The following is a 115,343-nucleotide window of genomic DNA, read 5'->3' on the forward strand; positions in this document are numbered from 1 at the left end:
ATTGTGGATGAACGATTACAACGAGCAATGCCCACATGATTCACTCAACGGGATGACCCCTGTTGAATACCGATTGTTTCACCAACCTCAAAACTCTAGTAATACTTGGCACTGATTGAGGGAGGTTTACATAGATATTTAATCTTCGCATCTTGATTTCCTTTTTTGTTTCGTTATCGTTTTAATTCCTCACTAATACCCTATACATCACGAACTGATTTGTGTTTTAGAAGCGTGAGCTTTCTTGTGGTTGTTTTTGAATTATTTAATAGTTTGGTTTCGCTTGATGCCTAATTAGTTCGATTTGCTTTAGATTTGAACCTAGTTTCATAAATGAAGTCCGAGCTTATGTTTGTATAATGCTGCTAACGCAGTATTTTCACGCTTTATTTATATTGATAAAAGAGAGGGCGGTTTATGAGTAATTTTGTTGCTCGACTATTTTGGGGATTCATGGTGCTAGCTTCAACCGAGGTTCTCGCTTCAGATGCAGCTAAAAAGAAATGGGATGTCAATAGCGTACCAGGCCAAGGAAAAACGATAAACTTGGATACGAAGACAGGTACGTGGATGACAGTGGATGTTAGTCCCGACGGTCAAACTATTGTATTTGATTTGTTGGGCGATTTGTATGTAATGCCTGTGACAGGTGGTGTCGCGAAAGCTTTAACACATACTATGGCTTGGGAGATGCAAGCAAGATTTTCGCCAGATGGTAAGCAAATCGCCTATATGTCAGATGCCGGAGGCGGCGACAATATTTGGGTAATGAACGTGGATGGTAGTAATGCTAGGGCAGTAACGAAAGAGGATTTTCGTCTGTTAAATAATCCGGTGTGGCATCCAAATGGGCAGTATATTGCAGCTCGTAAACACTATTCTGGAACGCGTTCTTTAGGATCTGGTGAAATCTGGATGTATCACGTCAGTGGTGGTTCAGGTGTACAAATCAACGAAAAACCAAATTGGCAGAAAGATCTCGGCGAACCTGCATTTTCGCCTGACGGTCGCTATATCTATTATTCACAAGATACGACAGGCGGCTCTACATTTGAATATAACAAAAATTCGAATGCGCAAATTTATCAAATATTTAGAAAAGATTTGAAAGATGGTAAGACGATTTCGTTTGTGAACGGGCCTGGAGGCGCCGTGCGTCCGACTCCATCACCAGACGGAAAATACTTGGCTTTTGTTCGTCGCGTTAGAAATCAAAGCACTTTATTTCTTAAAGATTTGAAGAGCGGAGAAGAGTTTCCTGTGTGGGATAAACTTGAGCGTGATATGCAAGAAGCTTGGGCGATACATGGAGTTTATCCAGCATTTTCTTGGATGCCTGATGCAAAGAAACTTGTACTTTGGGCGCAAGGGAAAATTTGGCAAATTGATCCATTTAATAAGACGGAGCGAGAAATCGCTTTTCATGTCAAAGATAGCCGTGAAATTCGTGATGCTGTGAGATTTGAGACACCAGTTGCAAAAGATGAATTTGACGTGAAGCAGTTACGTTGGGTGAATGTATCGCCAAAGGGGGATCGTGTAATCTACTCCGCACTTGGCCATCTTTATATCCGAGAGTTACCAAACGGAGTAGCGCGTCGTTTGACCAAGCAGAATGAGCACTTTGAATATTTCCCGCAATTCTCGCGTGACGGGCAAAGTATCGTTTTTGCGACTTGGGACGATGTGAAACTAGGTTCTGTGCGCACGATGGATTTGCGCACGGGGCAAGAGACTATTCTCACAAAAGAACCTGGTAAATATTCTGATGTGACTATGTCACCGGATGGCAAGCAAGTTGTGTTTGTGAAATCTCGCGGCGGTTACTTAACCTCGCCTTGGCATAGCATGGAAACTGGCGTTTTTGTGGTTTCAACTGATGCAAAAGCAACCCCAAGAAAAATCGCTGAAGATGGCAATGCACCACAATTCGCCAATGAAAATGATGTTGTTTATCTGACCCGAACACGATATACGGGAGAAGTTGATTGGTCCACTTCTTTGTTTAGACTTAAGTTAGATAAGAGTGAAGATGTGGCTGTTGCAAAAGGCGACTTTGTATCAGCGTTTTCAGTATCACCTGATGGTAAGTGGCTTGCTTTCAATGAGCGGTTTCATGCTTACGTGATGCCTATGCCTTTAGTTGGCAAGGCATTGAACGTGGGAGCGAAAGGCGATGCACTACCAGTGAAACAGTTAGATGTGAATGCAGGTGATTATTTGCATTGGTCAGGTGATAGTCAGAAGATTCATTTTGCACTTGGCGATGAATTATTCACGACTGCGTTGAGTGATACTTTTGCTTTTGTAGCAGGGGCGCCGAAAGAGTTGCCGAAAGCGGCCGCAAATGGTGTGAAAATTGGATTCCGTGAAGCTGCCGATAAGCCCAATGGAATTACTGTGCTGTCGGGTGCTCGCGTCGTGACAATGAAGGGCGATGAGGTCATTGAAAATGCGCGAATTATTATTAAGGATAATCGCATTACCGAAATTGGATCAGCAAGCAGTGTTGTGGTGCCTGCCGGAGCGAAAGTAATTAATGTCAGTGGTAAGACGATTATCCCAGGATTAGTGGATGTGCATTGGCATGGTGGTATGGGGGAAAGTGAAATTATTCCGCAGCAAAGTTGGGTAAATTACGCCTCGCTCGCTTTTGGTGTGACGACGATCCATGATCCATCGAATGATACAAGTGAAATATTTACCCACAGTGAAATGCAAAAGGCTGGTAAGGTTGTTGCGCCGCGAATTTTTTCAACCGGAACAATTTTGTATGGCGCAAAAGCGAACTTTAGTGCCGTGGTAAACAGCTTAGATGATGCATTAACGCACATGAGACGACTGAAGGCGGCTGGTGCGATTTCTGTGAAAAGCTATAACCAACCGCGTCGTGAGCAACGTCAGCAAATCTTAGAAGCAGCAAGACAAACTGGCATGATGGTAGTGCCAGAAGGTGGCTCACTTTTCCAGCACAATATGACTATGGTGATAGATGGTCATACAGGTGTTGAGCATTCAATTCCAGTTGCGAACGCTTACGATGACGTGAAACAACTTTGGTCGCAGACTCAAGTTGGGTACACGCCAACTTTGATCGTCGGTTATGGTGGATTGGATGGTGAACATTACTGGTATGCGCGCACTGATGTATGGAAGCATCCAATTTTGTCTAAGTACGTACCGCGCTCTGTGTTAGAGCCACGTAGCGTCAGAAGATTAACTGCACCCGAAGAGGACTTTAATGTCTTCAAGGTCGCACGAACAGCTACTGAGTTGCAACGCGCTGGCGTTCCAGTTAACTTAGGTGCACATGGACAGCGCGAAGGATTGGGCGCACATTGGGAAATGTGGACGCTTGGTCGGGGCGGTATGACACCATTAGAGGTCATTCGAGCCTCAACTTTGAATGGTGCTAAATATCTTGGTATGGATAAAGATATTGGTTCTTTAGAGGTGGGTAAATTGGCTGACTTAGTGATTCTGAATGGCGATGTTTTGAAAGATATTCGTCAGTCCGACCAAATCGCTCAAGTGATGATTAACGGTCGCCTCTATGATGCTGACACCATGAATGAAGTCGGTTTGCGAAACAAACCAAGGAAAGCTTTTTTCTTCGAGGGTAAAAACAGCGCTACTGTTCCTGTTAACGTAGAAACTTATGGTGATGGTCACGGCCATTAAGCGAGTTTTCTATTGTTGTTAGAACTTACTTGATAAAAAAATGCCGCTTTTTAAGCGGCATTTTTGTTGGTTTTACGATGTTTTACATCTAATGTTCGAGTTTTTCTAACTTACGCAAGTTGCCGTGCATAATTTGGTGTTACTTGTTTAAGTATTGTTTCTAAATCCCTGATAAAGATAGTGCCTCTTATCTGTTTTTAGGTGCAAATACTTTAGAATAGAGGGTTAGCGTAAAACGATGTGAACAGTCGCATCAATGTCGTCATTTAAGCGAGAAAAACAGATGAAATTATCAAACACTCAAGAAATTGTCGAAGAGTTACGTGCGGGGCGCATGGTAATCTTAGTTGATGAAGAAGATCGTGAAAATGAAGGCGATTTGGTTTTGGCTGCAGAATTCGTCACACCGGAAGCGATTAATTTCATGGCAAAATTTGGCCGCGGATTAATATGTTTAACATTAACCGAAGAACGTTGCGAAGAACTTAATTTGCCGATGATGGCAACCCGGAATGGCACTGCTTATGGAACAAACTTTACAGTTTCCATTGAAGCGGCAGAGGGAGTGACAACTGGAATCTCTGCTGCGGACCGGGCACGTACTATACAAGTAGCTGTTGATCCTAAAATGACAGCAGAAGATATCGTGCAACCAGGGCATATTTTCCCTTTGAAAGCGCAAAAAGGTGGTGTGTTAATGCGCGCTGGCCATACTGAAGCAGGTTGTGATTTAGCTGAACTAGCAGGTCTTAACCCTTCGGCTGTGATATGTGAAATCATGAAAGATGATGGAACGATGGCTCGTCTGCCAGATTTGATGGTTTTTGCCGAGACCCATGGCTTGAAGATTGGTACGATTGCTGATCTGATTCGATATCGTAGTCAAAATGAAAGCATGGTACAGCGGATTGCAGAGCGCGAAATGCATACAGCGCACGGTAGCTTTCAAGCAATTGTGTACAGAGATATTCCTAGTAAATCAGCTCATCTAGCTTTAGTGCATGGACAAATTCAGAGTGCGAAAGAGTCTTTGGTGCGCGTGCATCAGCCAGTCTCGATTTTGGACTTACTTGAATCCGAGGTGTCAACGCACTCTTGGAGTATTGCGAATGCCTTAGCTGCAATCAAGCAAGCAGACAATGGGGTGATGGTACTGCTAAATTGTGAGGAAACAGCTGAGCAGCTATTTGCGCAATTTAATGCCTTGAAATCACCCGAGGTGAAGCCGCAAGGTCGAGCCGCAAGAATGGATTTAAGAACGTATGGAATCGGAGCGCAGATCCTGAAGGATGTTGGCGTTGGGCAAATGAAATTGCTGGCAAATCCTCGCAAGATGCCATCGATGACAGGATTTAATTTAGAAGTCACTGGTTATATGGATAGCCCAGTAACTAAGCCATAAATTGTGCTATCTGCATGTTGATTGCTTTGTAAATATCGAATAGCTGAAAGTTACAGCGCTTAATTATAGAATTTGTTATAGCCAAAATGGTTTAAGAGGGAAAAAATATGACAGTCGGACACTATGAATCAAATCTGGATGGCGCAGGAGTGCGAGTCGGTATTGTACAGGCGCGATTTAACGAAAATGTCGGTGCTGGTTTGCTCGATGCTTGTTTGACAGAGTTAAGCAGATTGGGCGTATTAGATGAAGATATCCTCCACGTGACGGTTCCAGGTGCCTTAGAAGTACCATTGGCTTTGCAAAAATTGGCTGCGACACATCAATTTGATGCTTTAATTGCGTTGGGGGCGGTGATACGAGGCGAGACTTACCATTTCGAACTTGTTTCGAATGAATCTGGTGCTGGAATTACTCGTGTTGGACTGGATACAGGTATTCCAATTGCCAATGCGATTTTGACGACGGAAAATGATGAACAAGCAGAAGTTCGTATGCGTGAAAAGGGTGCAGACGCAGCGCGAGTTGCCGTAGAAATGGCTAATTTGACTTTGGCATTAGAAGAACTCGCTGAGGCGACTGAAGGTATCGAGTTTGATCAAGAATAAATTTGTTTGCTACTTGAATTGAATCACAAGAAGTAAGCAACGGTGAATAAAGGCGGATAATGGTCAGCAACAGCAAGTGACCGTACGTCAAAAAAAGAAAATATAGGAAAAACAATGACAGTTAATACTCAACATGCGAATCCAAATAAAACTCGCTCACCGCGTCATCGCGCGCGCGAGTTTGCGCTACAAGGAATCTATCAATGGCTTCTCAATAATGAAGATTCTGGTGTAATCGACGCACATATTCGCGAGGCTCATGGCTTTGATAAAGCAGACCGTGAACATTTCGACGCTTTGTTGCATGGTGCGATAAATCAATCCATTCAACTGCGTGAAGAATTTGTTCCGTTTATTGATCGCGGAATCGCTGAGTTGTCACCAATTGAGCATGCGGCTTTGCTCATTGGCGCGTATGAAATGAAAAATCATATCGAAATTCCCTATCGCGTTATCATTAATGAAGCAGTTGAACTGACCAAATCGTTTGGTGGTCAAGATGGGCACAAATATGTCAACGGTGTGCTGGATAAATTAGCAGCACGTCTGCGAACGGTAGAAGTGGAAAATAAGAAGTGATTTTGGTGTGTTGCTCACAGTCTAAAGTTAGTGGGCGTAAGCAAGCTGCAATAAAAAAACCGCTCATTTGAGAGCGGTTTTTTTATTGGTGATTTGATGAATGAGCATAATCAATCGAAGCTATATTCCAGAAGTACCTGAGAGTTATCTGAGCCAGTTGTACTCCAAGTCGTTCTGCCGTGTCCTTTCATGCCTGCGAAATCGCCCGTGCCAGAGCCAGAAATGACATTCAGTGTACTGATAGATAACCCCGATTTCATTGATCCTATGTGTTGCAGAATAAAGCCGCCAACACGATTACCAATTCTTCCGTTTAGATACTCCAGTCCGACAAAGTTTGATGTTCCAGAATCGCTGGCGAATGCTAGGCATTCAAATCGGGATTCTGCTTCAATATCTCCTAAATATTTATGTGTTAATTTTGATCTTCGAAGCCCTGTTGTTATGTCGAGTTTTTCGTCGATCCCAAAAAGCTTTACTGTGCCACAAGCTAACATTTTGCTTTCCTCCCCCGAATGCATAAAGTTTTGGTTTTATTTGTGACATGATTAGAATTATCTAAATCATGTTTGAATGCTTGTTTTGCGATTTTTTATGTTTTGAATCCGTTTTTTATCGATACTATTCGGACTTGAGTCTCTTGTTTGTATCGCAAAAACTTATTTCGCAAATTCAGCACCACGACTACCTAAATATCCATTTGACGAATGTTTTGTAATGGATCTTTTTATTGTTTAAAAAATATTCTAACGTAAAGAATCGACAACAAAAATGAGATTTTAATAATTCTCAGTTTTTTCTTTGATTCTAACGATCATTAGTCGTGTGATTGTCACACTAAAGATGGATTCTAAATAAGCTGCAAATCGAAATCTCGATTTAGATTTAGTAGATTTACTCGAATTGAAACTTTAGGGTGGAAGAGGAGGGGACGGTCTAGCAGTTTATCGTTTGACATTTGCCGAACGGCTTTTAGTAAGCCATTTCGGTAAATGTCATCTTCATTTTTGAAGAGATATTAAATGCCGGCAACTTGATCTGAGTTAATCGCTGCTTGCTGGGTCATTTCATTTGGACGTTTTTCATTCGACTCAAGTGGACGCGAAATAGGAGTCGGTTTTGCTGTTGTCGCATAAATTGATACGGATTTTCCAGCGGCGACGTCTTTGAGGCGCTTGTATTCTGCCATCACTAGACTGCCATAGCCGCCATCAGTTTCCATATCTGCAGCGCCAACATAGCGTTTCAATCCAGCTTCGATTGAACCCGCGCTACTCACGTATTCTTTGAGAATCGATGCACCGACTTTAATATTGGCGACAGGGTTTAAAGCTGCTTTAACACCACCTAATTCCGAAAAACGTTCGTGATGTACCTTGGACATGACTTGCATCAAGCCTTGCGCGCCAACTGGGCTTTCTGAAAAAGGATTGAAGCGTGATTCGATTGCAATCACCGATAAAATCAAAAGCGGATCTAGCTTGATTTCTTTTGCTGTTAAGTAGGTTGCTGAGACCAGCATATCGATTGCTTCATCCGCGACGCGATAACGCTTCGACAGCCAATTCGTGACTAACTGCTGTTGGCGTTGAGTGCCGATCAATGCTTTGTAGTTTGAGTCAGAACCAAATTCTGTCGCTGATTCATCATTGTTGACCTGAGAAACAAGCTGTGGAGTCGCCATCAACATGGCTAAATCTGGTGCCGCTACTTTTTCTTGCGCGACACTAGTAATGTCTTCACCAAATGGAGAAAGGGCACGAAACTTTTCCGCTAACTCAGGATTAAAGAACATACTACTCAGAACAATTAATGCTAACAGTCCTAAGCCGGATGTGATGTGTAAAACGGTAGTCAGTGCGCTGACTTTAGATTTGCTTGCTAGTAGCCGTGCCATCTCTTTTTCTGCAGATATGCACTTGCTCGGTGAGCGAGCTGTTAAAATCAAATTATGAAGCATACAACCTCCTGAATTGTCGAGAAGTGTCACGCATAAATACCTGTATTGAATATTCATGCACATCTACGAATCAGAAACATCGTCTTAGAATCAGAATGTCTGATATCCATCTAAGACGCCGGAGTTCCCCATTCTTTTCGGTCTTGCTATGGCATGGCAGAAAAGAATGAATAACGAAATTCGGGTTGAGGCTTTCGCCTTGATTGATGTAAGGAGATTTGTAGTCCTTACTCATAGGTGGGAACCCGATTCCCACTATCATGTTCTATCGCTTAGTTTGAACGACGAATATGACCTTAGGCTTTAAAATATTACTGTAAATCAATTCAGTAGTTTTTAAAGTTGGCGAATTGTATGGGGGCATTTATATCGAGTCAATACTATAAAAACGGTTTTTTATAACTTTTGGATCTTATTTAATTGCTGCAATGCGGCAAAGCTCAATAAAATCAATTACTTGCCTAGCTATTCTAAGTAAGCGCTTTGATCAATCGAATTCGTAAAAAAAGATGAAATATTCAGATTTAAGGGATTTTATTTCCCAATTGCAGCAACAAAGTGAATTAAAACAAATAGTTACGCCAGTCTCTCCAATTTTGGAGATGACCGAAATCTGCGATAGGACTTTGCGTGCCGAGGGGCCTGCTTTGCTATTTACGAATCCGAAAGGACATTCCATCCCTGTGTTAGGAAACTTGTTCGGAACGCCACAGCGCGTCGCTTTAGGCATGGGGGCAAGCGGTATTAGTGAGCTGCGAAAAATCGGACATGTGCTTTCATCTTTGAAGGAGCCAGAACCACCAAAGGGTTTTAAAGATATTTTAGGTCTGGGCTCGCTGGTGAAAGCAGTATGGGATATGGCTCCGAAAGAGTTACGTGGCGCCCCGTGCCAGGAAATTGTGTGGGAAGGAAACGATGTTGATTTAGCTCGTTTACCTATCCAACATTGTTGGCCTGGTGATGTAGCGCCGCTGATTACTTGGGGCTTGGTGATCACAAAAGGACCGCATAAGAAGCGTCAAAATTTAGGAATTTACCGTCAGCAGGTGTTGAGTCGAAATAAAGTCATTATGCGCTGGCTGGCACACCGTGGTGGTGCATTGGATTTTCGTGAACATGCGTTGGCAACCAAAGGAAAGCCTTACCCGATTGCGGTTGCTTTGGGTGCGGATCCCGCCACTATTTTGGGTGCAGTGACCCCTGTTCCTGATAGCCTTTCTGAATATCAATTTGCAGGACTATTACGTGGCAGTCGCACCGAGCTAGTAAAAGCGATTGGGAGTGAGTTGAGAGTGCCCGCATCTGCAGAGATTGTTCTAGAGGGACATATTTATCCAGATGAGACGCATCCAAGTGGATATGAGCATGCCTTGGAGGGGCCGTATGGTGACCACACAGGCTACTATAACGAGCAAGATTATTTCCCTGTATTTACAATAGATAGAATCACGATGCGACGAGATCCTATCTACCATTCTACCTATACTGGGAAACCACCTGATGAACCTGCTATCTTAGGTGTGGCATTGAATGAGGTCTTTATTCCTTTATTACAGAAACAATTTCCTGAGATAACAGATTTTTATTTGCCGCCTGAAGGATGTAGTTACCGAATGGCTGTAGTGCAAATGAAGAAATCATATGCGGGACATGCGAAACGCGTGATGTTTGGCGTATGGAGTTTTTTACGCCAGTTTATGTATACCAAGTTCATTATCGTGGTTGACGAAGATGTCAATATTCGTGACTGGAAAGAAGTCATCTGGGCAATTACGACCAGAGTTGACCCAATCCGAGATACGACGATGGTAGACAATACACCGATTGATTACCTTGATTTTGCGTCTCCGATTAGTGGTTTGGGTAGCAAGATGGGATTGGATGCTACAAACAAGTGGCCCGGTGAAACTTCACGTGAGTGGGGAAGTACAATTCAAATGTCACCAGAAATCAAAAAACGCATTGATGATATATGGCAGGAACTAGGTTTGTAGAAGCATAGGCGAGTTGATCTGTAATCAAGATCGAATTTGGATTTGGTTTTTTCATTCACGGATATCAAGCAATGCGCTATAATTGCAGCTGGCGGGCCCCTGCGCATTGCGGCGTGACCAATCTGGTCAGGTCGGGAACGAAGCAGCCACAGTCATTTACCGTAAGTGCCGCAGATCAGGCTCGCCTCCTTTTCAAATATGGACTCGCTCCAATAATTGTTCTCTTTTTCCTCTTGATTTTGTTCACACATTTATTCTTTTGCATTGAATGTGAAATTAGAGGCTGCCAACTTTCCTAAAGTTCTTTAGAATGCAGCAGCAATATCAAATGCGTCCGCTTTGCTTGCATTAGATGAGGCAATTGGCGAAGTTTGGTGCAATTGCTTGTGTGATTAGTCGCGAATTTTTGCGCGCAAGAATAAGGTAAAATTGAAAAATGTCCTATCAAGTCCTAGCTCGAAAATATCGCCCTAAAAGTTTTGATACCTTAGTCGGGCAGGAGCATGTGGTACGCGCGCTAACGCATGCTTTGGATCAACAACGTCTGCATCACGCTTATTTATTTACTGGCACACGTGGCGTCGGTAAAACAACTTTGTCACGCATTTTGGCAAAATCTTTCAATTGTGAAAAAGGGATTACTGCGCAGCCATGCGGCCAGTGCGATGCCTGTACTTCAATTGATGCTGGACGATTCGTTGATTACATTGAGATGGATGCGGCATCAAATCGTGGTGTCGATGAAATGGCATCTCTGCTAGAGCAAGCAATTTATGCTCCTTCTAATGCACGCTTTAAAGTCTATATGATAGACGAGGTGCATATGCTGACTAACCATGCCTTCAATTCCATGTTGAAGACTTTAGAAGAGCCGCCTGAGCATGTAAAATTTATTTTAGCGACGACAGATCCTCAAAAAATTCCGGTGACAGTGCTATCGCGCTGTCTGCAATTTAATTTAAAACAAATGCCGCCAGGACATATTGTTGGACATCTCGAAAATATACTAGGTCAAGAGCAAATTGATTTTGAAGTGGCTGCATTGCGTTTGTTAGCGCAAGGCGCGCATGGATCGATGCGTGATGCTTTGTCTTTGACAGATCAAGCAATTGCCTATGCGGCTGGGAAAGTCAGTTTGGATGCCGTGCAAAGTATGCTAGGTGCGCTTGACCAATCGTATTTAATTCGTTTGTTAGATGCCTTAGTTGCTGAAGATGGCGCAGGCCTATTGGCTGTAGCAGATGAGATGTCTGCTCGTAGTTTGTCTTATAAAGCCGCTTTGCAAGATTTGGGAAGTATGTTGCACCAAATCGCGATTGCGCAAATGGTTCCTGCGGCGTTGGCTGATGATTTGCCAGAACGTACAGAATTATTGCGTCTAGCGCAGAGCTTTAATAAAGAAGAAGTGCAGCTGTATTACCAAATTGCTGTTCATGGACGAAATGAAATTGGATTGGCTCCGGACGAATATGCCGGTTTCAGTATGACGCTGTTGCGCATGTTGGCGTTTAGGCCAAGTTCAATTGCTTCTATGTCGAATCAGGGCGGAAGTGCTACCTCGACTAGTCGTCCATCTGTAACTCGGCCCGCAGCAACTACGCCTATGAGTAGTGCTGTGAACGGTGCGCGTCCAATAATGTCGTCTCAGACTTCGGCGGTGGTTGTGGATACGGCAGCCAATTCTTCTATGAGTGTTTCTGTTAAGGCGACCACAAACGTTTCGGCAAGCGTTTCAGAAAACCTTCCTACAAACGCTCCCATACATGCGCCAGCGATTGCTACAATATCGCCAGCCTCGGCAGCTCCGGCGGTTGCAGCTTCGACAGTCAATGCACCAGCTGTGAAGCCTATGAGTCCAGCTATGGCGGCGTTGGCTGCAGCTCGCGCTGCTAGCGGTAAAAAAACGGCGGGGTCGGCAATTTCGAGTCCCTCTGCAGCGGCGATGCCTAAAGAAACGCCAGAGTTACATCGAGTTGAATCACCTGTGGTAGTTCAGGAAACTTCGGAAAGCACGGCAACAAAAGTGCCGGAGTTAAATCAGCCTGAAAGCCTTGATCCAACACTTGCAAGCAACGATGGCACACCTGCATATGTGAACGACAATTCAATGCCGCCACCGTGGGATGAAATTGATTCACAGACGTTTGATGCTTACACATCGCAAGCGAGTTCGGGTGGGCGTCGGAAAGAGATACAAGAATCCGATTACTGGAAAGAAGATAGTTCTGGCGAATTGAATTTAGCGCAGTTGTCGCATCCAGAGGGCGATAGTCTAACAAGTAGCGCGCCAAGTTTGAATGCAACTGGAATCAATCCACCCGTATTGTCGAACAATCCTTTGGATGCTGAAAATGTGGGACTAAATATTGCATCGCAAGAGTTTGAAGTCAAAGAGCCAGAAACGCAGCGCATCCAAGAGAAGCGAAGCACAGAACAAGTTATTGAGAATAATTCTGTGACGCCAAGTTCGCCGATGAAACCTTTGCAATTGATGCCAATGGCAGAAATTAATTGGGATGGTCATTGGCCAAATCTCGCTGCTTCACTCCCTGTGCGTGGTGTGGCGCAGCAACTAGCGCAACAGAGTGAGTTGAGACAATGCCTAGTCAACGGGAACGCTATTTTGTTTAAACTGTGTGTGCCTTTACAAACATTATTATCAGCAGGCAGTGGTGAGAAACTCAGTGCTGCATTAAATGAGCGATTTGCTGAGTTCGGTCGTGAGATTCGTCTCGATTTTGAAATTGGTGCTGTTGCGCAGACTGCCAATGCACAGGCTGTGGCTGAGCGGGCTGAGCGCCAAGTGCAAGCTGAGCAAGCGATACAGTCTGACAGCTTTGTGCAAGCTTTAATGCGTGAATTTGGTGCGACGATTTTAACCGGTAGTGTGCGTCCAATTTAGTGAAAATGATAACTCACCGGTTGAGTCACGAGATCGATACGAAGAATTTCTTTATTCGTTTTATTTAGGAGAATTTTTATGATGAAAAATCAATTAGCTGGCTTGATGAAGCAAGCGCAAGCAATGCAAGACAATATGAAAAAAGCGCAAGACCAATTGGCTTTGATCGAGGTTGAAGGGCAGTCTGGTGCTGGTTTGGTGCGTGTAATAATGACATGCAAAAATGATGTAAAACGTGTGGTGATCGATCCTTCACTTTTGGCAGATGATAAAGATATGCTGGAAGATTTGGTTGCGGCGGCGTTTAATGATGCAGTTCGTAAAGCAGAAGCGACAAGCCAAGAGAAAATGGCAGGATTAACAGCAGGTATGCCGCTGCCACCTGGTTTTAAACTGCCTTTCTAATTGATATCAGTGATCCGCCGTAGTAGATGCGGTGAATTTTATTTATCTTGAAGCGCATCAAAATTTGATGCGCTTCTTTCATTGAGAATCTCGCGTGAAATCATTAAGCAGTCTAGAACAACTTGCTGAAGCGTTGCGACGTTTGCCGGGTGTTGGGCCGAAATCCGCATTACGCATGACTTATCATCTGCTGCAACACGATAGAGAAGGGGCAGAGCAGATTGGCAAGGCCATGCTGAATGCCTTAAACATGGTGCATAACTGTCAGTCTTGTAATACCTTTACCGAAAATGAGATTTGCGATACTTGTGCGGACACGGGCAGAGATTTATCTCTGTTGTGTGTGGTCGAGTCACCTAGTGATCAGCTGATGATTGAGCAAACGATGACCTTCAAAGGCTTGTACTTTGTATTGATGGGCCGTTTGTCACCATTAGACGGTATTGGTCCACAGGATATACATCTTGAAAAGTTAATTCAGCGTGCTACTGATGGTGCGGTAAAAGAAGTGGTGTTGGCAACTAACTTCAACAACGAAGGTGAGGCAACCGCTCATTACATTAGTGAGACCTTGAAGGCGCGCGGCTTAAACGTAAGCCGATTAGCACGAGGTGTGCCGGTGGGTGGCGAGTTGGAATACGTTGATCCTGGCACGATTGCGAGGGCGATGCTGGATAGGCGAGTTACTTGATGACCTGTGATAACAATAAACCGATGGGCCCCTTAGCTGGCGTAAAAGTGCTTGAAATGGGAACCTTAATCGCAGGGCCATTTTGCTCGCGCATGTTGGCCGAGTTTGGGGCAGAAGTCATAAAAATCGAGGCGCCTGATGGTGGCGATCCTTTGCGTCATTGGCGTGTCTTGAAGGATGGTACTTCGCTTTGGTGGAGTGTACAGGCACGAAATAAAAAAAGCATTACCTTGAACTTGAAGACCGAGGAGGCGCAGGAAATTGCCCGTCGGTTGGCATTGGATGCAGACATCATTATTGAGAATTACCGCCCTGGTGTTTTGGAGAAGTGGCGGCTTGGTTATGAAGATTTGCGAGCGATAAATCCCGCCACAATTATGGTTCGTTTATCGGGTTATGGACAAACTGGTCCTATGCGCGATTTACCGGGCTTCGGTGCGATCGGAGAGTCGATGGGAGGCTTGCGTTATGTGTCAGGGCATCCTGATCGTCCTCCTGTGCGTGTCGGTATTTCGATAGGCGACTCAGTTGCCGCTTTGCACGGTGTGATTGGTGCGATGATGGCGTTGCGTCATCGCGATGTGAGTGGTGGACGCTGGAATGGAAAGTCAGGCGATGACTTAGTTGCTGGGCAAGGGCAGATGGTGGATGTCGCGCTCTATGAATCTGTCTTTAATTTGATGGAGTCTTTGGTACCTGAGTTTGATTTTGCTGGTGTGGTGCGGGAGCGCACTGGAGGTGCTTTGCCGGGCATTGTGCCATCGAATACTTACACAACTTCAGAAGGTGAAAGTATTGTGATTGCTGGCAATGGTGATGCTATTTTTCATCGATTAATGTTAGCAATTGATAGAGCAGATCTAGCGCATGATCATTCTCTACAGAGAAATGATGGGCGGGTGCCACGTACCGCGGAAATTGATGCTGCTATTCAAGCTTGGTGCGATACGCAGACGATCGATCAAGCTTTGGTTAGTTTACGAGCGGCCGATGTCCCAGTAGGAAAAATTTACTCGGTACGAGATATGATGAGCGATGCGCAATTTCAAGCGCGCGATATGTTTGAACAGCATGAATTTGCAGACGGTGCGAAACTAAAAATCCCTGCGATCAGTCCTAAGCTATCTGAGACCCCGGGCAAAACGCGATGGTTGGGGCCGGCGCTAGGGGCGCATACCGAACAAGTATTGGCGGAATTAGGTTATACAGACGCGCAAATTCAAGCGTTTAAAGAGCAACAAATCATCTGATCGGTTGCTCTTGCTTTCTTTGACTTATAAGGTTTTTAGATATTCGCGAATACCTGCTAATAACATTTCTACCGCCATCGCTGTCAGGATCAACCCCATTAGACGTTCGACCGCAGTCATGGTGCGCTCTCCGAGAGCTCTCTGCATTCGTTCTGCACCGAGCAGTACAACCAGCCAAACCAAGGCGACAGCAACAAGTGCTCCAACATGCACAATGAGGTCTGAGCTACTGTTTGATGAAAACAGTAGAACGGTCGCAAGCGAGGATGGGCCAGCAAGTGCTGGAATCGCCAAGGGAACGATGAATGGTTCACTATTGCCTTCAGTTGCACCAAATACGCCACCTTCTTGTGGGAAGACCATGCGAAGTGCAATCAAAAAGAGAATCACGCCACCGCCAATACGTAAGGCGACCTCAGACAATTGAAGCGCTTTTAAAAAATGTTTGCCGAAGAACATAAATAACAGCAAAAGAATAAACGCGATTGCGCATTCTCGAACTACGACACGCCAACGACGCTCAGGTGAGACAGTAGAAAGTGCACTGACAAAGATTGGAATGTTGCCAAATGGGTCGGTAACGAGAATGAGAAGTATAAAGGCCTGGAAAAAGTCTTGTGTCATATTATTCTGCTCAGTTTGAGTGGAGGTGATTGAGGTAATTGTCGCTGGATTAAAAACTTCAATCATGGACAGCGTTGATTTTGCTGCTGATTTGCCAATAGGTCAATCAAGTTGTGTCGCTATAATCTGCGATTAAAATAAATCGCTGTATGATGTTGTAATAAGTGAAGATTTGAACGGCGATAAATTATTCAAATTCTTGAGGTCTTGAGAAATAAAGCAATAAATTTCAAGCGAAAAATATAGAGCGATAATTATGGAAAAAAATAATCGACCTGATACACCATGTGTGGCTGTGTGTTCTACTACTTTTGATGATGTTTGTCGTGGTTGTGGTAGAACTGTGGCGGAAGTCGCAGATTGGGTGTTTATGTCGCAGGAGCAAAAAGATCTTGTCTGGGATCGTATTTTGTCCGAGGGCTATCCGCGCCGTAACTAATCATCAAATGCAGCTAAATTTTCGCAGGCAAGAATAAAATGGCGATGATTTTTTTCGTGCTTGTCAAATTCAGATCCTTGTTCGTGTGCATGAATTGGAATAATTTTTCTTGTTGTGCGTGAACTAAGTTTTTTTAGTTTATTTCATGATACGATTTACACGGTAAGCTTTTATTATCACTTTCATTTTGAATTTGCCTAGTCAAGTCTCAACGGGAATGATAAATTTTTGAATTCGTCTTTTGCTGTGTATCAAATAGTAATTGATGTAATGAATTGTGTAGATTTTTAAGCTGGTGGGAATGTGATGAAGAGTCTAAGTAATAAATCGAATCCTCGTAAGTTTCAAGTGAAGTCAATTGGGGTGGCGCTCGGCTTCACCCTAATTGAAATTATGATTGTGCTGGTCATTATGGGAATTCTTGCCGGATTGGTTGTGCCAAAGCTAATGGGGCGAACCGACGATGCGAGGGTATTACAAGCGAAGCAGGATATTTCTACTATGCTTGGCGCATTGAAAATGTACAAGCTCGATAATCAGCGCTATCCAACTACAGAGCAAGGTTTGCAAGCACTGATAACAAAACCTACCTCTGGTCCTGCTGCAAACGGTTACAAGACGGATGGTTATATTTCAAAATTGCCAAAGGATCCTTGGGGCAATCCATATCAATACATGTCGCCAGGTTTAAAATCTGACATCGAAATCTTCTCTTATGGCCAAGATGGAAAGCCCAACGGCGCTGGCTACGACGCTGACATTGGTTCCTGGGATCTGTAAGTCATAACGTGACTTATCAAACACGAACACTGGCTAGATCACCGATCAGATTCCGCAACTCTGGATTTACATTGCTCGAGTTGCTGGTAGTCTTGGTTATCATGGGGATCATGCTGGGAGCGGTATCTTTGAATGCAGTTCAAAGCGTTCATCAAAAATTGCAGACCGACGCACAACGAATTTCTTTGCTCTTGCAGTTAGCGAGAGAGGAGGCGATTGTGCGTAACCGTCAAACCGCATTTGAAGTATTTGATCAGGGATACCAGTTTCTTGTTTTAAATGAGAATAAATGGGAAAAAATAACTGATCTAGATACCTTGCGTGGACGCCAGTTTACATTTCCAGAGACCCAAGTGAGTATTCTGTCGCAAGACGCGGTTAGTGCTGACAAGCTTAGAATTGTATTTGGTCGCGAGCCTGTTAGCCGTCCATTTAAATTGATTTTGCGAGTTGGTGATGATCAAGTTGCTGTGAATGCGGATGGCGTTGGCCATTTCGTGGTGGAGTAATGAGGTGATTTGTAAAACTCAAGCTCCACAGCATAAACGCATTTCTCGTGGATTTACTTTGTTAGAAGTGCTAGTTGCACTAGTCATCGTTGGTACTGTTTTGGGAGCCAGTCTGCGAGCGGTTGCTAGCTTGGCACAAAACAGTAGCGGACTTCGCGCCACAATGATGGCGAATTGGTCGGCAGAAAATCGTCTCGCGCAAATTCGTCTTGGTAAAGAGTGGCCGCAACTTGGTGAGCGCAGTTTTCCTTGTCCGCAAGGAGAATTAAATCTGCTTTGTGAAGAACATGTATTAGCGACGCCTAATCCTTCATTTAGACGAGTTGAGGTGCTGGTATTTGAAGCCAGTAATTTGCAACGTCGCTTGGCAAAATTGACTCAGGTGGTGCCGAATGCACCATAAGTCACAATACCGAAGTGCTGGCTTCACGCTGATTGAACTGCTAGTGGCAATTGCGATTCTTGCGATTATCGCGGTGATGGGATGGAGCGGATTAGACAGTATCATTCGCGCTCGCCAAACATTAAATCAAGAGCTTGAACAAAGTCGCGGTGCGCAAATTAGTTTTGTTCAATTGGAAAATGATTGTGCGCATGTTGTGAGCGATGTGCAGTTACCAAGACGCGAGAGCATACGTGCATTTGATACCCAATTAATTTTGATCCGCAATGTGTATGAAGACGGGCGTGCGCCTCAATTACAAGTCGTTGCCTATAAAATGCAGGAGGGTATTTTTTCTCGGCGTGAATCGATTGCAACACGTGATTTAAAACTCATCGACGCGATGTGGCAGAGTGCGATCAACGGCAATGACAATATGCCAGTAGTGAAATTGCAGAGTGATGTAACCGTGTTTCAAATGCGAACTTGGAATAATGACGAAAATAATTGGCGCGTAGCCGGAACTGATATTACTAGCGACCCTACAATCGCTGCAACGCCTAAGCCAGGTAAAGCTGTGCCTCGGAAAACTGGTTTAGAAGTCACGATGCAATTGCGTGGTCAACAGAATCCGCTATTGAAGATTTTCTTGCTGGGTGCCGCATGACCCTTAAAAAACAAGACGGCGTTGCTGTTGTTACCGCATTACTACTCACCACTTTGGCGATTACGATTGTGGCTAGTCTGTTCTGGCAACAACAAGTTCAAGTTCGATCAATCGAAAATCAACGTTTTCAGTTGCAGAAAAAATGGGTTTTGCGAGGTGCATTGGATTGGGCTGGACTAATCTTGCGTGAAGATAGGCGTATCAGTAAAGTCGATCATTTAGGTGAGCCTTGGGCAGTCAATTTAGGTGATACGCGCTTAGATCAATATGTGGAAAATGGGAGGGCCGATACTGAGGATAGTGATGCGACTTTATCTGGGCAAATTAGCGATGCGCAAGCAAAGTTTAATTTGACAAATTTGGCTGCGAATGGGCAAGTAGATCCTCGTGAGTTAGCCAGTTTCGCAAAACTTCTCAGTAATTTGAGTCTCGATCCCTCATTGGCGCAACGTGTCGCCAGCCAAATTGCCTTAACGCAGGATAAAGTAATTGCAGGACCGCAACAGCCAGGTCAGCCGGGTGGTGCGCAAAACCCACCAAATCCTTCCGAGAAGTCTGATAGTTTATCGACAATCGCTAATTCCGAAGTACAATTCTTGAAATTTAGCCAAATTGATGATTTGTTGGCAATTCCGGGCTTTTCGGTAGCTAATATTGTGCGATTGAGAAACTTTGTTACCGTTTTACCTGTGCCAACAAAGATCAATGTCAACACGACAACGGCCGAAGTCTTGTCTGCGCGTTTAGAAAACGTCAGTTTAACAGACGCTGCGTTAATGATTGCGACCAGGGATCGTGCTTATTTTCTTGATTTTGAGCGATTTAAGTTGAATTTTCCCGATAAGGTGACTGAAGCTGACGTTAAGTTTTTAGATTTTCAAACGAATTTTTTTGTTGTTAATGGAAGAGTTCGCTTGAATAAATCTTTATTGGAAGTGGATGCCTTGATCGAACGCGATGACAAGGGAACACAGATTTTATGGGTTAGAGAGAATTGAGTTTAAGTGATCGCCATAGAAGCAAATAAAAATACGGCACATAGAAAAACGATTCAAAAAGATAGTGAACTCAATTTTGTAGAGGGTAACAGGGGACATGGCAAGTACGCTTTATTTACAATTACCTCCTAAGTCGGTAGTGGAGCAATTGGGGCGCTGGGAAGATCAGACGTTTTTATATTGTCTGTTAGCGACCGATAAAAATATTCTGCAGCAAGGTCGGCACTCTTTCAACTCTTTGCGAGAGTTAGTTCATTCATCTGAACGCTTGGTTTTATTGGTGTCGTCGAGTGATGTGAACTTCTGTCAGGTTGCGGTTCCACCGATGTCGTTTGCAAAATTGAAAACCGCATTGCCGAACTTGTTAGAAGAGCAGTTACTCTCTGATACCAATGATTTGCTATTTGTCCCCGAACATCCGGTGAATGGTCAATGCAAGGTTGCTGTTATCGCCAAATCTTGGGTTGAACAATTGATGTCGCTTGGCGTAGCGCTTGGCGCACAAAAAATCTCCGCGCACACAATTTCCAGTGGCTTACCATTGCAAGCAGAGAGTGCCACTGTGCTAGTTGAATCGACTAACTTAGATCAAATTGGTGAGCAAATCCTGGAAATTTCTGTAAAAGCAGCTGGACAATTAGGAGCTGGTTTAACCATCGCATTACACGATAAAAAAATTGATGATGTTGATGTCGCGACTCAGATACAACAAACAATCAAGATTTTGCTTCCACAGGGGGCGATCAATTATTTCGTGGCGCCAGAATTAGAAGCTGTTTTATCTAAAGTTTCTGCGACTGAGGGTGATGTATCGCCGCAGGTGCAATTTTCTAAACCTGATTGGAAGACAAAAATTTCTGGTTTGTCGACGCAAACGCTGGATTTGTTTTCCACATTTAATCTCGAGGGAAAGCAGAGTTTCGACTGGGCGAAATGGCGTTGGACATTGATTTTGTCGAGTAGCATCGTGCTTATTAGCTTGTTCGCTCTAAATTGGAAATGGATGAGTTTACGAACGGAAGCGAATACGATACAAGATTCGATTCAGGCTATCTATCAGTCCGCATTTCCTAGAGAGCCTGTTTCTCGTGATCCGCTATTTCAAATGCAACAGAAAATTAATGCGGCAAAAAAAATGGCTGGAGAGTCGAGTAATGATGACTTTTTAGTGCTAAGTGCACAATTTGCAGCAGCATGGGGACACTTGGTGCCAGGGCAGCCAAGCGCGACGGTTGCTAGCATTGAGTATCGTGAGCGTAGTTTATTTATTCAACCCAAAAATTTAGCAGAAGTTCCAGTTGATCAATTAACTTCTTTATTGAAAGAGCGTGGATTAAGACTGGAAGTCAAAGACAATGCATTGAAGCTGACTGTTGATTTGAGTGGCACAAGATGAAAGAAATCGAATTTATAACAAGCTTGCGCAATGATTGGCGTAGGCGTGATTTACGTGAGCGTAGAATTTTGCTCGGCGTCGGGGTGTTAATCCTTGCAAGCCTGATTTATTTAATCGGCGTTCAACCTGCGCTCAGCAATATTCGCAATTTGGAGAGTGCGACGCCAGCATTAAAACTACAAGCCGCCACTATGATGAATATGGCGTCTCAGTATGAAGCACTATCTAAGACAATGTCCGAGAATATTCCGCCGATTACTCGCGAAGTCATTGAGTCGACATTAAATCGCCGTAATATTAAAACCCAATCCTTAACAGTCTCGAATGAGATCGTACGTTTTCAAGCAAATACAGTCGCGTATGCACAATTGATGGAATGGATTTTGGAAATGCAGAAAGCAGCTCGCTTAACTGTTGATGAGGCAAAAGTAAGTTCGCTAAGCGATGCGGGACAGGTGAGTGTGGTAATTACCTTGCGGCAGCAAAGACCTGGCAATTAGTATGCAAAAGAAAGTTGTTTTAGCTTGGTGTTTGGTCGGCATCTTGAGCACCTTTGTGTCCGTACTAATTTTTTTGCCTGCGAGCTGGGTAGGTGTGCTTTTAGAGAAGCAAACGATGGGGCGCCTGAGTTTGGGGGATATACAAGGAAGCTTCTGGCGTGGCTCGGCGTTTATTGGTGGCGCGGTTGACCAGAAATCAGCTGTTACGCCTTTGTTTCCGGGACGATTTTCTTGGAAAATTTCTCCAGCCATCTTATTAGGTCAAGTGGCTGTTGAATTAGAAAATACGCAGGTGATGTCAGCACCTTTACAAGTAAAAGGTAGCTTTCAACAGTGGTATATCAGTCCAGCTAGTATCACCTTGCCACCTGAACGATTAGAAGGATTGGGGGCTCCCTTAAATACCATCGGTCCAACTGGAAAAATTGCTTTGCATTGGGGACAGTTGGATTTAAGCGTCATTGAAGGTAAGGCACTATTGAATGGCACGATGAAATTGGAAATGAATGAGATGGCATCGCGTGCGTCTTCGGTCAAGCCACTGGGGAGTTATCTCTTAGCATTTAATTGGAAAGGCGACGTTGCAAACTTAGTGTTGAGCACGCACAAAGGTCCAATGATGTTAGAAGGAAATGGCGTATTGCAACAAGGTCGTTTTCGTTTTTCAGGAAAAGCATTTGCCGAGCAAGGGCAAGAAGAAAGAATGGCAAATTTATTGAATTTGCTGGGAAGACGTCGTCAAGAAGGCGACAAACAAGTCATCGCATTAGAGTATAACTAAGTATAACTGAGACAATTGGCATGAAGAATACAATTAAATCGTCGTTGAATACGCACCGAATAATGGGATCAAAAAAATTGTTGCATATCTGTATGCAAGCCACTTTTTGTAGCGGTATAGGCTTTGCGAGCTTGTGTTTGCCCTTGACCTCTGTTGCACAAGAATCAGGTCAAAATGTCGCAGGTTTAAACTTTGTAAATGCCGATATTGAATCAGTAATTAAGGCAGTTGGCCATTACACCGGAACGACTTTTGTGATTGATCCGCGTGTAAAGGGCCAATTGACTTTGGTTGCGGAAAAACCATTAACGAAAGAGCAGGCATTTAAATTATTGACGTCTAATTTACGTATGCAAGGCTTTGCGGTGGTGACCTCGGACGGATTCTCAAAGGTAGTACCAGAAGCTGATGCGAAATTGCAGGGCGGACCAACACAAGCAAAAAGTGTAAAAGGCGATCAAATTATTACGCAAGTTTTTCGTATTAATTACGAGGCTGCAAATAATATTGTGACTGCCTTACGGCCTTTGATTTCACCAAATAATGTGATTAACGTTAATCCAGGTAATAACTCGATTGTGATCACAGATTATGCCGATAATATGCGCCGTATGTCGGAAGTGATTGCCTTACTTGATGTGCCTTCTAATCCAGAAATAGAAATTATTCCGATTAAGCATTCTATCGCATCAGATGTAGCTACTATGGTGACACGTCTGAGCGAGAACAATAGTCAAGCAGGTGCAGATGCGGGTAAAACCATCGTATTGGCGGATTCCAGAACAAATTCTGTATTAATTAAATCACCTTCAGTCGCACGTAGTAATTTAGTGAAGTCACTCGTCGCTCAGTTGGATCAACCAACTACACGACCAGGTAATGTGCATGTGGTTTACTTGAAAAATGCAGAAGCAGTCAAACTCGCGGCAACACTTAGATCAATATTAGGCGGCGACAGTTCTTTATCATCAACTTCAGCGAATACTTCCAACAATGTTGGCTTTCCAACCAATTCACAAAATAACATAGGTGGCTCGACAGCGCAGGGAAATAATATTGCATTAAGTTCTTCTGGTTCTAATTTAAGCCTTCCAATCAGTTCCAATAATAATAGTCTAGGGCCTACAAGTGGAAGCGGTGGTTTTATTCAAGCCGATCCTGCGACAAATACCCTGATCATCACTGCAAGTGACGCAGTCTATAGAAATTTACGTGGCGTGATTGATCAACTTGATGCACGTCGCGCCCAAGTTTATATTGAAACTTTAATTGTTGAAGTTTCTGCAGATCGCTTAAATGAACTCGGAGTTGAATGGGCAGGGGCGACTGGTGACAGCACAAGCAATTATCGCTTAGGCGCCGTGACCTCCTATCCAAATCAAAATGCATTGATTAATTTGGCGTCTGGAAATGCAACAACACAAGCTGCGGCATTGGTAGGTAAAGGTTTGAATGTCGGTTTATTTCGACAAATCGGTGGGCAATTGGGAATTGGTGCACTAGCCCATGCTTTGGCAACAGACGGTAGCTCAAACGTGTTATCTGTGCCAAATTTGGTGACTTTAGATAATGAAGAGGCAGCGATTACCGACGGTCAGAATGTCGGCATTATCACAGGTCAATATACGACGGCAACCACAGGTACTGCGGGATCGAATCCATTTCAAACAATTGAACGTAAAGACATTGGTATTAAATTAAAGGTAAAGCCGCAGATTTCAGAAGGTGGTACTGTGAAGTTGGCGATTGCGCAAGAAGTGTCTAATGTCGGAGCACCTGTAGCAGGTGGTGTTGGCATCACTACCACAGTGCGGTCGATTGCAACGAATGTACTAGCAGAGGATGGGCAGATCATTGCGCTCGGTGGTTTGATCCGAGATGACACCCGTGGCGGTGTCGAAAAAGTTCCATTTCTCGGTGATCTTCCTTTAGTGGGTAATTTATTTAAGTACAGTAGTCAGAAGCGTTCAAAAGTTAACCTAATGGTGTTCTTGCGTCCAACTGTGATACGTACCGCAGAAGATAGCAATAGTGTGTCATTGGATCGTTACGATTACTTGCGTACACAATATTTGCGAAGTATGCAGAATGAAACCGACGTTCCTTTTTTAAAGATGGAAAAGGGAAGGCTAATGACCCCAGCGGAACCTAGTTCTGCCGATAAAGCAAAATCAGTCAATAAAGAAGGCAAGTAAATCGTATGTCTGAAAATCGATTATTGCCATTTGCCTTCGCCAGAGATTTTTCTATTCTTGCTAGTCGTCGAGATGACTTAGAAGGTGCGCCTGTTGAGCTAAAGGTATCGATTGAAACCAAACAAGCTGCGATTTTGGAAGCAGGGCGACGTTTTGGGCGCGTGCACTTGAATCTGATGCCTCATGCAGAATTGTTGCAAGAGATTGCACGTGCTTATGCTGGATCGGGCGGTGATGCCGCTGATGTGGTTGGTGAAGTTGAGTCCGATATGGATTTGGCCAAGCTAATGCAAGATATGCCAGCGATCGAGGATTTATTGGAATCCGCTGATGATGCGCCAGTCATCCGCATGATCAATGCCTTGTTGACGCAAGCTTTGCGTGAAGGTGCTTCAGATATTCATATTGAACCATTTGAACAAATTTCAGTAGTGCGCTTTCGCGTCGATGGTGCATTACGTGATGTGATTCGTCCTAAGAAAGGGATACATGCGTCTTTGGTTTCCCGTATAAAAATTATGGCGCAATTAGATATCGCCGAAAAGCGTTTGCCGCAAGATGGACGTATCACGCTACGTATTGGTGGAAAGCCGGTTGATGTGCGCGTTTCAACACTACCAACTGGTCACGGCGAACGAGCGGTATTGCGTTTGTTGGATAAAGAAGCAGGCAAGTTAGATTTGACGCACCTTGGTATGAGTCCGCAAGTGCTCGCGCAGTTTGATCAATTGATCGCTCAGCCACACGGTATTGTGCTTGTTACTGGACCAACCGGATCGGGAAAGACGACAACTTTGTACGCTGCGCTATCTCGCGTGAATGCAGGCACTACCAACATCCTTACAGTTGAAGATCCGATTGAATATGAATTAGCTGGGGTTGGGCAAACGCAGGTAAATGCAAAGATCGACATGAGTTTTGCAAAAGCCTTGCGTGCGATTTTGCGGCAAGATCCTGACGTCATTATGATCGGTGAAATTCGTGATTTAGAAACTGCGCAAATTGCTGTACAAGCTTCTTTAACCGGTCACTTAGTTTTGGCAACCTTGCATACGAATGATGCGGCTGCAGCCGTTACGCGTTTGCTCGATATGGGAATTGAGCCATTTCTATTGTCGTCATCGTTGTTGGGTGTAGTGGCACAGCGCTTGGTTCGTAAGTTGTGCACGCACTGTAAAGTGCATGAAAGTGGTGTCTGGAAATCGGTTGGATGTACGCATTGCGGTCATACAGGTTATCAAGGTCGGGTTGGTGTTTATGAATTGCTGTTAACCACGGAAGCGATCTCAGCGCAAATTCATCATCAGGCATCGGAGGCTGAGATTCGTTTAGCAGCTCAGGGTGATGGTATGAAAACCATGCGCGAAGATGGGCAACGCTGGCTAGACGCCGGTGTAACCACCAAAGAAGAACTATTGCGCGTGACCAAAGAATAATTCAATAGAGAGCCTGATTGTGCCTGCATTCCGATATGAAGCCGTAGATTCCTTCGGGAATAGTAAGAAAGGGGTTGTCACCGCCGACAGTGCTCGTGCTGCTCGTTCCGATTTACGCGCACAAAATTTGGTGCCTGTAACGGTGGAATTAATTGCGAACCAAACTGGCGATGCAAAACGAGGTCGATCACTTTTTAGCGAACATCTATCTAATGTTGAATTGGCTTTATTTACGCGTCAGCTATCGAGTTTGTTGGATGCCGGCTTGCCGCTTGAACAGGCTTTCTCTGCTTTATTAGAGCAAGCTGAGCGCGTTTATATACGTGATTTAGTTGCCTCAATTCGATCTGAGATTTTGGCTGGTTCTGCATTGTCTGATGCCTTGAAGCAGCATCAAAATGATTTCACTGATATTTATTGTGCTTTGGTAGCTTCTGGTGAACAAATTGGTCAACTGTCTCGGGTCTTATCGCGCCTGGCGGATTACATCGAACGTCGTAATGCCTTAACACAAAAGGTCAAGCTCGCTTTCACTTATCCCGCTATCGTTACCGTCGTCGCATTTGCCATTGTCATTTTTTTGTTGACTTATGTCGTGCCGCAAATCGTATCGGTGTTCGCTAACACAAAACAAAAATTACCATTGCTGACGGTGGTGATGCTGGCGATCTCGGATTTTGTTCGTGCCTATGGCTGGTTACTGGCGATAGCGATCACCGCAATGACGTTTGTATGTCGACATGCGCTTAAAAATCCCGAAATAAAAATGCGTTGGCATACGTGGTTGCTCGACGCGCCTATGTATGGGAAGTTTGAACGGAGTTTGAATACGGCGCGATTTTCGAGCACCTTATCGATTACAACGGGATCAGGTGTGCCGATTTTGAAAGCTCTACAAACCAGTCGTGAGACCTTATCCAACGTCGCGATGCGAGCACAAGTTGAAGATGCTACCAATAGTGTGCGCGAGGGCGTTAGCTTAGCTCGTGCTTTGTCCGCACATAAACACTTTCCGCCGATGTTGATTCATATGATTCGTGCTGGTGAAGTGACAGGTGAATTGCCCGCAATGCTGGAGCGTGCATCGTCGGCGCAGGAACAAGACTTGGAACGTCGTGCGTTGACAATTGCGGGTTTGCTTGAGCCGTTATTGATTTTGGCGATGGGTGTCGTCGTGTTGCTGATTGTGTTGGCGGTGTTGATGCCAATTATTGAGATTAATCAGTTGGTGCGTTAACCGCGAATTGCGAACAGTATCTTTAGTTTGTTGTGTGTTTTCGGACAAGCGAATCTAGTTTAAATTATTGAGAAAAATATGAAGCGCCTTCCTTTGATTATTAATATCATTTTGTTTTCCATGCTTTGTGTGGTGGTGACTTATTGGGGCATGCAAATATTTAAACCAGCATCTCGCCCAATTCAAGCGCCAGTGAGTGTTGATGGTTATCAGCCATCCGTTGGGCAGTGGGGCGATCTATTTGGACTTTCTGCCACCACACAAGCAGCACCAAGTAGTTATCAATTAAAAGGTGTGATTGTCGCAGCCAACCCTAAAGATAGTGTGGCGATTATTGTCGTCGAGGGACAGCCTAACTTCACCGTCGGAATCGGAAAAGAGTTGATGCCGAATGTACGATTGCAGGAAGTGCATGCAGATCATGTGATTGTGAGTGAATCAGGAATTCCGCGAAGAGTCGATTTGCCAGCGCCAACTCCTCACGCTGGCATTGTTCAGGTCGCGCCTTCTGCGCCCATTTCACCTGCGCCAGGATTGGTTCCGCCGCAGATTCCTAGTCCTACTAAATAATTGCTTTGTATGAATTTTTCTGATTATTTTTCGCAGGATATTCAGCTAGCACATCCTTCATGGCATGTGACTTTACAACAGGGGTTGCAAGCGATTGAACGTGAGTTTCCTGACTACCTCAATCAATTAGCGAATTCGCGGTTTTTGCCAGATAGTCATCGATTGTTTGCTGCTTTTTCCGTACCTCTGTCTTCAGTACGTTACGTCTTGATCGGCGAAGGTCCTTATCCTCGTAGTGAGAGTGCGACTGGTTATTGTTTTATGGATGGTGCGGTCGATAATATCTGGTCACACGAGTCAGCGGGTGGGTTAAGTAAACCAGTCAATCGTGCTACTTCATTACGCAATTTTATAAAAATGCTGTTGGTCGCTGATCAGCGCTTAACTGCAGGTGATACCAGCGTTGCCGCATTATCGCCGGTGGCGCAACAGATGCGTGCTGACCCAGCGACCTATGTGCAAACGATGGCAGAGTTGCAGGATAACTTTCTTCAACATGGGTTTCTGATGTTGAACGCTTCTCTAGTTTTTCGTGAGGATGTTGCACCTGCAATCGATGCCAAGGTATGGCGAACATTTTTACCATTTGTGTTTGAGGCTTTAGCCAGGCAAGCGACAAAGCCTAGTCTTATTTTATGGGGAAAAATAGCGGATCGCTTGGATCAGGAAGTGACTCTCTTTGCGTTTGAAAAGTTTAAATCGGAGCATCCTTATAATTTAAGCTTTATTAACAATGTATCGATGCAAAATTTATTTAGGCCATTGAAATTACTATATAAGTAAATTTCCTTGTTGCTTAATGTAAGCTTTTCACTATCGCAAAATGCATAGAGCTAGATAATTTGCATATTTGCCTCACATCTTTAGAAATCCTTTTGCTTAGTCGAACCAAGATAATCGCTCTGCGGTAGAATAAGCTTAGTTTCTTCCTGTAAACATCTTTTGGTTGGCATTAAATACGTTTACAGTGTTGAGGAGAATTCGCTGTGTGCTTGCAAATAGAGATGCGAGGAAGTTAGTTAGATATGTTAAAGAAGATTAAGAGCTCGCAAATTAGACAGGGAATGTATGTACAAGAACTTTGTACTTCTTGGATGAGTTCACCATTTTGGCAAAAATCATTTTCAATTGATAATCAAACGACGATAGAAAAAATAATTGATGCTGGCATCCGCGAATTGTGGATTGACACCGACAAAGGCTGTGACGTGTTGGAGGAAAAACCGGAAGTCGAAAAAGTCCCTGAGATTGTCGTCTCCACGCCAGAACCTGAGGTTCCAGCTCCGATAAAAGAGCATCGTACGCCGTTCTCAGAGATACAGACTGTATCGATGGATGCCGAAATGGGCAGAGCGGCAAAAATAGTTGGCAAATCCAAGGGCGCGGTGTTTTCTATGTTTAGTGAAGCGCGCATGGGTAAAGCAATTGAGGCCGAACAGGCGATGCCTTTGGTAGAGGAGATTGCAACTTCTGTCATGCGTAATCCGGGAGCTCTTATTGGATTAGCGCGTCTGAAGACTGCGGACGATTACACCTACATGCACTCGGTGGCGGTTTGTGCATTGATGATTGCTTTGTCTCGTCAGCTTGGTTTGAGCGATGATGAAACCCGCGAGGCGGGATTGGCAGGTTTATTGCATGACATCGGCAAAATGGCGGTTCCCCCTGCAATTTTAAATAAGCCGGGTCGTTTGACAGATGATGAGTTCGTTTCAGTGAAAGAGCATCCAAGTGCTGGGCATGCGATGTTGCTTGAGGCAAAAGGAGTAAGTGAGATCGCACTCGATGTTTGTTTGCATCATCACGAAAAGATGGATGGAACTGGCTATCCCAAAGGACTAAAAGGTGATCAGATCAGTCTCTATGCCAAAATGGGGGCGGTGTGTGATGTGTATGATGCGATCACTTCAAATCGTCCATACAAAGAAGGTTGGTGTCCTGCTGAATCGCTCAAGAAAATGTCTGAATGGAGTCGCGGTCACTTTGATGAAGTGGTCTTTCAAGCCTTCGTTCGTAGCATTGGAATCTATCCCGTTGGTACTTTAGTTAAATTGCAATCGGGTCGTCTTGGTGTTGTGATTGAACAGCAGGTTGGTAAATCCTTGTTGCTGCCAAAGGTTCGCGCGTTTTTCTCTTCAAAGTCGATGACTTATATTTCGCCAGTATTACTTGATTTAGCTGCTGCGGGTATACAAGATAAAATTGTTTCTCGTGAAGATGCTAGCACTTGGGGTTTAAAAGATATCAGTCATTATTGGCTAGGCGATGGTGTAGGGAAAATGTAGTCGCTAGGGTTATTTTGCAAGTGCTTTTTCTATCAAATTCGGTTCGACTGTCGTAAAACCAACGACCGTAAATAAATCAAAAAGCTGATGAATTTCCTTGAGTGCATCAGGTAAAATGCACTTATGAAAATTTTGATTAGTAATGATGATGGCTATTTAGCCCCCGGAATTGTCGCGCTGGCCGATGCACTTCGCCCGCATGCCGACATAACCGTTGTCGCTCCAGATAGCAATCGCTCTGGGGCATCAAATGCATTAACTTTAGATCGGCCATTATCCGTATCTCGTGCAGATAATGGCTTTTATTTTGTCAACGGTACGCCATCTGATTGTGTCCATATCGCCCTAACGGCTTTGATGAAAGAGGCTCCTGACCTGGTTGTTTCAGGTATTAATCAAGGTCAAAATATGGGTGACGATACCTTATATTCTGGGACAGTGGCTGCTGCTACAGAAGCGTATTTATTTGGTATTCCTGCGATTGCGTTTTCTCAAGTGGATAAAGGCTGGGATAAATTAGCTGACGCCGCAAAAGTCGCAGCTCAAATGGTGTTGCGAGGTTTTCCAAATCTGGCAAAGCCATATTTGCTCAATGTAAATATCCCCAACTTGGATCACGCTGCAATTCAAGGCGTGCGCGCGGCACGCTTGGGTAAACGGCATGCTTCAGAGCCGGTCATACAATCTCACGATCCAAGTGGTCGCGTCATTTATTGGATAGGTCCAGTTGGTGCAGTCAAAGATACCAGCGAAGGTACTGATTTTGCTACAACTGCCAAAGGGTTTGTATCGGTAACTCCATTGCAAATTGATTTGACTAATCCAAAACAAATGCAAGCCTTGGCGGAAGATTTGCTATGACAGCCAATGAAAAGCGCTTTCCTTTGAATCTGTCATCGGTCGTTGATCAGCGAGGCGCTCTTCGTAAATCTCCAACAGCCATGCCGCAAACTGCGATGCAAAATGCGGCTATTCACACTAAAAATCTAAAAAACAATTTACCCCCTTTAGCTAAAACTGTCGTCACAAGTTCAATTTCAAACGCAAGTTCAGCCTCGAAAAGAGAGCCGGATCGCATTTCGACAAACAAGGCATTGCCGAGCGCTGGCATGGGGATGGTTTCTGACAAGATTCGCCAAGCTATGGTGGCGCGCGTCGCGCAGCAAGGTGTAAAAGATAATCTGGTACTTGCCGCCTTGGAGGCAATTCCTCGTCATTTATTTATTGAGTCTGGTCTGGCGAGTCAAGCGTATATCGACGCCTCTTTACCGATCGGGCACCATCAGACGATTTCGCAACCCTATATCGTTGCGCGTATGACGGAGATTTTGCGCAACGGTAAAAATTTGCAACGTGTGTTAGAGATCGGCACCGGTTGTGGCTATCAGGCGGCGGTGTTGTCTTTAGTTGCGAAAGAGGTTTACTCTATCGAACGCATTAAAGCCTTGCATGAGCTTGCGAAAAATAATTTGCGTCCTATGCGTATTGCAAATATTCGCTTGCATTATGGAGATGGCATGCTTGGTTTGCCACAAGTAGCGCCTTTTGACGGTATCATACTCGCTGCTGCTGGCTTGGAAGTACCGAGAGCCTTGTTAGAGCAGCTAGCGATAGGTGGTCGATTAATAGCGCCTGTGGGTGGACGTCAACAAGTATTGCAATTGGTAGAGCGCGTTTCACAACATGAATGGGCTAGTAGCGTATTAGAGCAATGCCATTTCGTGCCACTCCATCAAGGTGTGGTCTGAGTTTGGGTTTTAGTAGAGTTTGAGAATTTCATTAATTAAGAAAATTAGAAATGTTTATGAAGCAAAGTAGGTTCGTTTATAAAGTTTTGACTTTGATGTCGGTTCTCTTTGTCGCCGCATGTAGTTCGGTGCCAAATCAAGCGCCAGTGATTGAGCGTAGTAAAGAAACCACTACAGAGCCTGTGACAGCTTCGCAAAACTCAGTTGCAAAGCAAGCAGAATCTGTTCGACCAAGTTATGTGGTGAAGCGTGGTGATTCCTTGTCAAAAATTGCGCTGGCACTTGGTCTGAATATGAATGACTTGATTGTATGGAATAATCTTGCAAACCCAAGTGATATTAAAGTTGATCAAGTTTTGTGGACCGGACCAGCTGGTGGCAGTGAAGTAAAAATAACGCCGATTACAGGCAATTCTGGAATTGAAGTTCGCAATTTAAATCCAATTAATCCAGCAACGCATAAGACCGCACCTAAAGGCGATAAGCGTCCGTATTCGGAATCAAATTTGGCAGAGCTGCAAAAGTCAGACGGTGCAATTTCCGTCGCATCGTCGACGGTTAAAAACGATGCAGTCGTCGTAAAACCAGTTGAGAAACCGACCCAAGAGGTCGCGCCAGAAATCGCTTGGGTCTGGCCTACTAATGGTAAAGTGCTATCGACTTTCGATGATCCAAAAAACAAAGGTATTGATATCGGTGGTAAGTTGGGACAAGACATTGTTGCGGTTGCGCCGGGAAAAGTGATCTATGAAGTCGGCGCAGTACGTGGCTATGGAAATATGTTGGTGATCACCCATGCGAATAATTATTTGTCAGTTTATGCCCACAATAAAACCAATTTGGTTAAGAAAGGGCAGACGGTAAGCAAAGGACAAAAAATTGCTGAAATGGGAAATTCAGATAGTGAGACGGTGAAGTTGCATTTCGAAATTCGTCAATCTGGAAAACCGATCGATCCTCTAAAGCTGCTGCCGAATCGTTAGCCTAATTTGTTGTTTGTGTTGATTAGTTCATTGAATTGAATCTGACTGTAAATATGCATAAATTTCCTCAGGACGATAACTTGCCCCATTCATCACAAAGTCAACGACAAGATATTCTTGATATTGAGGATGCGGCTGAAGATCTTGTTGACTCCGGTTCTCACGACGTTATCGAAGATGCCGTTGAGACAGGGGAACATGCGACTCAGTTTGATGAGACGTCAAGTGTCAGTATCGCGCCGATTGATGAAATTAAGAATATTTTGGCAGCGGAATTATCGACAGACACAACTCAGCATTATTTGAATCAAATTGGTACGCGCCCCTTGTTTTGTGCCGCGGAGGAATTGCATTTCGCGACGCTAGCTAAGCAAGGAGACTTTGATGCTCGTCAAAAGATGATTGAACATAATCTGCGCCTAGTCGTTTCTATCGCTAAGCATTACATTAATCGCGGTGTCGCTCTGTTAGATATGATAGAAGAGGGCAATTTAGGTTTGATGCATGCAATTGACAAGTTCGAACCTGAACGTGGATTTCGGTTTTCCACGTATGCGACTTGGTGGATTCGGCAAAGCATAGAGCGCGCCATCATGAATCAAGCTCGTACCATTCGTTTGCCAGTTCATGTCGTGCGAGAGTTAAATCAGATTTTGCGCGCGAAGTATCATCTTGAATCGCAGCATCGTGATGGAAAAGATGCGAGTGCTGATGATATCGCACATTTAGTTAGCCGTCCTTTAGATGAGGTTCAAGATATTCTCGCACTGTCAGAGCATGCGATGTCACTCGACACGCCACTTGATGGTGACCCGCAAAGCAGCTTGTTGGATATGCTACCCGGTGACAGCGAACATGCCCCAGATGCACAAGCAGAACACCATGAATTGACGGTGTTGGTGCGAGACTGGCTATCCAAATTGCCGGATAAACAAAGAATAGTCATCATGCGCCGATTCGGATTGGATAACGATGATCCTGTTACTTTGGAAACTTTAGCCGATGAAATGGGTATCACGCGTGAGCGCGTGCGGCAGATTCAACAGGAAGCATTGATTAAGCTGAAACGTAGTTTTGCTTCGCGCGGTGTTGGCAGAGATGCTTTATTGTGATCATTTTTGTAGCATAAACGCATAGTCGAAGGCCGTTACGCACAGCGACTTCTACGGGATTATCGGTTCGAAACGCGAGATTAAACTGTATAATCTGCGGTCTTTCAACTTTCTATCCTCGCTGGCTTGATAGCCTCTTCAATCTTGATCATGAATACAATTAACATCCGCTCCCTCGATATGGACGCGCGCGGCGTTGGTCATCTTCTCAACGAAGATGGCAGCCAAGGCAAAGTCGTATTTGTCGAAGGTGCTTTACCAACAGAAGTAGTTGGGTTTAACAGTTATCGTAAAAAGCCTAGCTGGGAAGCCGCCACTTTGGGCCCTATCATCAAAGAGTCATCGCAACGAGTTAGACCGAAATGCCCTCATTACGGTGTTTGCGGCGGTTGTTCTATGCAACATTTGGAGCCAAACGCACAAGTCGCGATGAAGCAGCGGGTACTTGAAGACAATTTGGCGCACATTGGTAAAGTGAAGCCAGAAATGGTGATGCGCCCAATCTATGGACCGACTTGGGGATATCGTTACCGCGCTCGTTTGTCGGTTAGAAATGTACACAAAAAGGGCATCGTTTTAGTCGGTTTCCATGAGAAGAAATCTCGCTATGTCGCTAATATGGAAACTTGTGAAATTTTGCCTCCACATGTTTCTGCGATGTTGATGCCACTACGTGATTTGATTAGCTCATTGACGTTAATCGAAGCACTGCCGCAAATTGAGCTGGCAATTGGTGAAGGTGTGACGGCGATGGTGTTACGCATCATGCAGCCACTAGGCCCAGGTGATGCAGAAAAGTTGAAAGCTTTCGCGGATCAATATCAAGTGCAGTGGTGGTTGCAAACTGCAGGTCCAGATAGTGCGGAACCATATTATCCAGCACAATCCGATTTGCATTATTTACTTCCAGAGTTTGGCGTGAAGATGCCGTTCAAGCCTACAGATTTTACACAAGTAAATCATCACATTAATCGTGTGCTGGTAGCACGTGCTTTGGGTTTGCTTGATGCGCAAAAAGACGAACGAGTCTTGGACTTATTCTGCGGGCTAGGTAATTTCACTTTGCCAATCGCAACGCAAGTTAGAGAAGTGGTTGGGATTGAAGGCAGTTCCGCATTAACAGAGCGCGCTTTGAGTAATGCACAAGCGAACGGCTTAGCCGAAAAAACCTCATTTGCGACCCGTAATTTGTTCGAGGTTAAGGCGGAAGATTTTATCAGCTTAGGAAAGTTCGATCGCTTCTTGATTGATCCTCCGCGTGATGGTGCGATGGCGGTTTGTCAGGCGCTGATCGAACTTGGTCAGATCGCGCCAGAATTGCGTCCTAAACGCATCGTTTACGTTTCATGCAGTCCATCTACTTTAGCGAGAGATGCTGGTATGTTGGTGAACGAGGCTGGATATCAGATGAGAAAAGCGGGTGTCGTTAATATGTTCCCGCATACTTCGCATGTTGAATCAATGGCGGTGTTTGATCTCCCTTAATTTAATTTGTGTTTTTAGCTCATTTAATGAGCGAAGTTCAATGAGCTACGTCCAGTGTGCGAAGCTTGTGAATCAAAGCCGACAGCATCAGTCGGCTTTTTTTATGTTCATCAGTATTTTTGTATTGCTTGCTTGAAAGTTTAATTAAATCCGTGGATACTACATTTACTTAAATAGATAAAAGAAAAGAGGAAAGTAAAGATGAGTTATGAAGTAATGGATGCGCAAATTACACCGGACGGTCACTTAGAAGTTCTCTCCAAAGCAGAGGTAGCTCGGCTTTGGGATACTAGTCACGGTAGCCTATATCAATTGTTTCGCAGCTGCGCATTAGCCGTACTCAATTGTGGTAGTGGTTTAGATGATGGCAAAGAATTGCTGGAGCGTTATAAGAGTTTTGATATTCGTATTGTTCAGCGTGAACGAGGTATCAAGTTAGAAGTAAAAGCAGCACCGGCGAGTGCGTTCGTCGATGGTGTAATGATCAAAGGGATACAAGAACATTTATTTGCGGTGTTGCGCGATATTTTGTTTATTGATGGTGAAATTTTAAAAAATGCCCATATCAATCTTGATACAACCGAAGGTGTTACAGATGCAGTTTTTCATATCCTGCGTAACGCTAATTTATTAAAGCCACAGATTAGTCCTAATTTGGTGGTGTGTTGGGGCGGTCACTCCATTTCTGGACATGAATACGATTACACAAAGTTAGTCGGTTATCACCTTGGTTTGCGTGGCATGGATATCTGCACTGGTTGCGGTCCGGGTGCAATGAAGGGGCCAATGAAAGGTGCAGCAGTCGGACATGCAAAACAACGTATTGAAAACAGTCGTTATCTAGGTGTTTCTGAACCCGGGATAATTGCTGCTGAAGCGCCGAATCCGATTGTGAATGATTTAGTGATTTTGCCAGACATAGAAAAACGTCTTGAAGCCTTCGTTCGTATGGGACATGCGATTGTGGTGTTTCCGGGCGGTGCTGGTACAGCGGAAGAAATCCTTTATTTATTGGGAATCTTACTGCACCCAGACAATGCACAATTGCCGTTCCCATTGATTTTTACTGGACCAGCATCCGCCGCCGATTACTTTAAGCAGATTGATCAGTTTATTGCGACAACCTTGGGTAGCGAGGCACAAAGTAAATATCAAATCATTATTGATGATCCAGTTGAAGTCGCGCGTCAAGTGCAAGCTGGTATCAAGACTGTGCGTGCTTATCGCAAGGAGCATGGGGATGCGTATTACTTCAATTGGTTGTTGAAAATCGATCGTGAGTTTCAACATCCATTTGCACCGACCCATGAAAACATGCGTGGCTTGGCTTTACACAAGAATCAACCCGCACATTTATTAGCTGCGCATTTACGTCGCGCGTTCTCTGGTGTGGTTGCCGGTAATGTGAAAGACCAAGGCATTAGAGCGATTGAACAGTTTGGACATTTTGAGATTTGCGGTGATCCAGAGATCATGCATGCAATGGATATTTTGTTGGATTCGTTTGTAAAACAAAGTCGTATGAAGTTACCTGGCAAAGCTTACATTCCTTGCTATAAAGTTATTAGGTGAGATCTGCGTTCATCGAATTGTGTGGCTTTTATTGATGTAATTGTTAATCGTTGAAACATTTTTGTCACATCAACAAAAAAAACAAATATTTCAGATGGGAAATTCGTGTTTCTCAGAAAAAAAGTAGCATAATAAGAGTGTGGTTTTACTTAGATCAGTGGTCCAGCTACATAAATAATGAGGGTAAATAATATGAGTACTGTACAACATGAAGTTGATGAACGTACCAACTTGATCAGTTCAAATAAATTTGAATTGTTGTTGTTCAGATTGGGGAACGATGCAGTAAATCAACGTTCTGAATTGTTTGGTATCAATGTCTTTAAGGTACGTGAAATTGTCGCGATGCCTGAGATTACGGCGGTTGCTGGTGCACTTCCACATAATTTAGGCGTGGTCAATTTGCGTGGTCAAATTATTCCAGTGATTGATTTGCCTTCGGTGGTCGGGCGCACACCAACCACGGGCTTGAATATCATGTTGGTGACCGAGTTTGCGCGTTCAACGCAAGGATTTGCAGTCGAATCTGTGGAAGAAATCGTTCGCCTAGATTGGAATCAAGTGTTGTCAGCAGAGTCTAGCGCTGCAGGTGGCATGGTAACCAGTATCGCTCGTTTGGATGGTGACGCTGAAGACACACGATTGGCGCAGGTTTTGGATGTTGAGCAAATTTTGCGTCAAATTGCGCCTTCTGGAAACAAGGATATTGATTCCGAAACGATCGGTGCTAAGCTCAAAATTAAACCTGGTGCAGTGATTTTGGCAGCGGACGATTCTGCCGTTGCGCGTGGTTTAATTGGTCAGGCTTTAGATGCGATTAGTGCACCTTACGTTATGTGCAAGACAGGTAAAGAGGCTTGGGAAAAATTACAAGTGCTTCACGCCGGTGCGACTGCAGAAGGTAAAACATTACGCGACAAAGTTGCTCTAATGCTGACAGACTTGGAGATGCCAGAAATGGATGGTTTTACATTGACTCGTAATATCAAACAAGATGATCGATTCAAAGAATTGCCAGTGATTATCCATTCTTCATTATCTGGTACGACAAATGAGGATCACGTACGTAGTGTGGGTGCTGATGCATATGTCGCTAAGTTTGTAGCAGAAGAGTTGGCGGCAACAATTCGAGAAGTGATTGCCCATTAGGAATTACCGTCATCGCTGTTAAACAGCTTGATGTGGTTATGAATAACGCTGACTAAGCATCGATCGCGAAGTCAGCGTTTTTTTATGTCCGCAAAGGGCGATAAAACAGAGTAAGATGCAGCCCTCATTCAAGCATTTTGCGTAAAACGAATCAACAGGAATCAAAAGGAATCAATGCGATGGAAAAGTTCATGACCTATGAAGAGTATTTAGACGAAGTCGCAACGCTATTGACCGAGATGTACAATCTCAACGATGAAGCGGCGATCAAATATGTCATGCGCGCTCAAGCTGCAGAGTATTTTAGTCCACATGATGATCATGAAGAGATGCGTACTTTAGACCGTGCGATGAAAGATGCAAAAATTGTATACGAAACGCGTAATAAATCGCGTCCAGAGATTTATCGTAAATAATTTCAGTAGCAAACAATTCCAGCAACCAATGCATCGCTTAATGTTAAAGACGTCGAATGCGATCTTGGTTAAGACCTAAAATTGGGTCTATGTGTAACAACATAGAGCCATTTTTATTTATTCCTCAGAGGTTTCTTTCTCAGAAATATTAGACTTTCTCCATTTCATCGGAATCAAGTGCAATGACGTGAGTTTGTAGTTGTCCACGTTCATCGTGCCATTCGCGCATGATACAAGCTTGACCTTCTTCATCGATCGCAATAATTTTGAAAAAATTGCCGATCATCGATTCAATCAAAATGCGTTCATCTTCTGGGAAACTTTTGATGAATTGTTTACTTAGTGTGGTTACCCGAATGATGTCGCCAATGTTGACTTCTTGCTGTTTGCAATCGAGAATTTTGCTGTCGTTCATGTTTTCTTTATTCGTTGTATTAAAAGGAATGGTGTTCTTTTGCTGATTGTTCGACCATTATGATTGTTGCTCTAATCGTTGCGTTTTTTCACGGCCGACAATGTACAAAACGAGAGCAATTAAACCAAATGGGATTAAGGATAGTGCATCCGCATAAGGTCCATTAAAGAATGGATTATTGGAGCCTGCCCAATCACCGATTTTCTTATCAAAATCGGTCATGATGCCTGCGCTGAATGCAATCACAATTCCGGCTAACGCACCACCCGCGATGTAACCTGAAGAGATCAATACACCATCGCTACGATCACCTGCGGCTTGTTTTTCTTCTTCGTTTAGAGTTTGATTTTTCTCTAGCTTATTATTACGACGATCAACTAGCCAACGTATCATCCCACCGATAAATAAGGGCGCTGATGAGGCTAGCGGTAAGTAAACACCGACAGCAAATGCTAAAGAGGGGATGCCAGACATCTCCAAAGTAAGAGCAATAATTACGCCAAATAATACGAGTGCCCAAGGAAGTTCACCGTCGAGTATTCCCTTGATGATGTAAGAAATTAACACCGCTTTTGGGGCATCATATTTTTTTACCTCAGAACCATCGGGGCGAGTGTTGTGGGTACCGTTAATGCCCGGGTCTACCAAATAAACAACCTTGCCATTCGCATCGACGAGATACTTGCCAGCTGGTGCTTGAACGTTATCCGTTTTATGCCAGACCTTGTAGCTTACTTGATCTTGTTCTGCTTGTGGCCCTTGCAGTTGTGCACTTTCATTGAGCTTGCTTACATCGGTTGTTAAGCCAGGCGCGATTTGTTGGATAGGTACATAGACCGTGCTTGCATCATTGAGTTTTAATAAAATTGGTCCGAGTATTAAAGCCGAACAAAAGGCACCGATTAAAATCGCATATTGTTGGTATTTTGGGGTGGCACCTACTAAGTAACCCGTTTTTAAATCTTGCGAGGTGCAACCTGCCACGCTAGATGCGATACACACAATTGCACCAACAGACAATGCGGTGACATAGTATTGGCCACCTATCCAGCCCATCAATAAAAAGATTAAGCAAGTAAACAGTAAGGTGGCAACCGTCATGCCAGAGATTGGATTAGATGATTGACCGATTTGTCCGGTTAATTGAGATGAGACGGTGGCAAATAGAAAGCCAAATACCAAAATTAACAGCGCCCCGAGCATATTCATGTGTAGTGGCGTAGCGATGGTGATGACCGCGATGATAGCAAGTGCGCCGATTACAACCCACTTCATATGGATACTCTGTTCGGTTCGTGGCGTAGTCTTCTGTTCCGTATTTGTGGTTTGACTGCGATTGAACCAAGACAGGCCAGATAGCCCTGAGGACAAGCTGCGCCAAATTAAGGGCATTGCTCGCGCTAGACTGATTAATCCACCAGTTGCTACTGCACCGGCACCAATGTACAACACATAGGCGCCACGAATTTCATGTGGACTCATTTCGCTGATTAATTTTGTTGCTGGCGCTAAAGGTGTTAGTAGGCCATCGCCAAAAAACTTGATGAGCGGGATCAGCAGCATGTACGAAAGCACGCCGCCTGCTGCCATGATTGCAGCAATTTTGGGACCGATAATGTAGCCAACGCCAAGCAGCTCAGGAGAAATTTCGGTGCCGACCGAGCCCGCCTTTAAAGGTGCTGGGAATACATATTCAACAGTGTCTTTCCAGCCTTTTAGGGCGATGTTGCCGACCTTGTAAATGAGACCAATGAAAAAGCCACCAAAAATAATTTTGGCTCGACGATTCGCATCTGCCTGCGCATTCGGATTGCTTGATTCCCCAGCGGCATCACGAGAGGAGTCGCCCGCGGCAGCCTTAAGAACTTCGGCGCAGGCAGTTCCTTCGGGATATTTTAGTTCGTGGTGTTTTTCGACAATCATGGTGCGGCGCATAGGAATCATCAATAAAATTCCTAGCAGTCCTCCCAAAATTGCAACTAACATGACACGGTAAATTTCTAGGTCAAATCCTAGAATCAGTATCGCTGGCATCGTGACACCCAACCCGAATGCCAAGGATTCACCGGCAGAGCCCGCAGTTTGCGCAATGCTATTTTCTAAGATTGTGGAATCTTTTGCGCCCAGTTTATGCATCATGCGAAATAGCGTAATTGCAATGACGGCAACGGGAATCGAGGCGCTGACTGTCAGCCCAACTTTAAGCACTAAATAAAGCGATGAGGCACCGAATATCATTCCAAGCACGGTTCCCATGATGAGTGCGCGTAGGGTAAATTCCGGTATTACCGATGTGGCGGGAATATAAGGTTTGAAGTTCGGTAGATTGGTCTGTTGCGACATACTATTCTCTTAAGAAGGGCGACTCAGCAATTTCAGCGATCCTCGCAATCTTTTTAACAATGAGGACTCAATAAAAATCTGAGTCATTAAAGTCTGAGTAATTCAAGCGAGGGGTCGTGAAAAATGAGAATCAAAAAATTTTGTGGCGATTTGTTTAATCCGACCAGCATTATCTCGTGTTTCATTCTGTAGGTGTAATTTTTGCAAATCAATACAGGCATCAGTGTCGCGTGATGCCTACATTAAAGTTACAAAACCCCCACAAGTCTTACAGTTGTGGAAGTGATTTGATACCGCGTATGGTTTTGTTATGCCAAGCAAAGAAAGCGAGCAACATGGCGCAGGCGCAAGAGAATCCCAAGGTAATGCGTAAGCCAAAATGTTCACCTAACCATCCACCAATTAAAGCACCGGGGCCAGCGGGTAACAGAGTGAGCCAGCGCATTGTGCTAGTGATTCGTCCAAGTAAAGGCTCGGGAGTGACGGCCTGCCGTAACGCCAGAAAATTGATGAAGATGAACACACCACCAATTGCAAATAGTACTAGCATCAGTCCAAATGCAATGACGCCGAGTTGATTAGCCGGCGCGATTGCCAATAGTCCCCAACCAATGGCGCACAATAAAAATCCCAAAATCATGCATAAGCCAGGGCCGAGATGTTTACTAACACGATTGCCGATCATGCTGGCGAGAACAGTGCCTATGCCCATGCACACATAACTCAATCCAACTGCGTGTTCGGACAAGCCTAATGTGCGTGTCGCAAACAAAATTTGTACGACCAAGGCGGCGTTATAAGCCATTTGCCAAATGCCAACAGTGATTGCAAGGGCGACCAAGATTTGATTGTGTGCGACAAATTTTAGGCCTTCTTTTAAGTCCCGCCAAAAATTGGCATCTTGTGCGACAACACGAATTTCATGAATTTTTATTTTCCGTAAAATAGCTGCAGAGGTGAGTAGCAAGATCGCATCAGCAAACAGGGCTAGGGGCGCGCCCAAAAGTTTAATTAATGCACCAGCTGTCGCAGGGCCTGCAACTTCAGAGCCAGATGTGGCGAGTGCGTTTTTTGCATGGGCTTCGATCAAGCGTTCACGCGGCACGATTTGTGTTAATACAATCTGCGCTGCTGTGCCAGCGGTGGTGTTAACAGCACCGATCAAAAAGCCCACGATGTATAACCACGGCATAGTTAAAATATCTAACCACCATGCGATTGGCACACTTGCCACGGCGAGAGAAATAGCGATTTCTCCGCTGATATACACAGGTAATTTTCTCACCCGATCTAACCATACACCAGAAGGAAGCGACAACAACACATACGGAAAAATTTCCATAAAGGTGAGTAGTCCCATTTGGGTTGGAGTGGCGTGGAGCAATACAGCTGCCGTTAATGGAAGTGCCAGTAATGTAATTTGTGCGCCAAACGAACTAATCAAAATTGAAATCCACAAGCGGCGATATACAAAGTCTCGCAATAAATCATTCGCTGGAATGATTCTATCGATGACGCTCAGAGACAAGCTTTTTTTGATTAAGAGAATGCGTTTGTTAGGTGGCGTGTCGTTCGGCATGTTGCTGCGTTTGTATAAATGAGAAGCGGATGGGCATCAACTGATGTGGGCAGATTACAATAGTACATTATTGAAAAAATAGGCGCCTTGGTTGATTGAGCTAAGTTGATTGAACTAAGTTGGTTGACTGAGCAGGAGCGACATAAGTTCCATCGTTGATTGATTAAACCAATGCGCTGTTGATTTAGAAAGTATAGAGCGAAGTATGTTAGCAGAACCTATCGTCATGATTGACTTTGAAACGACTGGTATGAGTCCGGAGCAGGGTGGCCGGATTACAGAAGTTGCCGCATTGCGTATTCAAGATGGACAAATTGTCGATCGTTTTGTTTCGCTGATTAATTGCCAAGTCACGATTCCTAGTTTTATTACGCAATTAACTGGAATTACTCAGAGTATGGTGAATCGTGCACCACCAGTATCAGAAGTGATGCCAGCCTTACTTGATTTTATTGGCAATGATTATTTGGCAGCACATAACGCGAGTTTTGATGAAAAGTTCTTGCTCGCAGAAGCGCAAAATCTTGGTTTGACCGCTCGGCATCGCGGCACAATTTGCTCGGTAAAGCTGGCGCGTCGAGTTCTGCCGGGAAAATCGAGCTATTCCTTGGGACCATTAGCATCCAGCTTGGGTTTGCGTTTTAAAGGGAAAGCGCATCGCGCTGAAGCTGATGCTGAGGTAGCCGCGAACTTATTGCTACATATTGCATCTTATTTACAGCAAACGCATCAAGTTCCGATGGTGTATCCAGCCTTGTTTGCGCAAATTAATAAATTGAGTGCGGCAAAAATTCCTGCATTTTTGCGTGAGCACACCAGCGAGAAGAGTGCTGGCGTGAATAAAATGTCGAGTTCTAGAGCATCAAAATCGGGCACGAGCAACAAGGTGCGATACCGACACTATAAAGGCGGTATCTATGAGTTGGTGTGTGAGGCAACCCAAGAAGCCGATTTGCAAGCAGCAATCGTTTATCGTGCAGCGGATGGTAGTTTATGGATTAGACCAAAATCTGTTTTCTTTGAGATGATTGAGGTTGGTGGCAAATTGGTGCAGCGGTTTACTGAGATTGAATGAGTCGGGTGATGTCGCCGTTACACATCACCTCGTTTCAGATGAAAACAGAATAGAAAAACTTATGGATAGCATCGACTTAGAAGTATTAAAAACTTGCGAGCAATGGTTGCGAGCAGGGCGACCTTGTGAGTTGGTGACTGTCGTCAAAACTTGGGGCTCAAGCCCTCGACCTGAAGGTGCGATGTTGGCGATCGCAGAAAATGCGCAAGTAATTGGATCAGTATCTGGTGGATGTATCGAAGATGACTTGATTGCTCGCATACAAACTGAGGGCTTCACGCGTACTGTGCCGGAAATTGTTACCTATGGAATTAGTGCTGATGAAGCGCATCGCTTTGGCTTACCGTGCGGTGGCACAATTCAATTGGCGATTGAGCCTTTGCACGCAGAAAGCCAAATTAGTAACCTGCTCGCAGGTTTGGCTGCACACAAATTACTCGCACGTGAATTGAATTTGCAAACTGGTGCTGCGACTTTGCGTCCCGCCGAAGCACACGAGAGTTTGCGTCTTACCGAAACGCAGTTGGTCACGATCCATGGCCCTCGTTGGCGCTTATTGATTATTGGCGCAGGGCAGTTGTCACGATTTTTAGCCAATATTGCAGTTGGTATGGATTATCAGGTGACGGTTTGTGATCCGCGTGAAGAGTACCGCGAAGCCTGGCAAATCGAAGGTGTGCAATTGGCGCACGATATGCCCGATGACATAGTGATTGCGATGCAGCTTGATGCACGTAGCGCGGTAGTGGCACTGACCCATGACCCTAAATTAGATGATATGGCGCTAATGGAGGCCTTAAAGTCACCCGCATTTTATGTCGGCGCAATTGGCTCACGATCAAATAATGCAAAACGTCGGGAACGCCTATTAGAGCTTGATTTAAGTACAGAGCAAATCGCTAGATTGCACGGGCCAATCGGATTGTATATCGGCAGTAAGACACCCGCCGAAATCGCAATTTCTATTTTGGCTGAAATGACAGCAATTAAAAACAAAGTGCTGATTTCAAAAGAAAACCAAATTGAATTTGCTAAAGATGCGCAGCAGCCTGTAAATACAAGCAGTTGTCAGCTCTGAAAATCAAGAATTCCAGCGAAATCAACACTATAAAGCCTGTTTTTACTCCGCTTTTGGCGTAAAATCCAAGCTTACTAAAAAACGCAGAAAGCACAAATTATCATGAGCATTAAGTCAGATAAATGGATACGCCGGATGGCGGAACAGCATGGCATGATTGAGCCGTTTGCACCTGATCAGGTGCGTCATGCGAACGGTCAGAAGATCGTTAGTTATGGTACATCGTCCTACGGCTATGATATTCGCTGTGCTGATGAGTTTAAGATTTTTACCAATATCAACAGTACTATCGTTGATCCGAAGAATTTTGATGAAGGTTCTTTTGTTGATTTTAAGGGAGACGTTTGTATCATCCCGCCAAACTCCTTTGCACTTGCGCGCACCATTGAATATTTCCGTATCCCTCGCAACGTATTAACAATTTGCCTCGGTAAGTCGACCTATGCGCGCTGTGGCATTATTGTGAACGTCACGCCATTTGAGCCTGAGTGGGAGGGTTATGTCACTCTAGAGTTTTCCAATACCACACCATTGCCAGCGAAGATTTATGCGGGTGAGGGCTGTGCTCAAGTGTTGTTCTTTGAAAGCGATGAGATTTGCGAGACATCCTACAAAGATCGTGGTGGGAAGTATCAAGGGCAAGTAGGTGTGACCTTACCGAAAACTTGATTCTCACCGCTCACTTTATCGGGACATGATTTGATTCAAATCCTTGATTCAGATCTTTGATTCTAAGCGGCTCTTTAATTGAAAAAAGCAGAATGATCTCTGGTAGATGATTCTGCTTTTTCGTTGCGGTTTTCGCTTTAGATAAATCCCAAATTACGAGCACTAAAATTCGTAATATTGGGAAATACGTCGTTGATCTGTGTTGGACTTAAGCCAAACCAAGTTCCTAGGGTCGCACCGTATTGATCTACTGAGAACTGTGGCAATAGACTTCCTGAGCCCACATCTAGAGTGTGTTTTAGACCGGTGACTGGGAAACTGCCATAAATGTCTTTTCCTTTGACAGCACCACCGACGATGAAATGGTGCGATCCCCAACCGTGATCCGTGCCGTCACCATTGCTGGTAAATGTGCGACCAAAATCGGATGCAGTAAATAGGGTTACTTGCTGCCGTAAATCGCTACCCATGACGTTGGCCATCGTTGTGTCAAAGTACGCAATCGCATGTGACACCCGCGCTAATAAATCTGCCTGCAATGTTCGTTGTGAGTCATGTGTATCGAAACCGCCCAAGCTAACAAAAAATACTTGGCGCTTTGCACCTAAAGCATTGCGTCCAGCGATGATTCTTGCAACAGTTTGCAATTGAACTGCGAGTGCGTTGTTGGCTAATGCGCCTGTATTTGGATTGGTATATTGCGTTGGGTTAGGAATACCAGTTGGTCCAGCTGCCGCCATTGCTGGGGCGAGCATATTTTGAGCAGCGATTGCTCTACTCGTGGTGGCGGCATGTTCTTTTTGGAAGTAATTCGTGGAGTCACTGGTGATGATGTTACGTAATGTGCTACCTGCCATAGTTGAGCCGTATAAGCTGCCAGATAATCCAGCAATCGCTACCGCACCTGAAGAGCCAACTTGATATTGTTTTACGGTTCTGCCCGATAAGAACACCGCATTCCCCGATGCCGAAATTGCGGTAAAAATCGGATTGCTATTGTTCGATGCCAGCAAGTCCCCCATACGACCACCCCAGCCGTAGGCAGCACCTTCAGGGGCGTAGGCTTGCCATAGCGATTGTTGGTCATTATGTGAGAATAGTTTGGGAGGCAAAGGCACGCTGGCGGCTTTGTATTGCGTTAGTGTGGTCGGAACAACCAAGGGCCCAACATTTGCAAGAATTGCGGCACGTCCAGCATTAAACAAGTTTCGCAACTCTGGCATGTTAGGGTGTAAGGCAAAGCTCCGTCCAGCTTGCGCATTATTGGGCGTGATGGGTAGCACTCCACCAGTGGCGCCGACTGCAGGTAAGGCGATAGATCCTGCTTCATTGGTGGTTCGTACGCTTAGATATTGGTTCCATGATTCGCTATCGGTAGCTAAAACGGTATTAGCGTGATCGTTTGCACCATATAAAAATAAGCAGACTAGCGCCTTGTAATCGCCAGCGTTATTTTGTGCGGCGGCTGAGGCTACCGTCGCTAAGTTGATCGCGAAAGGGGCGGCAACGCCGAGTGCGCCAGCTGAACCAAGCAAGGATGAAATACGTAAGAATTCGCGTCTGGATGTATTGAAATTTGACATCACTTTCTCCTTATTTTTGCACCAAATATTCGGGTGATGCCATGGTCAGGAATACACTCATATACACGCGATTTAGTTTTGCAGTGTCGATCGCGGTTTGTGTCGTTGTTGGGATCGCGATGGAATTGACCGCTGCGATGATTTGACTGCGTAAGCCACTACTCATTTGGTTTGACATCAGCAATAGATTCACTTTGTCCAATAATTGCTCGGGTGTTGTTGCGAGCGTGCTTAGATTTGAATAATCTGCTTTGACATCACGACTTGTTCCCGTTCCATTTGCAATCGTGTCACGCATGAAATTCAAGTAACCAACTACAGAGGTTTCTGCGGTGATTTGCATTTCTGGCGATACGAGTTGTGCGTTAGCGATACTAGAATTGGGAGGCACGTAGCCGGGGCGATAAAAGTTAAATACCGATGGTGAACGCATAGGCGTTTGGCCTAAAGATGTGAGTGGGTCATCTAAATTCGTAATGCGATAAGCCCCAGAGCTTGATTTGGCATTAAATGCGCGTAGCCAATTCGCTAATCGCAAGATGGGCTCACGCAATTTACCGATCCCCGCGTTATTTAAAGATGGATCGTTTCTAGCTTCAGGATCAAGCAAAATCGCTTTAATGACTGCTTTCATATCGCCTCGAACCCCTGTTCCATTATTGTTGAATGCAGCAGCCACACGTGCCACATACTGCGGGCTAGGGTTACTTGTGACAAGACGTTGAATCAATTGTTTTCCTATAAATGGCCCAACATTCGGATGATTGAAAAGGGTATCGAGAGCCGTTTTTAAACTCGCTTCGGGGTTTGCAGGTGATTGTGCTGCTATCGTTGTTCCTAAAAATGATTTGATGCTTACTGAATGAAACGCTGGATAGCTCTGCATAGGCATCCAGTCCCGATTTTCGTCAGCATTTCCGCCATAGAATCGAGTGTTCGACTTATCCGCACCCGCCCAGCTCCAGCCAGTGAACACTTTGGCTAGGCCGGAGATGTCATCATTGGTATAAGTGTCAATTGGCTTGCCGTTGCTTAGGATGGTGCTGCCATCTGAGTTGAGTTTAGATAAACCGATTGTAAAAAGTTGCATCACTTCACGCGCATAGTTTTCGTCTGGTACGCGGGTTCCTGATTCTTTTTGATTGCGTAAGGATGTTAGATAAATACCCATCATTGGATGTAGAGTAACTGCCTCCAGTAATTGTCGATAGTTGCCAAAAGCATGCGTATTCAATGTGTCGTAATAGCTGGCTACACCTCGTGGGTAATTGGCTACAGTGCTATCTTGAAAAGAGGTAACCATAATCTGTGATAAAGCGAAGCCAACTCGTTGCCGCAATTGATCATTTCCACTAACGGTTTGTTTCCAAAATGATTCAAAGAAATGATTTTGGTTTAAACCGCTAATTCCATTACTCAGGCCAGCCGCGATCGAATCCATATAGGATTTATGGGAGCTTTGCGGCATTGTAAATTGGTCTTCAATCCAGCTATTAAATCCCACATTCATCAAACTATCAATCGTGGTCTCAGTTGCGCCAAAAGTGCTTTGCTGCAAGAAGCGGGACGCTTGAGTCGCATTAGGCATGGTAACCGATGGCGGCGTGGGGGGGGGAGGCACTACTACGGGCGGGGTTGTTGGAGGTACTACTATGGGAGGAGGAACCTGTGCGATAGGATTGGATGGGCTGCCAGAGCCTCCACAGGCAACTAGCATCGCAAGAGAAATGCACATGATGCCATTTTTGAGAGAGAAAATTCGTATTGTCGACATGTTGCAGCTCCAACCAAGTCTTGCTTAAACTGAAATGAAATCTAAGTTCTGGGTGCTCTATTATTCGGATGTATTTTATTACTTACACTAGTTTTTACTCTATTTCTGCCAATGTTTGATGTACAAAGGAAGATAAAATAATTTTTGACTGTGTCGCTATCTCGCTGAATTCGAAGCCGTAACGAAACTCTTGGCTGTTTTCGGTTTCTGAAATAGATCGTACAATGATCGGTATAGTTAAGAGCACATCTTCCCCCGCGGTATTTACTTTGAACTTAATAAGTCCATGATCATTTTTTTTGCCGATTTGTTTTTTTAGTAAGCCAGAGGTGCCACCCATGCTAATGTCGCTCAGTACTGCCGCGGAGGTTTGTTCCGGATCGCCAATACTGACTGAGGCAATAATTTTTACTGAGGCACGTGAGCTTTGGCGTATGGCTGTGCATCGTACAATTTTCGGGTACGAAAGATGTAGGTATGCATGCGGGGTATAGACTGATTTCAATGCTGCCGCGGTAAAGGCATAAGCTTTCTTTCCTGGGAATGCTCTGACGATGAAGGTCTGACCGTCTCGAACAATGGCACCTCTACCATCTATCTTTGGCGCAGTTACCAATATGGATTGATTTTTCACATATCCAATCAATTTGACGGTGTATCGAATTGAAGGATTATCATGAACTTGTAAGAAAAACGTTTCGCCAACGTGCCAGCGTACATTGTCCAAATCTAACATGACCGATTCTTTATTGAGTTCGGTGTTATTGATATTTGTGGTGCTAGTCGATGCGAGGATGGCTGGTGCAATAGCGGCAGAGTTTGTGGGAGGCTGCGAAAATCCTTTTGCCTGACTGCCGTTCGGAAGTGGCTGCATTTGCTCAGGCGATTTTTTTTGCGGTGATGTATCGATATATCCATCTTCCAAAAGGTTTTGTAGCTCATCTTCTTTAGTGATGACTGCGCCTGCGTCAAATAATTGATTTCCCCATGCGTCAAAGATTGGCGATTCTAATGGCACGCCAAGTTTGATTTTGTCTTTGTCGACCGGTTGTAATTCGTTAAGTTGACTCATTATGTCGTTTTAGGATGAATGGATTCTGTTAGGCAACATGTCTCAATTGTATCTCTAATATGAGATACTTAAGACGAAATTAGCATGAAAAAAAGCCGCACCAAAGACTGGGCGCGGCTTTTTTGCAGACAAGCGGTAATGCATCTGTGGCGTTTTATTGACGCTTTTGTCGACGCATCAGATAAATCACTCGATGTCTTCACTACCTTGTGGAACGCAATCGACGAAGTAGCCACGTTTTCCATCAACTTCGGCTTTGACTAAACCGTGACAATCCGTCTCGAAACCTGGGAATTGTTCGTTGAACGCACGAACGAATTTTAGATAATCAACGATCGTTTTGTTGAAGCGTTCGCCCGGAATCAACAGCGGAATTCCCGGCGGGTAGGGTGTCAATAGAATCGCGGTGACACGGCCTTCCAATTCATCAATCGACACCCGCTCAATTTCGCGGTGTGCCATCTTGGCAAATGCATCGGATGGTTTCATCGCTGGCTGCATATCAGACAAGTACATTTCTGTGGTCAAGCGTGCAACATCATGTGCTTTGTACACTTCGTGAATACTTTGGCACAAATCACGTAAGCCTGCGCCTTCATAGCGCGGGTTTGCCGCAGCAAACTCTGGCAAGATGCGCCACATCGGTTGGTTCTTATCATAATCATCTTTGAACTGCTGTAATGCAGTTAACAAGGTGTTCCAGCGGCCTTTGGTAATGCCGATGGTGAACATGATAAAGAATGAGTACAGACCGCATTTTTCGATGATCACGCCATGTTCTGCTAAGTATTTGGTGACGATAGAGGCCGGAATACCGGTTTCGCCAAATTTACCTTCCAAAGATAAGCCTGGTGTAACGATCGTTGCCTTAATTGGATCGAGCATATTGAAGCCCGGTGCCAATTTGCCGAAGCCATGCCAGTCATCTTCCGCATGGATCATCCAATCTTCTTGCGTGCCTACGCCATCTTCTGATAAATGATCTGGGCCCCATACTTGGAACCACCAATCTTGTCCCCATTCTTGATCGACTTTACGCATCGCACGACGGAAATCGAGTGCTTCTAAAATCGATTCCTCAACCAGTGCTGTTCCTCCCGGTGCTTCCATCATGGCAGCAGCGATATCGCAAGAAGCGATGATCGAATACTGTGGTGAAGTCGATGTATGCATCAAATAAGCTTCGTTGAAGCTATCCTTATCCAGCTTGACCGTCTCAGATTCGCGCACCAAAATTTGTGAAGCTTGCGAAATACCAGCTAGCAATTTGTGGGTTGATTGTGTTGAGAAAATCAAAGACTTCTTCGCGCGTGGGCGTTCTTTGCCAATTGCGTGCATATCTTGGTAGAAGCTATGGAAAGTCGCATGGGGTAACCATGCTTCGTCAAAGTGCAAAGTATCGATTTCGCCATCGAGCAAATCTTTGAGCGTTTCGACGTTGTACAACACGCCATCATAGGTTGATTGCGTAATCGTCAAAATACGTGGCTTCTTGTTTTTTGCTTTGCTTGCAAATGGGTTTGCTTCGATTTTCTTACGGATGCTTTCCATGGAAAATTCTTCCAATGGAATCGGGCCAATAATGCCGAGGTGATTACGCGTTGGCATCAAGAATACAGGGATCGCGCCGCACATAATAATGGAGTGCAAAATCGATTTGTGGCAGTTACGATCAACGACAACGATGTCACCCGGCGCGACGGTGGAGTGCCACACCATCTTGTTTGATGTCGAGGTGCCGTTGGTAACAAAGTAGCAGTGGTCTGCATTAAAAATACGTGCGGCATTGCGTTCGGAAGCGGCAACTGGACCGGTATGATCGAGTAATTGACCGAGTTCTTCCACTGCATTACAGACGTCTGCACGTAACATGTTTTCACCAAAGAATTGATGAAACATTTGACCAATCGGTGACTTTAAGAATGCTACACCGCCAGAGTGTCCTGGGCAGTGCCAGGAGTAAGAACCATCATTCGCGTAGTGCACCAAGGCACGGAAGAACGGTGGCGCTAATCCATCTAAATAGGATTTCGCTTCACGAATAATATGGCGCGCAACGAATTCTGGTGTGTCTTCAAACATATGAATGAAGCCATGAAGTTCGCGCAAAATGTCGTTTGGAATATGGCGTGAAGTGCGCGTCTCACCATACAAATAAATAGGGATGTCGGCATTCTTGTAGCGAATTTCTTCGACAAAAGCGCGCAATGGTTTCAGCGCGTAGTCGCTTTCTTCATCAGTACCTTCGCCAAATTCTTCGTCATCGATCGAGAGAATAAAGGCTGAGGCGCGCGATTGTTGCTGGGCGAATTGGGATAAATCGCCATAGCTGGTCACACCCAGAACTTCCATTCCTTCTTTTTCCATGGCATCGGCAAGCGCGCGAATACCTAGGCCAGAAGTGTTTTCAGAACGGAAATCTTCGTCAATGATGACTATGGGGAAGCGGAATTTCATTTAGGTCTCCAAAAAAGCCTGTTACGGGAGACGCCTGGGCCAGTGTGTTAAACCGCTTGCGCGCCGAAAAAATAAAGATGCGAATTTTCGCAGAAATGCAGGTGCAGATGTCAAAAAAATTGTCATATTTTGTGCAGTTCGCGATGAAACACCACAAATTTCATCAGACTGTCATCGAATGCCCAAAAATGCTGCTTATTTTGCTGTTTGAAATACAAGTTTCACGCTGTTTTCGTTTTATTCATGAAGCTTGATCGCAAGCTGTCAATTGAATAAACCAGCAGTCCTGCCCAAATGCCTAAAAATCCCAGCATACGATCATGACTAAATTGTTCGTTATATAGCCAAATGCCAATGAACAATTGAATGGTCGGCGAGATGTACTGCATCAAACCTAATGTAGCAAGAGGAATGCGGCGCGCTGCGGCAGCAAACATTAATAGAGGAATCGCGGTGATAGGACCGGCGGCCAGTAATAAGAATTGTGTTGCTATCGTAGTTTGTAAAAACGCACTTTGGCCATGAAGTGCTAAATAAATAAGATGAGCTAAGGCAAATGGAAATAGCAGCATGGTCTCTAAAGATAGACCTTCTAAGGCACCTAATGCCGCGGTTTTTCGTAATAGGCCATACATGCCAAATGTTGTTGCCAGTACTAAAGCGATCCATGGTGGATGTCCAGTTTGTAAGCCTAGCCACAATACACCCAAGCCAGCACAAGCGATTGCAAACCATTGCACGCCTCTTAAGCGTTCTTTCAATAAGATAAAACCAAGAAATACATTCACCAGCGGCGTCATGAAATAGCCGAGACTAGCATCAACGATGCGATCATTGTTAATTGCCCAGATGTATAAAAACCAGTTCGCCGAGAGTAGGAGTGCACTTGCAGCAAATCCCGCCAGCAATTTGGGCTGACGCACAACATTTCTTATCCAAGTCCATTGGTGACGTACGGTGAGTACCAAAAGCAAAAAGACGAGTGCCCACACCATGCGATGTAGCAAAATTTCTAAGGAAGGAATGCTATGTAAGGCTTTGAAATAAATGGGAAATAAGCCCCAAGCCGAATAACAGGCCGCGGCGTACAAAATACCTTTGCGCATGGAGTGAATGATTTAATAGGTGTGGATGCAAACAGAACTTGCGATTATCGCAGCTTATCGATTTGTCTGCAGCGTGTAGAAGTTTGTTTTGCTAGCTCATTTTCCTGAATATTGAGCAGCTATTGTGTTTGCGTAATTAGTACCCAACTTGTACATGTCGAGCCAAGAGCCGTGCTTATATGTTTTTAAGAAAAGTAATCTCGATGTGATTCAATCGCTCTTAATTAATTGTGCCTAGTTACGTCAATAAACTCTTATAAGGAAGAGCATGTGGTATCTCGCATTCATCGTCATCGCATTGATCCTCGGTTTTTTTGTTCTGCCACAGCTTCGTTTGCGCTATGTGTTAACAAGAGCGTTTCCGTCAACGTATTCAAAGATTTTACGTCAGAACCTACTCGGTTATAGTCGCATGCCAACTGATTTGCAAATGCAGTTGAAGCGTCGCATACGTCAGTTTTTATTTGAGAAAACGTTTGTCGGCTGTGGTGGTCTAGAAATTAATGATGAAATTCGAGTCACAATTGCGGCTCGCGCTTGCCTATTGTTACTCAATCGCGAGATGGATGTATATCCCAAACTGAGCCATATCTTGGTTTATCCCAGTGCATTTATCGCGCCACGCCAGCAAATGGCGGCAGGTGGGATCGTCACGCATACCAACCAAACTTTGAGTGGAGAATCTTGGAGTGATGGTCGCGTGATCTTGGCGTGGGATCAAGTGATCAATAATCCTCACAATGAAGAAATGGGACAAGATGTTGTGATCCATGAATTCGCCCATCAACTTGACAGCGAAGACGGTAGCGTGAACGGTGCACCAAGTTTGGCGAGTACTATAGCTTATCGTAACTGGTCGCAGGTGATGACACAGGAATTCGACAATCTGCAAAGGGCAATAGAACGAAACGAGATGACGATCATTGATCCTTACGGTGCAACAAATCCTGCAGAATTTTTTGCAGTGTCGACCGAGGCATTCTTTAAAAAGAGCCACGAGCTTGCCTATTACCACGCAAGCTTGTTTGCGCTTTTGAAGGCTTATTATCGTGTCGATCCGAGAGAGTGGTCCTGATCTTTGCGATTAGACAAGCGCTTGCGAAATGGCTTGCGAGTTTGGATAATTCTGTTCTCACAAATCAAAACGATCTTAAATAATTCGTTTTGCTGATACTCGATCTGATGTTCTATTTACCGAGAATTACATGTCTAGTTTGGCCAAACAAAAAAATACTATATATCGAGTGCAAACTTGGATTTGTCTATGGTTGCTGTCTATGTCGTCTTTGGTGCAAGCGTATGAATCAAAGTGTACAAGAACCATGGCATGGAAAGAAGCAACGCATTTAAAAAGAACATCGTATAACGGAAACTTAGCGGCGAAAGCTGAGTGGAAGTTATACAGTGACGCAACGTACTCTATGCTAGAAGTGGATGGCAAAACGATTCAATTGATTCAACTAGAGAATGGACTAAGTTTGACTTATGGAAAGCAACAGCCAAATCCAAGTGAATTTATCAATATAGCGAGTGCTGTCGCAGGTCCTATGTGGGATGATGGTAGGGCAAATCTTCCGCGCTTCCCCAAGCCATGCGACTTAAAAGATGGAGAAAGCTATCCTTTTAATGAACGTGATTTTATCTATTGGAAATCAAATGATGCGCAACTAGAAAGACGAATATATGGTTCACTCAAGCGACAGGGGTTTGTGGTGAGTTATGCGATGGAAATAAAGCGAGGTAAGTCAGATGAACAGTTAGACAGTTTGTACGGCACCTGGGAATATCAAAGCAAGTTAGAGAAATTTCCGGAAACTACAGAAGTTCAAGGCTGGCATCTCTTTCGAGGGAATGTGTTCTTGCAAACCTTGCCGACCACCAGCAAGTTCACTTTGCGAGAATTACTATTGCAGTATTAATCTGTTCTAGACGCAAAAAATGATCTCTCTCAAAATTGAGAAAGATCATATTGAATAGTCGTTAATAAGGCTTACTCGTGCTTGGCTAGTGCTTTCAACTTATATAAAGCTTCTAAGGCTTCACGTGGTGTCATTGCATCGGGATCAATATCATCGATTGCCAACAACAGCGCTGAATCTTGTACTAATTCGCTAATTGTGGATGCTTCGATTTCTTCCGCCGTGTTTGTCCCAGAGCTACTAGCAAATAAATCAAATTGCGGCGTGCTTAGTAATGATTGCGCTTCTAAATCCGCCAAATGTTTGCGTGCCGCGCGAATCACTGGCTGTGGAATACCAGCTAATTGCGCCACTTGCAAACCATAACTTTGTGATGCGGGACCGCTCTGTACCGCATGTAAGAACACGATATTTTCTTTGTGTTCAATTGCTGATAAGTGCACGTTTTCTGCACTAGGATGAATATCCGGTAACTGTGTTAGTTCGAAGTAATGCGTTGCAAACAGTGTGAAACTCTTAGATGTCATGATTAAATGACGTGCGATTGCCCACGCTAAAGCAAGGCCATCAAAGGTCGATGTGCCGCGACCCACTTCATCCATCAGTACTAAAGAATTTTCAGTAGCACCATGCAAAATGGCCGCTGATTCGGTCATTTCCACCATAAATGTAGAGCGACCACCTGCCAAATCGTCGGCTGCGCCAATACGCGTAAAAATGCGATCAATAGGGCCGATGCTTGCCTGTGTCGCTGGCACATAACTGCCGATATATGCGAGTAAAGTGATCAGCGCCGTTTGGCGCATGAAGGTGGATTTACCACCCATGTTCGGGCCTGTGATTAATAACAATTTGCGGTCTGCCGAGAGTTGGCAATCATTTGCAATGAAACGCTCGATTTGATTTTCAACCACAGGGTGACGACCTTGCACAATATCCAAAACAGGTTCCGCTACCAATTGCGGTGCGCACCAATTGTTTTTCATTGCATGATCGGCGAGGCTAACTAAGGCATCTAATTGCGCGACTGCATGCGCAATGGTTTGTAAAGTTTGGATGTGTGGTAGTAAGTCTTGTAATAGTTTTTCGTATAAAACTTTTTCGCGGACTAAGGCGCGCTCCTGTGCGGACAAGGCTTTATCTTCAAAGGCTTTTAGTTCAGGTGTGATATAGCGCTCAGCGTTCTTGAGCGTTTGGCGGCGACGATAATTATCGGGAACTTTGTCAGCTTGTCCGTTTGTGACTTCGATATAGAAGCCATGAACTTTGTTGTACTCAACGCGTAAATTCGCAATACCCGTGCGGGCGCGTTCCGAAGTTTCGAGATCGATCAAAAATTGGCCAGCATTTTCTGAGAGTGAACGCAGCTCATCCAATTCAGTATCAAACCCTGCCGCAATCACACCACCATCGCGCACCATGGTCGCGGGTTGTGGCATGAGCGCGCGTTCGAGCAAATCCAAACACTCAGCCGGTGTCGCTAGGTCTATCAAGGATTGTGACAGCAATCGCGGTTCATTATTTTTCAAACACATCGCAACATAGCTGCGAACCGTGCCTAAGTGTTGCACGCCATCTCTCAGTGCAGATAAGTCACGTGGGCGTGCGGACAGCAAAGCGATGCGTGTCGTAATTCGTTCAATATCGGGAATAGAAGTTAAGGTATTGGATAAGCCAGTAGTTGCGTCGGCTTGTAATAAAGCGTCGATCGCTTGATGACGACTGCGTGCGATTTGTTGTTCACGACGCGCATGATGCAACCAATGACGCAGCAAACGCGAACCCATCGCGGTACGACAATGATCAAGTAGAGAAAATAAAGTAGGGGATTCTTGACCGCGTAAGGTTTCAGTTAATTCTAGGTTGCGACGCGTGGCGGTATCGAGTCCGATAAACTCGTTTTCAGATTCTACGCTGAGTGAATTAACGTGTTTTAAACCGCGTCCTTGCGTCGATTCTGCATAACGTAATAATGCACCTGCAGCACCCAAAGCAGCACCAAAATTTTCCACTCCAAAGCCTGTGAGGGTAGAAGTCGCGAGCTGGTCCTGCAAAGATTTTTGACCTTGTTTTAGATCGAAATGCCAATCAGGTACTTCGGAAAATTTGCCCGGTAACTCGTGGCGAAATTCTTCTAACAATAGTCCACCGGCAGAAACCAAAACTTCGGCTGGCGAGATGCGTTCTAATTCTTGTTGTAGGCGCGCTTGTAGTGATTTCTCATCGGTACTAAATTCCATCAGTTTTAAAGCGCCACTGGCTAAGGATAACCATGCCAGGCCAATGTTGATCGTCTTGCGTTGACTTAACAAACACATGGCGAGAAGAGGACGCTCTGCTTTTTCTGGCAATAAATCGGTATCGGTTAAAGTGCCAGGCGTAATCACGCGCATAACTTTGCGCTCGACTGGACCTTTACTCGTTGCAGGGTCTCCAATCTGTTCACAAATCGCAGCAGACTCACCGATCTTTACGAGCTTGGCTAGGTAAGGTTCTATCGAATGAAAAGGAACCCCTGCCATCTTAATTGGCGCGCCGTTCGAGGTGCCGCGCTGGGTTAAGGTAATACCTAAAATCCGCGAAACTTTTTCTGCATCTTCAAAAAACAATTCATAAAAATCACCCATGCGATAAAACACCAAAGTATCCGGGTAATCTGCTTTGATGGTGAGGTATTGCCGCATCATGGGCGTGTGCGTTTCAGAAGTTGCCATATTATTGTTTGCTATTTTATGAATTGGATGCTGGAGATTTAATTATTTATCGAAATCTCATAAGGTGCGAAATCATAGCGTAAATACTGAGTTTGCCTGTGTACATTGAATGATTTTTTTGCTGCTGTTCAAACTAAATTGACCCAAATGAAAAAACGGGTAATGTTTGCACATTTACCCGTTTTATCTTCTACCTTACGCTATCTGTTGATCAATTTTGTGATTAACTACACACCGCCGCGACCGCCTGAGCGACGTGGTGTGCTTTGCTTAAATGCTGATTTGGCGCCAACTGGTTTTGGTCCTGCATTGCGTAAAGCATTACCGTTAGTCGTTTTTTGTGCGCCTTGTGGACGATTTGGTATTTTGCTGCGATTGCCACCAGCACTGCCATTATTCGCTCTGCCTCGTCCTTGCGCAGGATTAGGGAAACTACGCAACTGTATTGGTTGTGCTTTGGCGTTCGGATCGGGAATGAAACCGTCAATAATTTCTTGAGGAATTTGACGTTTGATGAATTTCTCGATATCGGCCAAGAGTTTAAATTCATCGACACAGACTAAGGAGACGGCCTCTCCAGTCGCTCCTGCGCGACCAGTGCGTCCAATGCGGTGCACATAATCTTCAGGAACATTTGGCAAGTCATAATTCACGACATGTGGTAATTGATCAATATCGATTCCGCGCGCCGCGATATCCGTTGCAACTAAGACAGTGAGGCTGCCATCTTTGAATTCTGCTAAGGCTTTTGTGCGAGCTGACTGACTCTTATTGCCATGAATTGCCATGGCATTAATTTCATCGCGCATCAATTGTTCAACGAGCTTGTTCGCGCCGTGTTTGGTGCGTGTGAACACTAATACTTGTGACCATTTATGCGTTTTAATTAAGTGCGCCAGCATCACTTGTTTTTTGTCGCGGTCGACAGGGTGCACTTTTTGCGCAATGACTTCGACAGTGGAATTGCGACGCGCAACTTCGATCATCGCCGGATTATTCAGTAATTTATCCGCTAATGCTTTGATGTCATCAGAGAACGTGGCAGAGAACAATAAATTCTGGCGCTTCGCTGGTAGGATCGCCAAGACTTTTTTGATATCATGAATGAAGCCCATGTCGAGCATGCGATCTGCTTCATCCAATACCAAGATTTCGATATTCCGCAAATCGATCGTGCCTTGTTGGTGGTGATCTAATAAACGTCCGGGAGTGGCAACTAATACGTCAACACCTGTTTTGAGTAATTTGACTTGCGGATTAATGCCAACACCGCCAAAGATCACGCCTGAATTGAGTGGCGTGTGTTTGCCGTACGTGGCGACGCTTTCTTCGACCTGTGCCGCGAGTTCGCGAGTAGGTGTCAATACGAGCACGCGGATTTTACGTCGATCTGTTTTATTGGCTGGAATGGGTTGACTACGCAATAGACGTTCTAATATCGGCAAGGTAAATCCAGCAGTTTTGCCTGTGCCAGTTTGTGCGCCCGCGAGTAAATCGCCACCTTGAATGACGGCGGGAATTGCCTGCGCTTGGATCGGTGTAGGAGTGGTATAGCCGTGTTCGCTTACTGCGCGCACGATGGACTCGGAGAGACCGAGATCTGAAAATGTGGTCATGCTAATTTCTATAGGATACAAACGTCATGCAAAAGGCAGGAAAGGTTTGGGCACTGCGCCACTTCAGCAGAATGATGAAGTGGATTTGATTTTGGAACCGCAATCAATCATTCAATCGATGTCGGCTTGCTGAATGATCAGTTAAGCCAACACGATCAATTGAATAATTATTTCGCGAATGCTTGTAAGGCATTGACCATTTGACCAAATACTTTTGGTGTGCCAGCCAACACGTCGCCCTTGTACAAGTAGTCTGATTCGCCGGCAAAGGTACCGACAATACCGCCAGCTTCACTAACCATCAATGCGCCTGCAGCGATATCCCAAGGTGCTAGACCTTTTTCAAAGAACCCATCTAAACGACCCATGGCGACGTAGGCTAAATCTAAAGCAGCAGCACCCGGTCGGCGCAAACCTTGACATTTTTGCGTCATGATTTTGTACATTTCCATGTATTCATCTAAGCCGCTCATGTCACGACCAGAAAAGCCGGTGCCAATTAAGGCGTCAGCAATCTTGTCGCACTTAGTAACGCGGATACGCTTGTCATTTAAAAATGCGCCGCCACCTTTCGATGCTGTGAACATTTCATTTCGGCTAGGATCATAGATGACAGCTTGCGTGATCACGCCTTTTTGTTGCAAGGCGATGGAGACGCAATATTGTGGAAAGCCGTGGATGAAATTCGTCGTGCCATCGAGTGGGTCGATGATCCAGACATTCTCATTTTCGTCGTGTAAGTTTTTAGATGCACCAGATTCTTCAGCAAGAATCGCGTGATCAGGGTAGGCGGTAGTCAGCACCTCAATAATCGCAGCTTCGGCAGCGCGATCTACTTCAGTCACGAAATCGTTATATTGCTTTTCACTGACTTGGACGCGATCCACATCAAAAGAAGCACGATTAATAATAGTCGCGGCACGACGAGCGGCTTTAATTGCCGTATTGAGCATTGGGTGCATAGAGTTTCCGTTAAAATGGCGGCAATTCAGCCTTGGAATTCAAAATGAACCAAGGTCGTAAAGATGTCGCACAAAGATGAATTAAAGAGCGGTGGCGCCGCAATTTATTGTTCATTGTTAACATAAACAACAAAAATTAACGCGCAATGTCGCTATTTTAAATGAACTTAGCTATTTCTGATACATCTGTTTTTAAACGTTTGCGAATCGTTCTCGTCGATACTAGCCATCCTGGAAACATCGGCGCAGTCGCACGTGCAATGAAAACCATGGGGTTTTCTGATTTGCAGTTGGTGAATCCGCGGTTCTCAGATGCATTAACTCATCCAGAGGCGATCGCATTCGCCAGTGGGGCGCAAGACATTCTTAGCGCCGCAAAAATCGTCGATAAGATTGAAGATGCTTTGCTTGGCTGTCACTATGTGGCAGCGGTTAGTGCACGATTGCGAGAGTTTTCACCACCTATTATGAATCCACGAGATTTTGCCGATAAGGTGGTTAATTCAAATGAGTTGTCGGCGGCTTTAGTATTTGGAAGTGAACGCTACGGTTTGCCAAACGAGATTGTGTTGAATAGTAATGTGTTGATTAATGTGCCAGCAAATCCAGATTATTCCTCGTTAAACCTTGCACAGGCAGTACAAATTTTGGTCTATGAGTGCAGGATGCAGTCCTTAGCACGAGAGAATAGTTCTGAAAAGTTTGGCGTTAGCGATGTTGGATTTCAAGGAGAGTTGGCATCTAGCGAGCAAATTGAGGGAATGTACAAACATTTAGAGCAAGCCTTAATTGAAATTGATTTTCTTGATCCAGGAAATCCCAAGAAATTGATGCCGAGATTGAAACGTTTATTTTCTCGTGCGCAACTAGAAGTTGAAGAAGTGAATATAATGCGCGGCATTTCAAAAAAAATGATGGGTTTGAAGAAATAGCTTCTTAAAGTGAATGGTCATAATTTACTGGTAAAACTAAATTGTTTGAAAGAATAGTTTATTTATTTAAGGAAGCGAAAGTGCTAGCGATTTTGTTTCGAATTTGACTATTTTTAAACAAAAAGTCGATCAATTTGCTTTGAATCTACATGTAAAAGAAGTAACATCGAAGATAGTCGAACTCAATTAAGAACAGGTGTAAGTTTTAATTTCACTATGTTGGCAAAGGATAATATTATTTTTTCATACTGGCGTAGCCTCATGCTTAGTTTGGCAGGCATGGTACTCCTATTTAGCGTGGCGAGTTCGGTGTTCGCGCTGGGGTTGGGAGAGCTAAGAGTTCGCTCGTCCCTAGGTCAATCTTTACTTGTTCACACGAATGTCGTTGGAGATGGCACTGAAACTCTCAATCCAAGCTGTCTGAGAGCTCGAGTGGTCTCGATGGATGGCGCATTTATTGCCAGCGCCAATATCGCAATACATCAAAGACAAAAACAACGAGCGCTAAGCTTTTCGACGCAGCAAGCGATTAACGAGCCAGCGATTAATCTGATTATTGATATTAATTGCCAAACTCAGCTACACCGCGAATTTTCGATTTTATTAGATCCCCCGGATGTATCTGCTAATGCCGTCGGAATGCGTGACAGCTCGCCGTTTGCGAAAGAAGAAGTTAGTCAGGCTCAAGTCGCCAAGCTGGCGGGTGTGAATGAGCCAAGTTCGGCACCCGTGAAGGTGACTGAAAGAAAAAAGCGCATTGCTAAACCAGAGCTAGCTGGAGAGAGTTCGGGGAGTGGGCTCGCAAATTTTAGCGATGTTCCGAGTGAGAAGAAGCGAAGCGGCAAAAAGTCAGAATCTAAAGACGTGCTTAAGCTGTCGGATGAGGTGATTATTCCTAACTTGTCATCTGGATTACGGATGAGCGATGTTTTGAGCTCTGAAGTTGGTCAGCAATTGGTTCAAAACACCGAGGAGCTACGTGCTGCTCAGGCAAGAATGGCAGCGATTTTGCGAGATGAGCCATTTTCCACAGCGGCAAGCGCGGTTCCTCCGGGCGACAATGGCGCTGAGATCGCCAAGCTGAAATCGGAGGCTGAAAAACTGCGTCAACAAAATTTGCTGGATAAGTCGGCGTTAACGCAATTGCAAAGTAAGGTGGGTTTCGATTACTGGGTGATTGCGCTTGCCATCATCGCAATTTTGGCAATCGTGGTGATCCTTTTCTTGCTTCTTTATATTCGTAAAAATTTGTCCTCCCAAAGTGCCACATGGTGGGAAGGCGAGGATCAATTACAAGAGAGCCAGCCAGAGAAAATTGAAGATGTCATTAGTCATTTGCAGGCAAGTTACGAGGTAAATCCAGTTGGGGCAGTTTTAAATTCTGATTCTGCTCATAAACAGGGTAGTGATTCCAAGCCAGCATCAAGCTTGCTCGAAACCACCGATGCAGATCCTGATCAACGAATTACTGAAAATAGTAATTTCCAGCGCACGCCTAGTCTAGAAGAAACAAATAGCAGTATTTTTAACTTTTTTGCTCCGCGTGGAAACTCGGTCAAAGTTGAAGAGATTTCAGATGTGACACAGGAAGCTGAGTTTTGGATTTCGATGAATGATCCTCAGCGCGCGATAGAAATTTTGGCTGCTCAAGAAGAAATAGAACATCCAGAATCACCGCTGCCTTGGCTGTTCTTGCTTGATTTATATCGTACCGTAAATGATCAGCAAAAATATGATCGTTTGCGTGATCGGTTCATCGCTTTCTTTAATGCCAATATTCCTGAGTTTGGTGCAGATCTGTCAGCAATTCCAAGTCGTCAATTAGAAGACTTTCCGCATTTGATGCAAAAGATTTGTGATGCTTGGAATAAAACCGGCATCATTCCCTATCTGGAAAGTTTATTGGTTGACGATAGAGAGGGAAAGCGAGCAGGTTTTGATTTGCCTGTTTATCGAGATATTTTGATGTTATTGGGAATAGCGCATGAGCTAGAGCGAATTACTGCGATTGAGGGACCGATCAAAGATTTAAGGCTCGATGTTGATGTGAAGCTTCCTTTGGAAGAGAACTTGCCTGATCCAATTGCAGAAACTGACTTTGGAACCATAGAGTTTGAAGTAATTGATTTTCCGAAAAAAGAAGTTGCAAAAAAATAATACTCATTTCTCAGAGTTTGCGAATGAAAAAGCGGTCTTGATGACCGCTTTTTTTACATGATAAATCGATTAATTTAATTGAGATTTATCGATCACGCTGGAGAGAATGCGCGCATCAAGGTATAATCCTGCTTTCCGTTCCAACCCGCAACATGTCTGAGCTTTCTCTCGATATTGCTAGCGCGAGTCTCAAAAGCCAGTCATTTTGCCTCAACTACATTCACGCCATGTTGATATTGCCAGGCTCTAACGCCCTGTCTGCCTTCCGTACTAAAAATTTATTATCTCGTCTGCAAGCTGTTGATGCCAATATTGTTGGTGTGACGGCGCGTTACGCGCATTTTGTTGATGCGTCGGCACCACTAAGCGACGTCGAGGTAAATCGTTTGCAAGCGCTATTGGTATATGGCGATGCTTTTACTGGTAGCGAAGAGGGTGACAGTTTTGTTGTGATTCCACGTTTCGGGACGATTTCACCGTGGGCATCCAAAGCGACGGACATTACGCACAACTGTGGCATGCATCAAATTAAACGCCTGGAGCGCGGCGTACAGTATTTTGTGCAAGTCAAGTCAGGTTTGTTAGGTGGCGCGAAAAAATTAGCGACAGAATCTAAGCAAGCCGTCATCGCTTTGTTACATGATCGCATGACCGAGATGGTGCTGGAAGACTTAAATGCTGCGAGTGGTCTCTTCACAGAGTTAGACGCTAAGCCTCTAGAACATGTCGACGTTTTGGCAGGTGGAAAAGCTGCCTTGGTCGAAGCCAACAGCGCGCTCGGTTTAGCGCTGTCGGATGATGAGGTTGATTATTTAGTCGATGCTTTTACCACGGCAAAACGCAATCCTACCGACGTCGAATTGATGATGTTTGCACAAGCGAATAGTGAACATTGTCGCCATAAGATTTTCAATGCGGATTGGACGATCGATGGCGAGAAAAAAGATATGTCCTTGTTTGGCATGATCAAGAATACGCATCTGCTACAGCCTAAGGGAACCATCGTTGCATACAGCGACAATTCCTCGATTATGGAAGGCGCGACGGTTACGCGCTTTTATCCAAATGGCGCGGCGAAAGGTAATGAATATCAAGCCTCGACCGAGTTGACCCACACACTGATGAAGGTCGAGACGCACAATCATCCTACGGCGATTTCGCCGTTCCCTGGCGCTTCAACAGGTGCTGGCGGTGAAATTCGCGATGAAGGTGCGACTGGGCGTGGCGCCAAGCCTAAGGCTGGTTTGACAGGCTTTACAGTCTCGAATTTGAATTTGCCAGGAAATGTGCAGGCGTGGGAAAACGCTAGCGATGTTTTGAGTAATAACACCACGACACAGCAATACGGTAAACCTGATCGTATCGCATCTCCTTTGCAAATTATGATCGAAGGCCCAATTGGTGGCGCTGCGTTCAGTAATGAATTTGGTCGCCCTGTATTGGGCGGTTACTTCCGTACTTACGAACAAAATGTGGGTGGCACAGTGCATGGCTACCACAAGCCGATTATGATTGCTGGCGGTATCGGTAACATCAATGACAAACACACCAAGAAATTTGATTTGCCTGTTGGCAGTTTATTGATTCAACTTGGTGGTCCGGGCATGCGGATTGGTATGGGCGGTAGTGCAGCGTCTTCGATGGCGACCGGTACCAATACGGCTGATTTGGATTTTGATTCAGTACAACGTGGTAACCCAGAGATGGAGCGTCGCGCGCAAGAAGTGATTAACTCTTGCTGGCAATTGGGTGACGATAATCCTATTTTGTCGATTCACGACGTCGGTGCAGGTGGTTTATCTAATGCTTTCCCAGAAATCACGAATGATGCCAAGCGAGGCGCGATTTTTGATCTGCGTAAAGTGCCACTCGAAGAAAGCGGTATGGCGCCAAAAGAGATTTGGAGTAATGAATCGCAAGAACGTTATGTTTTGGCGATTGCGCCAGAAAGTCTGCCTTTGTTCCAGTATTTCTGTGAACGTGAACGCTGCTTATTCGCGGTAGTCGGTACGGCAACGGAAGAACGTCAGCTCAAAGTTATCGATCCATTGAACGATAACTCGCCAGTTGATATGCCAATGAATGTATTGCTCGGAAAACCTCCGAAAATGCATCGTGATGTTACCCACGTAAAGCGCGATTTTCCTGCGATTGATTTGACGGGAATGGATTTGAAAGTGGCTGGCGAACGCGTTTTGAGTTTGCCTACTGTTGGTGATAAATCTTTCTTAGTGACGATTGGTGATCGCTCTGTTGGTGCGATGTCTGTGCGCGATCAAATGGTCGGCCCATGGCAAGTCCCCGTTGCTGATTGCGCAGTGACGGCGATGAGTTTGGAAGGATATTTGGGTGAAGCGATGTCAATGGGCGAACGTACGCCGTTGGCAGTGATTGATGCGGCGGCTTCTGGTCGTATGGCGGTCGGCGAAGCCATTACAAATATTGCGGCGGCGCCGATTTCCAGTATTGAAAATATCAAACTCTCCGCGAATTGGATGGCAGCGTGTGGTCAACCGGGTCAAGATGCGGCGTTGTTTGACACGGTGAAAGCAATTGGTATGGAACTGTGTCCTGCTTTGGGAATTAGTATTCCAGTCGGCAAAGATTCTTTGTCCATGCGTACCACATGGAAAGATGAGGGTAACGATAAATCCGTGACTTCTCCAGTGTCTCTGATTATTTCAGCATTTGCACCCGTGTACGATATTCGCAAATGTTTGACACCACAAATTAAGTTAGATGCTGGCGATACCAGTTTGATTTTGATCGACTTAGGTCGTGGTAAAAATCGCTTGGGTGCCTCCGCATTCGCACAAGTCATGCAAAAACTCGGTGATCAAACGCCAGATGTAGATAGTGCGGACGATTTAAAAGTCTTCTTCGCAGCGATTCAGCAATTGAATCAAGACGGAAAAATTTTGGCTTATCACGATCGTTCTGATGGTGGTTTGTATAGCACCTTGTGCGAAATGGCATTTGCTGGACGCAGCGGTTTAGCGATCAACCTTGATATGTTGACGATGGAAAGTGAGCACGCTGCGGATCATGGTGATGCCAAAAATTGGGCAGGTCAGGTTGCTGAACGTCGCAATGAACTGACTTTGCGCGCCTTGTTCAATGAAGAATTGGGTGCGGTGATTCAAGTTCGTACTGAACAGCGCAGTGCTGTAATGGATGTGTTACGTGCACATAATCTTGGTGCCTGCAGTCATGAAATTGGTAAGCCAAATAGTAGCGGTGTGATTTCTTTCATGCGTGACGCTAAAGAAATTTACAAAGAATCTCGCAGTGCATTGCATCAAATCTGGAGTAAAACGAGTTGGCAAATCGCTCGTATGCGTGACAACCCAGCTTGTGCCGACGCTGAGTACGCACGTCTTGCGGATGAGTCTGATCCAGGCATGCAGCCAATTATTACCTTTGATGCACAAGCTGATGTAGCTGCACCATTCATCGCAACAGGTGCTCGGCCTAAAGTCGCGATCTTGCGCGAACAAGGTGTGAACTCGCATATTGAGACTGCGTATGTGATGCATAAGGCAGGCTTTACGGCTGTTGATGTACACATGAGTGATTTAATCGCTGGCCGTGCGAAATTAGCTGATTTCAAAGGATTGATTGCGGTAGGCGGTTTCTCTTATGGTGACGTATTGGGCGCAGGCGAGGGCTGGGCTAAGACGATTTTGTTTAATGCCATGATGTCTGAGCAATTCTCAGAATTTTTCCACCGTGAAGATACGTTCGGTATGGGTATCTGTAACGGCTGTCAAATGATGAGTAATTTGAAGTCCATCATCCCAGGTGCGACTGCTTGGCCAAAATTCACCAAGAATAAGTCCGAGCAGTTTGAAGGCAGGTTCTCTATGGTGGAAATTTTGGAATCGAAATCGATTTTCTTCCAAGGAATGGCTGGTACACAAACGCCAATCGCCGTAGCACATGGCGAGGGTTTTGCAGACTTCTCTACGACGGGTGATGTTAATGCGGTACGGGCTGCGATGCGTTTTGTTGATCACCATGGCCAAGCGACAGAAGCCTATCCATATAATCCAAACGGTTCGCCTCTTGGATTGACTTCAGTTACCAATGATGATGGCCGTTTCACTGTGATGATGCCGCATGCAGAGCGTGTTTTCCGCAGTGTATTACATTCTTGGGCACCCGAATCTTGGGGCGAGGATTCACCTTGGATGCGTATGTTTAGAAATGCGCGAGTGTGGGTGGGGTAATCGTTAGAAAAATCTACTGATAATAAAAAACGCAGAGTTGGCTAAAAAGCACTCTGCGTTTTTTTATGCCTTCTGTTTTATTGCAATTGGTTGAGTCGCATTCTTAGCTTAGGTATAGCTTAATTACAACGTAATTGCTGAGCAATTCTTATTTTCTGCCAAGTGGATCTGTTGGTGTCGTTGCTCTCGGCATGTTAATCAGATCATCAGAAGACACTGTTTTTACATCAGATGGTGATCGCGCATTTTTCTTTTGTGGGATAGTACTGCCAACACGATATTCACGCTCTACTGCGACCTTGGGTGCATTCGGATCGTCAACTTCGACACTTGCACATCCAACTAAGCTTGATAGGGCGAGCAAGCTAAATAAAATTTTTGTCATATTTTTCCTAGTCTTAAATGAGAGATGGGGCTACCAAATTGTGCACTGATTTCGATGTGCGAGATCTGCGTAAAGCGATGAAACTGAAATAGCTTATTAGCTTTGCTAAGACTATTGATTTACTTGAATGCTGTCAATAAGTTTAGGTAATTTGGAAAAAAGAGACAGTTGTTAGTTACACAGAGGTAGCGACTTCTTTTCTGCGGTCGATAAATAAGCTATTTCCAAGCAAGCGTTTTGCCTGTTTTTTTGCTTCAGTTGCCGCAATCGCAATTTGATGATGTGAGCCATACTGCTCAACACGCGCACTGATGACACCAAGAGATAAACTAATAAGCGGATAAAAGACTTTTTTGCCTTGTCTATCTTCGCTGATATAGCCGCCTCTTTCTCTATCTTCGTTGCTATAGAAATCGATAATTTCCGACTCAAAGGTATTCAAAATATCTCTGCACCTTTGTTCCCAATTGTCGCTTTGAAAAATAATGATGAAGTCATCACCACCAATGTGCCCAATAAAATCTTTGTCGCTCGTACAGTGTTGGACGATGATTTTACTCGTCATTTGTATGACTTCATCTCCGCGTTGGTAACCATACACATCATTAAAAGGTTTGAAGTGATCTAGATCGCAGTAGCATGCTTGAAAAGGAATTTTTTGTTGAAGCAATTGATCGATGTGCTGATTGATTGGCACGTTTCCCGGAAGTTGCGTTAGGGGATTGGCATAGCGAGCAGCGTCTATTTGCATTTTGGTGATCTCTCGCATCAAATCCGGCCCAGTCGCCAATCCGATATAGTTACCATTGTCGACGACGATGATGCCGTTAATGAGGTGCTCAGGATCTGCTTCCACAATCATGTGACTGACTTGCTGTAAGTTGGTGTTTTGTTCGACAGTCAGAGGATTGCTATCCATAAAGACTTTGCACGATTTTTTTCCATAAAGTTCGCGCTGAAATGGCCTTGAAAAACGATCAATCATATTGTGACGATTGATGATGCCGACAGGGATGTGATTGTCGACAACGGGAATGATCTTTAGTTTTGGATCAGCTAAAAATAGATTTTCAACCTCATTGTTTAAGGTTGATGAACTAATCGTTGGCGGAGTTTTTAGCAGATGTTTGATGGTGACTGCATTTTGGTGTTGATCAAGGTAAGCTGCTGGCATCTTGCTTCTTTTAAGAGAAATCGTTTTGGCTACTTCAGCAGAAATCGATTTTGCTGGACTAGGATGTGGCTTTGCGATGTGGTACCCCTGACCGCAGGCAACGCCCAACTCAAGTAAAGTAAGTAATTCTGCTTGTGTTTCAATCCCTTCTGCCACTACTTTAGAACCCGACTTTTCTGCGATGCTTTGTATCGACTTTACAAATTGACGTTTTACCGAGTCTTTGTCTATTCCTTGAATAAAGTGCATATCGATTTTGACGAACTCTGGATGTAACTCTGACCATAGGCGTAGGCTTGAGAATCCTTCACCGAGATCATCAATCGCAATCTCAAATCCCATTTTTCTATAGTGTAAAACAGCTTCGTACAGAAGCGCGTAGTCATGGGTTGGTTGATATTCGGTGAGCTCAATGATGACTCGTTGGGGATTAATCCCGATTTCGTGAATGTAATCTAGGGTTTCGCCATGACGCGCATCTCGTTGTAATAGACATTCAGGGCTAACATTTAAAAAAAGTTTACCTGGTAAATTTAGTGCTTTGAATTGTTCGAGCACAATTCTGCGACATAAATGTTCTACAGTTACACTTAAATTATGCTCGGCAGCGGCTTGAAATAAGTTGATCGGGGAATGTAGTGTGCTGTCAGAGGGGCCTCGAATAAGTCCTTCATATCCGAGAATTTGACCGTCGTCCATCTGTATGATCGGTTGAAAACGAGCGCTCAGCTGACGCTCTCGAATGATGCGAAGCAACTGTTGCAAAACTGAATTTTGCATTTGAACTGGTTCTGGAATAGGTGCGGTTATTACCTCGTGGTAACGATTGCAGTCAGAAAGTATGCTTAATTCCTGTTCCATAAATAGCTAAGACGCCGATTGAAGATTGCCGAGTCAAATTTAACTTTCGGTTCACTTAGCTTAGTTTAGGAATATGACCGGGATATTTCAGGTTAGTGAATAGATCGTATTTTTTAAGAAAAAATGGTTATTTCTGCCAAATCCGATTATGCGATTAATGAATCTAAGGAAGCTGGACCTAGCGTGGATATTATTGCTGTTTTGAAATAAAACTCTATTTCTCATAGGGATGATGTTTTGGCTTGAAATTATTCTTTATAGCCTTATATATCCTAAGCATCTAATGAAATCCCTAATAAATTCAGGGCTTTTCAGAGGGAAATTGCTAAAAAAACAGGCTACCAAACAGTTTTGAACTTTGCTACAATCGCAAGCTTGACTGTATTTTGCAGTATGGAAAGATGGCAGAGTGGTCGAATGCACCGGACTCGAAATCCGGCATACGTTTATGACGTATCCAGGGTTCAAATCCCTGTCTTTCCGCCAAAATACTATTAGACAACTATTTGGCAAAGATCAAAAGTAGTCTGAGATGGTCGAGCTAGAATGAGTTTGTGCTAGGTGATTAGTTTGTTCATTGACGTCGCATGCCCTTTGAGCATTTTTTAACTATTTGTCGGCATAAGTTTGTTCTGTTGTAAGGTGCATGCCTTTAAACAAGAGGTATGTAAAATTATAAATAATAACCAAACCGATTTGGTCTTGGTACATACAGAGATTTTTGATCTGTATTTTGTGAAGAGTGAGAAAAAAATGGCAAACCTTTTAGATCTGAAGTCAGATGATTTTGACTATAACCCAAATAACCTGTTGGACACCTTGATTAAGCAATTGCATTTGAAAAATGATGCAGCTTTGTCGAGAGCTTTAGAAGTTGCTCCACCAGTAATCAGTAAAATCCGTCACCATCACTTACCAGTTGGTGCGTCATTACTAATTCGTATGCACGAAATTAGTGATTTGAGCATTAAAGATTTGCGCGCCCTGATGGGTGATCGTCGGGAAAAGTTCCGTATTGGCGATCAGGTAATTCGCGTCGATTAATTCGACTGTTCTGTCGCCAACACAGGGTTAAATCAAGTTTGATTTAACCCTGTTTTCATTTCTGAAGCTATATTGATTATCGTTAGATTCTCTTTGTCTCTCTCAATGTGTGTTAATTCATACATTTAAGAACTTTAAAATCCCCATAAGGATCTTTGCTGAATTGCGTTGTTTTTCTCGTGGAATGTATGTGTTAGCATGAGGACACATTTTGAGAGTGAAAATGTAAATTCTCGAGCGAGGTGATTATGTCTGTTCAAGTTACGGGGGCTTCACGATTGAGTCAAGAACATCGCATGCGTTTATATCCGACCAAGATTATTAATATTATTGGTGGTCCTGGTTGCGACAAGTCATTATTTTCATCTGCGATTATTTTAAATTTAAATCTTCGAAATAAGTCGGTGGAGCAAATTCCTGATTACGCCAAAGCCTTAGTTTGGCAGAAAAATTTTGATGCTCTTAAAAATCAATATCAACTCGCTCAGCGACAATTCGAGATGCTCGATCTACTCGATGGGCAAGTTCAGTACTTGGTCACCGAGTGCGCATTGATGCAAGTGCTTTATTACAATCAGTCTTATCCTGAGAATATTTGCGATGTTACTAAAACACACCATCAAATTCTGGATTGGTATAACCGCCACGACAATATTAATATTTTGGTCGAGCGTGGTGACAAAAAGTATGTGCAAACTGGGCGCTTTCAAAATGAAGAGCAAGCACGAAAAATCGATGAAGAACTGCGACAGATGCTGGAGATGGAGCAGATTCCATTTATATCGATGCCACCCGATATCGCTGTGATTAATAATTTCGCTAGAGGGCTTGCTTGAGGCTCACTTCCCACGCCATCGTTGCAAGTAGAATTTTTTATCAAATTCGTTGTTAGAGCTACTCAAGTTTCAAGCTCCGTCTTTGCTTGATTTACTTTATTTTATCGCTGAAATCGCAGGGCTAATCCTGTCTTTCTTAAGTTTCGTCGCTTCTCGCCAAAACTCAACTTGATGAAATTACTATTTGTCTAAATCATTGAAGTGACATGCTTTGATGAGTTAGATGGAGTAGTTTTTATGAGGTGACTATGGTGCAAAACTCAGCAATGCAGGAACTAGCAATAGAAATGACCGGGGTGCGTAAGAGATTCGCGACGCATGAAGTGCTTAAATGTTTGAATCTTAACGTGCCAAACAAAAGTATCTTTGCCTTTCTTGGGAATAACGGTGAAGGTAAATCCACGGCGATTAGATTAATGGTTGGATTGTTGCGACCAGATGGCGGTGATATTCGTATTTTGGGGCGCAATATTCAGACTGATAGGCAAGCGATCTTACGTGAAGTTGGGTGTTTGGTTGATGCGCCGAGTTCTTATCCCAATTTGACCGCAATCGAGTTTTTGAAGATTGCTTGTGTGATCAAGTCCTTAGCTTTGAAAGAAATTGACCGTGTACTCGAGTTGGTTAACTTGCATACGGATCCTAAACGCTTAATTCGTCATTTTTCTCTTGGTATGAAGCAGCGTTTGGCGTTGGCGCATGCTTTATTGGGGCGCCCAAGTCTTCTTATTCTTGATGAGCCAACGAATGGTCTTGATCCAGCAGGTATTCAAGAAATTCGTCAGTTAATTCAACGCTTACCTGAACAAGCCGATTGCACCATTTTTGTATCTAGTCACCAACTTGATGAGGTAGAGAAAATGGCGACACATCTTGCTTTGCTCAAGGATGGTACTGTCCAATTTCAATGTCACTTAGATGAAATTTATGCTGCACAAGTTGGTGTGTTGGAATTGCATATTGATGATGCAGCTCTGGTCGCGCAAGTGCTGGTCGCGCACGGATTTCGAGCGCAAGTCTTGAGTGCAACTCAGCTTGTGGTTAGTGAGGTGCCTCAAGAGCAAGCGCACAGAGTAAACGCATGCGTTGTTCAAGCCAATTTACGTTTGCACGCCGCGAACTTTCAAAAGCCTTCTTTAGAAAAATGGTTTCATCAACAAACACAAGCGAGGGCTATATGATTATTCAATTGATTCGAGTTGAATTGTTGAAGGTGAAGCGTTCTTTAGCGCTACTAATGATGCTGGCTTGCCCGTTGATGGTGGCATTGCTTTGTTTTGGTTTGCAATTAAAAACCTATAAGACGGGTCTAATTCGATGGGATATGTATTGGGCTGGTAGTACCGCAATTTGGGGATACTTTATGTTTCCTCTTTATTTGGCTTTAATTACGGGTTTATTGAACGGAAATGAACATCGAAACTCGACTTGGCGATTGATGTTGACTTTGCCGATTCAGTCACGCCAATTGTTTTTAGCGAAATTCGTTCTGGCGGCAGTTTTTATGCTTGGTGCAAATCTCGCTTTGTTGTTTATGAACTCATGTGCAATTTATGTATTTGGACTGTTGGGATTTTCAATTTCGCAGGCTTTTAAATTTGATTTTGTGCGCTTTATGTTGTTTGCGAACTTGAGTGCTTTACCAATTTTAGTATTTCAGCATTGGATCAGTTGGCGCGTACAAAATATCGTCGCCCCATTGGCGGTCGGTGTGATTGGGACGATGGGGATTGTGCAGATTGGTCAATCGGAAAATTGGATTTACTATCCGTGGAGTTATGTGATGACGGCGTTAAATGCATCATCAGCTGATGTTCGTCATCAGGCAATTATTCTTGCGAGTACATTGGCAGTATGCGCACTTGGCATATTGACGTTTTGGGTAGGCCGACGTGGTGTCGAGTTTGAGTAAAATTTTCTGAAGTTGTTTGGATAAGATCATGATGCTTTCATTGATCTTATCCATGTTACTGGTGACCTCTTAGTATTCAAGCCAAGAAAAGAAATACAGTTGGTTTTTTGTGAAAGTCTGGTAGCTGATTTGCTTGCAACTGTTTTTTCCAAGTGCCAGCTGTTTTCGTTTGTATCGATTCTGTCGGTAAGCTTAAATCAGTCGCTACGCAGATAAGTGTTTGATGGTTGCAATGATTAGCGAGCGCCTCAAGCATTTGCGTGTTTCGATAGGGTGTTTCGATCAGTAATTGGGTTTGTTTTTCTTTTCTTGAGCGATCTTCCAGCTCCTTAATACGTTTTGCTCTGGCGGCAGCATCTGTCGGTAAATAGCCATTAAACGCAAAACTTTGGCCATTCAATCCACTTCCCATAATCGCAAGCAGAAGTGATGATGGTCCTACGAGGGGACAAACCTTGATATTCCGTTGATGCGCAAGTTGAACTAAATTGGCTCCAGGGTCGGCTACCGCTGGTACGCCAGCTTCAGAAATTAATCCAACATCGTGTCCGTCGAGTAGAGGCGTTAACAGCTTTTGTATTTCCGTATTGGGTGTGTTGACATTGAGTTCGCTGATTTGCAACTCTTGAATCGGTCTAGAAAGTGGATGATATTGATTGAGAATTTTCAGATAGGCGCGTGTGCTTTTCGCATTTTCGGCGATAAAGTATCGCAAATCTGCACTCATCTTTTGAACGGTTTCAGGGATGATGTGTGCTAAAACATTTCCTTGATCATTATCGATCTGTCCTAGTGTGTTTGGAATTAAGTAAAGTGTGCCAGTCATAGGTATCCTTGTTGTCCTGATCGTTCTTAATGCACGGAATTAAAAAAAGTCACGTTGAGATTTCTTAGCATGCTAGTCAGCGCGATTAAGGGTAATCCAGTTAAGGCAGTAGGATCATCGCTTTGCACAGATTGAAGTAACGCAATACCTAGTCCTTCATTTTTTGCGCTGCCGGCACAGTCGTATGGTTTTTCGATGTGTAAATAGGCGTCCAGTTCGGCATCACTGAGTTCTCTAACTTGCACGAGTGTCTGGCAATTGGCAATTTGGATTTGATGGCTTGTTCGATTGTCTAGCACGCACAGCGCAGTATGAAAAATAACGGTTTTGCCACGCATGGTTTTTAATTGCGCCAGCGCTGTATAGTGATTTCCAGGTTTGCCAATTTGGGCGCCGTTTAGCGTTGCGACCTGATCGGAGCCAATAATGATCGCGTTAGGGTTTGTTAATCCAATTGCTTCGGCTTTTTCCTGCGCCAACCTAATTGCTGTTTCCTCTGGTTGCTCATTTGGTTTTGGGGTTTCATCAATCTCAGGGCTAATTGAAATGAATGGTAGTTGCAGGCGGCTTAAAAGTTCTTTTCGGTAGGCGGAGCTTGAAGCGAGAATAATGTGCGGAGTGTTTGAGTTTGACATTTGATTTGATGTATTTTTTATTAATTTTATGGCGGAAATTTTCGGTTTCTCAAAAAAACGCGTAAAATTTCACAGTTCTAATCGCCTCAAACGAGCTAAGGCTTTGACTATTAAGGTGTAATCCTGTTATTATCGCAGGTTTTCTGGGTCTAGAAATCCTATGCAAGCATTTGTTATTGACTCTTTTACGTTTTGTCAGCATCGAGAACTGCGTGAAGGTAGTACAAAAATTGCCGATTTCCCACGATTGTCTGTGGAATGTGCAAACAAAGACGGCGTATTAAATTGGTCATTGCAAGGTGGTTTGAATCATCTAGGTTTTCCGCAACTAAGCTTAGTTGTTGATGGGCATTTTCAATTAATGTGTCAGCGTTGCTTAACACCGTTTGAATTTGCAGTAGACTCACAATCAGAATTAATTCTCGCCAAAAACGATGATCATGCGGACGAAATTGAAAGCATGCTTGAAGATGACGAGGTTGATGTAGTAGTAGGCAGCAAGACATTCAATGTCATGGAGTTGATAGAGGATGAGGCGTTGCTGGCAATACCCCAATCGCCCAAACATGCAGTATGCCCTGATGTAATTGGTTCATTCAATCAATCAGAGGCAGCGAACAATGTAGATGCGGTAGATGCAGCGAGCACAAGTGGTAAAGTGTCTCCATTCGCTGTACTGAAAAAGTTGCAATGAAAAGTAAGTGGGCGTACCTAGTGGCATTATTCTGAAAAAACACTCAGGTCGAAGTATTGTTAGGGATTCTTGAAAGGCAAACGAAGTTTGCTTGTCGATTCAAGTGTGTTAAATTTTAGAAACATTTTTTGAAGTATTAGGAGTTATCATGGCCGTTCAGCAAAATAAAAAATCACCATCTAAGCGTGGTATGCACCGTTCACACGATTTCTTGACTGCACCACAGTTAGGTATCGAGCCAACAACAGGTGAAACACATCTGCGTCACCACATCAGCCCAAATGGCTTTTACCGTGGTCGTAAAGTATTGAAAACTAAGAACGACGAGTAATCTGTTCTTAGCGATAAAGCGGCGTTGCGAGTCTTGTACTTGACGCCGCTTTTTTTTATCCTGTGACTTGTGCGGAATGGCAGCTACAAAGTGAACTTAATAAGTAAGCATCAATGATGCTAGTGCCTGTTTTGCATAAATTGTAACTCTAAAAAATGTTCAAAAGCGAATATTGTTTTTGTTCATTGTCTCTTTCATTTTTCGCTGCTCGATCTAAAACGGATGATTCTTTGCGTCATTCTTGATAAGATAGCTCTCTTGGAGTGAAAAAATAGTAACAAATACATGACAATAAAAATTTCAATTGATTGTATGGGCGGTGATTTTGGTCCATCAGTCACTGTAGCGGCAGCAGTTTCATTTGCGAATCGCGAGCCTGATGTTGAATTTGTTTTGGTGGGGCAGGAAACTGTCTTGCAAGCAGAATTAAAAAAGCTAGGTGCGATAAATCATCCGCGATTATCTATCGTGCACGCGAGCGAAATGGTTGAGATGGATGATCCCATCGAAATTGCCTTGCGCAGAAAAAAAGATTCCTCAATGCGAGTAGCGCTGAACCAGGTCAAGGAGGGTGCTGCACAAGCTTGCGTTTCCGCTGGTAACACGGGTGCGTTGATGGCAGTTTCTCGCTACGTCTTAAAGACTATGCCGGGTGTCGATCGACCTGCAATTTGCAGCATCCTGCCAAATCAGAAAAAACAACCAACTTATATGCTAGACCTGGGCGCAAATGTGGATTGCGAAGCGGTGCATTTGCATCAATTTGCGATCATGGGTTCTGCGCTTGTTGCGGCGCTGGAAAATAAGCCGCGTCCAACTGTAGGTCTATTGAATGTTGGTGAAGAAGATATTAAAGGTAATGATGTCGTAAAGCGCACCGCACAGTTGTTGCGGGCAGATCATGAGCGCGGTTTGCTGAACTTTTATGGCAATGTCGAAGGGAATGATATTTTCAAAGGAACCACCGACATCGTTGTCTGTGATGGTTTTGTTGGGAATGTCACTTTGAAGGCGGTTGAAGGTTTAGGCAGGTTCGTCAAAACAACAATGACGGATGCGTTCAAAAGTGGTTTGTTGAATATGCTGGGTGCGTTGATTGCACGTGGTGCGTTGAAGCGAATTTCTACAACGATGAATCCATCGAATTATAACGGTGGTAGTTTATTGGGCTTGCGTGGTGTGGTGATCAAAAGTCACGGTAGCGCTGATAAATATAGTTATGAATGGGCGATACAGCGCGCATTTGATGCAGTGAAAAATGATGTGCTTGCGCGCATTACCACCTCCTTGGCGGAATTGATGCCAGTGCCCGAAGAGGCAAGTACAGCTAGTTCCGGTACGACTGAACAATAAATAGATAAAGACGCATGACTTTCTACAGCAAAATTATAGGCACCGGAAGCTACCTGCCACCAAGAAAAGTAACAAATCACGAGTTGGCTGAGCAATTGGCAGCTAAAGGTATCGAAACCTCAGATGAATGGATAGTCTCGCGCAGTGGCATTTCTGCACGTCATTATGCTGAGTCTAATGTCACGTCAAGTGATATGGCAGTAGAGGCGGCGAAACGTGCATTAGACGCGGCAAATTTGCAGGCGAACGAGATTGACTTGATTATCTTGGCGACTTCAACGCCAGATTTTTTTGGTGGTTTTCCAAGTACAGCTTGTATTGTGCAAAATAAATTAGGTATCACAAATGGCGCTGCTGCAGTGGATGTGCAGGCGGTTTGTAGCGGATTTATTTATGCTATGTCGATGGCTGATAGCATGATTAAATCTGGTTCCCACAAAAATGCTTTGATTATTGGTGCTGAAGTATTCTCCCGGATTTTAAATTTTGAAGATCGCACAACCTGCGTATTGTTTGGCGATGGTGCGGGTGCGATTGTCATGTCGCGATCTGAAGAACCTGGTGTTCTTGCTACTAAATTGCATGCGGATGGTAGTCATTCTCACATTTTGTGTGTGCCTGGAAATCTGAATGCAGGTGTGATTGCTGGTAGTGCATTCCTGTATATGGATGGTCAGGCAGTTTTCAAATTGGCGGTGAATGTACTCGAAAAAGTAGCCAACGAGGCACTGGAATTGGCTGGTATGCAAGCAAACCAAGTTGATTGGCTGATTCCGCATCAAGCAAACATTCGGATCATGCAAAGCACGGCGAAGAAGTTGAGTTTGCCTATGGATAAAGTGGTTGTCACGGTAGATCAGCACGGTAACACTTCTGCTGCGTCGATTCCGCTCGCGTTGGATGCTGCAGTGCGCGATGGACGCGTTAAGAAGGATCAAGTCGTGATGTTGGAAGGCGTTGGTGGTGGATTTACTTGGGGCGCTGCTCTAATAAAAATGTAATGGTAAAGTAGGCGTGAGATTGGTTGGTCTTATTTAATATAAGTAGTAAGCCAGCTTGGGATTATCTTAAAACTAACAAAAAGACAAAATTATTATGGCGCAATTTGCATTTGTATTTCCTGGTCAGGGTTCGCAAGCGATCGGTATGTTGAATGGTTTCGCGAATAATCCTGTAGTTCAAGCAACAATTGCAGAGGCATCTGATGCTCTGCAAATGGATTTAGGGAAATTGATTTCTGAAGGTCCAAAGGAGGATTTGGATTTGACCACCAACACGCAACCTGTGATGCTTACAGCAGCGGTTGCGACTTACCGTGCGTGGATTGCAGCTGGTGGGAAAGTACCTTCTATCGTTGCTGGACATAGTTTGGGTGAGTATTCAGCATTGGTCGCAGCGGGTGTCATCGCTTTTAAAGACGCAGTGCCGCTGGTGCGGTTTCGTGCCCAAGCAATGCAAAGTGCTGTGCCAGTAGGTCTGGGTGGCATGGCAGCAATTTTGGGTTTAAGTGACGCAGACGTTGCGGCAGCGTGTTCGGAAGCGGCAGCTGCCACCTCCGAAGTGGTTGAGGCAGTAAACTTTAATGCACCAGCGCAAGTTGTGATTGCAGGGGCAAAGGCAGCAGTTGAGCGCGCTTGTGAGTTGGCGAAAGCGAAAGGCGCTAAGCGTGCTTTGCCTTTGCCAGTGTCAGCGCCATTTCATTCTTCATTATTGAAGCCAGCATCAGATCAGTTGCGGGATTACTTGGTAAATATCCCATTCTCAGCGCCATCGATTGCTTTAATTAACAATGTGGATGTTGCGATTGTTACTGATCCAGCATTGATCAAAGATGCTTTGGTAAGACAGGCGGCAAGTCCAGTGCGTTGGGTTGAAACGGTCAATGCGATCGCTGCCAGTGGTATTACGCAATTAGTTGAATGTGGTCCTGGTAAGGTATTGGCAGGTTTAACTAAGCGTATTCACCCTGACTTGGTTGGCGAAGCTATCTACGATCAAGAAACTTTGGATAAGTTGATGCAAGCAATGGCGTAAGCATCATTCTTGAAATGGTCTCGGATAGTAAAAAATAAGTAAGCATAAATTAAAAGAATAGCGAGGAAATATGACGCAACAATTAGCAAATCAAGTTGCATTGGTAACTGGTGCTTCACGTGGTATTGGTAAAGCGATTGCAATCGCATTGGCAAAAGCTGGTGCAAAGGTGATTGGAACAGCAACCTCTGAGTCTGGCGCGCAAGCCATCACTACCTATTTGCAGGAGATTGGTGCGGAAGGTAGTCGTGGGGTTGCGTTTAACGTCAATGACGTCGATCGCTGTACATCTTTGGTCGATGAAATTCAGAAGGAATTCGGCACTTTGTCGATCTTAGTGAACAATGCCGGCATCACGCAAGATCAATTGGCAATGCGCATGAAAGAAGATGATTGGGATAATGTTATCTCGACGAATTTGAATTCTGTCGCTCGTTTGTCGCGCGCTGTTTTGCGCGGAATGATGAAGGCGAAGCACGGCCGCATTATCAATATTACGTCTGTGGTTGGATCGTCAGGTAATCCTGGTCAAATGAATTATGCAGCGGCCAAAGCTGGTGTTGCAGGTATGAGTCGTGCACTTGCACTTGAGATTGGTAGTCGAAATATTACGGTAAATTGCATTGCGCCAGGATTTATCGATACTGATATGACCAAGGCATTGACCGATGATCAAAAGAATGCAATTTTGACGCAAATCCCGATGGGTAAGCTGGGGCAGCCAGAAGATATCGCTGCTGCAACTGTCTTTTTGGCATCGCCAGACGCTGGATATATCACTGGAACAACTTTGCACGTCAATGGTGGCATGTATTTATGTTAATTTTATTGTTGTAAATTGAGCGAATTTCGCAGAAATTGAGCGGAGTTAATGTTGGGGCATCTAAAAATGCTCTTTTTGCGCGCAAACCTGCTAAAATGCGCGCACTTTCTGTAACCACTAATGGAGACCACATGTCTGATATCGAACAACGCGTTAAAAAAATCGTCGCTGAACAATTAGGCGTCGCTGAAGCTGACATCAAAATCGAATCTTCTTTTGTAGATGATTTGGGCGCAGACTCACTTGACACAGTTGAGTTGGTGATGGCTTTGGAAGACGAGTTCGAAATGGAAATCCCTGACGAACAAGCAGAAAAAATCACGACAGTAAAACAAGCTATTGACTACGCAACTGCGCACGTCAAAGCCTAATTCTTTCGGATTGCTTTTTTAATTCCAGGAGAGACGCTTGAGCCTCACAAGTAAACGTCGAGTTGTAATTACTGGCCTTGGTTGTGTGTCTCCTGTTGGCAATAACATTGCCGACACATGGGCAGCCATCCTAGCTGGTAAATCTGGTATCGCAGCTATTACCAAGTTTGATGCTACACCGTTCACTACCCACTTTGCTGGAGAAGTGAAGGGATTTAATATCGAAGACTATATTCCAGCCAAAGAAGCGCGCAACATGGATACTTTTATCCATTTCGGTATTGCGGCTGGTGTGCAAGCTTTTCAGGATAGTGGTATCACTGTAACTGAAGAAAATGCAGATCGTATAGGTGTGATCGTTGGTTCTGGTATCGGTGGTTTGCCATTGATCGAGGAAACCAAGGAAGTGTTAATGGCACGTGGACCGCGTCGCATTACACCATTCTTTGTTCCAGCTTCCATCATTAATATGATTTCCGGTAATTTGTCGATCAAATATGGTTTGAAAGGTCCAAATTTGGCGATTGTTACTGCGTGTACGACAGGTTTGCATTGCATTGGTAATGCTGCTCGTATGATTGAATATGGTGATGCAGATGTCATGATTGCAGGTGGAGCGGAATCGACGATTTCTCCATTGGGCTTAGGTGGATTCGCTTCTGCTCGTGCGCTGTCTTCTCGCAATGATGATCCTGCGACAGCCTCACGTCCTTGGGATAAAGACCGTGACGGTTTTGTCTTGGGTGAAGGTGCTGGTGTGATGGTTCTGGAAGAGTATGAACATGCTAAAGCACGTGGCGCTAAAATCTATGCTGAGGTAATGGGGTTTGGTATGAGTGGCGATGCTTATCATATTACGACTCCTACTGTTGATGGCCCGCGTCGTAGTATGTTGAATGCATTGAAAAATGCAGGCTTGAATACGGAGCAAATTAGCTATCTTAATGCGCATGGTACTTCTACACCTTTGGGTGATAAGAATGAGACTGATGCGATTAAAGCTGCATTTGGTGAGCATGCTTATAAGATGACGATTAATTCGACTAAGTCGATGACTGGTCACTTATTAGGTGGTGCTGGCGGTTTAGAGTCAGTATTGTCGGTTTTGGCTGTGCATCATCAAGTTTCTCCGCCAACTATCAATATTATTAATCAAGATCCAGAATGCGATCTCGATTATTGTGCTAACACCGCGCGTCAAATGAATATTCAATATGCGATGAAGAATTCATTCGGATTTGGTGGTACAAATGGTACTTTGATTTTTGGCAAGGTTTGATTGGCAGAAATCTTAGTGCAAAGCTAGATAGTATTAAAAAAACACCACATAATGTATGTGGTGTTTTTTTTTATTTGATTTGGTGATGCGTCTTGCAATTTCTGTGTTGGTAAAGCCCTCGCTTGCGCTAAGGTGCGCAGTTTGTCTACTGTCGTTTATTGGTTTTGCTTGTGTGTCTTATTCCGTGTACGCTCATAAAGCGTATTTAGGAGGCTTTCAAGCTGTTGTCGTGGTTGTTATTGCCTTGGCGATGTTGTTATTTTTTAAGCGTTGGTCTGGCAAGATTCACTCGTATCGTATTGAGATGGATGTTGAGGGTGCAATCTTATTGCGCGTAGTTGATCAAGATTTAATCGTGATAAAAACGACCCAGGCGTATATCAACCGATTCGTGATTTTGTCGGCTTATTTAATTGTGCTGAATGTACGATGCGAGTCTGGAAAAAATCGAAACTTGCTTATATTGTTTGATTCTGTTGCAAAAGATGATTTTCGACGTCTCAAGGTTGCTGTCAATTATTGGGCAACTCGTTGCGCAGATGAGCTCGATCACGTAAAAGATTTGTCTGAAGGGAACTTTTAATGCGTCGGTGTATCTAAATTTTTAGTAAGACATTCGACTAACCATCTATCTAAGAATAAATAAGAATTCTGCAAAATGGGACTGTTTGTGTGACAAGCGAACGCGATATAGATCAATTATTGGTTGAACGTGTTCAGCGAGGAGATAAAAAGGCATTCGAGCTCTTGGTTTCTAAATATCAAAGGAAACTTTATCGGCTCGTGTCTCGTCTCGTCCATGATCATGCAGAGGCTGAAGATGTAGTGCAAGAGGCGTTTATTAAGGCTTATCGAGCATTGGCGAATTTCCGAGGTGATTCAGCGTTTTACACTTGGTTATATCGAATCGGCATTAATACCGCTAAAAATTATTTGGTAACACAAGGAAGGCGGGCTCCGACTTCAACTGATGCAGATGTTTCAGAAGCGGAAGTGTTTCATGATGCGGATGGTTTGAGGGATATTAATACGCCAGAATCCTTAATGGCAAGTAAGCAAATCGCCGCAACTGTGAACGCCGTTATGATGTCATTGCCAGAAGAATTGAGAAATGCAATTACCCTGCGAGAAATCGAGGGCTTAAGTTATGACGAGATTGCGGAAGTTATGTTGTGCCCGATAGGAACAGTTCGTAGTCGAATTTTCCGCGCACGCGAGGCGATTGCCGAGAAGCTTAGACCCTTAATTGGTACATCGATAGATCAACGGTGGTAGTAAGTAAATGTGCGAAAAAAATAAATTTGGTATTTGAAGTTATAAAAAATGAAGTTGAACCAGGAAGAAATGATGAACAAGAGCAATCATGACGAACTTATTTCTAGCGTGCTAGATGGAGAAGCGTCCGATACTCAATTGGATTTGCTATTGGCTCGAATGAAGGTCAATGAAGGTCTTGAGGTGAAGGAGCATTGGGAACGCTATCATGAGATTGGCGATGTATTACGCTCAGATGATTTGGCGATTTCCTTTAGCACCGATTTTTCTAAGAAGATGTCGGCATTGCTGGAAGCAGAGCCTACCATTGTTGCGCCACAAATCAAGCCCACTGAGGCTCAGAAACTTCAAGTTCAAAAAACGAAGTATTGGGCGCTCACTAGTGTAGCGGCGACGGTGATGCTAGGTTTTTTGATGGCGCCGCAAATTATTCCTTTATTGCGTTCATCTTCTACTGTTGATATGACCATTGCGAAGCAAGAAGCAGCTGATCCGTTTGCTGGTGCTGGCGTGAAAATGGCAGCAAATTCGAATCTTGGCCAAACGTCGAAAGATATGGAATTTGCGCCTAAGCTAGAAAATCAAGTTGAGATGTTGCGGGATCCGCGATTGGATAGTTATTTGTTAGCACATCAAAAAGTATCTCCGAGCTTAGATAATGGCGCTCGCTATATTCAACGTGCGAATGTTGTTTCGTCTTCTGATTCTGAAAAATAATCGTATGTGGTTTCGGCATATTCTCTTGTTTGCTTGCTGTAGTTTGCTGACTTTAGTTAGTACGATTTCTTACGCTAGTGCCAGCGAAGAACGCGATCTAATGAAAATGCTGCAGTCGGTTCAGCTCGCCGCCAAAAAGACCAGTTATTCAGGGACCTTTGTCTATCAACAGGGAAATCAAATACGGACGTCCAAAATCACCCATGGGTTTGATGGTGATACAGAAGTTGAAAAACTCGAAATTTTAGATGCGAAACCTAGAGAATATATTCGGCGTGATGGAGAGGTTGCTTGTTATCTGCCAGAGAGCAAAGTGATTCAAATTGAAAAAAATTTGAGTCAAGAAGAGTTTCCCGCTCTTTTAAATCAAAATGTTCAGTCTTTGCCCGATTCTTATTCGATCAAAAAAGCGCAAATGAGTCGTGTTGCTGGTTTGGAGTGTCAAGTCGTTAATTTCCAACCTAAAGACAGTTTGCGCTACGGTTTCCGTTTGTGCGTGGAAAAGAACACTGGTCTCTTACTAGGATTGCAGACTCTCAATACGCGCAGTGAGGTAATCGAGCAAATCGCTTTTACTCAAATAGCACTGGGTGAAGTTGATAAAGCGAAGCTTAAACCAAGTTTTGCCAATGTATCGCAATGGAAGATTGAGAATATGACGGTGCAGGCGAACGTCAATTCTGGTTGGAATGTTAAAAATTTGCCTAGCGGCTTTAAAAAGACTCTTGAAACCAAGCGATTCATTCCTATTTCAGGCAATGTGTCTGGCACAGATGCAAATCAAACAAAATCTCACCAAGTTGTACAGATGATGTTTTCGGATGGCTTGTCGACAATATCGGTTTTCGTTGAACCCAATACAGGTAGTCGCACAGAAGGCAGTTTGCAACAGGGGGCAATGACGATAATGGGGAAACGTCTTGGTGATAGTTGGTTGACTGTGGTTGGGGAAGTGCCAAATGCGGCAATTAAACAAGTGATTAATTCAATTCAATTTAAAAAATAGACCAACACAATCCAGATTTATGGTGACAATATGAAAAAAGTGAAATCTTTTCCTGTTGAAAAACACATTTCTATTTTAATTTCCTCAATCCTCATTAGTGCATCAGTCTTTACTGTTGCCACCTTTTTAAATTCCAACAATCAAGTCAACGCACATGCTGCGGCTGCGCCACAATCGCCAGCAGCGGCACAAACTCAGCCAGCCGCAGCGCCGCCTCTGCTGGTAACGGGTTTACCTGATTTTACCCAATTGGTAGAGCGTACTAGTCCAGCCGTTGTGAATATTCGCACAACTCAAAAAATTACTCAAATTCAGGGTTCTCCTTATGGCGATGAAGACCAAGCGCAGGAATTGCTTCGCCGTTTCTTCGGGTTTCCGGTACCTCAGCAAGCACCTAGAAATAGGCGACAAGCCCCTGTGCAACAAGAGCAAGAAGTTCCGCGTGGCGTCGGCTCAGGATTTATTGTCAGTCAAGATGGCTATATTTTGACAAATACTCACGTGGTTGAAGACGCGTCTGAAGTCTATGTAAAGTTAACCGATAAGCGTGAATTTAAAGCGAAGGTAATCGGAAGTGATCGTCGCACCGACGTAGCCGTGTTGAAGATCGAGGGCAGTAAATTACCAAAGTTAGCAATAGGTGATTCTGACAAAATTAAAGCTGGTGAATGGGTAATTGCAATTGGTTCTCCGTTTAATTTGGATAACACCGTGACGTCGGGAATCATTTCATCAAAGGCACGTGATACGGGTGACTATTTGCCCTTAATTCAAACCGATGTCGCAGTTAATCCAGGTAATTCCGGTGGACCATTGATCAATATGCGTGGTGAGGTGGTTGGCATTAATTCTCAAATCTACAGCCGTTCTGGCGGTTACATGGGGATCTCTTTTGCGATCCCTATCGATGAAGCAATGCGAGTGGTTGAACAGTTAAAAACTTCTGGTGTTGTTTCTCGCGGGCGTATGGGCGTTGAAGTTGGTGATTTGAGCAAAGATGTTGCCGAAAGTTTGGGATTGGGCAAGGCGCAAGGAGCTTTGATCGTCAAGGTTGAGCCAAATGGGCCGGCGGATCGCGCTGGCATTCAAGAGGGTGACGTCATCCTTAAATTTAATGGTACAGCGCTTGAAAAACGGAGCGACTTACCACGTATCGTCGGTGCGACCAAACCTGGCTCTAAGGTAACTGTGTCGGTGTGGCGTAAAGGTGCTGCGAAGGATATTAGCTTAGTAGTTGGAGAAGCCGAAGCGGATAAGCCTGTTCAGAAGGCTGAGAAAAAGTCCAAAAAAGAAAAGTTGGATAATCACTTAGGAATTGGTGTCACCGATTTGAGTGATGCGCAGAAACGCAATATGCCAAATGCTAATGGTGTAGTGATCGATAGCGTTGAAGGCTTGGCTGGAGGCAGTGGTTTGCGTCCAGGTGATGTGATTTTAATGATGAATAATATCGACATTAAGGATGCAAAACAATTCGATGCTTTGGCGAGTAAGTTAGATCCGAAGAAAGCGGTAGTCTTGTTGGTGCGTCGTGGCGAGATTTCTCAGTTCTTAGTCATTCGACCTTTAGCGCAATAATCTATTTTGGCAAACAAAAAGGCCGCATAGAAAATTCTATGCGGCCTTTTTGTTTAAGAATTTAAATTATTGTTTCGCTTTGCGCATTAAGGCAGATAAGTAGGCCTCGCCATCGGGTGGTGTGCCATTGCGTTGTGAATTCCAAATCATTTCACCCAAGCAATCCATCATTTCATGGTGTGCTTCGTGAATGGAATTTTTTTTGTGTGCTAGAGCTTCATATGCGACTCTGACGCCTTGCGGTTGATTAATTGTGACTTGCTCTGCGATCGTCAAATGCATGGATAAATGAAGAAAAGGATTTGTCTTTCCTGAATCGACGCTGTAATTTCTTTGTAGTGCAGCTTCGACATCACGAAAATCTTCAGCGTACTCTGGATGTTGTGAAATCCAGTCGGCCGCAATCGTCTCTAATGGCGTTAATATTTCTTTTGCATGGTACTTTCGGTAGGTTTCGCAGAAAAAACGGCGAACATCGTCTTGACTTGGATTAAACATGTTTTGTGCAATGAAAGAATCGTAGAATCTCTCTATTTTACTGGTAATTGCCTTGCTCTGTACTTCAGCGTGCGGCGCATTTCGCTGAAGTGAAATCGATTTTCGGTTATGATCGCGGCTTCAAATTTAGAAAGAGGCGACATCATGTTGAATCAAGAATCTTTAGATCTGTTGTTTGCGAACGCACGTACCCATAATGTATGGCAGGATAAACCCGTCGGTGATGAGCAAATTCAACAGATTTACGAAGCGATGAAATGGGCTCCCACCTCAGCTAATTCATGTCCAGCACGCTTTGTATTCGTTAAGTCTGCTGAGCAAAAAGAGAAATTGATTGCCTGTATGTCTGCGGGAAATGCGGAAAAAACGCGTCAAGCGCCCGTGACTGTCATTATCGGTATGGATTTGGCGTTTTACGAAAAACTGATTAAATTATTCCCGCATGCACCTGATGCCCGTTCATGGTTTGAGGGAAATCAGGCAAATATCGAAGCAACAGCGTTTAGAAATTCAAGTTTGCAGGGTGCTTATATGATCATGGCGGCACGTGCTTTGGGTCTTGATTGTGGACCGATGTCTGGTTTTGATGCAGATAAAATTAACGCAACTTTCTTCGCGGATTCTCCGGTTAAAGTGAATTTTGTGTGCAGTCTTGGCTTTGGTGACGCAGAAAAATTATTTCCGCGCTCACCGCGTCTCGATTTCGATGAGGCATGCAAAATTATTTAAGTTTTCCGTTGGCTAGGTAAAGTAGTTGCAGCTACGTAGCAATGACATCCATCAATAAGCGCTCTTACACTTTATCGGGTAAGGGCGTTTTTTGCTTGAATTCACATAAATCGGCAATCATGCAATTCCAACATTTTGGCGTCCTAGCGATACAGGTATAGCGACCATGCAAAATGAGCCAATGGTGCGCATCGAGCTTAAATTCATTCGGCACAAATTTGAGTAGTTTTTCCTCGACAATGTCGACATTCTTACCAGGCGCAATGCCTGTCCGATTAGAGACGCGAAAAATATGCGTGTCGACCGCAATGGTAGGCTCACCAAATGCTGTGTTGAGAACGACGTTTGCCGTTTTTCGACCAACACCGGGCAAGGCTTCAAGAGCTTCACGAGTACGGGGCACTTCGCCACCGTGTTGCTCTAATATGATTCTGCAGGTTTCTATCGTATTTTTTGCTTTCGTTCTATATAGGCCTATGGTTTGTATGAATGGGATCAATCCATCAATTCCAAGATCGAATATTTTTTGAGGAGTATTCGCAACGGGATATAGTCGTTTGGTCGCCTTGTTGACGGATACGTCAGTCGCTTGCGCGGATAGTAAAACGGCGATCAGTAGTTCGAAAGGTGTGGTGTACTCAAGCTCGGTCGTGGGATGTGGATTCTCTGCACGCAAGCGTTTGAAAATTTCTAGTCGTTTATTGGCATTCATGGTGGCTTGGAAATGGAGAACTCGTTAAATAGGTTCGTTAAATTAGCTGTTTTATTTTTTATTTTGCGCACGCAATATAGCATTCGCAATCACCTGTTTTTTGCGTTCTAGCTCATTTATCTCCGTTGGCGTTGTCACGACTTCCGCATTGATTAGTTTGAGCTTTTCATGCGCTTTTGCCAATAGACGTTCTTCATTTTCGCGCTTTTCGCGAATTAGGCGTTGTTGTCTTTGTTGATAGCGTTGTTTGGCGTGATCTGCTTGCTGTTGAGTCCATGCTTGCCATCCAGTTTGAGTATTTTCGATAGGCTCCATGCTGATGCAGTCAACTGGGCACGGAGCAACGCATAAATCGCAACCCGTGCACAAATCGGGGATGACAGTGTGCATTTGTTTGTTAGCACCCATAATTGCATCGACCGGGCATGCTTGTATGCAGAGGGTGCAACCTATACAAGTGGCCTCATCAATGTAGGCGACAGTTCTTGGTTTTTCAGTGCCGTTATTCGGATTTAAGGGCAAGACTTGTTTGTTGAGTAAGAGTGCAATCTTTTTGATACCATCTTGTCCACCTGGTGGGCATTGATTGTGCAATGCTTGTTCGCCAGCAATGGCCAAGGCATAGTCTTGGCAGGCAGGGTAGCCACATTTGGTGCATTGTGTTTGCGGTAATAAATGATTGATTTGATCAGCGAGTGAAAGTGTCACGACGAGATAATGGGTGAGCGATAAAGCTCGCTATTATCCGCTGAAAGACTTAGTCGGACAATTCCTGTTTGATTTGCCCGCTCAGAGAAAGAAAAGTCAATTTGAGTTTGGTTCTTTTAATTACCTGAATAAGCGTCAATCTTGCCATAAAGCTAGTAAGATGCTGGCAAGCAATGATTCTGCGATTGCCTGAGGAGGCTTATTGCGCTATAATTCGAGGGTTTAGCTTATTCAAATCTCGTCGTAGCGCATATCCAAAAAATCACTCTCTACTTTGATTGTTCCTCATTCTCCGGATAGCGCTTTGATATTCAAGGCGAAGTTCAGAGAACAGCAAGTAACGATCGATGTTTGGGCGCGCAACGGCGACAACACTACAGGAGTTGCCCTTGCTGCCCATTCCGCAGTCCCTAAGTTCCAATCCCGATTCCATCGCCATTCTTGCCCTCGTTGATGGCACGATATTTACTGGTGTATCGATTGGTGCATCCGGTCACACGATCGGTGAAGTTGTTTTCAATACTTCTATGACTGGTTATCAAGAAATTTTGACTGATCCAAGTTATAGCTCCCAAATCGTCACCTTGACTTATCCGCATATTGGTAACACAGGTGTGAATTCGGAAGACGTTGAGTCAGACAAAATTCATGCTGCAGGTTTGATCATTAAAGACCTGCCTATGTTGGTTTCTAATTTCCGCTCGGAACAATCTTTATCTGATTACTTAAAATCGCAAAACATCGTTGCTATTGCTGGTATCGATACACGTAAGTTGACACGCATTTTGCGCGAAAAAGGAGCGCAAGGCGGTGCGATTTTGGTGGGCTCGGATGCGACAAAAGCACTTGAGTTAGCAAAATCTTTCCCAGGATTGGCTGGTATGGATTTGGCGAAAGTGGTTTCTGTTTCGAAGTCTTACGAATGGACAGAAGCTGAGTGGAAACTCGGTCAAGGCTATGGCACTTTAAGCAAACCAGAATTCCATGTGGTTGCTTTTGACTTCGGCGTCAAACGTAATATTTTGCGTATGTTGGCTGAGCGCGGTTGCAAAGTAACAGTTCTGCCAGCGCAGTCAAGCGCGGCTGAAGTGTTGGCCTTGAATCCTGATGGTGTATTTTTATCGAACGGTCCTGGCGACCCAGAACCATGTGATTACGCGATTGCAGCAGCAAAGGAATTGATTGAAAAAGGCATTCCTACTTTTGGTATTTGCTTGGGCCATCAAATTATGGCTTTGGCTTCTGGCGCAAAAACTTTGAAGATGAAGTTTGGTCACCATGGTGCTAACCATCCTGTGCAAGATCTCGATACTAAGCAAGTGTTGATCACTTCACAAAATCACGGTTTTGCAGTCGATGCTGCATCGTTGCCAGACAATTGCCGCGTTACGCATGTGTCTTTGTTTGACGGCTCTTTGCAAGGTTTTGCGCGTACTGACAAGCCAGCATTTTGCTTCCAAGGTCATCCTGAAGCATCGCCAGGTCCGCATGATATTGCCTACCTGTTTGACCGTTTTACGAATTTGATGAAGACCGCGAAGTTGGAGAAGAACAAAAATGCCTAAGCGTATAGACATAAAAAGTATTTTAATTATCGGCGCGGGCCCTATCATTATTGGTCAGGCTTGTGAGTTCGATTATTCCGGTGCACAAGCTTGTAAAGCCTTGCGTGAAGAAGGTTACAAAGTTATTTTGGTCAATAGCAATCCTGCTACCATCATGACAGATCCAGATATGGCGGATGTCACTTACATCGAGCCTATCACTTGGCAAGTGTTGGAGCGCATTATTGATAAAGAGCGCCCAGATGCTATCTTGCCAACGATGGGTGGTCAAACAGCTTTGAATTGTGCGCTGGATCTGCACCGTCATGGTGTCTTAGAAAAGTACAAATGTGAATTAATCGGCGCAACGCCTGAGGCGATCGATAAGGCTGAAGATCGCTCCAAGTTTAAAGACGCGATGACCAAGATCGGTTTAGGTTCTGCGCGCTCTGGTGTAGCACATACCATGGATGAATCTTGGGAAGTGCAAAAACGCATCGGTTTCCCTGTGATTATTCGTCCTTCGTTCACGATGGGTGGCACTGGCGGTGGTATTGCTTATAACGAAGAAGAGTTCGAAACCATTTGCAAACGTGGCTTGGAAGCATCTCCAACCAGTGAATTGTTGATCGAAGAATCTTTGATCGGTTGGAAAGAATACGAAATGGAAGTTGTGCGCGACAAAGCGGATAACTGCATCATCGTTTGTTCCATCGAAAATCTGGACCCTATGGGTGTGCACACAGGTGACTCCATCACGGTGGCACCAGCACAAACTTTGACTGACAAAGAATACCAAATCATGCGTAACGCTTCATTGGCGGTGTTGCGTGAAATTGGTGTCGATACCGGTGGTTCGAACGTGCAGTTCTCAGTTAATCCAAAAGATGGCCGCATGATCGTGATTGAAATGAATCCACGTGTTTCACGTTCATCGGCATTGGCATCGAAAGCGACGGGTTTCCCAATTGCGAAAATTGCGGCGAAGCTTGCCGTTGGTTTTACTTTAGACGAATTGCGCAATGAGATCACAGGCGGTCAAACGCCAGCATCTTTCGAGCCGTCGATCGATTATGTTGTGACGAAGATTCCCCGTTTCGCATTCGAAAAATTCCCACAAGCCGACAATCGTTTAACGACGCAAATGAAGTCAGTTGGTGAAGTGATGGCGATTGGTCGCACCTTCCAAGAGTCTTTCCAAAAAGCTTTGCGCGGTTTGGAAGTGGGCGTGGATGGTATGAATGAAAAAACGACAGACCGTGAAGTGTTAGAGAAGGAATTGGGCGCGCCTGGTCCGGATCGTATTTGGTACGTGGGCGATGCATTTGCACAAGGTTTTTCTCTGGAAGAAGTGCATCAGTTGACCCATATTGATCCTTGGTTCTTGGTGCAAATTAAAGATATCGTCGATATCGAATTGTGGTTGGAAACGCAAAGCCTGGATGGCATCGATAAAGATCTGTTATTGAAGCTGAAGAAAAAAGGTTTCTCAGATCGTCGTTTGGCTAAGTTGTTGAAAACAACAGGCACAGCAGTCCGTGAAAAACGTAAAGTTTTGAACGTGCGTCCAGTGTACAAACGCGTCGATACGTGTGCTGGTGAATTTGCGACGAAGACCGCGTATATGTATTCCACCTATGAAGATGAGTGTGAATCTGCACCAAGCGATAAGAAAAAGATTATCGTTTTAGGTGGTGGTCCAAATCGTATCGGTCAAGGTATTGAGTTCGATTATTGCTGTGTACACGCTGCGTTTGCAATGCGTGACGACGGCTACGAAACGATTATGGTGAACTGTAATCCAGAAACCGTTTCAACTGACTATGACACTTCTGATCGTTTGTACTTCGAGCCGTTGACCTTGGAAGACGTGTTAGAAATCGTTGATTTGGAAAAACCAGTTGGCGTGATCGTGCAATATGGTGGTCAAACACCATTGAAATTGGCTTTGGAATTAGAGGCGAATGGCGTGCCTATCGTCGGTACTTCACCTGACATGATTGACGCTGCAGAAGATCGTGAACGCTTCCAAAAAATGTTGCATGAGTTGGGCTTGCGTCAACCGCCAAATCGTACTGCGCGCACCGAAGATGAAGCCATTACTTTGGCGCAAGAAATTGGTTATCCACTCGTCGTTCGCCCTTCCTATGTGTTGGGTGGTCGTGCGATGGAAATCGTGCACGAGCAACGTGACCTTGAGCGCTATATGCGTGAGGCAGTCAAGGTTTCACACGACTCCCCCGTATTGCTAGATCGTTTCTTGAATGATGCGATTGAAGTTGACGTTGATTGCTTGTCGGATGGCACGCGTACTTTCATCGGTGGTGTGATGGAGCATATCGAGCAAGCGGGTGTGCACTCTGGTGACTCTGCCTGTTCATTACCACCATACTCTTTAAAGCAAGCGACGATCGACGAATTGAAACGTCAAACGAGTTTGATGGCGAAGGGCTTGAATGTTGTTGGTTTGATGAACGTTCAGTTCGCAATTCAACAAAAAGACGGCGAAGATGTGGTGTACGTGTTAGAAGTGAATCCACGTGCTTCACGTACCGTGCCTTATGTGTCAAAGGTGACTGGTTTGCAATTGGCAAAAATCGCTGCGCGTTGTATGGTTGGTCAATCTTTGGACTCGCAAGGAATTTACAAAGAAGTGGTTCCAAGTTATTTCAGCGTCAAAGAAGCGGTATTCCCATTTGTGAAATTCCCAGGCGTGGATACCATTCTCGGACCAGAGATGAAATCGACCGGCGAGGTGATGGGGGTTGGTAAGACCTTCGGCGAAGCTTTTGTGAAGTCGCAATTAGGTGCGGGAACGAAATTGCCGAAGTCTGGTAAGGTATTCTTGACCGTTAAAAACGCAGACAAACCACGTGCGATCAATATTGCGAAGAACTTGGTTGCAATGGGCTTTGAACTGGTCGCGACCAAAGGTACGGCAGCGGCAATTTCTGCTGCTGGCATTGCTTGCGCGCCTGTGAATAAAGTGGCAGAAGGGCGCCCACACGTGGTTGATTTGTTGAAAAACCGCGAAGTAGTGATGGTCATCAACACGGTGGAAGAGAAGCGCAATGCGATTGCCGATTCTCGCTCGATTCGTGTTTCCGCTTTGGCATCGGGAGCAACGACCATTACAACGATTGCGGGAGCTGAAGCTGCAGTGGAAGGGATGCGTCATCTCAATGAATTGCATGTCTATGATTTACAAGGTCTGCATAAGTCTTTACACTAAGCGAAACCCTGCGAATATCCAATAAAAGGAAATTCGCATTCTGAGAGGTCACAATTAACAATGAGCTATCATTGTTCTTGTGACCTCTCTAGTTTTAGGCTTGATGGCAAACCATCTTGAATTGTTAACGTGGGAAATCCCACCTTTTTTGAATAATGTAGATAGCTATGAGTACAATCCCTCTCACTAAATTTGGCGCAGAATTGCTCAAGCAAGAATTGCACAAGCTCAAAACCAAAGATCGCCCAGAGGTGATTAATGCGATTGCTGAAGCACGCGCACAAGGTGACTTGTCAGAAAATGCCGAATACGACGCAGCGAAAGAGCGTCAGGCATTTATCGAAGGCCGTATTGCTGAATTAGATAGCAAATTAAGCGCCGCGCAAATTATTGATCCAACAGAATTGGATGCAGAAGGACGCGTTGTGTTTGCTTCAACGGTACAGCTTGAAGATTTGGAAAACGGTCAAAAAGTACAATACCAGATCGTTGGTGAAGACGAAGCTGATTTAAAATTGAACAAGGTATCGATTACTTCGCCAATTGCGCGTGCTTTGATAGGTAAGTACGCAGGTGATGTGGTTGGTGTGCAAGCGCCAGCCGGTGTTCGCGAATACGAAATTTTGGAAGTGCTTTACATCTAATGATCTGTTTTGAAGCAGGTTTTTGAAGCAAGCAATTCTAGGTAAAGCAAGAATGGGGCGCGCAATTAGCGCCCCTCTTTTTTAGCGACCAAAGTGGCTGAACAAGTCGAGTAAGAATTACGCTTTGATCGATTTTTTGACGCTAGATTGACGCGGTTTCGCGCGTTTAATGGAACCACCTTGAGTGACACGTTCATTACCTTTAACTAAGACTTTAGAAACAGATGGTTTTTTTGTGCCACTTGCGCTAGGCTTCACAATCGTTACTTCGCGCAAACCTTTTCCACGTTTGACAAATTTGGTTTCTTTGACACCGTCCAATTTAGGGCGATAGATCACCAATAATTTGCCAATATGTTGAACAGGTTCAGCACCAAGTTCTGCGCAAATTGTTTCGTACATCGTTACGCGTGCTTCACGATCATCACCAAAGACACGTACTTTGATTAACCCATGAGAATTCAGGCTGGCATCGATTTCCTTCATGACAGCGGGCGTTAAGCCAGCTTCGCCGATAATGACGATAGGTTTCAAACCATGTGCTTCTGCGCGTAATTCACTGCGTTCCGCGGGAGTGAGTTTTGATTTTGGCTTGATTTTTTTAGTTGTTGCGTCGTTTGACATATAAATTCCTTTAAAAGCAGTATTTTACGCCAATGGCCAAGAATAAATTCAATCAAAATTGGGTTCACGATCATATTAATGATCCTTATGTGAAATTAGCACAAAAAGAAGGCTACCGATCACGTGCCGTTTATAAACTCAAAGAAATTGACGAGACTGAAAAACTGATCAAAAGTGGTCAGGTGATTGTCGACTTAGGCGCAACTCCAGGTGGGTGGTCGCAATATACGCGTCATAAATTGGCGGGGAAAGAGGGCGGTGGCATCAATGGTGAGATCTATGCGCTTGATTTATTGCCAATGGAACCGATTGCCGATGTTGACTTTATTCAAGGTGATTTTCGAGAAGAAGAGGTATTGTCTCAGTTGGAATCAAAATTACAAGGAAAAAGAGTCGACGTCGTTTTGTCGGATATGGCACCCAATCTCTCTGGTAACTCGACGGTTGACGCCGCGCGAGTCGAGTATATTATTGAATTAGCGGTTGAGTTTGCCAAAGCCCATTTGAAACCGAATGGCGCTTTGCTCGTCAAATGTTTTCACGGCCCTAGCTACAATACGCTAGTTACCTTGTTTAAAAACGAGTTCAAAACTGTTACCAATAAAAAGCCTAAAGCGAGCAAAGATAAATCTGCGGAGATATTTTTGCTTGGAAAAGGCTTAAAAAATCCGAATTGAGTAAAATAGCGCGAAATTTGAGAATAATTTGATTGTTTTGCCCTTGATAATTGTCAATCACGCCAGCATATCTTGTTCAGCAAGCTGTATTTAATGCGAGTAGAATGTTTGCTTGAGTGGGTAGTAAAGATCGCCAAATATTTTTCTTGCGACTTTTTGTGCGCATGAAGCACCTGAGGAGTTTTTGTGAATAATTCAATGTTAACCAAAATTGCAATGTGGGGCGCGGTGCTCTTAGTGCTCTTTATGGTGTTCAATAAATTTGATAGTAAGAATCTCGCTGCCAATGCAGTGACGATTCCTTATTCTCAATTTCTCGATGAAGTGCGCGCAAAACGCATCAAAGAGGCAGTAATTGATGATAGCAATCGCACGGTTGTTGCTACCACGATTGATGACAAGAAAATCAAAGCACAGTTGACGATCTTTGATAAGGGCTTGGCTAAAGACTTAGTTGATAACGGAATTAAATTCGATAGCAAACCACCAGAAGAGCCATCATTATTAGGGCAAATCCTGATTTCTTATGGACCAATGTTATTGCTAATTGGCGTATGGATTTTCTTTATGCGTCAGATGCAAGGTGGTGGCAAAGGTGGCGCGTTTTCATTCGGTAAATCAAAAGCGCGCATGCTAGATGAAACGAATAACCATGTCACTTTTGCTGACGTCGCAGGCTGCGATGAAGCCAAGGAAGAAGTTAGTGAAGTCGTTGATTTCTTAAAAGACCCAAGCAAATTCCAGAAACTCGGTGGACGCATTCCACGTGGTGTTTTGATGGTTGGTCCTCCAGGTACTGGTAAAACGCTGTTAGCACGTGCTATCGCGGGTGAAGCGAAGGTTCCCTTCTTTACTATTTCAGGTTCAGATTTCGTTGAGATGTTTGTTGGTGTCGGTGCATCTCGTGTACGCGATATGTTTGATAACGCGAAAAAACATTCACCATGTATCATTTTCATTGATGAGATTGATGCTGTAGGTCGCCATCGTGGCGCTGGTATGGGCGGTGGTAATGACGAGCGCGAGCAAACCTTGAACCAGATGCTGGTTGAGATGGATGGCTTTGAGCCAAATTCCGGCGTGATCGTGATTGCTGCGACGAACCGCTCTGATGTACTCGATAAAGCATTGTTGCGTCCAGGTCGTTTCGATCGTCAAGTTACTGTAGGCTTGCCAGATATTCGTGGTCGCGAACAAATCTTGAACGTACACATGCGTAAAGTACCAATCGCTCCAGATGTACGTGCTGATATTTTGGCACGTGGAACGCCAGGCTTCTCAGGTGCTGACTTAGCTAATTTGGTAAACGAGTCTGCTTTATTTGCTGCACGTCGTAACAAACGTTTGGTTGAAATGTTGGATTTTGAGGATGCGAAAGACAAGATCTACATGGGACCTGAACGTAAGTCTATGGTGATGCGTGAAGATGAACGACGCAATACGGCTTACCACGAGTCTGGTCACGCTGTCGTCGCCAAATTATTGCCGAAAGCAGATCCAGTTCACAAAGTGACGATTATGCCGCGCGGTAATGCATTAGGTTTGACATGGCAATTACCAGAGCATGATCAAATTAGTGGCTACAAAGATAAAATGTTGGAAGAGATCGCGATTTTATTTGGTGGTCGAATTGCTGAAGAGATCTTTGTCGGTCAGATGTCGACCGGTGCTTCTAACGATTTTTCGCGTGCGACCAAGTTGGCACGTGCGATGGTAACCCGTTTTGGTATGTCCGATAGCTTGGGCGTGATGGTTTATGAAGACAATCAAGATAGCGGCTATTTTGGTGGTTCATCTAAAACGATTTCTGAAGCGACACAACAGAAAGTGGATGCGGAAATTCGCGCCATTCTCGATGCGCAGTATGCGATTTCTCGCCAATTGTTAGAGCAAAACCGTGATAAAGTCGAAGCGATGACAAAGGCATTGCTGGAGTGGGAAACGATTGATGCAGAACAAATCAATGACATCATGAAAGGTGTTGAGCCTCAGCCACCAAAGTCATTTACAGCTGCGCCAAAATCACCTTCGGATACTCCGCCAGGTGGCGTGACACCGAATGCAACTGCACCTGCCTAATTCAAACTGAGTCAGATTAAGTCATATTTGGTTAGACTAACTTAATTCGATTACAGAGCAATAGAGGGGTGAGGAGAAATCCTCACCCTTCATTTTTAGAGCCACAGATTTATGTTGAATACTTATTTTGAGTGCGGTCGTTATCGCTTTCCAATGAAAGTGCAGAATACAGGATCAAGCAAAACAGTTTTTAAACCTTTGGTGATGGGTATCTTAAATGTCACTCCAGACTCGTTTTCGGACGGTGGCAAATTCCAATCCTTGGATCACGCGATCACTCACGCGGAGCAGATGATCGAAGATGGTGTGGATATCATTGATATTGGTGGTGAATCGAGCCGACCAGGAGCGAATCCACTTCCGGTAGAAGAAGAATTGAAGCGCGTCATCCCGCTAGTTTATGCTTTGCGCGATTGCGGCAAACCGATATCAATTGATACTTACAAACCAGAAGTGATGCGGGAAGCAATCATTGCCGGTGCTGACATGATCAATGATATTCGGGGTTTCGCCTCGCCAGAGTCACGTAAGGCAGTTGCCGATAGTGATGTTGGTTTATGTGTCATGCACATGCAGAAGTCTCCCGATACCATGCAATTGCAGCCAAGCTATCAAGACGTAACGCAGGAAATTATTGGGTTTTTACGGGAGCGTTGTGATCAACTAATAGACGCAGGTGTAGAAAAAAATCGGTTGACAATCGACCCTGGCTTTGGATTTGGCAAGACACTAGAACATAATATGCAGCTGTTGCAAAATATCGGTTTAATGCAAGATGAATTGGGGATTCCGTTGTTAGCAGGTATGTCGCGTAAGACCATGATTGGCGCAATTACCGAGAAGCCGATTGAACGTCGTATGGCGGGCAGTTTGGCTGCAGCACTTGCAGCAATGGCACAGGGTGCACGAATCGTTCGAGTGCATGATGTTGCTGAAACAGTCGATGCAATTCGTGTGTGGCATGCAGCACATACTTTTAGTAAAACAAGTGCAATGACACAAATTTAAGTACAGTCATCTTTAGTTTTAATACACGACAAAAACAATAAGAGAGGGAAAACATGTCTCGTAAATATTTCGGTACAGATGGCATTCGTGGCAAGGTTGGTGTTGGTCCAATTACACCTGATTTCGTGATGCGTCTTGGCTATGCGGCGGGCAAAGTGTTGGCGCAAACGGATGCATCTTCAGGTTCGCGTCCTACCGTTCTCATTGGCAAAGATACGCGCGTATCGGGCTATATGTTGGAGGCGGCATTAGAAGCAGGATTTGCTGCGGCTGGTGTCGATATTATGTTGTCTGGCCCTATGCCAACACCTGCGATTGCATATTTGACGCGTGCTCTGCGTTTGTCAGCTGGCGTGGTTATTTCCGCATCACATAATCCTTACGATGATAATGGCATTAAGTTCTTTTCCGCGCAAGGCACCAAACTGCCAGACGATATCGAACTTGCGATCGAAGCTGAGCTCGATCGTGATATGCAATGTGTCAGTTCAGACAAACTAGGTAAAGCGAAACGTCTAGATGATGCAAATGGTCGTTATATCGAGTTTTGCAAAAGCACCTATCCGAACGAACTTGATTTGCGTGGTCTGAAAATTGTTGTCGATTGCGCGCATGGTGCTGCGTACGACATCGCTCCTCATGTATTCCATGAGCTGGGTGCAGAGGTAATCGCGATTGGCAATCAGCCGAATGGTTTTAATATTAATGATCGGGTCGGTGCAACTGCACCGGATGCTTTGGCATTGGCTGTGCGTGCTAACCATGCGGATTTAGGGATCGCTCTTGATGGCGATGCTGATCGCTTAGTCATGGTGGATAAATTTGGCAAAATCTATGATGGTGATCAACTCCTTTACCTCATGGTTTTAGATCGCATGGCGATCGGTCCAGTCGCTGGTGCCGTCGGTACATTGATGACCAATATGGCAGTTGAACTCGCGTTTAAGGAACTTGGGGTTGGGTTTATTCGAGCTAAAGTTGGTGACCGTTACGTGCTAGAACAAATGCTTCAGCAAGGTTGGTTATTGGGTGGTGAAGGTTCTGGACATTTGCTTTGTTTGGATAAACATACCACTGGCGACGGCATCGTTTCGGCGCTACAGGTATTGTCTGCATTAAAACGTAATGGCAAGTCACTAGATCAATGTTTTGAAAATCTTCATTTATTCCCTCAAGTGTTGATCAATGTAAGAGTCAAGCCAGGTTTTGATTGGCAAAGTAATGCCGCATTGGTCGCAGAAAAATCTGTGGTCGAACAAGAATTAGCAGGGCAGGGACGCGTCCTAATTCGTGCATCTGGAACCGAGCCATTAATTCGTGTGATGGTAGAGACTTCAAACGCAGAACTAGCAAATAAAATGGCTCGTCGACTTGCCGATTGCATCAGCTAAATTCGCCCTTTTCGGCTAATCATTCTTGATGTTAGTAGCGATACACTGTAATATTTAGCCTTCTGATTTTTGGTGGTTTCTTGCATTAGTAAGCAGCTAAAAATGCGTGTGCGTCGGTAGCTCAGTTGGATAGAGCAATGCCCTTCTAAGGCATGGGTCGGGGGTTCGAACCCCTCCCGACGCGCCAAGAAAGCGTTTATAATCAATCGACTAAATTAATTTAGCCAACCTATTATGGTTGGCTTTTTTTATTTGTTGGTTTAACCCTTTAAGCCTTTTCAATTCCTTGCGACCTACAGTCTTGCCATTACCGTCAGCACTTGAAGAGAGTTATCCACGGCACTGCTCTCACACTATATGTAATGCAAAAAGTGAGCCGCGATGAATAACTTGGCATTCAAAGCGAATCGTTTTGCTAGTAGGGCGCGTCAATTTCATTCTTATAAATTCACTCTGCCTTACGCGATTTATTCTTCAATTCTCCATTTTTCATTTCGCAAATTAAAATATTGATCAAGTGCAGTAAGAATTTCGTCTTTAGCCACAGCGCTAATAATCAAATCATTTGGGTCATTCGCTTCATTCCATTTTTCCATTGAAGACAATCTTACAATCCTTCCTCGCTTAAAAAAACCGGGTTCAAAATCAACCCAAATTAGAACTTGGAAGCCATCCTTAGAATATTTAAGTGTTTCCTTGTCTATCCATTCGACAGTGCTTCCATTTTCAACATATCTTAAATTAGACATATTCACTTTCTCTTATGGCACATATTTCACAGGAATACCTCTGACTAAATCCTTGCGCATCGAAGCGCACAAACATAGCTTGGCAGACGTGGCGGAGCGTAAGACATAATGTTCGTTATGCGAGATTGAACCACTAAGTGAAGCGCAGCGTAACGACTGGGCCAATTTTGCATAGCGGGTGTTATGTGAACATCGCGTAGCGATTTCCCCCGTAATGGCTGTGCTTTTGACTTCGCTTTTGAACTTGCGTAGCACTTCTCTGACTACTGGCATAGCGCAGCGGCAAACGAGGCACGAGTGCGCTTTGTGCTTTCTGTTTAGGGTCTTTGCTCTTCGAAGCCGCGATCATTTAGCGTCGCATATCGCTAGCTTGGCGCACTCCTTGCCCCGTGTGTCTAATCAAATTCTCTGCACGGATCGCAAGGACTGTGACAAGCAGTTTGTGGAGTAAGGTTTTTCTCCATTTGCCGAGAGTATCCGCGTGGGCAAAAAATCTTGCCCACGCTACTCGGACTACGGGTCTTAGAAACAACCAACTGACTGAATCCAGATACCAAATCCGATCAATATAATTAAAATAAATATTTGAATACCAAACCACCGTCGAATCTTCCATCCGAGCGACACCAACTCACGATTATTAATATCATCAAATCTGCCGTTGGAAATTCTTTCATATTGCTCACGAACAAAATCGTTAGTCCCAACATCGTCATTAGTGTCATTCGAATGATATTCTGCCTCTCGTCTTTGCAATGTTGCAACTGAATTGCAAAATTTCATGAAAATTAAATACGAGAAAAATCCAGAAACCAAAAGAAGAAATAAGAAGAAAATCCAAGAACCAGTTATGACACGACATGACATTTCACACCTCTATATTAATCAAGTTAAGGTTGGACTGGAGCATCATGTTTAAACGTCCAGCCAACTGCTGGACCTGGTGCTACTATTCCAAAGACAAAGTTATTGGAAGAGCGAGCCATACCAAATGCAGCTTGAACGCCACCGCTGTGCGTTCCATTCCCCGTGGATACTGCTAGGCTTGTCGTCACGCCAAACTTACCCACACCTGCCGCAGTTGAAGCCTTGACTGTAAGGCCGCTTATATCCCCAATTTTGGCTTGCCCCTCAGTAACATTTTGGATTGCCAAACTTGGAGCCCTTACTCCAACAAATGTGGAACTCGATTTATCTTCTTTAACCGTATGCGAAACCTCTATCGGGCCAACGTTAACCTGTGTTTTGTTAGCGCCACTTCCCGAGATCGGTACTGGAGCTACATTTTCTTTGATAGCACTTACAATTGTTTTTAGCACTTTAGTTACCTCAGTATGCGGTGCTTTATATGGCTCGTCTAAGTTACAACTTTGCCTACCATCAGGATCAATATACTTATACGGATTGTTGAGTGCATAAGTATACCGATTAAAACTAGCGCCATTATTGTTGTCGGTGAGTACAGGATCAGTGGAGAGAAACCGCCCCGCGACGGGATCATAGTACCGCTGCTGCATATACGTCAATTCTGTATCACTGTCGTTGTAGTGACCTGTAAATCCTATCGTCGGTTTGTCAGTACCTGCAACGGTCATTCCATAAGCTTCATACTTCGTTTGTTTAATCCGAACGCCACTAGCATTGGTTTTGGCGACTGGACTGCCTAAGCCATCGGTGTGGAGGTAAGTCACCGTTTCTGCATTGGCGCCATTGACTGTTAAATCAATCGCAAGATTTGTCGCACTGCTTGCTGCTGGTACGCTACTGATACTGAGTGTGCCTGTGTAGTTGCCTGCTGTAGTTCCTGTACTCACAACGACTGTGCCGCAAACGGTATTGGCGGCACATGCTCCCGTCGGACCAGTCGTGCTCATCCCAGCCAGCGTGCTGTAGCTGATGCTGCTAATGGCAACGGTACCTGTGTTCTTGTGGCTGCAAGTCGTGCTCGCTTTGTTGGGTGTCGTGGTGAAGTTGTTGCTGGTACAGCTGAGTAGACTCAGAGTGGGGGCACCTGCAGCTGTATTCACCGTGAGGTTGATACCAGTCACTGCGGCTGTGCCTGTATTGGGCGTGACCGTTAAGTTGCCTGTGTAGTTGCCTGCTGCGGTGTTGGTGGTGACCGTAACATTGCCGCAGGTACTGTTGGCGGCACAACTGCCTGTCGGCCCACTGGCTGTGGTACCTGCAGGGGCGGTGTAGCTGATGCTGCTGACTGCCGTTGGTCCTGTGTTGCTGAGGGTACAGGTGCTACTTGCAGGGGTAGGGCTAGTGGTGTTATTGGTGCTGGTGCAATTACTGAGATTGAGTACTGCCGCACCTGCTGATGCAACCGTCATGTTGATGGCTCTGGTCGCAGCTGTGCCGGCATTGGGGGTAGCTGTATAAGTACCTGCGTAATTGCCTGCGGTGGTAGCGGTGGTTAAGGTGATGTTGCCGCAAGTGCTGTTGGCGGCACAGCTACTGACTTGGCCTGTGATACTTACGCCTGCAATGCTGCTGTAGCTGATGCTGCTCGCTGCTGTTTGTCCTGTGTTGCTGAGGATGCAGGTGGTGACAGCTGGTGTTGGGCTGGTGGTGCTGGCACCACCTGAGCAACTAAAGCTTAATGCCGGTGGCGTGGCTGCCGCATTGACGGTGAGGTTGATGCTGGTGCTGGCGGCTGTGCCCGTATTGGGTGTCGCAGTATAGGTGCCGGCGTAATTGCCTGCTGCGGTGCCTGTAGTGAGGGTGATGTTGGCGCAGGTGCTGTTAGCGGCACAGCTACTAACTTGGCCTGTGATACTGATTCCTGCGATGCTGCTGTAGCTGATGCTACTCGCTGCTGTTTGTCCTGCTCCGTGCGCCTGATCAATCATTCTGCACGGCTTGCAATGCGTGTGACAAGCGAATTGTTACACTTAGCTTCTTCTTTATCTTCCGAGTAAATCAACGGTTGAGATGGTGCAATAGATGAAGCCAATTGCACCTTACCAGCTCCTTACGTCTTACGGCCTTTAAGACCCCATGCCTTTAACGCCATCGACTCACTAACTCATCATAGTCGTCAAAATTATCGGCCTTTTCTAATAGCGCCTCAACTGACCGAATCGAAAAAATGTTCTCTGTATTTTTACATATCACATCCAATTTATCGACATTTTCTCGCCACTCAGTGGCATCGTCATAAAAAACCAGTTCATGCAATGAATTACTATTCACTGATATTACCCGCTTTGCTTCAGATATAAGCTGATCAAACGGCAGTCTATACCGCTCAATAGCCGCACTGGAAAGCAATGTATGCCAATATAAACCTGGAAGATATTTATTCAAGTCTCTTCCTAGCCAATCTTCAATATTATTATGTCCAATTTTTTTAAAATATCTGTTTCTATGCTCATATTCATTTATATCGCATGCATATCCAAAAAACGGATTGAGGACTGCTAAACATAAAAAGAAATCAGGTATGAGATTACTCAATCGGACATCAGTCAAATCCATTGAAATTTCAGAATATTGAATCGATCTTATTGTGATATTAAATAACGCACCATTTCGTGAATGCAAAAAAAAACCAGTTTTATTTTCCAAAGCAAATTCTTGAAATTTTTCGAGATCGGATAACAGATTTTTACGAGGTATTTTTCTATCAGAATCAGAAAAGTATAAAGGTCGAATCGATTCAGGTAATTGCAGTAGGCAATTCACCAACATCAGAGAATTGCTATCATTAAAAAAATAAATATTTGCTGAGATCATTTTTGCGGTCCTAAATCATCGCGTCTAATAATTCGATCAAACGCTTTCTCTGCGGGTTTAGTTACATGAGTTTTCTGACCTGTAACTAAGACTGATTCTTTACCAGATGCTTTAGCTGCCTCGGTTTGGATACGTACTTGCTTAGTACATGCAACACATGCCGCGTCTTTAATTTCGACAGATTTTGTCGCAGTCATTCCATCAGGAATTGATTTTCCTTCTGCAGTACTAACTGACTCAGTATTTTTCTTCAAGCCCATTTCTGATAAAACTTTTTCCTCCGAAGCTTTCCCTCGACTGGTAGCTTCTTTAAAAGTTTCACGAGCAGCACCCATGATGATGCTTCGGGCTAAAGCAACAATGCCGCCACCATAGGCCACTGCCATTGTCGTCAATACTCTGCCTGAACATGTTGCATCCCCATGACAAGGATCAGACATCTGATAGCTAGGATTTGTGCCGTAAAACATCGCACTGTCGCGCCCATCAGGATCAATAAAACGATAAGGATTATTGTTAGCGTACACGTACCTGTTGAAACTAGCACCAGTGTTACTGTCCGTGAGCACAGGATCTTCACTCAGAAATCTACCCGCCACAGGATCATAGTACCGCTGCTGCATATACGTCAATTCTGTATCACTGTCGTTGTAGTGACCTGTAAATCCTATCGTCGGTTTGTCAGTACCTGCAACGGTCATTCCATAAGCTTCATACTTCGTTTGTTTAATCCGAACGCCACTAGCATTGGTTTTGGCGACTGGACTGCCTAAGCCATCGGTGTGGAGGTAAGTCACCGTTTCTGCATTGGCGCCATTGACTGTTAAATCAATCGCAAGATTTGTCGCACTGCTTGCTGCTGGTACGCTACTGATACTGAGTGTGCCTGTGTAGTTGCCTGCTGTAGTTCCTGTACTCACAACGACTGTGCCGCAAACGGTATTGGCGGCACATGCTCCCGTCGGACCAGTCGTGCTCATCCCAGCCAGCGTGCTGTAGCTGATGCTGCTAATGGCAACGGTACCTGTGTTCTTGTGGCTGCAAGTCGTGCTCGCTTTGTTGGGTGTCGTGGTGAAGTTGTTGCTGGTACAGCTGAGTAGACTCAGAGTGGGGGCACCTGCAGCTGTATTCACCGTGAGGTTGATACCAGTCACTGCGGCTGTGCCTGTATTGGGCGTGACCGTTAAGTTGCCTGTGTAGTTGCCTGCTGCGGTGTTGGTGGTGACCGTAACATTGCCGCAGGTACTGTTGGCGGCACAACTGCCTGTCGGCCCACTGGCTGTGGTACCTGCAGGGGCGGTGTAGCTGATGCTGCTGACTGCCGTTGGTCCTGTGTTGCTGAGGGTACAGGTGCTACTTGCAGGGGTAGGGCTAGTGGTGTTATTGGTGCTGGTGCAATTACTGAGATTGAGTACTGCTGCACCTGCTGATGCAACCGTCATGTTGATGGCTCTGGTCGCAGCTGTGCCGGCATTGGGGGTAGCTGTATAGGTACCTGTGTAATTGCCAGCAGCGGTAGCGGTGGTTAAGGTGATGTTGCCGCAAGTGCTGTTGGCGGCACAGCTACTGACTTGGCCTGTGATACTCACGCCTGCAATGCTGCTGTAGCTGATGCTGCTCGCCGCTGTTTGTCCTGTGTTGCTTAAGGTGCAATCCGCCAAATTTACAATTCATAACTATTGATGACCATAACCAACAACAGGTTAATGAGCTTTGGATCACGATAATCGTTGAATCTAAATATGCACCTAATTGCATATTAAGTGTCACGTAGAGAATTGATATTCTTAAGAGGGGGGATTAAAGGCTTGAGAATTGGGATTTTGTGTTTAAATCAACTCTTACCATGGATAACCGCTCGAATCCGTCCCGACGTGCCAAGTTCATAGAAAAAAAGGATCGTCGACTTTGTCGACGATCCTTTTTTTATACATGATTTTAAATTCAAAATCGTTGATTACTTTTAGTGTAAAGCGAGTCGCCTTGCTTTATTAAAACGCTTAAATTTCCAAGAATATTTTTAGGTATCTTTACATACAAAGTCCGCGCGTTCTTGTGCTCGCTTGAGCTTTTGCTGAGCTTTCATTTCGCCTTTGGGTTGTGTATTTTTTAGATCCTCTTTCGCCCATTTTGTTTGTAATTGTTGCGCTTCGCAACGTTTTCTTGCTGCGGCTGCTTTGTTAGCAGCTCTGCGGCTGATTGCTTCATGTTTAGCGTCATCGCGTTCGCGAATTTTCTCTAGCTTTCCAATCGCTGATACTCGCTGTTTGTGGGCTTTTTGTGCAGCGAGTTGTTCATCCGCTGAAGGTGCTACGGTCTTGATATCAATCGCAGTAGAAGTACCGGATTTACATGGATGTTGGCTAAAAACTGTTTTTCCATTTTCTTGACATTTAAATGCCGTGGTGTCGGCAAACACGAGCATTGATGGAAATAGAAGTGTCAGAGTCGTCGCCAAGAATTTCATATTTCCTCCTATAAAATTTTTCCAGGGTTCATGATGTTATCTGGATCAAATGCCGACTTGATGGCACGCATAAGCTGTAGTTCAACTGGTGATTTATAGCGTGTTAGTTCCTGTTTTTTGAGTGCGCCAATACCGTGCTCTGCTGAAATAGAACCACCATATTGATGCGTTTTGTCGTGTACGATTCGATTGATTTCTGCTTGATGAGCTAGGAAATCTTTGTGCTCACTCTGGGTTGGAGGCGAGACATTGAAATGTAAATTGCCATCGCCTAAATGGCCGAACGTCACCATGCGGCTTCCTGGAAATGCGTTTTCGATGCAGATGTTGGTATCTTTGACGAAATCAGCAATCGCTGAAATGGGCAATGAAATATCGTGCTTGATGTTCTTGCCTTCTTTGGCTTGGGCTGATGAGATTGATTCTCGCAATGCCCAGCAATTATTGGCTTGCGAAATTGAATTGGCGATGGCGGCATCAACAATCAAATCAGCTTCCATTGCGGTGGAAATTAAGTTTTCAATCTGTTGAGTATTTTGTTCTTCGGTGCCAAAGCCAGATAACTCCAACAATAAGTAAAACGGACTCGCTTTTGCGAAAATTCGTTGATATTGCGGGAAGTGTTTATGAACTAGTTCCAAGCTTAAATGATTGATTAGCTCAAAGCTGGTAAGGTTGGCATGACATAGCTGCTTGGCTAAGGACAGTAAATCGACCGCATGCTGAATCGAGTCGATGCTGATCAAACCGGTTGCAAAGTTGCTTGGTTTTGGAAAAAGTTTTAGTACAGCGCCGGTAATAATGCCGAGTGTGCCTTCCGCACCTATAAATAAGTCGCGTAGATCATAGCCAGTGTTATCTTTGCGTAGACCGCGTAAGCCATTCCAAATTTCTCCATTCGCTGTCACAACTTCTAAACCTAAGCAGAGTTCACGCGCATTTCCATAGCGGAGAACTGCTGTTCCACCAGCGTTCGTCGATAAGTTGCCACCAATCGTACAGCTGCCCTCGGATGCCAATGAAAGTGGAAAAAGCATGTCGACTTTATCCACTTCGATTTGTATCTGTTGAAGGAGACATCCTGCATCGACGGTCGCCGTACTATTTGCAATATCAATGTGGCGTATTTTATTTAGTCGTTGCAGCGAGAGAATTACTGCTGTTCCCGATTGGTCCGGAATGCTTCCTAGCACGAGTCCCGTATTGCCACCTTGTGCGACGATAGGAATTTTAAAGGTGGCGCAAAGCTTGACGAGCTGCGCTACTTGTTCGGTGTCTGCTGGTCTTAAAACCGCTAAGGCATTGCCTCTTGCGCGTTGTCGCCAGTCTTGTAAATAAGGTGCTTGTTGATCTTCATCTAGCAAAACATATTCTTCACCAATTGCCGATTTGCAGAGATTTAGAAAATTTTGCATGGGATGAAATCAGTTTAAAGGGTGAGTTTATGATGTGATTTTATGTAATCGGCTTTGATTGATTGGCTTGTTCCTCGGCCTTTTTCTTTGCTGCTTTTGCGATTTTTTTAAACGGCCTAACGTAATAAATCGTACTTAAGAAAAACACGACACTTAGAAAAATTTCAATGCCAGCCAATAATCGGGATAGTGAGTCTGCGTCACTCATTGCCCGCACAACGCCTTCAATGAAATAAAACATGATAAACATTGATGACCATTGCATTGTGTAAATATTTTTTTGCAAAATTCCGCGTAAGGGGAATAATAATGGCAAAACCTTAATAACCCAAATAGATCCGCCATGCTTGTAGGGCGCAAGCCACATTTCCCAAGAAATGCACAGCAAGATGAGGGCGATTAGGCTGCCTGAAGCGAGCCTATATAGTGTGGTCTGATGATTGTTCATGTCTTTTGAAGTTGCAAAGCCGTTTGTGCCAGACGTTTCCCAAGTGCGATCGTAAGGGCACGCGTATCATCGGTAATCGGGAGTTTCCCATCTAAACCAGACCAATGCGTTGCGCCGTAAGGACTTCCGCCGGACTTTGTACGCATTAATTCTGGGTTGGTGTAAGGTAAGCCGAGAATCAGCATGCCGTGATGCATCAATGGCAGCATCATCGACAGTAAAGTAGATTCTTGACCACCGTGTAAACTACCTGTTGATGTGAAGACACAGGCTGGCTTACCACATAGTGTTCCTGACACCCAATCAGCTGCGGTACCATCCCAAAAATATTTCATCGCCGAAGCCATATTGCCAAATCGCGTCGGTGACCCAAGCGCTAAGCCCGCGCACTCTTTAAAGTCGCTTAACTCTACGTAAGGGGCTCCGTCGTTCGGTATCGCAGGTTCGGACGCTTCGATCACGGTAGAAACGGCAGGTACCGTCCTTATTCTCGCCTCGCAGCCATTTACACTCTCAATCCCTTGCGCGATTAATTGGGCTAGTTGGCGAGTGCTGCCGTGACGTGAATAAAATAAAACTAAGATAGGAAGTTGTTTGGTATTCATTGGCGTGATTATAAAGAAGTTTGTGCTGTTAGATTGAATGTATTGGTGCGCAAGAGTCTCGTTTCCAGAGTTTTAGATAAATTACTTTTATAGCTAGGTTTAACTCTCTGTAAAATGAAATAATTTTGCCTCATTTGGGTTCGCACATTTTTAAGGAAACGTGCTTGCCTTGAGTAAGCTTTAGTAAAAGTAATATAAGGATAAGAACGGAAGATGTTATGCGCGGATTAACTTGGCCTCAAATAAAAAACTTGTTTCAATTTGCGAATCGACGTTTGCAAGAGGTTCGTTTACCGCAGGTTGCGGGGAGCCTCACATTTACCACCGTGTTGGCTCTTGTACCGATACTAACGATTGGTCTTGCAATTTTGACGGCATTTCCATTGTTCACTGATTTTAAGGCTTCTTTGGAAGCATATTTTACTCAGAGCTTGATGCCCAAGCAGATCTCAACGACGGTCATGGGTTATTTGACTCAATTTGCGACTAAGGCAACGCGATTGTCGGCGGTTGGTGGTGTGGTATTGATGGTGACAGCGGTCGCCACCATGGCGATGATAGATCGTACTTTTAACCAGATATGGCAAGTGAAACGTTCACGTCCATTGGTGCAGCGGATCGTGGTTTATTGGGCGATTGTTACATTGGGGCCATTGTTAATTGGTATTTCGATGAGTGCCACATCGACTTTGTTTACTGCGACAAATGGAATGATGAAGTCCGTCCCTGTTGTTGGAACGATCTTTTACACCTCGGTGTCGATTGCATTCACCACGATTGCTTATACCTTGTTGTATTCGACGGTACCGAATCGTCCTGTCGATTGGCGGGATGCTGCTTGGGGTGGTGTGGTTGCGGCAGTCGCCTTTGAAATTGCAAAACGGTTGTTTGCGATTTTTATTAAGCAGTTTCCGACTTATACCGTGATTTATGGTGCATTGGCTGCGGTTCCCATCTTTTTGATTTGGATTTATTTGTCATGGCTAATTACTTTGTTTGGTGCGGTGATTGCAGCATCCTTGCCCGTTGTGAAGTTTGAGCGTTGGTGGCATGTTCCGGTAGCCGGTAGTGCATTTGAAGATGCGATTTCTGTATTGCGAGTGTTAGCGTCTGCACGCCAGTCGGATGCAGAAGCTGCGGTTGATGTTGTGCAGATTCGTCGGCAGACTCGATTTGGTGTGGATGAAATTGAAGGATTGTTAGAGCGAATGCTAGAAGTCGGCTGGGTTGCAAGAGTTTCGTCGGATGTTCCGACTAAAAAGCAAGCATGGTGGAAAAAACATGATGCGGGAGCGGAACGATGGATTTTGATCATGAATCCTGCTGCGTTTACTTTAGCCGACGTATATCGCCTGTTCGTATTTGATACGAAAGCCGATTCTCCATTAGCAAATCGGGTTCATCAGGTGATTGGTGATGGCATGTCGGAAAGCCTGTATGAGTATTTTTCATTGAGTTAACTTTATTTGGCAAAGCTGCACAAAACATACTTTAAATTTGAATATTCTGCATTGTGAAATCTGCTTTTTACATCGTGAAATTGCATCATGTGCTGCACCATAAAAATATTTCATTTTAAGATAAATCGTTTCATATCATGGAATTGTAATTGTAAGTGTTTGATTTTAAATAAATAAATATTTCTCCTATGTCTTATATAAGACATTGTTGCGCTGCAAGGTTTGTCCTACTATAGATCTCAAGGACGAACACTTTTTTAAGCAATTATTTAAAACCGCAGCAATCACTTCAGGAGAAATACCATGACCCAAAAACTCACTCGTGAACAGCAAATCGCTGAAATCCAAAAGGATTGGGATACCAATCCGCGCTGGAAAGGTATTAAGCGTAATTACACCGCAGAAGACGTAGTACGTTTGCGCGGTTCTTTGCAAGTTGAACACACTATCGCAAAAACAGGCGCGTTGAAATTATGGGATTTGGTCAATAACGAACCGTTTGTTAATGCTTTAGGCGCTTTAACTGGCAATCAAGCGATGCAGCAGGTCAAAGCTGGTTTGAAAGCGATTTACCTCTCTGGCTGGCAAGTCGCTGGCGACGCTAACGTCGCAGGTGAGATGTATCCAGATCAATCCCTGTATCCAGCGAACTCTGTCCCTTTAGTCGTTAAGCGCATCAATAATACCTTGACGCGCGCTGATCAAATTCAATGGTCAGAAGGCTCTGGTGATGTTGATTATTTCGTGCCTATCGTGGCCGATGCTGAAGCCGGTTTTGGTGGCGTATTAAATGCATTCGAATTGATGAAAGCGATGATCGAAGCGGGTGCTTCTGGCGTTCACTTTGAAGACCAATTAGCTTCTGTGAAAAAATGTGGTCACATGGGCGGCAAGGTATTGGTACCAACACGTGAAGCGGTGGAAAAACTGAATGCGGCGCGTTTAGCGGCAGACGTTATGGGTACACATACAGTCTTGTTGGCGCGCACCGACGCAGAAGCAGCTGATTTATTGACTTCCGATATCGATGATAACGACAAGCCATTCTTGACAGGCGAGCGTACCGTGGAAGGCTTCTATAAAACCAAGCCAGGTCTACAGCAATCTATCTCTCGCGGCTTGGCTTACGCAGAGTATGCCGACATGATTTGGTGTGAAACTGGTAAACCCGATTTGGCATTTGCAAAAGCGTTTGCTGATGCAATTCACGCTAAGTTCCCAGGCAAATTATTGGCATACAACTGCTCACCAAGCTTTAACTGGAAAAAGAACTTGGACGATGCAACGATTGCGAAATTCCAAAAAGAATTGGGTGCGATGGGTTACAAATTCCAATTCATTACATTGGCAGGTTTCCACGCATTGAACTACGGCATGTTCAACTTGGCACACGGCTACGCGCGTCGTCAGATGTCCGCTTTCGTCGAATTGCAAGAAGCTGAATTTGCGGCAGCGGAGAAGGGCTTTACCGCTGTGAAGCATCAGCGCGAAGTTGGTACAGGCTACTTCGACGCAGTGACGCAAGTGATCCAACAAGGTCAATCGTCAACTACGGCTTTGCATGGATCTACTGAGGATGAGCAATTTTTTGACGCTAAGAAGGTTGCCTAAGCTTGCTGAAGCTTGATTCAGCGTCAATTTGAAGTTGTGAAATTTTGAAACAAAGCGGCTGCATTGAAAAATGTGGCCGTTTTTTATTTTAAAGACAGAGAGTGGGCACGAAAAGAAGTGTGTTGGGTTAGTATTCGAGTATCAAATAATTTAACGATTCACTTGTAGAGATGGTGTTTTATGCTGTTGTCTAGAAATACTCGAGTAAAAATTTGTGGAGTAACAAGAGCTGAAGATTTACGTGCTGCCGTAGATGCAGGAGCGCATGCACTTGGTTTTGTATTTTACCCACCCAGTCCACGTTACTTAACTCCTGAAGCTGCTGCGCCGTTGATTGCATCGATGCCGCCATTCGTGACTTCAGTAGGATTGTTTGTTAATGCTAGCGTCGAAGAGATCGACGCGGTAATCGCGCAAGCCCCGATTCAATTATTGCAATTTCATGGTGACGAATCTGCAGAAGAGTGTCATCGTCTTGCTACCGCTGTGAACCGGCCTTTTATCCGTGCTTTTCGGGTAAAACATGACACAAGTGCGGCAGATTTGCTAGAATGCGAAGCTCAATACAAGGCGATTAGTCCCTTATTTCAAGGTTTGTTGCTCGATACTTTCGTAGATAGTTTCGGTGGTAGTGGAAAGGTTTTTGATTGGTCTCTCATCCCAAAAGAACTCGCGCCTCGGGTCGTTTTAAGTGGTGGCTTGAGCGTACAAAACGCGACTAACGCAGTCGTGCGAGTACGGCCGTTTGCGGTTGACATCAGCAGTGGTGTTGAATTGTCAAAAGGCATTAAGGATGTGGCAAAAATACGGTCGTTTGTGCAAGCAGTGCGCTTGGCCGATAGTATGCCAGACATTAAAAAATAGTTTTCCAAGGAATTCTCATGAAAGAATTATCTTCTCTCGACGCTCACAATAGTGGATTGTTTGGGCGTCAGTCAGTGGGCGCACAAGCGCCAACCGCGATTTATCATTCCGCAACTTATAATTTTCCTGATGCCAAAGGACACTTCGGCATGTACGGCGGTACTTTTGTTTCTGAAACTTTGACTCATGCATTAAATGAGTTGAAAGAAGCTTATGCCAAGTTTCAACACGACCCTGCATTTTTAGAAGAATTTCGTTACGAGCTCAAGCATTTCGTCGGACGTCCATCACCGATTTATCATGCCAAGCGTTGGTCTGAACTCATGGGTGGTGCACAGATTTATTTTAAACGCGAAGATTTGAATCATACCGGTGCACATAAAATCAACAACGTGATTGGTCAAGCATTGCTGGCGAAGCGTATGGGTAAACCGCGTGTCATTGCAGAAACTGGCGCGGGTCAACATGGTGTGGCGACCGCCACAATTTGCGCACGTTTTGGTTTGGAGTGTGTGGTGTACATGGGCTCAGAAGACGTCAAACGTCAGGCGCAAAATGTGTATCGCATGAAGCTTTTAGGCGCGACC

At 44.5% G+C, this 115,343-nt stretch carries 100 protein-coding genes, 2 tRNA genes and 1 other RNA gene (1 of these 103 running past the window's edge); 73 read left to right on the top strand and 30 right to left on the bottom strand.

Features of this window, described 5'->3' with window-relative positions; genetic code table 11:
• The first annotated feature begins 417 nt into the window (after positions 1-417).
• From KDM92_RS00005 to nusB, 4 genes are all read left to right on the top strand, one after another.
• Positions 418-3,681, top strand: a complete 3,264-nt coding sequence (locus tag KDM92_RS00005; RefSeq protein WP_212682454.1) for an amidohydrolase family protein — start codon at positions 418-420, stop codon at positions 3,679-3,681.
• A gap of 283 nt (positions 3,682-3,964) precedes the next feature.
• Positions 3,965-5,083 (top strand): bifunctional 3,4-dihydroxy-2-butanone-4-phosphate synthase/GTP cyclohydrolase II, encoded by a 1,119-nt coding sequence (gene ribBA / locus KDM92_RS00010; protein ID WP_212682455.1) that lies wholly within the window; start codon positions 3,965-3,967, stop codon positions 5,081-5,083.
• 107 nt (positions 5,084-5,190) lie between these two features.
• Positions 5,191-5,691: a 6,7-dimethyl-8-ribityllumazine synthase gene (ribH, locus tag KDM92_RS00015; RefSeq protein ID WP_212682456.1), complete on the top strand. Its 501-nt coding sequence runs from the start codon at positions 5,191-5,193 to the stop codon at positions 5,689-5,691.
• Positions 5,692-5,805: 114 nt separating this feature from the next.
• A complete protein-coding gene (gene nusB, locus KDM92_RS00020; protein ID WP_212682457.1) occupies positions 5,806-6,270 on the top strand; it encodes a transcription antitermination factor NusB in 465 nt (154 codons plus the stop codon).
• Between the two features lie 110 nt (positions 6,271-6,380).
• Here nusB and KDM92_RS00025 read toward each other — a convergent pair whose 3' ends face one another.
• On the bottom strand, positions 6,381-6,767 hold the full coding sequence (locus KDM92_RS00025) for a DUF3224 domain-containing protein (protein WP_189343995.1): 387 nt from the start codon (positions 6,765-6,767) through the stop codon (positions 6,381-6,383).
• A 521-nt stretch (positions 6,768-7,288) separates the two neighbouring features.
• Complete coding sequence (locus KDM92_RS00030) at positions 7,289-8,230, bottom strand: transglycosylase SLT domain-containing protein (RefSeq protein WP_230408091.1); 942 nt, start codon at positions 8,228-8,230, stop codon at positions 7,289-7,291.
• A 509-nt stretch (positions 8,231-8,739) separates the two neighbouring features.
• On the opposite strand from KDM92_RS00030, the gene ubiD reads away from it, so the two are divergent.
• The 6 genes from ubiD (at position 8,740) to KDM92_RS00060 (ending at position 15,472) form a co-directional block, all read left to right on the top strand.
• Positions 8,740-10,224, top strand: a complete 1,485-nt coding sequence (gene ubiD, locus KDM92_RS00035; RefSeq protein WP_212682458.1) for a 4-hydroxy-3-polyprenylbenzoate decarboxylase — start codon at positions 8,740-8,742, stop codon at positions 10,222-10,224.
• A gap of 90 nt (positions 10,225-10,314) precedes the next feature.
• Positions 10,315-10,413, top strand: an RNA gene (ffs, locus tag KDM92_RS00040) — signal recognition particle sRNA small type.
• 247 nt (positions 10,414-10,660) lie between these two features.
• Positions 10,661-13,126 (top strand): DNA polymerase III subunit gamma/tau, encoded by a 2,466-nt coding sequence (locus KDM92_RS00045; RefSeq protein WP_212682459.1) that lies wholly within the window; start codon positions 10,661-10,663, stop codon positions 13,124-13,126.
• Between the two features lie 78 nt (positions 13,127-13,204).
• Positions 13,205-13,531 carry a YbaB/EbfC family nucleoid-associated protein gene (locus tag KDM92_RS00050; protein ID WP_212682460.1) on the top strand — a complete coding sequence of 109 codons (327 nt, stop codon included), beginning with the start codon at positions 13,205-13,207 and terminating at the stop codon, positions 13,529-13,531.
• Between the two features lie 94 nt (positions 13,532-13,625).
• Positions 13,626-14,222, top strand: a complete 597-nt coding sequence (gene recR / locus KDM92_RS00055; protein ID WP_189344000.1) for a recombination mediator RecR — start codon at positions 13,626-13,628, stop codon at positions 14,220-14,222.
• Positions 14,222-15,472 (top strand): CaiB/BaiF CoA transferase family protein, encoded by a 1,251-nt coding sequence (locus KDM92_RS00060; RefSeq protein ID WP_212682461.1) that lies wholly within the window; start codon positions 14,222-14,224, stop codon positions 15,470-15,472. Before recR ends, KDM92_RS00060 begins: the two co-directional genes overlap by 1 nt.
• 24 nt (positions 15,473-15,496) lie before the next feature.
• Here KDM92_RS00060 and KDM92_RS00065 read toward each other — a convergent pair whose 3' ends face one another.
• Positions 15,497-16,096, bottom strand: a complete 600-nt coding sequence (locus KDM92_RS00065) for a MarC family protein (protein ID WP_189344002.1) — start codon at positions 16,094-16,096, stop codon at positions 15,497-15,499.
• 256 nt (positions 16,097-16,352) lie between these two features.
• Here KDM92_RS00065 and KDM92_RS00070 point away from each other — a divergent pair, with 256 nt between their 5' ends.
• From KDM92_RS00070 to KDM92_RS00180, 23 genes are all read left to right on the top strand, one after another.
• Positions 16,353-16,535, top strand: a complete 183-nt coding sequence (locus tag KDM92_RS00070) for a DUF1289 domain-containing protein (RefSeq protein ID WP_212682462.1) — start codon at positions 16,353-16,355, stop codon at positions 16,533-16,535.
• Between the two features lie 306 nt (positions 16,536-16,841).
• A complete protein-coding gene (gspG, locus tag KDM92_RS00075) occupies positions 16,842-17,315 on the top strand; it encodes a type II secretion system major pseudopilin GspG (RefSeq protein WP_212682463.1) in 474 nt (157 codons plus the stop codon).
• 8 nt (positions 17,316-17,323) lie between these two features.
• On the top strand, positions 17,324-17,824 hold the full coding sequence (locus KDM92_RS00080; protein ID WP_329603105.1) for a GspH/FimT family pseudopilin: 501 nt from the start codon (positions 17,324-17,326) through the stop codon (positions 17,822-17,824).
• 4 nt (positions 17,825-17,828) lie between these two features.
• Positions 17,829-18,227 (top strand): type II secretion system minor pseudopilin GspI, encoded by a 399-nt coding sequence (gene gspI / locus KDM92_RS00085; protein ID WP_438947448.1) that lies wholly within the window; start codon positions 17,829-17,831, stop codon positions 18,225-18,227.
• Positions 18,217-18,873: a PulJ/GspJ family protein gene (locus tag KDM92_RS00090; RefSeq protein ID WP_212682465.1), complete on the top strand. Its 657-nt coding sequence runs from the start codon at positions 18,217-18,219 to the stop codon at positions 18,871-18,873. Before gspI ends, KDM92_RS00090 begins: the two co-directional genes overlap by 11 nt.
• Positions 18,870-19,871 (top strand): type II secretion system minor pseudopilin GspK, encoded by a 1,002-nt coding sequence (gene gspK / locus KDM92_RS00095; protein WP_212682466.1) that lies wholly within the window; start codon positions 18,870-18,872, stop codon positions 19,869-19,871. Before KDM92_RS00090 ends, gspK begins: the two co-directional genes overlap by 4 nt.
• Positions 19,872-19,968: 97 nt before the next feature.
• Positions 19,969-21,267 carry a type II secretion system protein GspL gene (gspL, locus tag KDM92_RS00100; RefSeq protein WP_212682467.1) on the top strand — a complete coding sequence of 433 codons (1,299 nt, stop codon included), beginning with the start codon at positions 19,969-19,971 and terminating at the stop codon, positions 21,265-21,267.
• The gene (gene gspM, locus KDM92_RS00105) at positions 21,264-21,767 is read left to right on the top strand and encodes a type II secretion system protein GspM (protein ID WP_212682468.1); all 504 of its coding nucleotides are present in this window, start codon (positions 21,264-21,266) and stop codon (positions 21,765-21,767) included. The genes gspL and gspM overlap by 4 nt, the downstream gene beginning before the upstream one ends.
• A 1-nt stretch (position 21,768) precedes the next feature.
• A complete protein-coding gene (locus tag KDM92_RS00110; RefSeq protein ID WP_212682469.1) occupies positions 21,769-22,548 on the top strand; it encodes a type II secretion system protein N in 780 nt (259 codons plus the stop codon).
• Between the two features lie 92 nt (positions 22,549-22,640).
• On the top strand, positions 22,641-24,743 hold the full coding sequence (gene gspD / locus KDM92_RS00115) for a type II secretion system secretin GspD (RefSeq protein WP_212682470.1): 2,103 nt from the start codon (positions 22,641-22,643) through the stop codon (positions 24,741-24,743).
• Positions 24,744-24,748: 5 nt separating this feature from the next.
• Complete coding sequence (gspE, locus tag KDM92_RS00120; RefSeq protein ID WP_212682471.1) at positions 24,749-26,179, top strand: type II secretion system ATPase GspE; 1,431 nt, start codon at positions 24,749-24,751, stop codon at positions 26,177-26,179.
• 19 nt (positions 26,180-26,198) lie between these two features.
• Positions 26,199-27,416, top strand: coding sequence for a type II secretion system inner membrane protein GspF (gspF, locus tag KDM92_RS00125; RefSeq protein ID WP_212682472.1), 1,218 nt, complete (start codon positions 26,199-26,201; stop codon positions 27,414-27,416).
• A gap of 78 nt (positions 27,417-27,494) precedes the next feature.
• The gene (locus tag KDM92_RS00130; protein WP_212682473.1) at positions 27,495-27,986 is read left to right on the top strand and encodes a type II secretion system protein N; all 492 of its coding nucleotides are present in this window, start codon (positions 27,495-27,497) and stop codon (positions 27,984-27,986) included.
• Between the two features lie 9 nt (positions 27,987-27,995).
• Entirely contained in the window at positions 27,996-28,769 is a 774-nt protein-coding gene (locus KDM92_RS00135; RefSeq protein WP_212682474.1) for a uracil-DNA glycosylase family protein, read from the top strand.
• A 242-nt stretch (positions 28,770-29,011) separates the two neighbouring features.
• Positions 29,012-30,271, top strand: a complete 1,260-nt coding sequence (locus KDM92_RS00140; protein ID WP_212682475.1) for an HD-GYP domain-containing protein — start codon at positions 29,012-29,014, stop codon at positions 30,269-30,271.
• A 123-nt stretch (positions 30,272-30,394) separates the two neighbouring features.
• Complete coding sequence (gene surE / locus KDM92_RS00145) at positions 30,395-31,132, top strand: 5'/3'-nucleotidase SurE (protein WP_212682476.1); 738 nt, start codon at positions 30,395-30,397, stop codon at positions 31,130-31,132.
• Positions 31,129-32,019 carry a protein-L-isoaspartate(D-aspartate) O-methyltransferase gene (locus KDM92_RS00150; RefSeq protein WP_212682477.1) on the top strand — a complete coding sequence of 297 codons (891 nt, stop codon included), beginning with the start codon at positions 31,129-31,131 and terminating at the stop codon, positions 32,017-32,019. The genes surE and KDM92_RS00150 overlap by 4 nt, the downstream gene beginning before the upstream one ends.
• A gap of 95 nt (positions 32,020-32,114) precedes the next feature.
• Positions 32,115-33,002 (top strand): peptidoglycan DD-metalloendopeptidase family protein, encoded by an 888-nt coding sequence (locus tag KDM92_RS00155; RefSeq protein ID WP_230408093.1) that lies wholly within the window; start codon positions 32,115-32,117, stop codon positions 33,000-33,002.
• A gap of 53 nt (positions 33,003-33,055) precedes the next feature.
• Complete coding sequence (rpoS, locus tag KDM92_RS00160; RefSeq protein WP_212682478.1) at positions 33,056-34,114, top strand: RNA polymerase sigma factor RpoS; 1,059 nt, start codon at positions 33,056-33,058, stop codon at positions 34,112-34,114.
• A gap of 150 nt (positions 34,115-34,264) precedes the next feature.
• On the top strand, positions 34,265-35,599 hold the full coding sequence (gene rlmD / locus KDM92_RS00165) for a 23S rRNA (uracil(1939)-C(5))-methyltransferase RlmD (RefSeq protein ID WP_438947449.1): 1,335 nt from the start codon (positions 34,265-34,267) through the stop codon (positions 35,597-35,599).
• A 201-nt stretch (positions 35,600-35,800) separates the two neighbouring features.
• Positions 35,801-37,171: a nucleotide 5'-monophosphate nucleosidase PpnN gene (gene ppnN / locus KDM92_RS00170; RefSeq protein ID WP_308426946.1), complete on the top strand. Its 1,371-nt coding sequence runs from the start codon at positions 35,801-35,803 to the stop codon at positions 37,169-37,171.
• A gap of 192 nt (positions 37,172-37,363) precedes the next feature.
• The gene (locus KDM92_RS00175; protein ID WP_212682479.1) at positions 37,364-38,320 is read left to right on the top strand and encodes a chemotaxis protein; all 957 of its coding nucleotides are present in this window, start codon (positions 37,364-37,366) and stop codon (positions 38,318-38,320) included.
• 179 nt (positions 38,321-38,499) lie between these two features.
• A complete protein-coding gene (locus KDM92_RS00180; RefSeq protein ID WP_230408094.1) occupies positions 38,500-38,736 on the top strand; it encodes a hypothetical protein in 237 nt (78 codons plus the stop codon).
• A 148-nt stretch (positions 38,737-38,884) separates the two neighbouring features.
• Here KDM92_RS00180 and KDM92_RS00185 read toward each other — a convergent pair whose 3' ends face one another.
• From KDM92_RS00185 to KDM92_RS00195, 3 genes are all read right to left on the bottom strand, one after another.
• Positions 38,885-39,151 carry a hypothetical protein gene (locus KDM92_RS00185; protein WP_189344021.1) on the bottom strand — a complete coding sequence of 89 codons (267 nt, stop codon included), beginning with the start codon at positions 39,149-39,151 and terminating at the stop codon, positions 38,885-38,887.
• A 57-nt stretch (positions 39,152-39,208) separates the two neighbouring features.
• Positions 39,209-41,494 carry an OPT family oligopeptide transporter gene (locus KDM92_RS00190; protein ID WP_212682480.1) on the bottom strand — a complete coding sequence of 762 codons (2,286 nt, stop codon included), beginning with the start codon at positions 41,492-41,494 and terminating at the stop codon, positions 39,209-39,211.
• A 268-nt stretch (positions 41,495-41,762) separates the two neighbouring features.
• Entirely contained in the window at positions 41,763-43,022 is a 1,260-nt protein-coding gene (locus KDM92_RS00195; protein ID WP_230408095.1) for an MFS transporter, read from the bottom strand.
• 256 nt (positions 43,023-43,278) lie between these two features.
• On the opposite strand from KDM92_RS00195, the gene KDM92_RS00200 reads away from it, so the two are divergent.
• The 3 genes from KDM92_RS00200 (at position 43,279) to dcd (ending at position 45,895) form a co-directional block, all read left to right on the top strand.
• Positions 43,279-44,148 (top strand): DUF1653 domain-containing protein, encoded by an 870-nt coding sequence (locus KDM92_RS00200; protein WP_329603106.1) that lies wholly within the window; start codon positions 43,279-43,281, stop codon positions 44,146-44,148.
• Positions 44,149-44,209: 61 nt separating this feature from the next.
• Positions 44,210-45,226 carry an XdhC family protein gene (locus KDM92_RS00210; RefSeq protein WP_212682482.1) on the top strand — a complete coding sequence of 339 codons (1,017 nt, stop codon included), beginning with the start codon at positions 44,210-44,212 and terminating at the stop codon, positions 45,224-45,226.
• Between the two features lie 102 nt (positions 45,227-45,328).
• Positions 45,329-45,895, top strand: coding sequence for a dCTP deaminase (dcd, locus tag KDM92_RS00215; RefSeq protein ID WP_212682483.1), 567 nt, complete (start codon positions 45,329-45,331; stop codon positions 45,893-45,895).
• Between the two features lie 137 nt (positions 45,896-46,032).
• Here the strand turns inward: dcd and KDM92_RS00220 are convergent, their stop codons facing one another.
• The 5 genes from KDM92_RS00220 to rarD all read right to left on the bottom strand — a co-directional run bounded on the left by KDM92_RS00220 (position 46,033) and on the right by rarD (position 53,887).
• Positions 46,033-47,478 carry a DUF1501 domain-containing protein gene (locus tag KDM92_RS00220; protein ID WP_212682484.1) on the bottom strand — a complete coding sequence of 482 codons (1,446 nt, stop codon included), beginning with the start codon at positions 47,476-47,478 and terminating at the stop codon, positions 46,033-46,035.
• Between the two features lie 10 nt (positions 47,479-47,488).
• Positions 47,489-49,252, bottom strand: coding sequence for a DUF1800 domain-containing protein (locus KDM92_RS00225; protein ID WP_230408096.1), 1,764 nt, complete (start codon positions 49,250-49,252; stop codon positions 47,489-47,491).
• Between the two features lie 94 nt (positions 49,253-49,346).
• A complete protein-coding gene (locus KDM92_RS00230) occupies positions 49,347-50,324 on the bottom strand; it encodes a flagellar brake protein (protein ID WP_212682485.1) in 978 nt (325 codons plus the stop codon).
• Positions 50,325-50,510: 186 nt separating this feature from the next.
• Positions 50,511-52,781 carry an arginine/lysine/ornithine decarboxylase gene (locus tag KDM92_RS00235; RefSeq protein WP_189344029.1) on the bottom strand — a complete coding sequence of 757 codons (2,271 nt, stop codon included), beginning with the start codon at positions 52,779-52,781 and terminating at the stop codon, positions 50,511-50,513.
• A gap of 221 nt (positions 52,782-53,002) precedes the next feature.
• Entirely contained in the window at positions 53,003-53,887 is an 885-nt protein-coding gene (rarD, locus tag KDM92_RS00240; RefSeq protein WP_212682486.1) for an EamA family transporter RarD, read from the bottom strand.
• A 268-nt stretch (positions 53,888-54,155) separates the two neighbouring features.
• On the opposite strand from rarD, the gene KDM92_RS00245 reads away from it, so the two are divergent.
• Together KDM92_RS00245 and KDM92_RS00250 are read left to right on the top strand one after the other, a co-directional pair.
• Positions 54,156-54,962, top strand: coding sequence for a M90 family metallopeptidase (locus KDM92_RS00245; protein ID WP_212682487.1), 807 nt, complete (start codon positions 54,156-54,158; stop codon positions 54,960-54,962).
• 130 nt (positions 54,963-55,092) lie between these two features.
• The gene (locus KDM92_RS00250) at positions 55,093-55,806 is read left to right on the top strand and encodes a hypothetical protein (protein ID WP_212682488.1); all 714 of its coding nucleotides are present in this window, start codon (positions 55,093-55,095) and stop codon (positions 55,804-55,806) included.
• Between the two features lie 71 nt (positions 55,807-55,877).
• Here the strand turns inward: KDM92_RS00250 and mutS are convergent, their stop codons facing one another.
• The 3 genes from mutS to KDM92_RS00265 all read right to left on the bottom strand — a co-directional run bounded on the left by mutS (position 55,878) and on the right by KDM92_RS00265 (position 61,098).
• Entirely contained in the window at positions 55,878-58,520 is a 2,643-nt protein-coding gene (mutS, locus tag KDM92_RS00255) for a DNA mismatch repair protein MutS (protein ID WP_212682489.1), read from the bottom strand.
• A gap of 227 nt (positions 58,521-58,747) precedes the next feature.
• Positions 58,748-60,136, bottom strand: a complete 1,389-nt coding sequence (locus KDM92_RS00260; RefSeq protein WP_212682490.1) for a DEAD/DEAH box helicase — start codon at positions 60,134-60,136, stop codon at positions 58,748-58,750.
• A 167-nt stretch (positions 60,137-60,303) separates the two neighbouring features.
• Positions 60,304-61,098: an inositol monophosphatase family protein gene (locus tag KDM92_RS00265; protein WP_229826977.1), complete on the bottom strand. Its 795-nt coding sequence runs from the start codon at positions 61,096-61,098 to the stop codon at positions 60,304-60,306.
• Positions 61,099-61,259: 161 nt separating this feature from the next.
• On the opposite strand from KDM92_RS00265, the gene KDM92_RS00270 reads away from it, so the two are divergent.
• The 3 genes from KDM92_RS00270 (at position 61,260) to purL (ending at position 68,416) form a co-directional block, all read left to right on the top strand.
• A complete protein-coding gene (locus KDM92_RS00270; protein WP_212682491.1) occupies positions 61,260-62,030 on the top strand; it encodes an RNA methyltransferase in 771 nt (256 codons plus the stop codon).
• Positions 62,031-62,291: 261 nt separating this feature from the next.
• A complete protein-coding gene (locus tag KDM92_RS00275; protein WP_212682492.1) occupies positions 62,292-64,187 on the top strand; it encodes a type IV pilus assembly protein FimV in 1,896 nt (631 codons plus the stop codon).
• Between the two features lie 227 nt (positions 64,188-64,414).
• The gene (gene purL / locus KDM92_RS00280) at positions 64,415-68,416 is read left to right on the top strand and encodes a phosphoribosylformylglycinamidine synthase (protein ID WP_212682493.1); all 4,002 of its coding nucleotides are present in this window, start codon (positions 64,415-64,417) and stop codon (positions 68,414-68,416) included.
• A 148-nt stretch (positions 68,417-68,564) separates the two neighbouring features.
• On the opposite strand, the gene KDM92_RS00285 is transcribed toward purL, so the two are convergent.
• Entirely contained in the window at positions 68,565-68,801 is a 237-nt protein-coding gene (locus KDM92_RS00285) for a hypothetical protein (RefSeq protein WP_212682494.1), read from the bottom strand.
• 175 nt (positions 68,802-68,976) lie between these two features.
• The gene (locus tag KDM92_RS00290) at positions 68,977-70,755 is read right to left on the bottom strand and encodes a GGDEF domain-containing protein (protein WP_230408097.1); all 1,779 of its coding nucleotides are present in this window, start codon (positions 70,753-70,755) and stop codon (positions 68,977-68,979) included.
• 476 nt (positions 70,756-71,231) lie between these two features.
• On the opposite strand from KDM92_RS00290, the gene KDM92_RS00295 reads away from it, so the two are divergent.
• The 5 genes from KDM92_RS00295 to KDM92_RS00315 all read left to right on the top strand — a co-directional run bounded on the left by KDM92_RS00295 (position 71,232) and on the right by KDM92_RS00315 (position 74,628).
• A tRNA-Ser gene (locus KDM92_RS00295) sits at positions 71,232-71,322 on the top strand.
• A gap of 267 nt (positions 71,323-71,589) precedes the next feature.
• On the top strand, positions 71,590-71,880 hold the full coding sequence (locus tag KDM92_RS00300) for a hypothetical protein (protein WP_186889660.1): 291 nt from the start codon (positions 71,590-71,592) through the stop codon (positions 71,878-71,880).
• Between the two features lie 248 nt (positions 71,881-72,128).
• A complete protein-coding gene (locus KDM92_RS00305) occupies positions 72,129-72,716 on the top strand; it encodes a hypothetical protein (RefSeq protein ID WP_212682496.1) in 588 nt (195 codons plus the stop codon).
• A 248-nt stretch (positions 72,717-72,964) separates the two neighbouring features.
• On the top strand, positions 72,965-73,897 hold the full coding sequence (locus tag KDM92_RS00310; protein WP_230408098.1) for an ATP-binding cassette domain-containing protein: 933 nt from the start codon (positions 72,965-72,967) through the stop codon (positions 73,895-73,897).
• Positions 73,894-74,628, top strand: coding sequence for an ABC transporter permease (locus KDM92_RS00315; protein WP_212682497.1), 735 nt, complete (start codon positions 73,894-73,896; stop codon positions 74,626-74,628). The genes KDM92_RS00310 and KDM92_RS00315 overlap by 4 nt, the downstream gene beginning before the upstream one ends.
• A 76-nt stretch (positions 74,629-74,704) precedes the next feature.
• Here the strand turns inward: KDM92_RS00315 and KDM92_RS00320 are convergent, their stop codons facing one another.
• Both KDM92_RS00320 and KDM92_RS00325 read right to left on the bottom strand, forming a co-directional pair.
• Positions 74,705-75,454, bottom strand: a complete 750-nt coding sequence (locus tag KDM92_RS00320; protein WP_212682498.1) for an SAM-dependent methyltransferase — start codon at positions 75,452-75,454, stop codon at positions 74,705-74,707.
• Positions 75,455-75,480: 26 nt separating this feature from the next.
• Positions 75,481-76,089 (bottom strand): Maf-like protein, encoded by a 609-nt coding sequence (locus tag KDM92_RS00325; RefSeq protein ID WP_212682499.1) that lies wholly within the window; start codon positions 76,087-76,089, stop codon positions 75,481-75,483.
• Between the two features lie 160 nt (positions 76,090-76,249).
• Here KDM92_RS00325 and KDM92_RS00330 point away from each other — a divergent pair, with 160 nt between their 5' ends.
• From KDM92_RS00330 to KDM92_RS00390, 13 genes are all read left to right on the top strand, one after another.
• The gene (locus KDM92_RS00330) at positions 76,250-76,783 is read left to right on the top strand and encodes a YceD family protein (protein ID WP_212682500.1); all 534 of its coding nucleotides are present in this window, start codon (positions 76,250-76,252) and stop codon (positions 76,781-76,783) included.
• Between the two features lie 148 nt (positions 76,784-76,931).
• Positions 76,932-77,114, top strand: a complete 183-nt coding sequence (gene rpmF / locus KDM92_RS00335; protein ID WP_162018712.1) for a 50S ribosomal protein L32 — start codon at positions 76,932-76,934, stop codon at positions 77,112-77,114.
• Positions 77,115-77,399: 285 nt separating this feature from the next.
• Entirely contained in the window at positions 77,400-78,467 is a 1,068-nt protein-coding gene (gene plsX / locus KDM92_RS00340) for a phosphate acyltransferase PlsX (protein WP_212682501.1), read from the top strand.
• A 14-nt stretch (positions 78,468-78,481) separates the two neighbouring features.
• Positions 78,482-79,468 carry a beta-ketoacyl-ACP synthase III gene (locus KDM92_RS00345; protein WP_212682502.1) on the top strand — a complete coding sequence of 329 codons (987 nt, stop codon included), beginning with the start codon at positions 78,482-78,484 and terminating at the stop codon, positions 79,466-79,468.
• A 94-nt stretch (positions 79,469-79,562) separates the two neighbouring features.
• Positions 79,563-80,501, top strand: coding sequence for an ACP S-malonyltransferase (gene fabD, locus KDM92_RS00350; RefSeq protein ID WP_212682503.1), 939 nt, complete (start codon positions 79,563-79,565; stop codon positions 80,499-80,501).
• A gap of 70 nt (positions 80,502-80,571) precedes the next feature.
• Positions 80,572-81,324, top strand: a complete 753-nt coding sequence (gene fabG, locus KDM92_RS00355; RefSeq protein WP_212682504.1) for a 3-oxoacyl-ACP reductase FabG — start codon at positions 80,572-80,574, stop codon at positions 81,322-81,324.
• 131 nt (positions 81,325-81,455) lie between these two features.
• Positions 81,456-81,695 carry an acyl carrier protein gene (gene acpP / locus KDM92_RS00360; RefSeq protein ID WP_020653257.1) on the top strand — a complete coding sequence of 80 codons (240 nt, stop codon included), beginning with the start codon at positions 81,456-81,458 and terminating at the stop codon, positions 81,693-81,695.
• A gap of 37 nt (positions 81,696-81,732) precedes the next feature.
• Positions 81,733-82,974 (top strand): beta-ketoacyl-ACP synthase II, encoded by a 1,242-nt coding sequence (gene fabF, locus KDM92_RS00365; RefSeq protein WP_212682505.1) that lies wholly within the window; start codon positions 81,733-81,735, stop codon positions 82,972-82,974.
• An 85-nt stretch (positions 82,975-83,059) separates the two neighbouring features.
• Entirely contained in the window at positions 83,060-83,557 is a 498-nt protein-coding gene (locus tag KDM92_RS00370) for a protein YgfX (RefSeq protein ID WP_329603117.1), read from the top strand.
• An 89-nt stretch (positions 83,558-83,646) separates the two neighbouring features.
• Positions 83,647-84,249, top strand: coding sequence for an RNA polymerase sigma factor RpoE (rpoE, locus tag KDM92_RS00375; RefSeq protein WP_189344048.1), 603 nt, complete (start codon positions 83,647-83,649; stop codon positions 84,247-84,249).
• Between the two features lie 72 nt (positions 84,250-84,321).
• Positions 84,322-84,966, top strand: coding sequence for a sigma-E factor negative regulatory protein (locus KDM92_RS00380; protein ID WP_212682507.1), 645 nt, complete (start codon positions 84,322-84,324; stop codon positions 84,964-84,966).
• A complete protein-coding gene (locus KDM92_RS00385) occupies positions 84,935-85,972 on the top strand; it encodes a MucB/RseB C-terminal domain-containing protein (protein WP_230408099.1) in 1,038 nt (345 codons plus the stop codon). The genes KDM92_RS00380 and KDM92_RS00385 overlap by 32 nt, the downstream gene beginning before the upstream one ends.
• 30 nt (positions 85,973-86,002) lie before the next feature.
• On the top strand, positions 86,003-87,550 hold the full coding sequence (locus KDM92_RS00390) for a DegQ family serine endoprotease (RefSeq protein WP_212682508.1): 1,548 nt from the start codon (positions 86,003-86,005) through the stop codon (positions 87,548-87,550).
• Between the two features lie 66 nt (positions 87,551-87,616).
• Here the strand turns inward: KDM92_RS00390 and KDM92_RS00395 are convergent, their stop codons facing one another.
• The gene (locus KDM92_RS00395; protein ID WP_212682509.1) at positions 87,617-88,048 is read right to left on the bottom strand and encodes a DUF1841 family protein; all 432 of its coding nucleotides are present in this window, start codon (positions 88,046-88,048) and stop codon (positions 87,617-87,619) included.
• Between the two features lie 144 nt (positions 88,049-88,192).
• Here KDM92_RS00395 and KDM92_RS00400 point away from each other — a divergent pair, with 144 nt between their 5' ends.
• Positions 88,193-88,777, top strand: a complete 585-nt coding sequence (locus tag KDM92_RS00400; RefSeq protein WP_212682510.1) for a malonic semialdehyde reductase — start codon at positions 88,193-88,195, stop codon at positions 88,775-88,777.
• Positions 88,778-88,841: 64 nt separating this feature from the next.
• Here the strand turns inward: KDM92_RS00400 and nth are convergent, their stop codons facing one another.
• Both nth and rsxB read right to left on the bottom strand, forming a co-directional pair.
• Complete coding sequence (gene nth, locus KDM92_RS00405; RefSeq protein ID WP_212682511.1) at positions 88,842-89,489, bottom strand: endonuclease III; 648 nt, start codon at positions 89,487-89,489, stop codon at positions 88,842-88,844.
• A 51-nt stretch (positions 89,490-89,540) separates the two neighbouring features.
• Complete coding sequence (gene rsxB, locus KDM92_RS00410; RefSeq protein ID WP_212682512.1) at positions 89,541-90,197, bottom strand: electron transport complex subunit RsxB; 657 nt, start codon at positions 90,195-90,197, stop codon at positions 89,541-89,543.
• Positions 90,198-90,210: 13 nt separating this feature from the next.
• On the opposite strand from rsxB, the gene KDM92_RS00415 reads away from it, so the two are divergent.
• The 4 genes from KDM92_RS00415 to greA all read left to right on the top strand — a co-directional run bounded on the left by KDM92_RS00415 (position 90,211) and on the right by greA (position 95,617).
• Positions 90,211-90,390: a hypothetical protein gene (locus KDM92_RS00415; RefSeq protein ID WP_212682513.1), complete on the top strand. Its 180-nt coding sequence runs from the start codon at positions 90,211-90,213 to the stop codon at positions 90,388-90,390.
• Between the two features lie 154 nt (positions 90,391-90,544).
• Complete coding sequence (gene carA, locus KDM92_RS00420; RefSeq protein WP_212682514.1) at positions 90,545-91,762, top strand: glutamine-hydrolyzing carbamoyl-phosphate synthase small subunit; 1,218 nt, start codon at positions 90,545-90,547, stop codon at positions 91,760-91,762.
• The gene (carB, locus tag KDM92_RS00425) at positions 91,755-94,973 is read left to right on the top strand and encodes a carbamoyl-phosphate synthase large subunit (protein WP_212682515.1); all 3,219 of its coding nucleotides are present in this window, start codon (positions 91,755-91,757) and stop codon (positions 94,971-94,973) included. The genes carA and carB overlap by 8 nt, the downstream gene beginning before the upstream one ends.
• A gap of 167 nt (positions 94,974-95,140) precedes the next feature.
• The gene (greA, locus tag KDM92_RS00430) at positions 95,141-95,617 is read left to right on the top strand and encodes a transcription elongation factor GreA (protein WP_212673867.1); all 477 of its coding nucleotides are present in this window, start codon (positions 95,141-95,143) and stop codon (positions 95,615-95,617) included.
• A 117-nt stretch (positions 95,618-95,734) separates the two neighbouring features.
• On the opposite strand, the gene KDM92_RS00435 is transcribed toward greA, so the two are convergent.
• Positions 95,735-96,241, bottom strand: coding sequence for a YhbY family RNA-binding protein (locus tag KDM92_RS00435; protein ID WP_212682516.1), 507 nt, complete (start codon positions 96,239-96,241; stop codon positions 95,735-95,737).
• Between the two features lie 32 nt (positions 96,242-96,273).
• Here KDM92_RS00435 and KDM92_RS00440 point away from each other — a divergent pair, with 32 nt between their 5' ends.
• The 5 genes from KDM92_RS00440 (at position 96,274) to KDM92_RS00460 (ending at position 101,583) form a co-directional block, all read left to right on the top strand.
• Positions 96,274-96,918: an RlmE family RNA methyltransferase gene (locus KDM92_RS00440; RefSeq protein WP_212682517.1), complete on the top strand. Its 645-nt coding sequence runs from the start codon at positions 96,274-96,276 to the stop codon at positions 96,916-96,918.
• 198 nt (positions 96,919-97,116) lie between these two features.
• Positions 97,117-98,997 carry an ATP-dependent zinc metalloprotease FtsH gene (gene ftsH, locus KDM92_RS00445; protein ID WP_212682966.1) on the top strand — a complete coding sequence of 627 codons (1,881 nt, stop codon included), beginning with the start codon at positions 97,117-97,119 and terminating at the stop codon, positions 98,995-98,997.
• Between the two features lie 111 nt (positions 98,998-99,108).
• Positions 99,109-100,005: a dihydropteroate synthase gene (folP, locus tag KDM92_RS00450; RefSeq protein ID WP_212682518.1), complete on the top strand. Its 897-nt coding sequence runs from the start codon at positions 99,109-99,111 to the stop codon at positions 100,003-100,005.
• A gap of 53 nt (positions 100,006-100,058) precedes the next feature.
• Positions 100,059-101,396: a phosphoglucosamine mutase gene (gene glmM, locus KDM92_RS00455; RefSeq protein WP_212682519.1), complete on the top strand. Its 1,338-nt coding sequence runs from the start codon at positions 100,059-100,061 to the stop codon at positions 101,394-101,396.
• Positions 101,397-101,506: 110 nt separating this feature from the next.
• A tRNA-Arg gene (locus KDM92_RS00460) sits at positions 101,507-101,583 on the top strand.
• A 280-nt stretch (positions 101,584-101,863) separates the two neighbouring features.
• Here the strand turns inward: KDM92_RS00460 and KDM92_RS00465 are convergent.
• The 8 genes from KDM92_RS00465 to wrbA form a co-directional block, all read right to left on the bottom strand.
• Positions 101,864-102,145: a hypothetical protein gene (locus KDM92_RS00465; protein ID WP_212682520.1), complete on the bottom strand. Its 282-nt coding sequence runs from the start codon at positions 102,143-102,145 to the stop codon at positions 101,864-101,866.
• A gap of 890 nt (positions 102,146-103,035) precedes the next feature.
• The gene (locus KDM92_RS00470; protein ID WP_212682521.1) at positions 103,036-105,000 is read right to left on the bottom strand and encodes an RHS repeat-associated core domain-containing protein; all 1,965 of its coding nucleotides are present in this window, start codon (positions 104,998-105,000) and stop codon (positions 103,036-103,038) included.
• Positions 105,001-105,154: 154 nt separating this feature from the next.
• Positions 105,155-105,886 carry a hypothetical protein gene (locus KDM92_RS00475; RefSeq protein WP_212682522.1) on the bottom strand — a complete coding sequence of 244 codons (732 nt, stop codon included), beginning with the start codon at positions 105,884-105,886 and terminating at the stop codon, positions 105,155-105,157.
• Positions 105,883-107,547 carry an RHS repeat-associated core domain-containing protein gene (locus KDM92_RS00480; RefSeq protein WP_212682523.1) on the bottom strand — a complete coding sequence of 555 codons (1,665 nt, stop codon included), beginning with the start codon at positions 107,545-107,547 and terminating at the stop codon, positions 105,883-105,885. The genes KDM92_RS00475 and KDM92_RS00480 overlap by 4 nt, the downstream gene beginning before the upstream one ends.
• Before the next feature lie 359 nt (positions 107,548-107,906).
• Positions 107,907-108,353: a hypothetical protein gene (locus KDM92_RS00485; RefSeq protein WP_212682524.1), complete on the bottom strand. Its 447-nt coding sequence runs from the start codon at positions 108,351-108,353 to the stop codon at positions 107,907-107,909.
• A gap of 8 nt (positions 108,354-108,361) precedes the next feature.
• Positions 108,362-109,768, bottom strand: coding sequence for an FAD-binding oxidoreductase (locus tag KDM92_RS00490; RefSeq protein WP_212682525.1), 1,407 nt, complete (start codon positions 109,766-109,768; stop codon positions 108,362-108,364).
• 40 nt (positions 109,769-109,808) lie between these two features.
• On the bottom strand, positions 109,809-110,216 hold the full coding sequence (locus tag KDM92_RS00495; protein WP_212682526.1) for a DUF2069 domain-containing protein: 408 nt from the start codon (positions 110,214-110,216) through the stop codon (positions 109,809-109,811).
• Positions 110,213-110,821, bottom strand: a complete 609-nt coding sequence (wrbA, locus tag KDM92_RS00500; RefSeq protein WP_212682527.1) for an NAD(P)H:quinone oxidoreductase — start codon at positions 110,819-110,821, stop codon at positions 110,213-110,215. Before wrbA ends, KDM92_RS00495 begins: the two co-directional genes overlap by 4 nt.
• 218 nt (positions 110,822-111,039) lie before the next feature.
• Between wrbA and KDM92_RS00505 the strand changes: the two genes are divergently transcribed.
• The 4 genes from KDM92_RS00505 to trpB all read left to right on the top strand — a co-directional run.
• Entirely contained in the window at positions 111,040-112,281 is a 1,242-nt protein-coding gene (locus KDM92_RS00505) for a YihY family inner membrane protein (protein ID WP_212682528.1), read from the top strand.
• Positions 112,282-112,584: 303 nt separating this feature from the next.
• Positions 112,585-113,892 (top strand): isocitrate lyase, encoded by a 1,308-nt coding sequence (gene aceA / locus KDM92_RS00510; protein WP_212682529.1) that lies wholly within the window; start codon positions 112,585-112,587, stop codon positions 113,890-113,892.
• Positions 113,893-114,072: 180 nt separating this feature from the next.
• A complete protein-coding gene (locus tag KDM92_RS00515) occupies positions 114,073-114,756 on the top strand; it encodes a phosphoribosylanthranilate isomerase (RefSeq protein ID WP_212682530.1) in 684 nt (227 codons plus the stop codon).
• 17 nt (positions 114,757-114,773) lie between these two features.
• On the top strand, positions 114,774-115,343 hold the 5' end (the start) of the coding sequence (gene trpB / locus KDM92_RS00520; RefSeq protein WP_212682531.1) for a tryptophan synthase subunit beta. 723 nt of this gene lie beyond the right edge of the window; only the first 570 of its 1,293 coding nucleotides appear in the window; it begins with the start codon at positions 114,774-114,776; its stop codon lies beyond the right edge, outside the window.

This window comes from Affinundibacterium baiyunense (assembly GCF_018139645.1).
GTDB lineage: Bacteria > Pseudomonadota > Gammaproteobacteria > Burkholderiales > Burkholderiaceae_D > Undibacterium > Undibacterium baiyunense.

Bases quoted from the DNA above. Each gene is read 5' to 3' on its own strand.
- surE (WP_212682476.1), top strand. From the start codon at position 30,395: ATGAAAATTTTGATTAGTAATGATGATGGCTATTTAGCCCCCGGAATT.
- KDM92_RS00380 (WP_212682507.1), top strand. From the start codon at position 84,322: ATGAACAAGAGCAATCATGACGAACTTATTTCTAGCGTGCTAGATGGA.
- fabD (WP_212682503.1), top strand. From the start codon at position 79,563: ATGGCGCAATTTGCATTTGTATTTCCTGGTCAGGGTTCGCAAGCGATC.
- KDM92_RS00440 (WP_212682517.1), top strand. From the start codon at position 96,274: ATGGCCAAGAATAAATTCAATCAAAATTGGGTTCACGATCATATTAAT.
- KDM92_RS00245 (WP_212682487.1), top strand. From the start codon at position 54,156: ATGTGGTATCTCGCATTCATCGTCATCGCATTGATCCTCGGTTTTTTT.
- KDM92_RS00235 (WP_189344029.1), bottom strand. From the start codon at position 52,781: ATGAAATTCCGCTTCCCCATAGTCATCATTGACGAAGATTTCCGTTCT.
- KDM92_RS00310 (WP_230408098.1), top strand. From the start codon at position 72,965: ATGGTGCAAAACTCAGCAATGCAGGAACTAGCAATAGAAATGACCGGG.
- KDM92_RS00495 (WP_212682526.1), bottom strand. From the start codon at position 110,216: ATGAACAATCATCAGACCACACTATATAGGCTCGCTTCAGGCAGCCTA.
- KDM92_RS00345 (WP_212682502.1), top strand. From the start codon at position 78,482: ATGACTTTCTACAGCAAAATTATAGGCACCGGAAGCTACCTGCCACCA.
- rarD (WP_212682486.1), bottom strand. From the start codon at position 53,887: ATGCGCAAAGGTATTTTGTACGCCGCGGCCTGTTATTCGGCTTGGGGC.
- KDM92_RS00385 (WP_230408099.1), top strand. From the start codon at position 84,935: ATGTTGTTTCGTCTTCTGATTCTGAAAAATAATCGTATGTGGTTTCGG.
- KDM92_RS00150 (WP_212682477.1), top strand. From the start codon at position 31,129: ATGACAGCCAATGAAAAGCGCTTTCCTTTGAATCTGTCATCGGTCGTT.
- KDM92_RS00315 (WP_212682497.1), top strand. From the start codon at position 73,894: ATGATTATTCAATTGATTCGAGTTGAATTGTTGAAGGTGAAGCGTTCT.
- ribBA (WP_212682455.1), top strand. From the start codon at position 3,965: ATGAAATTATCAAACACTCAAGAAATTGTCGAAGAGTTACGTGCGGGG.
- KDM92_RS00050 (WP_212682460.1), top strand. From the start codon at position 13,205: ATGATGAAAAATCAATTAGCTGGCTTGATGAAGCAAGCGCAAGCAATG.
- KDM92_RS00070 (WP_212682462.1), top strand. From the start codon at position 16,353: ATGGAAAAAAATAATCGACCTGATACACCATGTGTGGCTGTGTGTTCT.
- ribH (WP_212682456.1), top strand. From the start codon at position 5,191: ATGACAGTCGGACACTATGAATCAAATCTGGATGGCGCAGGAGTGCGA.
- KDM92_RS00270 (WP_212682491.1), top strand. From the start codon at position 61,260: ATGAACTTAGCTATTTCTGATACATCTGTTTTTAAACGTTTGCGAATC.
- KDM92_RS00130 (WP_212682473.1), top strand. From the start codon at position 27,495: ATGAAGCGCCTTCCTTTGATTATTAATATCATTTTGTTTTCCATGCTT.
- KDM92_RS00210 (WP_212682482.1), top strand. From the start codon at position 44,210: ATGGATAGCATCGACTTAGAAGTATTAAAAACTTGCGAGCAATGGTTG.
- KDM92_RS00395 (WP_212682509.1), bottom strand. From the start codon at position 88,048: ATGTTTAATCCAAGTCAAGACGATGTTCGCCGTTTTTTCTGCGAAACC.
- KDM92_RS00465 (WP_212682520.1), bottom strand. From the start codon at position 102,145: ATGTCTAATTTAAGATATGTTGAAAATGGAAGCACTGTCGAATGGATA.
- KDM92_RS00025 (WP_189343995.1), bottom strand. From the start codon at position 6,767: ATGTTAGCTTGTGGCACAGTAAAGCTTTTTGGGATCGACGAAAAACTC.
- KDM92_RS00200 (WP_329603106.1), top strand. From the start codon at position 43,279: ATGTTAGCAGAACCTATCGTCATGATTGACTTTGAAACGACTGGTATG.
- KDM92_RS00265 (WP_229826977.1), bottom strand. From the start codon at position 61,098: ATGCACCCAATGCTCAATACGGCAATTAAAGCCGCTCGTCGTGCCGCG.
- KDM92_RS00030 (WP_230408091.1), bottom strand. From the start codon at position 8,230: ATGCTTCATAATTTGATTTTAACAGCTCGCTCACCGAGCAAGTGCATA.
- KDM92_RS00065 (WP_189344002.1), bottom strand. From the start codon at position 16,096: ATGACACAAGACTTTTTCCAGGCCTTTATACTTCTCATTCTCGTTACC.
- mutS (WP_212682489.1), bottom strand. From the start codon at position 58,520: ATGGCAACTTCTGAAACGCACACGCCCATGATGCGGCAATACCTCACC.
- rpoS (WP_212682478.1), top strand. From the start codon at position 33,056: ATGCATAAATTTCCTCAGGACGATAACTTGCCCCATTCATCACAAAGT.
- folP (WP_212682518.1), top strand. From the start codon at position 99,109: ATGTTGAATACTTATTTTGAGTGCGGTCGTTATCGCTTTCCAATGAAA.
- gspM (WP_212682468.1), top strand. From the start codon at position 21,264: ATGAAAGAAATCGAATTTATAACAAGCTTGCGCAATGATTGGCGTAGG.
- ubiD (WP_212682458.1), top strand. From the start codon at position 8,740: ATGAAATATTCAGATTTAAGGGATTTTATTTCCCAATTGCAGCAACAA.
- KDM92_RS00400 (WP_212682510.1), top strand. From the start codon at position 88,193: ATGTTGAATCAAGAATCTTTAGATCTGTTGTTTGCGAACGCACGTACC.
- KDM92_RS00225 (WP_230408096.1), bottom strand. From the start codon at position 49,252: ATGTCGACAATACGAATTTTCTCTCTCAAAAATGGCATCATGTGCATT.
- KDM92_RS00305 (WP_212682496.1), top strand. From the start codon at position 72,129: ATGTCTGTTCAAGTTACGGGGGCTTCACGATTGAGTCAAGAACATCGC.
- nusB (WP_212682457.1), top strand. From the start codon at position 5,806: ATGACAGTTAATACTCAACATGCGAATCCAAATAAAACTCGCTCACCG.
- gspK (WP_212682466.1), top strand. From the start codon at position 18,870: ATGACCCTTAAAAAACAAGACGGCGTTGCTGTTGTTACCGCATTACTA.
- ppnN (WP_308426946.1), top strand. From the start codon at position 35,801: ATGAGTTATGAAGTAATGGATGCGCAAATTACACCGGACGGTCACTTA.
- gspD (WP_212682470.1), top strand. From the start codon at position 22,641: ATGCAAGCCACTTTTTGTAGCGGTATAGGCTTTGCGAGCTTGTGTTTG.
- KDM92_RS00260 (WP_212682490.1), bottom strand. From the start codon at position 60,136: ATGACCACATTTTCAGATCTCGGTCTCTCCGAGTCCATCGTGCGCGCA.
- KDM92_RS00320 (WP_212682498.1), bottom strand. From the start codon at position 75,454: ATGACTGGCACACTTTACTTAATTCCAAACACACTAGGACAGATCGAT.
- KDM92_RS00275 (WP_212682492.1), top strand. From the start codon at position 62,292: ATGCTTAGTTTGGCAGGCATGGTACTCCTATTTAGCGTGGCGAGTTCG.
- KDM92_RS00330 (WP_212682500.1), top strand. From the start codon at position 76,250: ATGCAAGCATTTGTTATTGACTCTTTTACGTTTTGTCAGCATCGAGAA.
- KDM92_RS00060 (WP_212682461.1), top strand. From the start codon at position 14,222: ATGACCTGTGATAACAATAAACCGATGGGCCCCTTAGCTGGCGTAAAA.
- aceA (WP_212682529.1), top strand. From the start codon at position 112,585: ATGACCCAAAAACTCACTCGTGAACAGCAAATCGCTGAAATCCAAAAG.
- gspL (WP_212682467.1), top strand. From the start codon at position 19,969: ATGGCAAGTACGCTTTATTTACAATTACCTCCTAAGTCGGTAGTGGAG.
- KDM92_RS00370 (WP_329603117.1), top strand. From the start codon at position 83,060: ATGCGTCTTGCAATTTCTGTGTTGGTAAAGCCCTCGCTTGCGCTAAGG.
- KDM92_RS00190 (WP_212682480.1), bottom strand. From the start codon at position 41,494: ATGTCGCAACAGACCAATCTACCGAACTTCAAACCTTATATTCCCGCC.
- KDM92_RS00185 (WP_189344021.1), bottom strand. From the start codon at position 39,151: ATGAACGACAGCAAAATTCTCGATTGCAAACAGCAAGAAGTCAACATT.
- KDM92_RS00490 (WP_212682525.1), bottom strand. From the start codon at position 109,768: ATGCAAAATTTTCTAAATCTCTGCAAATCGGCAATTGGTGAAGAATAT.
- KDM92_RS00285 (WP_212682494.1), bottom strand. From the start codon at position 68,801: ATGACAAAAATTTTATTTAGCTTGCTCGCCCTATCAAGCTTAGTTGGA.
- KDM92_RS00045 (WP_212682459.1), top strand. From the start codon at position 10,661: ATGTCCTATCAAGTCCTAGCTCGAAAATATCGCCCTAAAAGTTTTGAT.
- KDM92_RS00390 (WP_212682508.1), top strand. From the start codon at position 86,003: ATGAAAAAAGTGAAATCTTTTCCTGTTGAAAAACACATTTCTATTTTA.
- carB (WP_212682515.1), top strand. From the start codon at position 91,755: ATGCCTAAGCGTATAGACATAAAAAGTATTTTAATTATCGGCGCGGGC.
- carA (WP_212682514.1), top strand. From the start codon at position 90,545: ATGTTTGGGCGCGCAACGGCGACAACACTACAGGAGTTGCCCTTGCTG.
- KDM92_RS00155 (WP_230408093.1), top strand. From the start codon at position 32,115: ATGTCGGTTCTCTTTGTCGCCGCATGTAGTTCGGTGCCAAATCAAGCG.
- KDM92_RS00230 (WP_212682485.1), bottom strand. From the start codon at position 50,324: ATGAGTCAACTTAACGAATTACAACCGGTCGACAAAGACAAAATCAAA.
- KDM92_RS00505 (WP_212682528.1), top strand. From the start codon at position 111,040: ATGCGCGGATTAACTTGGCCTCAAATAAAAAACTTGTTTCAATTTGCG.
- KDM92_RS00470 (WP_212682521.1), bottom strand. From the start codon at position 105,000: ATGATTGATCAGGCGCACGGAGCAGGACAAACAGCAGCGAGTAGCATC.
- dcd (WP_212682483.1), top strand. From the start codon at position 45,329: ATGAGCATTAAGTCAGATAAATGGATACGCCGGATGGCGGAACAGCAT.
- KDM92_RS00135 (WP_212682474.1), top strand. From the start codon at position 27,996: ATGAATTTTTCTGATTATTTTTCGCAGGATATTCAGCTAGCACATCCT.
- KDM92_RS00435 (WP_212682516.1), bottom strand. From the start codon at position 96,241: ATGTCAAACGACGCAACAACTAAAAAAATCAAGCCAAAATCAAAACTC.
- KDM92_RS00325 (WP_212682499.1), bottom strand. From the start codon at position 76,089: ATGTCAAACTCAAACACTCCGCACATTATTCTCGCTTCAAGCTCCGCC.
- KDM92_RS00180 (WP_230408094.1), top strand. From the start codon at position 38,500: ATGGAAAAGTTCATGACCTATGAAGAGTATTTAGACGAAGTCGCAACG.
- acpP (WP_020653257.1), top strand. From the start codon at position 81,456: ATGTCTGATATCGAACAACGCGTTAAAAAAATCGTCGCTGAACAATTA.
- KDM92_RS00485 (WP_212682524.1), bottom strand. From the start codon at position 108,353: ATGAAATTCTTGGCGACGACTCTGACACTTCTATTTCCATCAATGCTC.
- KDM92_RS00290 (WP_230408097.1), bottom strand. From the start codon at position 70,755: ATGCAAAATTCAGTTTTGCAACAGTTGCTTCGCATCATTCGAGAGCGT.
- gspE (WP_212682471.1), top strand. From the start codon at position 24,749: ATGTCTGAAAATCGATTATTGCCATTTGCCTTCGCCAGAGATTTTTCT.
- KDM92_RS00110 (WP_212682469.1), top strand. From the start codon at position 21,769: ATGCAAAAGAAAGTTGTTTTAGCTTGGTGTTTGGTCGGCATCTTGAGC.
- nth (WP_212682511.1), bottom strand. From the start codon at position 89,489: ATGAATGCCAATAAACGACTAGAAATTTTCAAACGCTTGCGTGCAGAG.
- KDM92_RS00250 (WP_212682488.1), top strand. From the start codon at position 55,093: ATGTCTAGTTTGGCCAAACAAAAAAATACTATATATCGAGTGCAAACT.
- KDM92_RS00005 (WP_212682454.1), top strand. From the start codon at position 418: ATGAGTAATTTTGTTGCTCGACTATTTTGGGGATTCATGGTGCTAGCT.
- KDM92_RS00220 (WP_212682484.1), bottom strand. From the start codon at position 47,478: ATGTCAAATTTCAATACATCCAGACGCGAATTCTTACGTATTTCATCC.
- greA (WP_212673867.1), top strand. From the start codon at position 95,141: ATGAGTACAATCCCTCTCACTAAATTTGGCGCAGAATTGCTCAAGCAA.
- KDM92_RS00515 (WP_212682530.1), top strand. From the start codon at position 114,073: ATGCTGTTGTCTAGAAATACTCGAGTAAAAATTTGTGGAGTAACAAGA.
- ftsH (WP_212682966.1), top strand. From the start codon at position 97,117: ATGTTAACCAAAATTGCAATGTGGGGCGCGGTGCTCTTAGTGCTCTTT.
- gspG (WP_212682463.1), top strand. From the start codon at position 16,842: ATGAAGAGTCTAAGTAATAAATCGAATCCTCGTAAGTTTCAAGTGAAG.
- KDM92_RS00090 (WP_212682465.1), top strand. From the start codon at position 18,217: ATGCACCATAAGTCACAATACCGAAGTGCTGGCTTCACGCTGATTGAA.
- KDM92_RS00175 (WP_212682479.1), top strand. From the start codon at position 37,364: ATGAGTACTGTACAACATGAAGTTGATGAACGTACCAACTTGATCAGT.
- KDM92_RS00300 (WP_186889660.1), top strand. From the start codon at position 71,590: ATGGCAAACCTTTTAGATCTGAAGTCAGATGATTTTGACTATAACCCA.
- plsX (WP_212682501.1), top strand. From the start codon at position 77,400: ATGACAATAAAAATTTCAATTGATTGTATGGGCGGTGATTTTGGTCCA.
- wrbA (WP_212682527.1), bottom strand. From the start codon at position 110,821: ATGAATACCAAACAACTTCCTATCTTAGTTTTATTTTATTCACGTCAC.
- purL (WP_212682493.1), top strand. From the start codon at position 64,415: ATGTTGATATTGCCAGGCTCTAACGCCCTGTCTGCCTTCCGTACTAAA.
- rlmD (WP_438947449.1), top strand. From the start codon at position 34,265: ATGAATACAATTAACATCCGCTCCCTCGATATGGACGCGCGCGGCGTT.
- KDM92_RS00475 (WP_212682522.1), bottom strand. From the start codon at position 105,886: ATGATCTCAGCAAATATTTATTTTTTTAATGATAGCAATTCTCTGATG.
- glmM (WP_212682519.1), top strand. From the start codon at position 100,059: ATGTCTCGTAAATATTTCGGTACAGATGGCATTCGTGGCAAGGTTGGT.
- rpmF (WP_162018712.1), top strand. From the start codon at position 76,932: ATGGCCGTTCAGCAAAATAAAAAATCACCATCTAAGCGTGGTATGCAC.
- fabG (WP_212682504.1), top strand. From the start codon at position 80,572: ATGACGCAACAATTAGCAAATCAAGTTGCATTGGTAACTGGTGCTTCA.
- KDM92_RS00140 (WP_212682475.1), top strand. From the start codon at position 29,012: ATGTTAAAGAAGATTAAGAGCTCGCAAATTAGACAGGGAATGTATGTA.